The organism is Roseomonas sp. WA12 (genome assembly GCF_054165765.1).
Genome location: NZ_JBSTUI010000002.1, coordinates 112,769 through 225,292, shown reverse-complemented (window position 1 = coordinate 225,292; position 112,524 = coordinate 112,769). Strand labels below are relative to the sequence as shown.

General features: G+C 67.4%; 97 protein-coding genes and 12 pseudogenes (2 of these 109 only partly in view). 44 read left to right on the top strand and 65 right to left on the bottom strand.

Annotated features, from left to right (window positions below; genetic code table 11):
- Together ACVBD7_RS23550 and ACVBD7_RS23545 are read left to right on the top strand one after the other, a co-directional pair.
- Positions 1-1,021, top strand: partial view of a M28 family metallopeptidase gene (locus ACVBD7_RS23550; RefSeq protein WP_458097940.1) — the 3' portion only. 293 nt of this gene lie to the left of the window's left edge; the window shows 1,021 of its 1,314 coding nt (coding positions 294-1,314); its start codon lies beyond the left edge, outside the window; the stop codon is at positions 1,019-1,021.
- Between the two features lie 57 nt (positions 1,022-1,078).
- Positions 1,079-1,465: a DUF4186 domain-containing protein gene (locus tag ACVBD7_RS23545; protein WP_458097939.1), complete on the top strand. Its 387-nt coding sequence runs from the start codon at positions 1,079-1,081 to the stop codon at positions 1,463-1,465.
- A gap of 871 nt (positions 1,466-2,336) precedes the next feature.
- Here ACVBD7_RS23545 and ACVBD7_RS23540 read toward each other — a convergent pair.
- Positions 2,337-3,485 (bottom strand): FAD-binding domain-containing protein, encoded by a 1,149-nt coding sequence (locus ACVBD7_RS23540; protein ID WP_458097938.1) that lies wholly within the window; start codon positions 3,483-3,485, stop codon positions 2,337-2,339.
- A 375-nt stretch (positions 3,486-3,860) separates the two neighbouring features.
- On the bottom strand, positions 3,861-4,349 hold the full coding sequence (locus ACVBD7_RS23535) for a MarR family winged helix-turn-helix transcriptional regulator (protein WP_458097937.1): 489 nt from the start codon (positions 4,347-4,349) through the stop codon (positions 3,861-3,863).
- 104 nt (positions 4,350-4,453) lie between these two features.
- Between ACVBD7_RS23535 and ACVBD7_RS23530 the strand changes: the two genes are divergently transcribed.
- Complete coding sequence (locus tag ACVBD7_RS23530) at positions 4,454-5,455, top strand: hypothetical protein (protein WP_458097936.1); 1,002 nt, start codon at positions 4,454-4,456, stop codon at positions 5,453-5,455.
- Positions 5,456-5,564: 109 nt separating this feature from the next.
- Here ACVBD7_RS23530 and ACVBD7_RS23525 read toward each other — a convergent pair whose 3' ends face one another.
- The 3 genes from ACVBD7_RS23525 to ACVBD7_RS23515 are packed head-to-tail and all read right to left on the bottom strand — an operon-like array spanning position 5,565 to position 8,159.
- Positions 5,565-6,524 carry a Bug family tripartite tricarboxylate transporter substrate binding protein gene (locus ACVBD7_RS23525; protein WP_458097935.1) on the bottom strand — a complete coding sequence of 320 codons (960 nt, stop codon included), beginning with the start codon at positions 6,522-6,524 and terminating at the stop codon, positions 5,565-5,567.
- Complete coding sequence (locus ACVBD7_RS23520; protein WP_458097934.1) at positions 6,521-7,351, bottom strand: PhzF family phenazine biosynthesis protein; 831 nt, start codon at positions 7,349-7,351, stop codon at positions 6,521-6,523. The genes ACVBD7_RS23525 and ACVBD7_RS23520 overlap by 4 nt, the downstream gene beginning before the upstream one ends.
- A 49-nt stretch (positions 7,352-7,400) precedes the next feature.
- Positions 7,401-8,159: a helix-turn-helix domain-containing protein gene (locus tag ACVBD7_RS23515; RefSeq protein WP_458097933.1), complete on the bottom strand. Its 759-nt coding sequence runs from the start codon at positions 8,157-8,159 to the stop codon at positions 7,401-7,403.
- A 172-nt stretch (positions 8,160-8,331) separates the two neighbouring features.
- Between ACVBD7_RS23515 and ACVBD7_RS23510 the strand changes: the two genes are divergently transcribed.
- Together ACVBD7_RS23510 and ACVBD7_RS23505 are read left to right on the top strand one after the other, a co-directional pair.
- Positions 8,332-9,240: an alpha/beta fold hydrolase gene (locus ACVBD7_RS23510; protein WP_458097932.1), complete on the top strand. Its 909-nt coding sequence runs from the start codon at positions 8,332-8,334 to the stop codon at positions 9,238-9,240.
- Positions 9,241-9,415: 175 nt separating this feature from the next.
- Positions 9,416-9,625 carry a hypothetical protein gene (locus ACVBD7_RS23505; RefSeq protein WP_458097931.1) on the top strand — a complete coding sequence of 70 codons (210 nt, stop codon included), beginning with the start codon at positions 9,416-9,418 and terminating at the stop codon, positions 9,623-9,625.
- A 169-nt stretch (positions 9,626-9,794) separates the two neighbouring features.
- Here the strand turns inward: ACVBD7_RS23505 and ACVBD7_RS23500 are convergent, their stop codons facing one another.
- The 5 genes from ACVBD7_RS23500 to ACVBD7_RS23480 all read right to left on the bottom strand — a co-directional run bounded on the left by ACVBD7_RS23500 (position 9,795) and on the right by ACVBD7_RS23480 (position 14,973).
- Positions 9,795-10,775, bottom strand: coding sequence for a hydroxyacid dehydrogenase (locus ACVBD7_RS23500; protein ID WP_458097930.1), 981 nt, complete (start codon positions 10,773-10,775; stop codon positions 9,795-9,797).
- Between the two features lie 4 nt (positions 10,776-10,779).
- Positions 10,780-11,748: a tripartite tricarboxylate transporter substrate binding protein gene (locus tag ACVBD7_RS23495; RefSeq protein WP_458097929.1), complete on the bottom strand. Its 969-nt coding sequence runs from the start codon at positions 11,746-11,748 to the stop codon at positions 10,780-10,782.
- An 80-nt stretch (positions 11,749-11,828) separates the two neighbouring features.
- Positions 11,829-12,506 (bottom strand): RraA family protein, encoded by a 678-nt coding sequence (locus ACVBD7_RS23490; protein ID WP_458097928.1) that lies wholly within the window; start codon positions 12,504-12,506, stop codon positions 11,829-11,831.
- Between the two features lie 73 nt (positions 12,507-12,579).
- On the bottom strand, positions 12,580-13,665 hold the full coding sequence (locus ACVBD7_RS23485; protein ID WP_458097927.1) for an amino acid ABC transporter substrate-binding protein: 1,086 nt from the start codon (positions 13,663-13,665) through the stop codon (positions 12,580-12,582).
- A gap of 48 nt (positions 13,666-13,713) precedes the next feature.
- Complete coding sequence (locus tag ACVBD7_RS23480; protein ID WP_458097926.1) at positions 13,714-14,973, bottom strand: aminotransferase class I/II-fold pyridoxal phosphate-dependent enzyme; 1,260 nt, start codon at positions 14,971-14,973, stop codon at positions 13,714-13,716.
- Between the two features lie 223 nt (positions 14,974-15,196).
- On the opposite strand from ACVBD7_RS23480, the gene ACVBD7_RS23475 reads away from it, so the two are divergent.
- Positions 15,197-16,138 carry a LysR family transcriptional regulator gene (locus ACVBD7_RS23475; protein WP_458097925.1) on the top strand — a complete coding sequence of 314 codons (942 nt, stop codon included), beginning with the start codon at positions 15,197-15,199 and terminating at the stop codon, positions 16,136-16,138.
- Positions 16,139-16,489: 351 nt separating this feature from the next.
- Here the strand turns inward: ACVBD7_RS23475 and ACVBD7_RS23470 are convergent.
- Positions 16,490-16,672, bottom strand: a pseudogene (locus tag ACVBD7_RS23470) (hypothetical protein); the annotation flags it as partial.
- Between ACVBD7_RS23470 and ACVBD7_RS23465 the strand changes: the two are divergent.
- Entirely contained in the window at positions 16,658-17,335 is a 678-nt protein-coding gene (locus ACVBD7_RS23465; RefSeq protein ID WP_458097924.1) for a glutathione S-transferase family protein, read from the top strand. The pseudogene ACVBD7_RS23470 and the gene ACVBD7_RS23465 overlap by 15 nt on opposite strands.
- A gap of 386 nt (positions 17,336-17,721) precedes the next feature.
- On the opposite strand, the gene ACVBD7_RS23460 is transcribed toward ACVBD7_RS23465, so the two are convergent.
- The gene (locus ACVBD7_RS23460; protein ID WP_458097923.1) at positions 17,722-18,225 is read right to left on the bottom strand and encodes a hypothetical protein; all 504 of its coding nucleotides are present in this window, start codon (positions 18,223-18,225) and stop codon (positions 17,722-17,724) included.
- A 157-nt stretch (positions 18,226-18,382) separates the two neighbouring features.
- On the opposite strand from ACVBD7_RS23460, the gene ACVBD7_RS23455 reads away from it, so the two are divergent.
- On the top strand, positions 18,383-19,036 hold the full coding sequence (locus tag ACVBD7_RS23455; protein WP_458097922.1) for a hypothetical protein: 654 nt from the start codon (positions 18,383-18,385) through the stop codon (positions 19,034-19,036).
- Here the strand turns inward: ACVBD7_RS23455 and ACVBD7_RS23450 are convergent.
- A complete protein-coding gene (locus tag ACVBD7_RS23450; RefSeq protein ID WP_458097921.1) occupies positions 18,963-19,523 on the bottom strand; it encodes an IclR family transcriptional regulator domain-containing protein in 561 nt (186 codons plus the stop codon). The two genes, ACVBD7_RS23455 and ACVBD7_RS23450, sit on opposite strands and share 74 nt — an antisense overlap.
- Between ACVBD7_RS23450 and ACVBD7_RS23445 the strand changes: the two genes are divergently transcribed.
- Entirely contained in the window at positions 19,463-19,924 is a 462-nt protein-coding gene (locus tag ACVBD7_RS23445) for a DUF6880 family protein (RefSeq protein WP_458097920.1), read from the top strand. The genes ACVBD7_RS23450 and ACVBD7_RS23445 overlap by 61 nt on opposite strands.
- A gap of 101 nt (positions 19,925-20,025) precedes the next feature.
- Here the strand turns inward: ACVBD7_RS23445 and ACVBD7_RS23440 are convergent.
- From ACVBD7_RS23440 to ACVBD7_RS23410, 7 genes and pseudogenes are all read right to left on the bottom strand, one after another.
- A pseudogene (locus ACVBD7_RS23440) lies at positions 20,026-20,148 on the bottom strand (hypothetical protein); the annotation flags it as partial.
- A 231-nt stretch (positions 20,149-20,379) separates the two neighbouring features.
- On the bottom strand, positions 20,380-21,291 hold the full coding sequence (locus tag ACVBD7_RS23435) for a cupin domain-containing protein (protein WP_458097919.1): 912 nt from the start codon (positions 21,289-21,291) through the stop codon (positions 20,380-20,382).
- An 8-nt stretch (positions 21,292-21,299) separates the two neighbouring features.
- Positions 21,300-22,544, bottom strand: a complete 1,245-nt coding sequence (locus ACVBD7_RS23430; protein ID WP_458097918.1) for a Zn-dependent hydrolase — start codon at positions 22,542-22,544, stop codon at positions 21,300-21,302.
- A complete protein-coding gene (locus tag ACVBD7_RS23425) occupies positions 22,541-23,422 on the bottom strand; it encodes an alpha/beta fold hydrolase (protein ID WP_458097917.1) in 882 nt (293 codons plus the stop codon). The genes ACVBD7_RS23430 and ACVBD7_RS23425 overlap by 4 nt, the downstream gene beginning before the upstream one ends.
- Positions 23,423-23,433: 11 nt before the next feature.
- The gene (locus tag ACVBD7_RS23420; RefSeq protein WP_458097916.1) at positions 23,434-24,594 is read right to left on the bottom strand and encodes a pyridoxal phosphate-dependent aminotransferase; all 1,161 of its coding nucleotides are present in this window, start codon (positions 24,592-24,594) and stop codon (positions 23,434-23,436) included.
- 2 nt (positions 24,595-24,596) lie between these two features.
- The gene (locus ACVBD7_RS23415; protein ID WP_458097915.1) at positions 24,597-25,379 is read right to left on the bottom strand and encodes an SDR family oxidoreductase; all 783 of its coding nucleotides are present in this window, start codon (positions 25,377-25,379) and stop codon (positions 24,597-24,599) included.
- A 52-nt stretch (positions 25,380-25,431) separates the two neighbouring features.
- A complete protein-coding gene (locus ACVBD7_RS23410; RefSeq protein WP_458097914.1) occupies positions 25,432-26,142 on the bottom strand; it encodes a GntR family transcriptional regulator in 711 nt (236 codons plus the stop codon).
- A gap of 182 nt (positions 26,143-26,324) precedes the next feature.
- On the opposite strand from ACVBD7_RS23410, the gene ACVBD7_RS23405 reads away from it, so the two are divergent.
- From ACVBD7_RS23405 to ACVBD7_RS23375, 7 genes and pseudogenes are all read left to right on the top strand, one after another.
- Positions 26,325-27,155 (top strand): ABC transporter ATP-binding protein, encoded by an 831-nt coding sequence (locus ACVBD7_RS23405; protein ID WP_458097913.1) that lies wholly within the window; start codon positions 26,325-26,327, stop codon positions 27,153-27,155.
- Between the two features lie 2 nt (positions 27,156-27,157).
- Complete coding sequence (locus ACVBD7_RS23400; RefSeq protein WP_458097912.1) at positions 27,158-27,904, top strand: class II aldolase/adducin family protein; 747 nt, start codon at positions 27,158-27,160, stop codon at positions 27,902-27,904.
- A gap of 23 nt (positions 27,905-27,927) precedes the next feature.
- Entirely contained in the window at positions 27,928-28,932 is a 1,005-nt protein-coding gene (locus tag ACVBD7_RS23395; protein WP_458097911.1) for an ABC transporter substrate-binding protein, read from the top strand.
- Positions 28,933-28,976: 44 nt separating this feature from the next.
- Positions 28,977-29,729, top strand: coding sequence for an ABC transporter permease (locus ACVBD7_RS23390; RefSeq protein ID WP_458097910.1), 753 nt, complete (start codon positions 28,977-28,979; stop codon positions 29,727-29,729).
- Positions 29,726-30,463: an ABC transporter permease gene (locus tag ACVBD7_RS23385; RefSeq protein ID WP_458097909.1), complete on the top strand. Its 738-nt coding sequence runs from the start codon at positions 29,726-29,728 to the stop codon at positions 30,461-30,463. The genes ACVBD7_RS23390 and ACVBD7_RS23385 overlap by 4 nt, the downstream gene beginning before the upstream one ends.
- An 8-nt stretch (positions 30,464-30,471) precedes the next feature.
- Positions 30,472-31,752 (top strand): LLM class flavin-dependent oxidoreductase, encoded by a 1,281-nt coding sequence (locus ACVBD7_RS23380; protein ID WP_458097908.1) that lies wholly within the window; start codon positions 30,472-30,474, stop codon positions 31,750-31,752.
- Positions 31,753-32,523: 771 nt separating this feature from the next.
- Positions 32,524-33,171, top strand: a pseudogene (locus ACVBD7_RS23375) (IS6 family transposase).
- 133 nt (positions 33,172-33,304) lie between these two features.
- Here the strand turns inward: ACVBD7_RS23375 and ACVBD7_RS23370 are convergent.
- Positions 33,305-33,499 carry a hypothetical protein gene (locus tag ACVBD7_RS23370; RefSeq protein WP_458097907.1) on the bottom strand — a complete coding sequence of 65 codons (195 nt, stop codon included), beginning with the start codon at positions 33,497-33,499 and terminating at the stop codon, positions 33,305-33,307.
- Between the two features lie 28 nt (positions 33,500-33,527).
- On the opposite strand from ACVBD7_RS23370, the gene ACVBD7_RS23365 reads away from it, so the two are divergent.
- Both ACVBD7_RS23365 and ACVBD7_RS23360 read left to right on the top strand, forming a co-directional pair.
- A complete protein-coding gene (locus ACVBD7_RS23365) occupies positions 33,528-34,259 on the top strand; it encodes a hypothetical protein (RefSeq protein WP_458097906.1) in 732 nt (243 codons plus the stop codon).
- Positions 34,252-34,785, top strand: coding sequence for a segregation/condensation protein A (locus tag ACVBD7_RS23360; RefSeq protein ID WP_458097905.1), 534 nt, complete (start codon positions 34,252-34,254; stop codon positions 34,783-34,785). The genes ACVBD7_RS23365 and ACVBD7_RS23360 overlap by 8 nt, the downstream gene beginning before the upstream one ends.
- A gap of 286 nt (positions 34,786-35,071) precedes the next feature.
- Here the strand turns inward: ACVBD7_RS23360 and ACVBD7_RS23355 are convergent, their stop codons facing one another.
- Both ACVBD7_RS23355 and ACVBD7_RS23350 read right to left on the bottom strand, forming a co-directional pair.
- Positions 35,072-36,331 (bottom strand): CaiB/BaiF CoA transferase family protein, encoded by a 1,260-nt coding sequence (locus tag ACVBD7_RS23355; RefSeq protein ID WP_458097904.1) that lies wholly within the window; start codon positions 36,329-36,331, stop codon positions 35,072-35,074.
- Positions 36,321-38,627, bottom strand: a complete 2,307-nt coding sequence (locus ACVBD7_RS23350) for a molybdopterin-dependent oxidoreductase (RefSeq protein ID WP_458097903.1) — start codon at positions 38,625-38,627, stop codon at positions 36,321-36,323. Before ACVBD7_RS23350 ends, ACVBD7_RS23355 begins: the two co-directional genes overlap by 11 nt.
- 92 nt (positions 38,628-38,719) lie before the next feature.
- On the opposite strand from ACVBD7_RS23350, the gene ACVBD7_RS23345 reads away from it, so the two are divergent.
- The 4 genes from ACVBD7_RS23345 (at position 38,720) to ACVBD7_RS23330 (ending at position 44,483) form a co-directional block, all read left to right on the top strand.
- Complete coding sequence (locus ACVBD7_RS23345) at positions 38,720-39,637, top strand: LysR substrate-binding domain-containing protein (RefSeq protein ID WP_458097902.1); 918 nt, start codon at positions 38,720-38,722, stop codon at positions 39,635-39,637.
- Between the two features lie 91 nt (positions 39,638-39,728).
- A complete protein-coding gene (ggt, locus tag ACVBD7_RS23340) occupies positions 39,729-41,420 on the top strand; it encodes a gamma-glutamyltransferase (RefSeq protein ID WP_458097901.1) in 1,692 nt (563 codons plus the stop codon).
- Positions 41,421-41,432: 12 nt separating this feature from the next.
- Positions 41,433-42,869: an amidase gene (locus ACVBD7_RS23335; RefSeq protein ID WP_458097900.1), complete on the top strand. Its 1,437-nt coding sequence runs from the start codon at positions 41,433-41,435 to the stop codon at positions 42,867-42,869.
- Between the two features lie 24 nt (positions 42,870-42,893).
- A complete protein-coding gene (locus ACVBD7_RS23330) occupies positions 42,894-44,483 on the top strand; it encodes an ABC transporter substrate-binding protein (RefSeq protein WP_458097899.1) in 1,590 nt (529 codons plus the stop codon).
- A 357-nt stretch (positions 44,484-44,840) separates the two neighbouring features.
- On the opposite strand, the gene ACVBD7_RS23325 is transcribed toward ACVBD7_RS23330, so the two are convergent.
- Both ACVBD7_RS23325 and ACVBD7_RS23320 read right to left on the bottom strand, forming a co-directional pair.
- Complete coding sequence (locus ACVBD7_RS23325) at positions 44,841-45,422, bottom strand: hypothetical protein (RefSeq protein ID WP_458097898.1); 582 nt, start codon at positions 45,420-45,422, stop codon at positions 44,841-44,843.
- A gap of 236 nt (positions 45,423-45,658) precedes the next feature.
- A pseudogene (locus ACVBD7_RS23320) lies at positions 45,659-46,375 on the bottom strand (IS6 family transposase).
- 59 nt (positions 46,376-46,434) lie between these two features.
- On the opposite strand from ACVBD7_RS23320, the gene ACVBD7_RS23315 reads away from it, so the two are divergent.
- The gene (locus ACVBD7_RS23315) at positions 46,435-46,719 is read left to right on the top strand and encodes a LysR substrate-binding domain-containing protein (RefSeq protein WP_458098366.1); all 285 of its coding nucleotides are present in this window, start codon (positions 46,435-46,437) and stop codon (positions 46,717-46,719) included.
- Between the two features lie 90 nt (positions 46,720-46,809).
- Here ACVBD7_RS23315 and ACVBD7_RS23310 read toward each other — a convergent pair whose 3' ends face one another.
- Complete coding sequence (locus ACVBD7_RS23310; protein WP_458097897.1) at positions 46,810-47,340, bottom strand: VOC family protein; 531 nt, start codon at positions 47,338-47,340, stop codon at positions 46,810-46,812.
- 60 nt (positions 47,341-47,400) lie between these two features.
- Positions 47,401-48,249 carry an alpha/beta fold hydrolase gene (locus ACVBD7_RS23305; protein WP_458098365.1) on the bottom strand — a complete coding sequence of 283 codons (849 nt, stop codon included), beginning with the start codon at positions 48,247-48,249 and terminating at the stop codon, positions 47,401-47,403.
- Positions 48,250-48,546: 297 nt separating this feature from the next.
- Here ACVBD7_RS23305 and ACVBD7_RS23300 point away from each other — a divergent pair, with 297 nt between their 5' ends.
- Positions 48,547-49,401 carry a LysR family transcriptional regulator gene (locus ACVBD7_RS23300; RefSeq protein ID WP_458097896.1) on the top strand — a complete coding sequence of 285 codons (855 nt, stop codon included), beginning with the start codon at positions 48,547-48,549 and terminating at the stop codon, positions 49,399-49,401.
- A gap of 175 nt (positions 49,402-49,576) precedes the next feature.
- On the opposite strand, the gene ACVBD7_RS23295 is transcribed toward ACVBD7_RS23300, so the two are convergent.
- From ACVBD7_RS23295 to ACVBD7_RS23250, 10 genes and pseudogenes are all read right to left on the bottom strand, one after another.
- Positions 49,577-50,644: an alpha/beta hydrolase gene (locus ACVBD7_RS23295; RefSeq protein WP_458097895.1), complete on the bottom strand. Its 1,068-nt coding sequence runs from the start codon at positions 50,642-50,644 to the stop codon at positions 49,577-49,579.
- An 11-nt stretch (positions 50,645-50,655) separates the two neighbouring features.
- Complete coding sequence (locus ACVBD7_RS23290; protein ID WP_458097894.1) at positions 50,656-50,961, bottom strand: EthD family reductase; 306 nt, start codon at positions 50,959-50,961, stop codon at positions 50,656-50,658.
- 155 nt (positions 50,962-51,116) lie between these two features.
- The gene (bdcA, locus tag ACVBD7_RS23285; protein ID WP_458097893.1) at positions 51,117-51,827 is read right to left on the bottom strand and encodes an SDR family oxidoreductase; all 711 of its coding nucleotides are present in this window, start codon (positions 51,825-51,827) and stop codon (positions 51,117-51,119) included.
- Between the two features lie 71 nt (positions 51,828-51,898).
- Positions 51,899-52,198 carry an EthD family reductase gene (locus ACVBD7_RS23280; protein WP_458097892.1) on the bottom strand — a complete coding sequence of 100 codons (300 nt, stop codon included), beginning with the start codon at positions 52,196-52,198 and terminating at the stop codon, positions 51,899-51,901.
- A gap of 254 nt (positions 52,199-52,452) precedes the next feature.
- A pseudogene (locus ACVBD7_RS23275) lies at positions 52,453-53,358 on the bottom strand (IS5 family transposase).
- 374 nt (positions 53,359-53,732) lie between these two features.
- A pseudogene (locus ACVBD7_RS23270) lies at positions 53,733-54,107 on the bottom strand (VOC family protein).
- A gap of 177 nt (positions 54,108-54,284) precedes the next feature.
- Positions 54,285-54,878: a LysE family translocator gene (locus ACVBD7_RS23265; protein WP_458098364.1), complete on the bottom strand. Its 594-nt coding sequence runs from the start codon at positions 54,876-54,878 to the stop codon at positions 54,285-54,287.
- A 238-nt stretch (positions 54,879-55,116) separates the two neighbouring features.
- Positions 55,117-55,863 (bottom strand): molybdopterin-dependent oxidoreductase, encoded by a 747-nt coding sequence (locus tag ACVBD7_RS23260; RefSeq protein ID WP_458097891.1) that lies wholly within the window; start codon positions 55,861-55,863, stop codon positions 55,117-55,119.
- On the bottom strand, positions 55,860-56,456 hold the full coding sequence (locus tag ACVBD7_RS23255; protein WP_458097890.1) for a cytochrome b/b6 domain-containing protein: 597 nt from the start codon (positions 56,454-56,456) through the stop codon (positions 55,860-55,862). The genes ACVBD7_RS23260 and ACVBD7_RS23255 overlap by 4 nt, the downstream gene beginning before the upstream one ends.
- Before the next feature lie 150 nt (positions 56,457-56,606).
- Positions 56,607-57,242 (bottom strand): hypothetical protein, encoded by a 636-nt coding sequence (locus ACVBD7_RS23250; RefSeq protein ID WP_458097889.1) that lies wholly within the window; start codon positions 57,240-57,242, stop codon positions 56,607-56,609.
- Between the two features lie 116 nt (positions 57,243-57,358).
- Between ACVBD7_RS23250 and ACVBD7_RS23245 the strand changes: the two genes are divergently transcribed.
- From ACVBD7_RS23245 to ACVBD7_RS23235, 3 genes are all read left to right on the top strand, one after another.
- The gene (locus ACVBD7_RS23245; RefSeq protein ID WP_458098363.1) at positions 57,359-57,892 is read left to right on the top strand and encodes a sigma-70 family RNA polymerase sigma factor; all 534 of its coding nucleotides are present in this window, start codon (positions 57,359-57,361) and stop codon (positions 57,890-57,892) included.
- Positions 57,889-58,680: an anti-sigma factor family protein gene (locus ACVBD7_RS23240; RefSeq protein WP_458097888.1), complete on the top strand. Its 792-nt coding sequence runs from the start codon at positions 57,889-57,891 to the stop codon at positions 58,678-58,680. The genes ACVBD7_RS23245 and ACVBD7_RS23240 overlap by 4 nt, the downstream gene beginning before the upstream one ends.
- 332 nt (positions 58,681-59,012) lie before the next feature.
- Positions 59,013-59,405, top strand: a complete 393-nt coding sequence (locus tag ACVBD7_RS23235; RefSeq protein ID WP_458097887.1) for a RidA family protein — start codon at positions 59,013-59,015, stop codon at positions 59,403-59,405.
- A 92-nt stretch (positions 59,406-59,497) separates the two neighbouring features.
- On the opposite strand, the gene ACVBD7_RS23230 is transcribed toward ACVBD7_RS23235, so the two are convergent.
- Together ACVBD7_RS23230 and gcvA are read right to left on the bottom strand one after the other, a co-directional pair.
- Positions 59,498-59,668: a hypothetical protein gene (locus ACVBD7_RS23230; protein WP_458097886.1), complete on the bottom strand. Its 171-nt coding sequence runs from the start codon at positions 59,666-59,668 to the stop codon at positions 59,498-59,500.
- A gap of 583 nt (positions 59,669-60,251) precedes the next feature.
- A complete protein-coding gene (gene gcvA / locus ACVBD7_RS23225; RefSeq protein ID WP_458097885.1) occupies positions 60,252-61,196 on the bottom strand; it encodes a transcriptional regulator GcvA in 945 nt (314 codons plus the stop codon).
- 125 nt (positions 61,197-61,321) lie between these two features.
- Between gcvA and ACVBD7_RS23220 the strand changes: the two genes are divergently transcribed.
- From ACVBD7_RS23220 to ACVBD7_RS23210, 3 genes are all read left to right on the top strand, one after another.
- Positions 61,322-62,068, top strand: a complete 747-nt coding sequence (locus ACVBD7_RS23220; protein WP_458097884.1) for an SDR family oxidoreductase — start codon at positions 61,322-61,324, stop codon at positions 62,066-62,068.
- A gap of 148 nt (positions 62,069-62,216) precedes the next feature.
- Positions 62,217-62,456, top strand: coding sequence for a hypothetical protein (locus ACVBD7_RS23215; RefSeq protein WP_458098396.1), 240 nt, complete (start codon positions 62,217-62,219; stop codon positions 62,454-62,456).
- The gene (locus ACVBD7_RS23210) at positions 62,449-62,658 is read left to right on the top strand and encodes a hypothetical protein (RefSeq protein ID WP_458098395.1); all 210 of its coding nucleotides are present in this window, start codon (positions 62,449-62,451) and stop codon (positions 62,656-62,658) included. Before ACVBD7_RS23215 ends, ACVBD7_RS23210 begins: the two co-directional genes overlap by 8 nt.
- Positions 62,659-62,911: 253 nt before the next feature.
- On the opposite strand, the pseudogene ACVBD7_RS23205 reads toward ACVBD7_RS23210, so the two are convergent.
- The 4 genes and pseudogenes from ACVBD7_RS23205 to ACVBD7_RS23190 form a co-directional block, all read right to left on the bottom strand.
- Positions 62,912-62,995 (bottom strand): annotated as a pseudogene (locus ACVBD7_RS23205) (hypothetical protein); the annotation flags it as partial.
- Positions 62,996-63,310: 315 nt separating this feature from the next.
- The gene (locus ACVBD7_RS23200) at positions 63,311-63,862 is read right to left on the bottom strand and encodes a cytochrome b (RefSeq protein ID WP_458097883.1); all 552 of its coding nucleotides are present in this window, start codon (positions 63,860-63,862) and stop codon (positions 63,311-63,313) included.
- Entirely contained in the window at positions 63,859-64,497 is a 639-nt protein-coding gene (locus ACVBD7_RS23195) for a catalase (RefSeq protein ID WP_458098362.1), read from the bottom strand. Before ACVBD7_RS23195 ends, ACVBD7_RS23200 begins: the two co-directional genes overlap by 4 nt.
- Before the next feature lie 249 nt (positions 64,498-64,746).
- The gene (locus ACVBD7_RS23190; protein ID WP_458097882.1) at positions 64,747-65,421 is read right to left on the bottom strand and encodes an HD domain-containing protein; all 675 of its coding nucleotides are present in this window, start codon (positions 65,419-65,421) and stop codon (positions 64,747-64,749) included.
- 118 nt (positions 65,422-65,539) lie between these two features.
- On the opposite strand from ACVBD7_RS23190, the gene ACVBD7_RS23185 reads away from it, so the two are divergent.
- Complete coding sequence (locus tag ACVBD7_RS23185) at positions 65,540-66,502, top strand: GlxA family transcriptional regulator (protein WP_458097881.1); 963 nt, start codon at positions 65,540-65,542, stop codon at positions 66,500-66,502.
- Between the two features lie 15 nt (positions 66,503-66,517).
- Here the strand turns inward: ACVBD7_RS23185 and ACVBD7_RS23180 are convergent, their stop codons facing one another.
- The 7 genes and pseudogenes from ACVBD7_RS23180 to ACVBD7_RS23150 all read right to left on the bottom strand — a co-directional run bounded on the left by ACVBD7_RS23180 (position 66,518) and on the right by ACVBD7_RS23150 (position 74,049).
- Entirely contained in the window at positions 66,518-66,883 is a 366-nt protein-coding gene (locus ACVBD7_RS23180) for an alpha/beta fold hydrolase (protein WP_458098361.1), read from the bottom strand.
- Positions 66,884-67,105: 222 nt separating this feature from the next.
- A pseudogene (locus ACVBD7_RS23175) lies at positions 67,106-67,816 on the bottom strand (IS6 family transposase).
- Between the two features lie 287 nt (positions 67,817-68,103).
- The gene (locus ACVBD7_RS23170) at positions 68,104-69,486 is read right to left on the bottom strand and encodes an FAD-containing oxidoreductase (RefSeq protein WP_458097880.1); all 1,383 of its coding nucleotides are present in this window, start codon (positions 69,484-69,486) and stop codon (positions 68,104-68,106) included.
- Between the two features lie 266 nt (positions 69,487-69,752).
- Positions 69,753-70,340 (bottom strand): DUF308 domain-containing protein, encoded by a 588-nt coding sequence (locus ACVBD7_RS23165; protein WP_458097879.1) that lies wholly within the window; start codon positions 70,338-70,340, stop codon positions 69,753-69,755.
- Between the two features lie 480 nt (positions 70,341-70,820).
- Positions 70,821-71,780 (bottom strand): L-histidine N(alpha)-methyltransferase, encoded by a 960-nt coding sequence (egtD, locus tag ACVBD7_RS23160; RefSeq protein ID WP_458097878.1) that lies wholly within the window; start codon positions 71,778-71,780, stop codon positions 70,821-70,823.
- A complete protein-coding gene (egtB, locus tag ACVBD7_RS23155; protein ID WP_458097877.1) occupies positions 71,777-72,994 on the bottom strand; it encodes an ergothioneine biosynthesis protein EgtB in 1,218 nt (405 codons plus the stop codon). The genes egtD and egtB overlap by 4 nt, the downstream gene beginning before the upstream one ends.
- A 284-nt stretch (positions 72,995-73,278) precedes the next feature.
- On the bottom strand, positions 73,279-74,049 hold the full coding sequence (locus ACVBD7_RS23150; RefSeq protein WP_458097876.1) for an alpha/beta fold hydrolase: 771 nt from the start codon (positions 74,047-74,049) through the stop codon (positions 73,279-73,281).
- 463 nt (positions 74,050-74,512) lie between these two features.
- On the opposite strand from ACVBD7_RS23150, the gene ACVBD7_RS23145 reads away from it, so the two are divergent.
- Together ACVBD7_RS23145 and ACVBD7_RS23140 are read left to right on the top strand one after the other, a co-directional pair.
- Positions 74,513-75,082: a TetR/AcrR family transcriptional regulator gene (locus ACVBD7_RS23145; RefSeq protein ID WP_458097875.1), complete on the top strand. Its 570-nt coding sequence runs from the start codon at positions 74,513-74,515 to the stop codon at positions 75,080-75,082.
- 30 nt (positions 75,083-75,112) lie between these two features.
- Positions 75,113-75,814, top strand: a complete 702-nt coding sequence (locus ACVBD7_RS23140; protein ID WP_458097874.1) for an aspartate/glutamate racemase family protein — start codon at positions 75,113-75,115, stop codon at positions 75,812-75,814.
- 841 nt (positions 75,815-76,655) lie between these two features.
- Here the strand turns inward: ACVBD7_RS23140 and ACVBD7_RS23135 are convergent.
- The 4 genes and pseudogenes from ACVBD7_RS23135 to ACVBD7_RS23120 all read right to left on the bottom strand — a co-directional run bounded on the left by ACVBD7_RS23135 (position 76,656) and on the right by ACVBD7_RS23120 (position 84,407).
- Complete coding sequence (locus tag ACVBD7_RS23135) at positions 76,656-79,076, bottom strand: hypothetical protein (RefSeq protein ID WP_458097873.1); 2,421 nt, start codon at positions 79,074-79,076, stop codon at positions 76,656-76,658.
- Between the two features lie 10 nt (positions 79,077-79,086).
- Positions 79,087-80,259 carry a hypothetical protein gene (locus ACVBD7_RS23130; protein WP_458097872.1) on the bottom strand — a complete coding sequence of 391 codons (1,173 nt, stop codon included), beginning with the start codon at positions 80,257-80,259 and terminating at the stop codon, positions 79,087-79,089.
- 408 nt (positions 80,260-80,667) lie between these two features.
- Positions 80,668-81,372 (bottom strand): annotated as a pseudogene (locus ACVBD7_RS23125) (IS6 family transposase); the annotation flags it as partial.
- Positions 81,373-81,476: 104 nt separating this feature from the next.
- On the bottom strand, positions 81,477-84,407 hold the full coding sequence (locus ACVBD7_RS23120; RefSeq protein WP_458097871.1) for an FAD-dependent oxidoreductase: 2,931 nt from the start codon (positions 84,405-84,407) through the stop codon (positions 81,477-81,479).
- Between the two features lie 146 nt (positions 84,408-84,553).
- On the opposite strand from ACVBD7_RS23120, the gene dapA reads away from it, so the two are divergent.
- Entirely contained in the window at positions 84,554-85,456 is a 903-nt protein-coding gene (gene dapA, locus ACVBD7_RS23115; RefSeq protein ID WP_458098360.1) for a 4-hydroxy-tetrahydrodipicolinate synthase, read from the top strand.
- A gap of 31 nt (positions 85,457-85,487) precedes the next feature.
- Positions 85,488-86,147 carry a GntR family transcriptional regulator gene (locus tag ACVBD7_RS23110; protein WP_458097870.1) on the top strand — a complete coding sequence of 220 codons (660 nt, stop codon included), beginning with the start codon at positions 85,488-85,490 and terminating at the stop codon, positions 86,145-86,147.
- Between the two features lie 4 nt (positions 86,148-86,151).
- On the opposite strand, the gene ACVBD7_RS23105 is transcribed toward ACVBD7_RS23110, so the two are convergent.
- A complete protein-coding gene (locus ACVBD7_RS23105) occupies positions 86,152-87,180 on the bottom strand; it encodes a phosphotriesterase family protein (RefSeq protein WP_458097869.1) in 1,029 nt (342 codons plus the stop codon).
- Between the two features lie 115 nt (positions 87,181-87,295).
- Between ACVBD7_RS23105 and ACVBD7_RS23100 the strand changes: the two genes are divergently transcribed.
- The 4 genes from ACVBD7_RS23100 to ACVBD7_RS23085 are packed head-to-tail and all read left to right on the top strand — an operon-like array spanning position 87,296 to position 91,044.
- A complete protein-coding gene (locus tag ACVBD7_RS23100; protein WP_458097868.1) occupies positions 87,296-88,171 on the top strand; it encodes an ABC transporter substrate-binding protein in 876 nt (291 codons plus the stop codon).
- Positions 88,172-88,212: 41 nt separating this feature from the next.
- Positions 88,213-88,923, top strand: coding sequence for an amino acid ABC transporter permease (locus tag ACVBD7_RS23095; protein WP_458098359.1), 711 nt, complete (start codon positions 88,213-88,215; stop codon positions 88,921-88,923).
- A complete protein-coding gene (locus tag ACVBD7_RS23090) occupies positions 88,913-89,728 on the top strand; it encodes an aspartate dehydrogenase domain-containing protein (RefSeq protein WP_458097867.1) in 816 nt (271 codons plus the stop codon). The genes ACVBD7_RS23095 and ACVBD7_RS23090 overlap by 11 nt, the downstream gene beginning before the upstream one ends.
- 8 nt (positions 89,729-89,736) lie before the next feature.
- Positions 89,737-91,044, top strand: a complete 1,308-nt coding sequence (locus tag ACVBD7_RS23085; protein ID WP_458097866.1) for a M20 family metallopeptidase — start codon at positions 89,737-89,739, stop codon at positions 91,042-91,044.
- A 106-nt stretch (positions 91,045-91,150) separates the two neighbouring features.
- On the opposite strand, the pseudogene ACVBD7_RS23080 reads toward ACVBD7_RS23085, so the two are convergent.
- From ACVBD7_RS23080 to ACVBD7_RS23060, 5 genes and pseudogenes are all read right to left on the bottom strand, one after another.
- Positions 91,151-92,025 (bottom strand): annotated as a pseudogene (locus tag ACVBD7_RS23080) (IS5 family transposase).
- Between the two features lie 226 nt (positions 92,026-92,251).
- Complete coding sequence (locus ACVBD7_RS23075; protein ID WP_458097865.1) at positions 92,252-95,980, bottom strand: hydantoinase B/oxoprolinase family protein; 3,729 nt, start codon at positions 95,978-95,980, stop codon at positions 92,252-92,254.
- Positions 95,981-96,006: 26 nt separating this feature from the next.
- The gene (locus ACVBD7_RS23070) at positions 96,007-97,371 is read right to left on the bottom strand and encodes a TRAP transporter large permease (RefSeq protein ID WP_458097864.1); all 1,365 of its coding nucleotides are present in this window, start codon (positions 97,369-97,371) and stop codon (positions 96,007-96,009) included.
- Positions 97,368-97,922: a TRAP transporter small permease subunit gene (locus ACVBD7_RS23065; RefSeq protein WP_458097863.1), complete on the bottom strand. Its 555-nt coding sequence runs from the start codon at positions 97,920-97,922 to the stop codon at positions 97,368-97,370. Before ACVBD7_RS23065 ends, ACVBD7_RS23070 begins: the two co-directional genes overlap by 4 nt.
- A 62-nt stretch (positions 97,923-97,984) precedes the next feature.
- On the bottom strand, positions 97,985-99,082 hold the full coding sequence (locus tag ACVBD7_RS23060; protein WP_458097862.1) for a TRAP transporter substrate-binding protein: 1,098 nt from the start codon (positions 99,080-99,082) through the stop codon (positions 97,985-97,987).
- A gap of 486 nt (positions 99,083-99,568) precedes the next feature.
- Here ACVBD7_RS23060 and ACVBD7_RS23055 point away from each other — a divergent pair.
- The 5 genes and pseudogenes from ACVBD7_RS23055 (at position 99,569) to ACVBD7_RS23035 (ending at position 108,381) form a co-directional block, all read left to right on the top strand.
- A pseudogene (locus ACVBD7_RS23055) lies at positions 99,569-100,306 on the top strand (IS6 family transposase).
- 815 nt (positions 100,307-101,121) lie between these two features.
- The gene (locus tag ACVBD7_RS23050) at positions 101,122-101,757 is read left to right on the top strand and encodes a calcium-binding protein (RefSeq protein ID WP_458097861.1); all 636 of its coding nucleotides are present in this window, start codon (positions 101,122-101,124) and stop codon (positions 101,755-101,757) included.
- 187 nt (positions 101,758-101,944) lie between these two features.
- Positions 101,945-103,234 (top strand): NHLP bacteriocin system secretion protein, encoded by a 1,290-nt coding sequence (locus ACVBD7_RS23045; protein ID WP_458097860.1) that lies wholly within the window; start codon positions 101,945-101,947, stop codon positions 103,232-103,234.
- Positions 103,231-105,408, top strand: coding sequence for an NHLP family bacteriocin export ABC transporter peptidase/permease/ATPase subunit (locus tag ACVBD7_RS23040; protein ID WP_458097859.1), 2,178 nt, complete (start codon positions 103,231-103,233; stop codon positions 105,406-105,408). The genes ACVBD7_RS23045 and ACVBD7_RS23040 overlap by 4 nt, the downstream gene beginning before the upstream one ends.
- 3 nt (positions 105,409-105,411) lie before the next feature.
- Positions 105,412-108,381, top strand: coding sequence for an ATP-binding cassette domain-containing protein (locus ACVBD7_RS23035; RefSeq protein WP_458097858.1), 2,970 nt, complete (start codon positions 105,412-105,414; stop codon positions 108,379-108,381).
- 195 nt (positions 108,382-108,576) lie between these two features.
- Here the strand turns inward: ACVBD7_RS23035 and ACVBD7_RS23030 are convergent.
- From ACVBD7_RS23030 to ACVBD7_RS23010, 5 genes and pseudogenes are all read right to left on the bottom strand, one after another.
- A pseudogene (locus ACVBD7_RS23030) lies at positions 108,577-109,272 on the bottom strand (IS6 family transposase).
- 323 nt (positions 109,273-109,595) lie between these two features.
- The gene (locus tag ACVBD7_RS23025) at positions 109,596-110,555 is read right to left on the bottom strand and encodes a Bug family tripartite tricarboxylate transporter substrate binding protein (protein WP_458097857.1); all 960 of its coding nucleotides are present in this window, start codon (positions 110,553-110,555) and stop codon (positions 109,596-109,598) included.
- 135 nt (positions 110,556-110,690) lie between these two features.
- Positions 110,691-111,074, bottom strand: coding sequence for a hypothetical protein (locus tag ACVBD7_RS23020; protein ID WP_458097856.1), 384 nt, complete (start codon positions 111,072-111,074; stop codon positions 110,691-110,693).
- Positions 111,071-111,367: a transposase gene (locus ACVBD7_RS23015; protein WP_458098358.1), complete on the bottom strand. Its 297-nt coding sequence runs from the start codon at positions 111,365-111,367 to the stop codon at positions 111,071-111,073. Before ACVBD7_RS23015 ends, ACVBD7_RS23020 begins: the two co-directional genes overlap by 4 nt.
- A gap of 439 nt (positions 111,368-111,806) precedes the next feature.
- A protein-coding gene (locus ACVBD7_RS23010) for a phospholipase D-like domain-containing protein (protein ID WP_458097855.1) crosses the window boundary here: on the bottom strand, positions 111,807-112,524 show its 3' portion. Its footprint extends 776 nt past the window's final position; only the last 718 of its 1,494 coding nucleotides appear in the window; its start codon lies off the right edge, out of view; it ends in the stop codon at positions 111,807-111,809.

The following is a 112,524-nucleotide window of genomic DNA, read 5'->3' as shown; positions in this document are numbered from 1 at the left end:
GGTGGAACTGGAGGTGGTCGATCTCGGCCGCGGGACGCCGGAGGAGATCGCGGCCGCCGCGGACAGAGTGCGCGGCCGGGCCGTCCTGCTCCGCCACGAGTACGCCTTCGCGACGGAGACCATCCACCGGCGCGTCAAGCTTCGGGCCGCAGCCGAGGCGGGCGCGGCCGCTGTGGTCATGGTGCAGCCCTTCGAGGGCTACGGCCCGGTCTCGGGTGGCGCGAACCTGTGCCCGGTGCCCGGCTTCGGGGTCGGCATTGAGGGCGCGCGGCGCATGCTGGAGGAGGGCCGGGCGCGCTTCTTCCTTCAGGCGCGCCACCACCCGGCCGAGACGGTGAACCACGTGCTGGACATCCCTGGCGCTGGTCCAGGCCGCATCGTGCTCTCGGCACATCTCGACGGGCACCCGCTGGCTGAGAGCGCGCTGGACAACGCGACGGGAGTAGCGGCGCTGCTCAGCCTCGCACGTGCTGCGGCCCCCCTTGTCGGCAGCCTGTCACGCGGCCTGACTGTCTGTGTCTTCGGAGCCGAGGAGTGGTCCTTGTCCGGCTCACGAGCCTGGCTCGCGGGACTGCCGCGGGCCGAGGTGGAGGCGATGGCGATGAACCTGAATCTCGACAGCATAGCCGGGTCGCCGAACCTGACCGCCCTGACCTCCGGCTATCCCGCGCTCGGAGGGTTCGTCCAGGATGCGGCCGCGGCAGCGGGGCACGACCTGGCCGTGCACCTCCCCGTCTCGGTCAGCAGCGACCACGCAAACTTCGCGCATCACGGCGTCCCCGCCATGCGCCTGATTGCGGGCTTCAACGAGCCTGCGAGCCGCTTGTCCCGCTTGCTGACCGCGGCGGACACTCGGGACGTGATGGAGCCAGACGAGCTTGCCCGGGCGACAGAAATCGCGGCGTCTATCCTGTGGAAGGCGCTCACGGCCGGGCCCGCCGAGATGGCCGCCTTGCGGGTTGGGACGCCGGATATCAATGGCCCAATGGCGACCCTGTCGCCACTACCGACTGCACAGTAGAGGCTGGCGCGCCCCGTTAGACGGCTAGGTGCCCTGTACGTCGGGGGCAGGAGCACGATGAGGAAGTTGGAAGATGTCTTCGCAGGACTGGCGAGGTCGGAGTTCAGGCGACGTTTCAAGCTTGGTGGCCGGGATGCGGACTACCTCCGTGCCAGAGGGCGCGAGATCATGCTCTCGCACGCGCGGAAGTTCGTTATAGAGCGCCTCGCGCCCGCGCAGCCCGCCTGTGACGGCGAACAGACGCCGATGCGCGGTCACCCGGTCTTCGTCGCTCAGCATGCCACAGCCACCTGCTGCCGAACCTGTCTTGCCAAGTGGCACGCCATTCCGGCCGGACGGGCACTCACGGAGGCCGAGCAGGAGCACGTCGTCCTGGCCCTTGCGCGCTGGCTTGATGCCCAGGAAGCGATGAGGGACGCGCAGCCAGGATTGTCCTTCCAGTGATCGGTTGCGGAGAGATAGCGAGAGTATGCGGAAGGGCTCTCCTTTGTAGGCTAGGGCAGTGCGTGGGCCGAGCGCGTCATAGAATGTGCGGAGGAGGTAAGACGCCCCTAGCCGGGCAGCAGACGCCAAGCACCGACGAGGTTGCCGCCCAGCAGGGGTTTCCGGTGCCCCTCGATCAGCATTCGCCGCACCGCACTTCCCCAACCTGTGCGCACCTCCGTCCAATGAGGCCTGCTATCTGAAGACACGTTGCTTGACCGAGACTGCGGCGAGGCACTCGGGCGCAAGTCTTGATTTCGCGCCTGTGGATGTCGATCTCCCGGCCCGAGACCCCGGTCCGGGCCCCTCTGGCACAGGTATCCTTGGCGGCCCGTGTGATGTCGGATCCTTTGCTTCCGACGCCAGATGGAGCCATTCATGTTCCGTGACCTGTTTCTCGCGCTGATTAACCTCCTGATCGTCGAGCCCGCTCAGACCGAGTTCAACACTCGCCTCGCCCAGCTTGGCGCACCACCAACCATAATGAGGGACGTCAGCAGCTGTGTCTCGGCCGCCCCTCCTGTGCTTACCGAGATCTACGCTGGGGATCCGGTCCGTGGCGTCCTCACGGCAGCCAGGGTCTGGATGGGCCTGACGACCTACGAGGCCGTGCTACAGGCCGACGTCCCAGCATGTGGGCCCGTCTTGCAGGCCGCTCAGCCCTATCTCTCACGCAGTGGTAGCTGAGCCTGTCGAGGCTGTCGGAAGCGAGCGGTCCGGCGTCAGTCGGCCTTCACTCCGGCGTCCTGCAGCACTCGCTGCCACTTGTCGGCCTCGGCACGGAGGAAAGCGTCGACCGAAGATGGCGTGCTCTCCCGCACTACGGTGAGATCTAGGCATCTCGAAGGGCCAGGACAGACGGGATCGCCTTGCGCACCTGGAAATAGCCACGCGTCGTGTGTGGCCAGACAAGATCGTCCCATCTCCGGCGGATGCGGATGCAGCCCTTCGGCAGAGCTTCCGCCGATGGTCCGACAGGCGCCCAGGCCGTCACCAACGGCAGGTCGCCATCCCAGCCTTCATCAACGGCACCGGACGGGCAGGAGAAGCGCTCCGCCGCCCGGGCGAGAGCGTCAGCCATCGCTGTCTCGTCGGCACGGCAAAGGTGCTCGGCAGCCCCAGGAGCGTGTCTCAGTAGCCCGCCAACCCGCATCACGCGGGCGCCGCTCAGTTGCAGGCTCTCGGGGTACAAGTCGTCGAGGTGTAGCAGCAGCGCCACCTCGCCTGTCGGCTCCGGATCGGCCGGAGGCAATGGCACGGTGGGGGGTGGCGAGGCCTCCTCCAGCGGCGACGGATTCTCGTCCAAGCCGTTTGGCGAGAAACGCCCGTCAGTATAGCGGCGGACGTTCTCCGCACGGGCGATATAGTGTTTGCCACGCGTATGCAGACCGGCCACCCAGCGCCAGGACAGGGTGTTACTGGCAGGGTCGCCGTCGAGCAGGTGGCGCAGGAAGAACTCCGCCCCCAGCGCCCAGGGCAGGCGCAACGTGAAGATCCAGATGGATGCGAACCACATGCGGGCGTGGTTGTGTAGCCAGCCGTGCTCCACTAGCTCCTGCGCCCAGTCATCGAAGCCCTCGATGCCCGTCCGCCCGGCGACAGCGTCTTCGTACGCCCGTCGTAGCCCAGACTGCGTGGCGAGCCGGTTACGATCCTCTTTCGCCAGTTGCAGATAATCCGTCCAGATCGAGGGGTGCGACTCCAGGTATCCCTTGAAGTAGGAGCGCCAGAAGACTTCCTCGACGAACTTACCGGCCTCAAGCGGCCCGTGCGTGGAAAGAGCGGCATCGATCACCTCCTCTTCCAGCAGCAGGCGGCGGCGCAGGTATGGCGACAGAGCAGTGGTGGTGCGGGCAGTGCAAGGCCCACGGTCGGTGTTGCGTCCCTTAGCGTAAGCCGGACCTGTACTCGGGAGCACCCGGGCGAGATGGTTCAGCGCTTCGGCGCGGGTGAGATCAAAGCTATCCGGCATGGTCGCCATGTGGGACCTCCCAGTCCCTTGACGAGGGCAGGAGGGATCAGTCAGCCGCGTGTCTTCATCCTGGGCGAGCCATGGATAACTCGCTCGACTACGGCGATTTGGTCGGAGCCGACCTAGCGCGCGACGGGAGGTTCCTACTTACTGAACTAACCGTGGTCGCGGGCGGTCTAGATCGCCTGCGCGGAGTGATCCGGCTGGCGGCAGCTCCGCACCCATCCCAGCTGTTCGCGTGACGTTGTGGCGCCTTTGAGACCCGGCACCGCCATCCAGGCGGCATGACGCAGGCTGACGTCTGCTGCCGCGGTAGCGCCATCGCGGGGCGGGTAGCGCAGGATGGAGGTTGGTAGCGGCCTCTGAAGGCGGCTGAGGTGGAGCCTAGTGGCGGTCCGAACCGTCCCTGTCGATCCGTCGGAGGACGGCCAGAAGTTCACCGCCTGGCTGCCCCGCTGCTCCGAACAGCTTCGCCTGCACGGCAATCACGAGCGGCATAGCCTGTCTCAGTGCCGCCACACCAGCTTCCGTCACCTCCACGTGTCGCGCGCGGGCGTCGGCCTCGCTGCGCGGCCGCGCGGCCATGCCTTTGGTCTCGAGCGCCTTCAGCACCTGCGAAACCTGCATCGGGTGAATGTCGCCTAGCCGCGCCAGTGCCACCTGGGTGACAGGCTCACCGGAACGCGCCATCCACGCGGCCATCGCAAGCGCCGTGAATTGCAGATGGGTTAACCCGACGGGACCAAGGGTCCGATCAATCTCGCGCACGTAGCGGTGGACCACTCGCCACAGAACGAAGCCGACGGCGTTCTCGGGAGCGCCAAGCGTTTCATGCCTGAAGAGCTCGGCAAGAGTGGTGGTATCTGCGGCCATGGTTGTTTCTACGTCCGCCGTGCCCCTGGTGCACCAATCGCGGCACCCTTGAATATGCTAAATACATTTACTAAATGTGTTCCTTAGTTGGCCGGATAGCCTCCATGCGCGTCACCCCGCTCGAAATCGCCTTCTGGAACTACGACCGTACCCGCGCTTTGCGCGACGGCCGCGTGAAGATCGAGGGCGTTGAGGCGCGCTTCCATACGGCCCGCATCGTGACCGAGATCTTCGAGGCTATGATCCGCCGCCGCGCCTTCGACGTGTCCGAACTCGGCCTGACCTACTTCCTGCGCACCTTCGCAAATGGCCCCTCGCCGTTCCTGGCGCTGCCCGTCTTTCCCAACCGTGCGTTCCGTCACTCAGCCATCTACGTCAGCACGGCCAGCGGTATAGAGCGCCCTGAGCAGCTGACGGGCCGGACGATCGGCGAACTCGCACTATACGGGCACGATGCCGGGGTGATGCCGAAGGGTATCCTCGCCGACGAGTTCGGCTTCCGGCCCGAGTGCAACCGCTGGATCGTGGGCGGCATCGACTTTCCGTTGGCGCCGATCGACTTCGTACCCCGACTGCATCCGACCGGGGTGGAGGTGACACTGGCCCCAGAGGGCACCGATCTCGGTGTCCTGCTAGAGGCGGGCGAGATTGACGCGCTCATCTCCGCCGACGTGCCCCGCTGCGTGCTGGATGGCTCGCCCCGTGTCCGCCGCCTGTTCACCGACCACGAGGCGGTGGAACGCAACTATTTCCGGCGCACAGGCATCTTCCCCATCATGCACGCGGTGGTAGTCACCCGTAAACTGGCTGAGCGGGAGCCGGACCTAGTCCGGGCGGTTTACCGAGCTTTCTGCGATGCCAAGGCGACGGCGGCCGAGGAACTGGTCCGCGGCATGACGTTCAACAACATGGGGATGATGATCCCGTGGCTGACCGACCTGCTTTCGCGGGATCGCGAGTTGCTCGGCGATGACTGGTGGTCCTACGGCATCCAGCCGAACCGCGCCGCGATCGATGCTGTGCTGCGCTATCATCACGAGCAGGGGCTGACGACCCGGCGCCTCACGTTCGAGGAGGTTTTTGTGCCCTACCTGCTGGACACATGAGGGGCGCAGCGGACCGAACGGCTTTTCGTTGAGGACTAGCGAGCGCCGAGGACTTCCCGCGCCCTCAGCGCGGCTTTCGCAGATGCTCTGCTCGTAGAGGACTGCAACGTCAGTCGGCTTTTACCCCGGCCTCCCGCAACACCCGCTGCCACTTACTGGCCTCGGCCCGCAGGAAGTCGTCGACCGATGGCGGAGTGCTGTCCGGCACCATGGTGACACCTAGTTTTTCCAGCCGCCCCCGGAGCTCCGTCCTGGCGAGCGCGGTATTCGTGGCTTCGTTCATGCGTGCAATCGCCTCCGGCGTGGTCCCGGCCCGCACGAGGAGGGCGTTCCAGGTATAGGCCTCGTAGCCCGGCAGCGTCTCGGCGACGGTTGGGACGTCTGGTAGCTGCGCCAGGCGCGAAGGCCCCGTTACCGCAAGCGCCCGGGCCTGGCCGGAGCGAGCCATCGGAATACCAGTCGCAGCGCTATCGATCACCATCGCGATCTGCACAGCTAGCAGGTCTGCGACGGCGGGTGCCGCCCCGCGGTAGGGCACATGCACTACGTCCAGGTCCGCCTGCCGCTTCAGCAGCTCGGCCGCTAGATGCTGAGCGCTGCTGTTCCCGGCTGAGCCATAGGCGAACCCGCCCGGCTTGCCGCGGAACAGGGCCAGCAGTTCGGGCAGGCTCCGTACCGGCAGATCGCGGCTGACGAGGACGACCTGCGACACCGTTCCTATCAGCGCCACGCCTCGGAAGTCGGCGATCGGGTCAAACGGCAGGTTCTCCACCAGCACGGGGTTCACCACATGCGCGACGGTCGCGACCAGGAAGGCGTGGCCGTCCCGAGGACCGTTCGCCACCGCGCCTGTCCCGACCACCGTGCCCGCGCCGGTGCGGTTCTCCACGATCACGCGCTGCGGCAGCGCGGCGGAGAGCGCCTCGGCGAGCAAGCGGGTCGCGACGTCGGTCGGGCCACCGGCGGCGTAGGGCACGACCAAGCGGATGGGCTGGATGGGCCAGGACTGCGCCAGGGCCGGGCGGCAGACCAGGGCGCCAGTCGCGGCGAGAAGGGCCCGGCGCCTCACGACAGCACCTCCACACGCCCGCCCAAGCGGCATCCGGGGCCGTCCGGGTCCGGGCGCACGTGGATCTCGCTCGGACGACCCATGGCCTCGCCCTGGCGGACGAGAAGCCCGGTCTTCGGTGCGCCCAGGCCGTAGAACAGCGCGGCGGCCGCGATGCCAGTGGCGGCGTCCTCTGGGTAGCCGGAGCTGCGTGGGAACTGACGGGCGTGCACCACACCTCCTGCGCCCCCGGCCCAGGGATAGAGGCCCGTAGAGCCGATCGCCTCGCTGACGGCGCGCACCCGTCCCGGATCCGGGTTGAGGGCGTGCAGCCGCTCGGGGTCCGCAACGGGCACGAGAGTCTTCACCCGGCTGGTGGCAGCGTTGAGCACGCCAGCCCCGGGGAGGAGATCCTGATGAGTAAGGCCCAGGGCAGCCAGCACGGCCCCGATCTCCGCGACCTCCTGCACCCGTCCGGGAGGCTGGGTGATCTCGACGCTGCCATCCGCGGCGAAGAGGGCCCGGACCGGCCCGGACAGCGTCTCGATACGGAGTTCCGCTCCTGGGGCCTGCCCGCGGGCGCGGAGCAACCAAGCTGCGCCCAGGGTCGCGTGGCCGCACATCTCCATCTCGTGGTCGGGCACGAAGAAGCGGAAGCGAAAGTCGGCCGCCCCGGGATCGTTTGGAGGCAGGACGAAGCCGCTCTCATGGCCGTAGCTGGCAGCGAGCGTCCGCATGGCCTCGGCATCCATGCCGCTTGCGTCGAGCACGACCGGACAAGGGTTGCCGCCGCCCGATACGGCAGGAAAGACGGAGAGCAGGATGGGGGACGAGGGGTTCGGCTGCATGGAAGCAGTCTGCCCCTGAGGACGCCTGACCGGCGCGCCTCATCGGGCCCTATCTCTCGCGCGATCGGGCCGCCGAGGGTGGTCCGCCGGTGTGCTGGCGGAAAAGCCTGGCGAGGTGGGAAGGCGATGCCAGGCCCACGGCATGGGCGGCCGCGAGCACGCCCTGGCCCGCTCCGATCCGCCGGGCCGCTTCCCGAACCCGTAGCCCGCTCAGGTAGTCCGCGATGCTGGTACCGACATGCCGCCGGAACAGCCGCGTCATCTGGCGGCGGGACAGGCCGAAACGCGTGGAGAGATCGTCCAGCGCATGGGGCTCCTGCAACCGGGCCCGGAGATGCTCCGCGATGGCCTGCACCAAGGCCGCGCCATGCTGCGCGGGTGCGGGATCAGGTCCCGCCTCGCTGGCCTCCTCCAGCAAGAGGCGGTCGGCGAGGCTGGCCCGCTCGGAGCCGTCCGGCAGGGCGTCTCGATAGGCAAGAAGAGGCAGCATGGCCGGGGGTAGCAGGCCCAGGTGCCAACCGCGCCGTGCCGGAAGCCATCGCCCTAGTCGGGCCCCGGGCGCGTAGAGCACAAGGTGCCGGTGCGCTGCGTCAGCAGCCCGGGTGCGATGGCCAACCCCCGGGGCGACCAATAGCGCCTCGCCGAGCCGGATTGAGGTCGGGGTACGGCGTCCATCCATCTCGAACGACATCAACCCCTGCCGGGGCAGCAGGAGCATGGCGCAGTCATGCGCGTGCCAGTCCGTGGCGTAGTCGGGCCGGGCAACGGCAGCAGCCGCCCATTCGGCCCGGTGCAGGGCGAAGACCATGTCCGACCATACCGATCCGCAGCGCCGGTAAGGGAGTCGAAAACGCAGGCGGCTCCGCCGTGTAGCATCCCGAGCCGCTGATGCCCGGGATACCGACCTGGATGGATTTGCTACGCACTCCTGGCGGTCCAATGATCGGGAACAGTGGCGCCAGGGCCAGAAGGGGACCGTCATGCTCAAATTCGTCGACGCCGGGCCACTGGAGGTCGCGTTCGAGGAGACCGGCAGCCCAGAGGGGTGGCCAGTCGTGCTGATGCACGGCTTTCCATATGATGTACGTGCCTATGACGCGGTGGCGCCGGTTCTGGCCGCGGCGGGTGCTAGGGTGATCGTGCCCTGGCTGCGCGGCTACGGGCCGACCCGCATCCGGTCGGCTGAGACACCCCGCTCCGGCGAGCAGGCCGCCCTAGGCAAGGATCTGCTCGACCTCATGGACGCGCTCGGGATCCGCTCCGCGGTCCTTGCCGGGTACGACTGGGGCGGGCGAGCTGCCTGCATCGTCTCGGCGCTATGGCCGGAGCGGGTCGACGGACTTGTCTCGCAGAACAGCTACAACATCCAAGACATCGCGCAGTCCGGGAAGCCGCAATCACCCGAGAACGAATTGCGCCTTTGGTACCAATACTACTTTCATTCCGAGCGCGGGCGAGCTGGGCTGGCTGAGAACCGGCGGGACTTCTGCCGCCTGTTGTGGAGGCTCTGGTCGCCTCAGTGGCGCTTCGATGATGCGACGTTCGAGCGGACGGCCGCGAGCTTCGACAACGCGAGCTTCGTGGACGTCGTCATCCACTCCTACCGGCATCGATTTGACCTAGTCGCCGGTGATCCCTCGCTCGCGTCTATTGAACGCAGGCTTGCAGCACAGCCGCGGATCATGGTGCCAGCTATCACCCTTGACGGTGACTCGGACGGGGTGCTCGCCCTGGGTGGGACGGCGAAGCATGCTGCGCACTTTACTGGGCCTCATGAGCACCGAATTGTGCAAGGCGGTGGGCACAATCTGCCGCAGGAAAAGCCCGCCGACTTCGCGGCCGCGATCATGGATGTCAGGGCCAAGTGTACAGCGGTGCGAGGTGGATGAGACGCACGCTGCAATCCGCGGAACCTGCAGCACTCTGGGAAACCGCTTCCGCACCGGGCTAACAGCAAAGCTGCGATAGACATTCGTTGCGGTGGGATCATGTCGAAATTTTTCAGGTTCAACAACGAGCGGTGATACCCTTGGGCAGGAGACAACCTGGAAGCTTGGAGACACCATGAACGTCTATCCGAAGAATCGAGGCGTAGCCCTGAAGATCGGCAAAACGGACAGCGATTCGTGCGCTGTCGTCAACGCGGCGTCGAGAGCGTTGCGGAAGGCTGGCGCTCCCTCGGCAGAGATCGACATCTTCATAAACGAGGCATTGTCCCGCGACTATAATCACGTCCTTACGACGACGATGGCCTGGGTCGGATTCAAGCACTGAACTCCAGGTAAACACCGGATTGAAAGGTGGACAGCGGCGGCTCTCCGCTGTCCCGCCTCTTGCTGTTGCGGGCGGTAGGCCCAGCCACTGGTCCTGAGTGTCTGCACTACTCCTCTCTGAGCCGATGCTGAGTGACAGCGCACTTGCATCAGGGCAACTCGACTGTCCTCTACATCCTACCCGTCGCGACGCCTGCCTCGGGGTTGATCAATGCTTCCAGATCCAGCCCTCCCTCGAAGAAAGCGATCACGTTCTCCGCTGCTGACACGGCCATACGCTGCAGCCCCTGCTCGGAACTGGCCGCGACGTGCGGTGTGACGAACACGTTGGGAAGCGCCAAAAGCGGCACGGGCGCGGCCATCGGCTCCACCTCCAACACATCGAGCCCTGCCGCCGAGAGATGACCGGACCGCAGCGCCGCCTCGAGCGCGTCCTCGTCGACCAGCGTTCCTCGGGCGGTGTTGACCAGGATGGCGCCCGGCCGCATCGTAGCCAGAAAGGCCGCGTCCACCATGCTCCGGGTGCTATCGTTCGACGGGCAGTGCAGGCTCACGACATCAGCTGCCGCAAGTCCATCGGTGAGCTGAGTCACCGGCGCACATCCCTGCGCGCGCACGATCCGGCCGGGCACGAAGGGGTCGAAGACGAGCACGCGCATGCCGAGGAACGCGCAGATCCGGGCAACGCGAATGCCGATGCGGCCGAAGCCGACCAGCAGAACGGTCTTTCCGGCCAAGTCGAATGCCTGGGTAGAGCCAGGCACTCGCCACTCACCGCGTCGCACGGCGGCGTCGGTTTCCCTAAGCTGTCGTGCAGAGGCGAGCATGAGCATGAGGGCGTGCTCAGCCACGGATGCGGCATTCGCCTCCGGTGTCACGGAGAGGAGGATGCCGCGCTCCGTCAGGGCAGAGACGTCCACGTGGTCGTACCCGACGCCGTGGCGGCAGACAAAGCGTAGGCGTGGGGCGGCATCGAGCAGTGACCGGTCGACCCGTGTACCACGGACGATGATCGCTTCCGCGAGGGCGAGACGCTCCCGGCGGTTCTCCGGGGTGAGGGCGTCGCCATCGTCTAAGACGTAACCCTCCCTGCCGCGCAGGCGCCCCAGCCCGTCCTGGTGGATCCGATCGGGCACGAGGATATGGGGCATGCGGTCAGCGCCCTCCCCAAGGACGTCGTGCAAAGAGCGCCTTGATCGCCGCGGCCTCCGCCAGGACGAACTGACGGTATGCTTCTCCGGTCAGCGGGTGAAGCGGTAGGTTCAACCGCTGCGCTTCCTCGACGAAGACGGGGCTGGCCATCATGGTGCCAAACGCCTCCACCAGCCGGTCAGTTATCGGTGTGGGAAGGCCGGGCGGTCCGACGAAGCCGCGGGCCGAGCCGACGATCACGTTCAGGCCCTGCTCGCGGAAGGTTGGCACCTCGGCCGCCGCGGACCAGCGTCGATCCGCTGCCTGCCCCAGGCACCGCGTGCGCCCCTCCTGCATAAGCGAGAGGCCCTCGCTCATGTTGTAGGACGCGACGTCGATCTGCCCGCCCAGGAGATCGCGGATCGCCTGCGCTGTTCCGTTGTAGGGCGAGTGCAGGGCCCGCGTGCCCGTCGCTTCCTCGAAGGCAAGCAGGAGCTGGTGATCGTCCGACCCGATCCCGGCCGCGCTGCCAATCGAGACTGCCTCGCTCCGACGTGCCATCGCGGTGCGCAGGTCCGACAGGGAACGCAGAGGAGAATCCGAGCGCACCCAGAGCGCCGAGGGATCGTCCACCATGTTCGCGAGGAAGGTGTAGTCCTCGGTCTGCCAGCGCACGGAGCGCTCCAGTGAAAGCGACGTGAAGGAGAGGCTGCCGGCGGCGCCGATGGTCCAGCCGTCCGGCCGGGCCGCGAAGATGGCCTCGTTCCCTGTCTGGCCGCCCGCCCCGGTGCGGTTCGTCACGATCAGATTCGCACCGGGGAGATGCTGCGGCAGGAGCTTCGTCGCCAGGCGCGCGATGATGTCGATCCCGCCTCCCGGGGGGTAGGGCACAATGGTCTCGATCGGGCGCCCGGCAGGCCATGCCCCTTGCGCCAGCGCCACCCGTCCCAGCCCCAGTAAGGGCAATCCCATCACGATATCTCGCCGCTTCATCGCGGTTCTCCTCCCGAATTCTTGGAACGTGATTCGCTGCAGATTTTTGAGCCAATTCGCGCGCCGGAAGAGGTGGCAGGTCAGTCCTGCTCGATCACGCAGCCACCCTTCCGCAGGGTCGCATCCACCCAGGCGTGCGAGTAGGTTCCGGCCTCGATCTGCGCGATCATCTCGGCCTCGGCCGCCGCCTTCGCACGCCCTGCTTCCAGCAGGGCCTGCGCTGAACCGTAGGGAATGCAGAGCACGCCGTCGCCGTCCCCGATGACGAGGTCGCCCGGCTCGATCACCATACCGTCGATTGCGATCGGCACGTTGATCTCGCCGGGACCGTCCTTGTAGGGACCGCGATGGGTAACCCCGGCAGCGAAGACGGGCAGCGTTCCGACCTTGATGGCATCTGCGTCGCGAATGGCGCCGTTGATCACGAAGCCTGCCAGGCCCGCCCTTGTCCCCATGAGCACCATGATCTCGCCGATGATCGCGTTCGTGAGGTCGCCCCCTGCGTCCACCACGATCACGTCGCCGGGCAGCGCGAGTTGCATGGCCTTGTGGACCATCAGGTTGTCGCCGGGTCGGGACTTCACCGTCAGCGCCGGGCCCGCCATGCGGCCCCCGGCGTGCATCGGAAGTAAGCGAGGCCCGGCTGCCGTCATGCGTGACATGCAGTCGCTGACATTCGCGACCGGAAGGTCCTTGAACCTGTGGACCAGCTCGGGGCCGACGCTGCGGCGCCTCTTCAGGACGCGGAAGCCGTGCATGGATCCTCCTGGCGGACGTCCCGGCCCGACGGGCCGGGATATGGAGCCGATTAACTCGGCGGGATGCTCGCGCTCAGCGGAGCGGCGGCGAGAACATCAGCCCACCCTGATTCCAGAGCCTGTTCAGGCCGCGTTCTAGGCCAAAGGGGGCGACGTTGCGCTGCCACACCTCACCGTAGTTGCCGACAGCCTTGATCGCGTTCGCTGCCCATCGCCGGTCGAGACCCATGCTGGGACCGATATCCCCTTCGGCGCCGAGAAGACGCCGGACGTCGGATGAGGCTCCGGCTGAGGGTGCGTCGGCCATGGCCGCCGTCACACCCTGCTGCTCGGCCCAGATCAGCGCGAACTGCGTCCAGCGCACCACGTCGAACCACCGCCCGTCGCCCTTGCGGATGAAAGCTCCCAACGGCTCCATCGTGACGCTGTCGGGCAGAAGCACGAAGGCTTCCGGATCGGGCTGCGTCATGCGGAAGCCGGACAGGCCGGTCATGTCGCGCGTAAAAGCGTCGCAGCGCCCGGCCAGGAAGGCGGCATGGATCTCATTGAGATCCTCGATGAGGACCGGCTGGAAGGTGAGCCGGTTGGCCCGGAACCACTCGGCCAGGATGACTTCCGTCGTCGAGCCGGGCGGGACGCAGATCGTCGCGCCGCCCAACTCGGCCAGGCGGGCAACGCCCAGGGAGCGCTTCACCAGAAAGCCCTGGCCGCTGTAGAAGTTCGCCGAAGCGAAGACCAGGCCGAGGGAGGTTTCCCGCGTGGTGGTCCAAGTCGTGCTGCCGAACAGGACATCGATCTCGCCGCTCTGGATGGCCGGGAAGCGGCTGATCGGGGTGACCGGCCGGATGGTGGCCTTCGACGGATCGCCCAGGACGGCCGCCGCCAGCGCCCGGCAGGAATCCACGTCGACGCCCCGCCAGGCGCCACGGCTGTCCGGCAACGAGAAGGGCGGGTTGTTGGACTGGACCCCGCACACGACGCTGCCGCGCGCCCGGATCGCCGCCAGGGTGGGCGAATCCTGTGCCGAAGCGGAATGCGTGCCGGACAGTCCGATGGTAGCGAGGGCGCCCAGGGACAGCACGGCAGTTTGGCGCCGGATCAGTTTCAGCGCGGCACGAAGCGCTGACGCGGCAGCGCTCGGCGAGGTCAGTGCTTTCATCCGCAATCTCCTAGAGGATAGGCGGCAACATGTGGCCGCAAGCAGGCGTCAAACAGTGAGCCGGGCCGGGTGCACCCCGGTGTCTTCGGACGGACGCAGGGCGGCGCAGGCTTCGGCCAGCCTCGCGCAGGCCGCCTCGATGACCTCGATCGGGACCGCGATCGACAGGCGCACGTAGGGTGACAGCCCGTAGGCGCCGCCGTCGAGCATCGCCACGCTTGCGGCCTCAAGAAAATACATCGTGACGTCGAGGTCGGTGGTGAGCGTCCGGCCCTCGGGCGTCACCTTGCCGATCAGCCCTGCGCAGGACGGGTAGACGTAGAAGGCACCGTCCGGAGCGCGGCAGCGCAGTCCCGGGATCGCGTTGAGCAGAGTGACGGCCCGGTCGCGCCGGGCGCGATAGGAGTCTCGCGCCTCCCTAACGAAGCTCTGGTCCCCCTCCAAAGCGGCCACTGCCGCGGCCTGGCTGAGGGAGGAGACACAGGAGCTTGACTGCGACTGGATGGTGTTCATTGCGGCGATCAAGGGGGCGGGGCCAGCTCCGTAGCCCAGCCGGAACCCCGTCATTGCATAGGTCTTGGAAACGCCGTTCACGAGCAGCGTGCGCTCGAGAAGTCGTGGCTCCAGGGCGGTCGCGCAGGCCGGGATCCCGCCGTCAAAGCGGATATGCTCGTAGATGTCATCCGTCATCAGCGCCACTCGCGGGTGGCGGAGCAGCACCTCGGCAAGGGCGCGGATTTCCGCCTCTGTATAGACGGCGCCGGTTGGGTTGCAGGGCGAGTTCAGGATCAGCCAGCGGGTCCGGGGCGTGATCGCCCGCTGCAACGCCTCGGCCGACAGCTTGAACCCAGTCTCTTCGCCGCAGGGGACGACGACCGGAGTGGCGTCGAACAGAATGACCATGTCAGGATAGGACACCCAGAAGGGCGCGGGCACGATCACCTCGTCGCCCTCTCCAACCGTCGCGGCCAGGGCGTTATAGATCACCTGCTTTGCGCCAACGCCCACCGCAATCTGGTCCATGGCGTAGCGGACGCCGTTCTCGCGGGCGAGCTTTGCAACAATCGCCCCACGGAGCGCGGGTGTTCCGTTTACGGGCGAGTATCGCGTGTCGCCCGCTAGGAGAGCGGCAGTCACCGCGGCCGCGATGTGGGACGGGGTATCGAAGTCCGGTTCTCCGGCCGTGAGGTCCAGGATGTCCTGTCCCTCCGCCTGCAGTCGCTTCGCCCGGTCACGGGCAATGAGGCTAGGGGACGTCTTGATCCGGCTCAGGCGGGCGGAGAGTTCGATCGTCATGACGTCGCTCATCATTCCTTCCCACGGATGGACCGGGCTTGTTGTGCCTGTCCCGCTGGTGCAACGACGGTTCCAGTCGCGACACCGACCCCGACCAGCAGGCCGTATGCCGTGGGAGCGGATCGCGGTTTTAGGGCCGGAAAGGCGCCTTTCTGACTGGGATCAAGGCTAGGTATGATCCTGTGCGCAACCGGGATGGGCCGTTTCAAGAAGGATGGAAAGCGAATATAATTCCATGCATCCATCGCTTTTCTTCCATAATGGAATGGAAGGTCGTCCCATAATCACGCTGAAGCAGGCTGAAGCCTTCTACTGGGTCGCGACGCTAGGAAGCGTTGTCGAGGCTGCAGAGCGGCTGCACCTCGCACAGTCCACATTGTCGAAGCGGATCATCGAGCTGGAGGCGGCCGTGCCCGCCGCCCTCTTCGACCGTGGCGGCCGGGCAGTGACCCTGACGAGCCTTGGAAGTCGGCTCCTGCCCCTCGCCTCGGACCTGCTGGCAGCAGAGGCCCGGTTCAGGGAGGCCGCCATCGGACCTAGGGTGTTCGATGGACCGGTCCGCTTCGGGGTGACCGAGATGATCGCGCTCACCTGGCTGCCCAGGCTCATCGACCGGATCCGGGAAGTCTATCCGCTGGTCGTGCCAGAGCCGGAAATCGACGCGAGCGGCGCACTGTTCGACAAGCTGGCCGACCGGCGGCTGGACTTCGTAATCGGCCTCAATCCGCCGACGGACGGGAACCTAAGAACCGTGCCGCTGAACAGCGTGACGCTGCATTGGGCTGCAGCGCCGGGCATGGGGCCGAAGGGCGACGTCGTGCCGCTCGCCGAGATCGCCAACTACCCGGTCCTCACACAGGGTGACAGTTCCGGATTGCAGAAGCTGCTCTTCGACTGGTTTCACACCAGCGGCGTCCGGTTCAGCCGCGTCGTCAAGTGCAACAGTCTTCACGTGCTGACGGCACTGACGGTGGCCGGTCTTGGTGTGTCGTTCCTATCCGAGCGTCACGTCCGGCCCGAGGTCGAAACAGGCCGCCTCAGGGTCTTCCGAACGGTACCGGCCATTCCCGCGGCACAGTATTTCTTTGTCTCCCGCGTGGACGCACCGGACGCGTTTACCGAACACGTGATCCGGCTTGTGCAGCAGTGCTGCGATTTCGATTGGGACGTGACCTGAGGAGGTACATTCGGCGCCACATCTCTGCGTACCGCTGTGGCCGCGGCGGCCGAGAGAAGTTCCTAAAGCCTTGCTGTCCTCCCTGACTCTTGCCGGGCGACAAGCTGCGGGAGATCGGGGCGCTCCGGGCCCCTAGGACATTCGTCATGGTGGGCGACGGCGTCAACGACGCTCCGGCGCTGGCGGCCCCGGTGCATTGCAGCGGCTGGATTGTGGCCGGTACCGGAAATCCCGTTCCGCTCCGGCCTGCCCCGCGTTTCCGGCAACTCGTTCAGGAGGCCTTCCATAAGGTGCGTCGGATGCTTCGTCCGGGCGCATACCTTGTCCGAGTGCATACCGGCACATTTGATCTCAACTGGATGACGATGCGTCAGGGTACGGGCCGCCATCCTTGTGCACGAACCGGCCGTCAGCGTTCGCACTCATCACGTCGATGTCCGAGCAGGTGGTCAGGTCGGCATAGATCCGCGAGCCGACCTCTAGATAGATGGCCAGGGTATCTGCCTTGTTGATCATGTGATGGCCATTGCCCGTGGTCGCCTTTGGTGGCGGACGCTTCAGCCTCGATGCTCGTCGCGGCTGATGCGAGGCCGAAGCGTCGTCGGTCACTTTGGCCAGCCGAACAGGAAAACTGAAACGTTCGAGATTTATGGTTTTTCGACACCCAATACCGTCAAGGTCGTCATCGCTGCTGAGGAGATGGCTCTGCCCTATCGCCTCGTTCCCGTCGACCTCCGTCGCGGTGAACAGAGAAGCGATGCCTTTACGGCCCTAAATCCAAACAGCAAGGTTCCCGTGCTCATCGACCATTCGCCGGCGAGTGGCGGCGACGTCATCCTCAGCGAATCTGCGGCGATCCTGGTCTATCTGGCTGAGAAGGCTGACCGATTGCTGCCAACCGACGCAGTGCAGCGCGGCAGGGTTTTCGAACAGCTCTTCTTCCATACGTCTGGCCTCAGCCCGGCGTTCCTCCACGCCTTCCTCCTTCGAATGCAGAAAGGGCCGAGTGCGGACGCGAGGAAGCTGGCGCTGAAAGAAGTAGATCGGGCGCTCTCCGTCTTCAATGGCAAGCTGAAGCACCATCGCTACATCCCTGGTGACGAATACACGATTGCCGACATAGCGCATTTCGGCTGGATCTGGCGTCACGCGGCGGTCGGAGCCGAGCTCGACAAAGTCGATTTCGTGAAGCGTTGAACGACGACATCATGGCACGATCAGCGGTCGCTAGGGCGATCTCGAACACGATGGCGCTCGCAGGTTAACTATATGCGATCTGGGAAAGGGCGTAGCCTGGCTTCAATCCTTGAGAGCGCCTCACCGCCCATTCGGGATATGTTCGAGGGCGTTGGTCGAGTGGCGCGAAGGGTGTTCACCACCGAGCAACGGTCGTTGGTGGGTGGTGAACATGAGGCGGAAGCAGGCGCCCGCGGTGACAGATGACCGGAGTAGGTGGGAAGCGGACATTGTTGGCCGCTTCCCGTCCACGGCCCTGCGATCGAGTGGGCGCTTGGAACGGCACTCCGCGAGGTCGCCGCAGAACCTTCTTCCCCTGCCACGCGTCCGGAAGTTGCCGATCGGCGTTAGGGATCGCGCAGGCCAGCGGCGGCTTCGGAGAGGGGGACCTCTGGCGGCAGCGCGCGCAAGACGGTGCGCGCGGTCGCGATGTCGGGTACGTCCGCGATCAGGCCGTAGCTCGGCAACGGTAATCCGCTCCAATGCGGGCAGCGGAAGAAGATTCGCACGCCGGCCGCTACTAACGGCCGGTCGACATGCACCTCGTGGAGATTGGCGAACCGCATCTCCCGGGTCTTCCAGAGCACCTTGAACCTCAGCCGGTCCGCCGCGATCCACAGCTTGGGCGACAGGTTGCTGTGCTCACCCAGGAAACCGGCTGTGTTCCACAATCGCTGGACCGGGATGGCCATCTCCGGTGCCGCGGCGTCGCCGGGACCTGCTGGCGCGACCGAGCCGCGCGCGTTCTCGTGCTCGGCCCTCCGCCGCCGGATCACGAGAATGACGGTCACGAGCAAGATGACCCACAGAAGAGGAGTGGCCAGCAGCCTAAGCAAGTCTTCCATGCCCATCAGCGCCGTCCATCCTTCGCGACCAAGCCTATCCGATTGGTTCGGCCAGCCGCCCGCAATGGCGGCTCCGCCACGGCCGGAAGTCCCACGAAAACTCGGGACGACGGCCCCCGGAGCCATGTTATCGTTCCGGCAACACACTGGATAGGAGGCCGCCTTGCGACCGACGCTGGCTTGCTGCCTGACCCTCGTCGCGCTGACACCCGTCCCGACCGGGGGTGCGAGCGCACAGGGGCCGGACGGGTACCACGATCCAGTCGCCGCCGCGCGCAATGCCAGCTTGCACCTCCACTTCGAGGTGACGGGCCCGCTCGTGCCTGATGCCGGTGACCGCTGCGCGATCCCGGCGGTGGCGCGCCGCGTGTTCCGCGCCGACCGCGAGACCGCTGACCGGCCGCCGCAGCCGATCGACCCGGTAACGGCAGGCACGGCGCTGACGCTCGTGGTGCCTTGTCTGAATACCGCCATGCCCTTCAACCCGGTCCAAACGACCGGGCCCCTCGCGGACCGGGCCCGCATATGGGACCCGCCGTTCGACGGCACGCGGCGCCTGCGCCTGGCGGTCCCGCGCGAGCGTCAAGTGCCGCAGCCGGGCGACGTGCTGGAAGCTTTCCTCACGCCCAGCCGCGCCCCCAACCTCCCCTGCGGTCACCCGCGCTCGGTGGAGCAGGGCCGCTGGGTCGTGCCGCGTCCCCTGACGGCCACGCCGGTGGTCCGCCGCGACGGCACGTCGCAGGTCAGTGACCCGCCCGGGGCGCGCGTGCTGTGGATGTCGCCACCGCCCTGCTCCCCGGGCGCAGGACAGCGTTGATCTTCCGACACTCGACGGCGCCTGCAGGAACGGCCGATGCAGGCGCGCCACGCCACGCCGCGACGTCGAACGGACGTCCTGATCCGGTAGGTAGGCCGGCGCCGGGACCGGGTAGCGGCGCCGGCGCCTTCCTCAGCGAACCGGGGAGCGAATGTCCCCCGGTGCACTGCAATACCAGCCGCACCGCCCCATCCTCGTCGGGGATGGCCACGGCGATGCTCATCACCCCCTCCAGGTACTCCATCCGACCCACCGCATAGCCACCCCGCCGCGCCTCTTGAACCTCGGCCCAGACGGCCTCCTTGTCCGTCCGCGTCGCCGGGGTGAAGGCGCGAACCGGCATGGCGTCCAGAACGGCCCGGGCCCGCGCCTCCGGCAGCGCCGCAGCCGCGCCCGCATCTGGGACGGCGCGTCGGGCGGGTAGCGGTGCCCCACCGGTACGTTGATCATCAGCCCAGTGCCGCCCTACACCCAGTTCACCCGGCACAGCAGGCAGTGCAGCCCCAGCGTCGCCGCCACGTCCAGCAGCAGCCCCGGCGCCAGGGCGTAGCGCTGCCGTTCCCGGTCATCGCCACCCAGCCCTCCAACACGAGGGTGCGAAGAATCATCAGCGCGTGGCTCTTCGTCAGTTCCAGCCCCGGACTCCGGCTCCTGCCACCGCCGGAAGGACGATCTCAGCTTCCCTCTTTAACCGCGACACTACTGCGGCGAGCCATGATCGACGCCAAGCTGTGTGCCGCCCTCTCCTCCCGCTACAAGCATGCGACACGGCACTTCCACGATTGTCGAGACATCGCGGTGCACGTCGAGGATTTTGCCTCAGTTCCCGATCGCTTGGCTAACGCGCAAGCGTTCCGGACCACCCCCGGCCGCACGGTTGGGTTCTAGCAGGATGCCGACAAACTGCATCGATCCTGCGCAAGGGCTGAAGTCGACCCAGTACAGACATCGTTGGTCGCCGGCTTCAGGCGGTCGCCGAAGTGCAGCGTCTACCAGCGTCCACCCCAGGGTAGCGCGAGAGGCTGATGCGGGGTCACGCCGAAGGCAGCGATCAAACGCTCGACGACATCTGAGGTGGGACTGCTGATGCCGCGCTCGATGACGCTGACGTAGAGGGGTGAGAGGCGGCCTCGAAGGCGAGCTCCTAAACAGCCGGTGCCCGCCCGCGGCGTTCGTTCTGAACATCGACTTCCGCTTCGCCGGGTACTCCGGAGCTATTTTTAGTGAACGGGGCAATCCTGGTCGGATCTCTGCTCGGAAGAATCCCGATGCGCAGTCGGTCTGGGGGCGAGCTGGTCACTTCGATCGCCTCGTTCAGTCCACCTGATGCTCGAACGGCGCGCTTAAGCCAAGTTCTCGGGTTCAAGAAATACGAAGCCCATGGTCCGTGCGTGATAGTGTAGCCCGCCATCCTGCACGATCAGAAAACGAGCCTGGATATCGCCGGCGTTGTGGTGTGAGTGGGGTTCACCGGGCGGGGTGACGAGGGTGGTGCCGGGCTGCCACGGGCAGTGGTGGGCGCTCACCATGGAATGGCAGTCTCTGCCCTGGAGGATGAGTGTGATGGCGGCGGAGTTGTGCCGGTGAGGCAACTGGGCCTTGCCCGGCGGCAGAGTGTTCAGGGACAGGGTAAGCACGGGTGTGAGGTTCCGTGCCGCCTCTAAGGTCTCCGAGGAGAAGATAACCGCGAGGCCGGAGGTTTCCGGGTTGGTCGTGGTGCTGGCGAGGATGGCGAGCTGCCGCTCGATTTCTGCGGCAGGGTAGTGAACCGGGGCAAGCGGGGCCGGGCCGGGACGAGTTGCATTCAGCGCTAGCAAGGGCTCATCGCTAACGATCCAGAGCAGGCTGTCCTCTATGGCGTGCAGCGGCACAAGGTTGCCTCCTGGCAGCAGGAAGATGTCGCCCGCACCCCAGGTGAAACCCGTAGCTCCGCCGCAGCCGCGGAGGACATGAACGATGATCCCGTTCGCGGCGAGATCCAGTGTCATCACTTCCTGGGCGCGCAGACGGGCGTAGCGGGCGAGCATGAGCGGGGTGGTCGCGGGGAAGGAGCAGTCCAGCGCGTTTGACTGGTCGCAGGCATAGAGGCCGGTCTGAGCATCCGGAGCATCGGCTTCGGCCAGGACGGCAGAAAATTCGGCCGGCGGCACAGTCGGCAGCTTAATGTTGAAGGCATTGCCCGAATTGAAAAATCGGGCCCGCGCTGCGGCGGCGCTACGCGGCGCCTCGGGGAACTGCACGGGCAGGTCGGCCATGTCTGTCATCATACGGGCTCCCACGGACCGGGTTCCAGGACGAGGCCCGCAGCCACCTCCGCCAGCACGGCGGCACCGGCGGCGACATGGGCGGGCTCGGCCCATTCGTGCTCGGCGTGGCTGACTCCATCGCGGCACGGGATGAAGATCATGGCGGTCGGGCAGAGCGGCGCCATGTGCCGGGCGTCGTGGCCGGCAGCAGAGAGAATGGGCATCGCGGCGTGGCCGAGCGCCTCAGCCGCTTTCGCGATCCGCCCGCGGAGGCTCGGGTTGAACGGGTTCGAGGGGGCATCCACCAGTCGCTTCACCTGCACGGTGCAGGGCGGGGCTTCGGTGGCCGCGATCGCCTCCAGTCGCTCGCCCGCGGCGTTCAGCACGGCGTTGTCGGGGTGGCGCAGGTCGATACGGCAGGTCAGCCTGGACGGCACTACGGAGGGGGCGTTCGGCTCCATCCGCACCATGCCGATGGTGAACTTGATGACGGGATCAATGGTGCCGATCTCCCGGAACATCGCGTCGGCCATGCGTGCGAAGGCGGCAAGCGCATCCTGCCGATCGGCCATGTCCAGCGTGCCGGCATGCCCCTCGGCGCCGTTCACCAAAATTTCCCAAGTCTTCTTGCCCTGTATGCCGGTGACGATGCCGATGGGCGTGCTGTGCTGTTCCAGCACGGGGCCCTGCTCAATGTGCGGTTCCAGATACCAGGCGATGGGAAAGCCGAGCGGACGGCGCGGCAGATCGGGGAAGGCGGCGTGCAGGGCGCCTAGGGCGTCGGCGACGTTAGTGCCCGCTGCATCCGGCGTGGCGAGGATGTCGGCCAGGGGTCGCACGCCCGCGAAGGCCTCGGATCCCATCATCCCCGGGGCAAAACGGCTGCCCTCCTCGTTCATCCAGGCAACGACGGTGACGTCTCGGGCCGGGGTGCCGCTGAGCGATTGGGCGGCCTCCAGAGCGGCGAGCACGCCGAAAGCGCCGTCGAACTTGCCGCCGGTGGGCTGGGTGTCGAGATGGCTGCCCATGAGCAGCGGCGGCAGGCTGCGGTCGCGGCCGGGCAGGGTGAGGAAGAGGTTGCCCGCCGGGTCGGTGGAGGGCTCCATCCCCGCCTCCGCGGCCCAGGCGATGACTTGGTGCCAAGCTTCGGTCTCGCCCGCGGAGAGGGCCTGGCGGTTCACCCCGCCCGCAAGCAGGGCGCCGATCTCCGCCAGCTCTATGAGGCGCTGCCAGAGACGCGCGCCATTGGTGCGCGGGATCACGTCGTCTTCATCACCTGCCCGGGCAGGGCGCGCGGGTCCCGCGGCATCCAGGCGTCGTGCTCCACCTGTGCGAAGAACTCGGACAGCAGGGCGTTGAAGACGGCGGGCTCCTCCAGGTTCAGCGTGTGGCCGGTCTTGGGTAAGATGGATAGGCCGCAGGCGGGGACGGTCCTCTTCAGGTAAAGGCCGGGCTGCAGGCAGTGGTCGTCCTCGTCACCGACGACGACGAGGCTGGGCACGGCCATGCGCTTCAGCTCCTCCTCAAGGTCCCAAAAGGAGGGACGACGGGCCTGGACACCGCGCATCGTCATGGCGGCGCCGACGCGGTCATGCGTGCAGAGGCGCTCGACGAATTCCTGCCAGCCGAGCGGGTCCTTGCTCTGGAACTGCACGCGGGAGGCGCCGGAGCCGTAGATCGGGGCGAAGGCTTCCGCGCCGAGTGTCTCGAAGCGGTCCGCCACCTCGAGCGAGACGCCGCGGAAGTAGTCTTCGAACTCCTTCTCGCAGCCATAACCGGCACCGGCTATGGTGAGGGAGAGCGCGCGCTCGGGCGTGCGGAGGCCGAAATGGAGGGTGCAGAAGCCGCCCATCGATAGGCCGACGATATGGGCCTTCTCGATCCCGAGACCGTCGAGCACGGCGACGGCGTCGTCGGCCGCGATGGTCTGGCTGTACTGGTCCAGCTGCGTGGGCACGTCGGAGGGCGGGTAGCCGCGGGCGGCATAGGTGATGCAGCGATAGCGGCGGGAGAAGTGGCGGAGCTGCGGCTCCCAGCTCTCGTGATTCCCGCCAAACTCGTGAATGAAGAGGATGGGCGTGCCGTCGCCCACCTCCTCGTAATGCAGGCTGATGCCATCCCTGGTTGTGATGCGCGGCATGGTGTGGGCCCTCAGAATTGCGGCGCGACGTCGTTGAGGGTGCGCGCCTCCGCCGCGATGGCGGGAAATGCATCGCGCAACCGCTCGGCCCACTCCGTTGGGACGGAGGTGCTGACCTTGATGAAGCGGTCGCCGAAGCGCTCGGTGTGATAAGTGCCCTGGCGGATCATGATCCCCCGCCGGCGGGCGGCCTCCACCAGCGCCTCCGGACGCAGGCCGGCGGCGCCGGTCTCCAGCACCAGGAAGTTGCCGTGGCTGGGCCAGACGGGGCAGGTGAGGCCGATGGCAGCGGCCGCGTCCCGGACCATCACCTTGTTGGCGGTGTCGATCCGGCGCACTTCTTCCATCCATTCCTTCTTGACGGAGAGGCCGGCGAGCGCCGCGCGCTGTGCGATGACGCTGGCGCCGAGCACGCTGGTGGCCTGTGCCGCGAACTCGCCGAACAGGGCCCGGGGCGTGACGAGGGCGCCGATCCGCATGCCGGCTAAGCCGAGCCACTTGGAGAAGGAGAGGGAGACTACTGAGTGCTCTGGAGCGACCTTCAGCGCGGGGTGGTGGCCGTCAGCGAAGTCGCGATAGGTGCAGTCATGCGCCAGCAATGCGCCGCAGTCCTTGGCAATGGCCGCGAAGGCGGCGATCTCCTCGGCGGTGTAGCGAATGCCCAACGGGTTGTTGGGATCCACCAGGTAGATCACCGTGGTGCGCTCATCCACCGCGGCGGCCAGGGCTTCCGGCGTCAGCTTGTAATGCGTGCTGGCATCGTAGATGGGGATTTCCACCACCTCGGCGCCGGCCTGGCGGGCGAACATCAGCGGCCACTTCCAGCTGGGGTCCGTCGTAACGAAGCGGGTGCCGGGCTTGCAGCGCGCGCGGCAGACGAGGGCGAGGGCATTCACCCCGCCCTCCGTCACCAGCGCCTCGGCCCCTGCCACGCCGAGATCGGCAGTAATGGCGCGGCGCAGCGCCTCGAAGCCCAGCGGCGGGGCATAAGCATTAAACTCGCCGCCCTCGATTGCCGCCATCATGGCCGCGCGCACGGCGGGGTGCGCGGGGATGTGGTTGGTGTTCTGGCCCATCCAGGCCAGGTCCGGCGTCGCGGCCAGCTCGTCGAAATAGCGGTTGCGGGTGAGCGCCCGCTCGGTGGCGTCCGGGATATTCGTGTCGGGGGGCATGGTTAGATCACCGAGCCGCGGGCGGCGATGCCGCCATCGATCGTAACGACCGTGCCAGTGATGTAGCCGGCGCGGGGCGAGGCCATGAAGGCGACGAGGTCCGCGCATTCCCGCGCTGTTGCGGGGCGCTTGCCCGGGTAGCGGTCGAACAGCTCCTCCCAGCGCTCGGCATCACCCAGCATGTCGATCGCCTTGGTGCGCATGATCTTCAGCATGCGGTCGGTCGCGACCGGGCCGGGGTTGATGCCGACGACGCGGATGCCGTCATCCAGGCTGCGACCGCCGATGGCCTTGGAGAAGGACATGAGGGCGGCATTTCCGGTGGAGCCGGCGAAGTAGGAGGCATCCCAGTTCTCGCCGGAATTGCCGATGACATTGATCACCACGCCCCCACCGGCGGCCTTCATGCGAGGATAGTAGAGGCGGGTGAGTGTGATGTAGCCGAAGACCTTTAGGTCGAAGCCGCGGCGGATCGCCTCGTCGGTGACGGAGGCGAGGGTGCCGGAGGGGATGTCGCCGGCGTTGTTCACAAGGATGTCTACGTGCCCTGCCGCCTCGACGAGCGCCTCCATTGCGGCGGTGGTGCCAAGGTCGGCCGAATGCACCGTCACGGTAACCCCGTGCTCTGCGCGGAGGCGGGCGGCGGCCGCCTCCATGGCAGCCCCGTTGCGGGCGGCAAGGTGGAGATGGCAGCCCTCTTCGGCAAGCACCTCGGCACAGGCGAGGCCGATGCCCTTCGAGGCACCAGTGATGAGGGCGGTCTTGCCAATCAAGTCGAGCTTCAAGGCGGGGCTCCAAAATGCCGTATGCAAAGACCAGCAATTTGCATACCAGTCTTCATCCGAAGGCGGCGATGAAGTCCAGCAAATTGTCCCCCAGGAGGGTGAGGTGGGCGCGCATCGCGCGATGAGCTCCCTCCGGATCCCGCCGGCTGATCGCGTCCACGATCTCCGTATGCTCCCGGAGAGTGTCTTTCACCCGGTCTGGCATGCGGGTGACCCGGCGGCGATAAGTGGCGACGCGGTTGCGGAGCTTGCGTGTCTCCTCCGCCAGGAAGGCGTTGCAGGAGGCTTCGTAGATCGCCTCGTGGAACTCCTGGTTCACGTCGTAGAAGGCATCTGGCCCTGCATCGGCGGCAGCTTCGAGGCGTGTGTGGATCGCGGTCATCCGCTCGATCTGCTGCGGGGAGGCGCGGCGGGCGGCGAGGCGGGCGCATAGTCCCTCCAACTCGCCCATAACCTGAAACATCTCGATCAGCGTGTGGACGCCGATGCTCCGGACCATGGCGCCCTGACGCCCGCGCAGTTCCACAAGCCCATTCGAGGCGAGAAGGCGGAATGCTTCGCGCACGGGGGTGCGGGAGACACCGAAGCGCTGCGCAACATCTTGCTCGTCCAGTCGGCTGCCGGGATCCAGGCGGCCCTGGGAGATCTCGGCCTTCAGGCGGTGGTGCAGCGCGCTTGCGAGCGTCTCTCCCTCCGAAGGGGTCAGGGGTCCGTGCACGTTCTCTGGGCGGGCTGCTCTCTCGAATGCCTCTGCTTCGCTCATGTGTGTGCAAGCCCCCAGCTTCTGCATGCAAAAAAGCAGCTTCGGCGTTGCTTGTCACCGTCAAGTCTCGCGGCCCGCCAGCTTGCTTAGCCTGAAAATGGCACGCCCCTTGCTTGGAAACAGGCCGTTCCCGCCAGTCTGCATGCTCGGCGGCCCGCTTATTATACAAGGATGCCCGGTTGTTGGCTGAGCCCCTGGACGAGACGAGCTCACTGCTGGAACTGCGCGGGATCGATAAAAGCTTCGGCCCCGTTCAGGCAGTGCGCGGGCTGTCCCTGAGCGTGCCGGCCGGCGAGTTCGTCACGGTCGTCGGACCCAGCGGCTGCGGGAAGAGCACCCTTTTTAACATGGTGGCCGGGCTGGAGGAGCCGGATGCGGGAGGCGTGATGCGCTTCAAGGGGCGCGGTTGCCACGCGCGTGAGCTGCTCGGCCGCGTCTCCTTCATGCCCCAGCGCGACCTACTGCTGCCCTGGCGCAGCGTGATCGACAACGCGATCCTGGCCAACGAGATCGAGGGCGCAGACCGCAAGGAGGCCCGGGCACGTGCCGTGCGTATGATCCCGGAATTCGGCCTGTCGGGCTTCGAGGCGCAGTACCCGCACCAGCTCTCCGGCGGCATGCGGCAGCGGGTGGCGCTGATGCGCACCTTCCTGTTCGAGCGCGAGCTGATGCTGCTTGACGAGCCCTTCGGCGCGCTGGACGCGCTGACGCGTAGCATGATGCAGCGCTGGCTGCTGGATGTGTGGGAACGGCACCGGCGCACCGTGCTTTTCATCACCCATGACGTGGACGAGGCCATCTTCCTCGGCGACCGGGTGCTGGTGATGACAGCGCGTCCCGGCGCCGTGAAGCTTGCAGTACCCGTGAACCTGCCCCGGCCGCGCTCGGCGGATCTGATTACCTCACCTGAGTTCATCGCCATTAAGCGCGAGGTTCTGGCCGCGATCGAGGAGGAGAGCATGAAGTCCTTCGCCTCGGCAGGCATGGCGAATGGCGCGGGGGGAGTAGCGTGAGCATGGACGACGCCGAACGCGAGGCCCGCACGGCGCTCGCGGCCTGCTACCGCCTCGTGGCGCGGCTGGGCCTGGACGACATGATCTATAATCACATTTCGTTACGCGTGCCGGGGCGGGAGGACCAGTTCCTCATCAATCCCTACGGCCTGCTTTTTGAGGAGATCACCGGCTCCGACCTCGTGAAGATCGACACGCAGGGGCGGAAGATCGACGACACGCCGCATGATGTAAATGTCGCGGCCTTCGTGATCCATGCGGCGATCCACAAGGCCAGCCACGACGCAGCCTGCGTACTGCACACGCATTCGGATGCGAGCCTTGCCGTCTCCGGGCAGGAAGAGGGGCTGCTGCCGCTCAGCCAGTTCGCCATGCGCTTCTATCGCCGCCAGTCATTCCACGACTACGAGGGCGTGGCTATCGACCTGGACGAGCAGACGCGGCTGGTGCGCGACCTCGGCAGCAGCAAGGTGATGCTAATGCGCAACCACGGCATCCTTACCACCGGGCGCACGCCGGGCGAGGCTTTCATGCTGCTCTACTATTTCGAGCGGGCGGCGCGCATCCAGCTGGACATGCAGGCCGCCGCGGCCGCCGGGGCGCGGCTGATGATCCCTTCGCATGATGTCTGCGAGAAGGCAGCGCGCCAGTTCTGGGAACAGCAGGGCGACATCCTGGTGCCCGGGGAGCGGGAGTGGCCGGCCCTGCTTCGCCAGCTCGACCGCGCCGATCCGACCTACCGCCACTAGCAACCGCCAAGGAGCCCCGACCCATGCAAAGGCGCACTCTTCTCGCCGCGGCCGTCGCGACGCCGGCCATTCTTCCCGCCATTTCCCGTGCCCAGGGCACGCAGAAGGCAACGTTGCGCCTGAAGTGGCTAGCGCAGACGCAGTTCGCCGGCTTCTACCTGGCCAAGGCGCGCGGCTACTACGAAGCCGAGGGGATCGACCTGACGATCAACCCGGGTGGGCCGAACCTGCTGACGGAGAACCTAGTCGCCACGGGCGCCGACACCTTCGGCCTTTCGGGCGGCACAGATAGCGTCTTTGCTGCGCGTGAGAAGAACCTGCCGGTGGTTTGCGTCGGCGTTTCGCATCAGCAGACGCCGTTCTTCTTCGTTGCCCGTGCGGATGGCCCGATCCGGACGCTGCAGGACTTCAGAGGCAAAACCATCACTACCTGGTACACTGGCGCGAATTACGTGCTGCTGGGCATGCTGGCCAAGGCCGGGCTGAAGCCGGGCGACTTCACCATGCAGCCGCAGCAAGTCTCGGTGACGCCCTTCGTAGATGGGCAGGTGGATGTGGTGACCGCCACCAAGTACAACGAGTTCTACACGCTGATGACCCGCGTCGGGCGCGAGAAGCTGCGCACCTTTGTGGCTGAGGATGAGGGCATCACCTTTCCCCGCGACACGCTCATCGTGAGCGAGACGACCGCGCGGCAGAAGCCGGAGATGGTGCGCGGCTTCCTGCGCGCCTCCATCAAGGGTTGGCGGGATGCTCTTCAGGACCAGAAGCTGGGCGTGGATACGGTGATGGCCGCAGCACCGTCGCTCAGCCGGGCGCACCAGGAGTTCATGCTGGTCGAAGCCGGTAAGCTCATGACGGCGGGTGCGGCCGCGCAACAGGGCCTGTTCTGGATCGACGAGGCGGCAATCCGCTCTGCCTACGACTTCCTGCGAGAGAACGAGGTGATCAAGCAGCCAATCGACCTCGCCAAAGCCTATGAAGGAAGCTTCCTGGCTGCGATCCCCGTCGCGGACCGCATGGCTTGAGCGCCACGGTTCCTTTGCGAGCTGGTTGGGGCTGGCGTCGGATAATGCCGGCCCTGCACGGCTTCGGGCGGCTCCTGCTGGGGCTAGCACTCGCCGCTGCCGTGTGGGAAGGTGCGGTGCTGGCCTTCAACATTCGCCCGGACTACCTGCCTCGACTGAGCGCGATCCTCGCAACGATCGCGGAGGCGCCGGAGGCCTATGTCGCCGGCTTCCTGCGGACATTGGCCGAGACGTTGATCGGCTTCTCGGCCGGTGTGCTCGTTGGGATGCTGAACGGGGTGCTATTCCTGCGCCTATCGGTGCTGAGGGACATGCTTTTCCCTATCTTCGTTGTCTCACAAACAATTCCGGTCATCGCGTTCGGTGCGCTTGTGGTGCTGTGGTTCGGGAACACGCTGCTCGCGAAGGCAGTGATAGCCTTTTATCTGACCTTCTTCCCGGTGACAGTGAATACGCTCCTAGGGCTGCAGTCGGTGGATCCGCGGCAAGTGGACCTGCTTCGCAGCTTCGGCGCCAATGGCCGACAGATCCTTTTCCAGCTTTTGCTGCCCACCGCCCTGCCGCAGATTTTTGTCGCGCTTCGCCTCGGTGCGTCGCTTAGCCTCGTCGGCGCGATCGTGGGCGAGTGGTTTGGGGACACGACAGGCCTGGGCGTCATCCTGCTCCAGGCCATGTACACGGAACAGGTGACGGTGCTGTGGGCGGCTATTCTCTGCGCCGCCCTGCTAGGTACCGGCCTCTACGCGCTGGTCGCGCTGGCAGAACGCTGGCTGGTTTTTTGGGGGGCAGAGGGGTGAGCCGCAGCGCCATGCGCGGTGTATTGGGCGCCGTACTCCTAATCCTGTTGTGGGAGGGCGCCGCACGCGGTTTCGCGTTGCCTTCCTACACCTTGCCCGCAGTCAGCGAGATCATGCTCAGTCTTTGGGTGCAGCGAGCTAACCTCCTCGCTGGCGGTGCGACGACTCTGCTGGAGGCGCTGATCGGGTATAGCCTCGGCTGCCTCATTGGGATCGCGCTTGCCGTCGGCATCATCGTGCTGCCCTGGTGCCGTGTGGCGGTGCTGCCGGCGGTGATGGCGGTGAACTCCGTCCCGGTCGCAGCTTATTCACCGCTGGTGCTGCTTTGGTTCGGCATCGGCATCTCCTCCAAGATCGTGATGGTCACTTTGGCGGTGGGGTTCACTGTCTTCCTAAGCGCGCTGGCAGGTTTTGACCGGGTGGACCGGCGCTCGGTAGATCTGCTGCGAAGCTTCGGCGCCGGGCAGGCCTCTGTGCTCTGGCGACTGCGGCTTCCGGCGGCCATGCCGCTGATCGCGGCAGGGATGCGCGTCGCGACTGTGCGCAGCCTCATCGTTGCTATCGTGACCGAGATGCTGGGTGCTCAGAGCGGGCTGGGCTGGATCATCTATCAGGCGGTGGTGCAGATCGATTTTGTGCAGGTCTGGTCCGCCATCTTCGTGGCCTCTGCCATTAGCCTGACCTTCTTCGGACTGATCGGTTGGATCGAGCGGAAAGTGATCTTCTGGCGATGACGAGACTGATGCATCTCGGCCTGTTCCTGTTAGGGACAGGCAGCCACGTCGCGGGCTGGCGCATGCCGGGCGCGGTGGACAGCTTCCAGGACATGGCGGCGCTGCGCGAGATTGCCGAGACTGCCGAGCGCGCCCGTTTCGACATGATCTTTATGGGCGACAACCTTTACGCCGACCCAGCCGCGCATCCTTCCTACACGCTGCGGCTGGAGCCGCTGACGATGCTCGCGGCCCTTGCGGCTAGCACCCGCCATATCGGACTGGGCGCGACGGTTGCCACAACCTACAGCGATCCTTTTACAGTTGCCCGTGCCTTCGCCTCGCTCGACCACATCAGTGGCGGCCGCGCGGCCTGGAATGCGGTGACGGGCGCCAGCCCGGCCGCAGGGCCGAACTTCGGCAAGCTGCATCCAAACCATGGGGAGCGCTACGCCATTGCAGGGGAATTCTTGCAAGTTGTCAGGGGGTTGTGGGACTGCTGGGCGGATGATGCCGTAGTGGCGAACCGCAGCACGGGTCTCTATATCGATCCGGCAAAGCTGCGGTCGCTGGACCATGAGGGGCCGCATTTCAAGGTGAAGGGCCCGCTGAACATCGGACGCTCGCCACAGGGGCATCCGGTGGTGTTGCAGGCCGGTGGGTCGGAGCCCGGACACGCCCTGGCGGCGGCCACCGCAGATGTCGTCTTCTCCGTCGTGCAGGATGTTGACGAGGCACGCGCTCAGTACGCGGCCCTCAAGGCGCGCCTGCCGGCGCTGGGCCGTCGGCCAGAGGACGTAACCATCCTGCCCGGTGTCATGCCGGTGGTGGGGCGCACGGACAAGGAGGCTTTTGAAAAGCTTGCCGTGCTGCAGGACCTCGTTGACGGCGACAATGCGCGGCAGCTTTTGAGCGACCGCTTTGGCATAGATATGAGCACCTACGACCTGGACGGACCGGTACCGGACGTACAGCTGCCCGATACCTATCACAGCTTCGCAGGCGTGATGCTGAGCAAGGCAAGACGGGAGGGAATGACGCTCCGCGACGTCTACAATCTCACCGCTGCGGCGCGCGGGCATTGGGTGCTGTGTGGATCGGCAGAACGAGTCGCCGACACTCTGGAGGAATGGTTCCTGAGTGGCGCAGCCGACGGTTTCAACGTGATGCCGCCCTGGTTCCACGCAGGGTTTGAGGACTTTGTGAATCTCGTCGTGCCCATCCTTCAGGAGCGTGGGCTTTTCCGGCGGGATTATGCGGGTATGACGCTGCGCGAAAACCTTGGACTGTTGCGTCCGCAGCGTACTTAATCGTGAGACAACACAATCTCTCTGCCAGTCTAAGCGCACGGTCCGAGCGGGAGGCGAACCGGTCCGGCCCTGCAGACGTTCGTTTTTCGGCGTCTCCAGGACCGGAAGGGGGAACTTATGTTCCCACACGGTCCGCGGTGGTCCCAGGCTCCTGGAACTGGCCCCGGCCAGGGGAGTAGAAGCCTGGCTCGCCTCGGTCCGGTCGATGTCTATGGCAGCTACCCGAGGTGCTTCGCGTCTCTCGGTGGGGCCTCGTCGCTGCTGGCGGACCTACAGGTTTTGTTGGAAATCGGGCGGCAGTGTTGTTGGCAGCCTGTTGAGGAAATCTAGCGGCACCAGAACCTCCATCCTCGCCGTTCGGCGGCCGGCGGCCCGGGTCGGCGGACGTCCTGCAGGATCGGCCACCGGCACCATCGGCCGGCACTAATTCACGTGTCCCTTCCGTTGCGCGATGAACAGGTGCGATCATTGGTTTTTCGCACGCTGGCTTGCGGCAGGCTGATCACGGCGGGGGCGGGCTCCGCTCCTGGAGAAAGGGGGAGGGAAGGGTGGTCCCTGACGGGTGAGCAACGTAGACGGCCTCGAGGTTAGGAACAATCCGGGGCGAGCTGCTCGGCCTCGCTCTCCTGCTGGCGGAGGGCACCGTCTATTTGGCCGGCCACCAGCTTGCTCGAGCCGCGTACCGCCGGTTAGTCGGGCGGGATGAACGCCTCCGCCACCTGCCCTAGCTTTGCTGGGTATCGTTTCCCGGCTGAGATCATCAGTTAAGCAGTGTGGCTGTATCTACGTTTCCTGCTCGGCTTGCGGATGGTCGAGGACATGCTGGCCTTCCGCGGCATCGTGGTCAGTCACGAAACACTGCGACAGTGGGGCCGCAAGTTCGGCCAGGCTTTCGCCAATCAGATCCGGCGCCGGCTGCCTCGGGCCGGCGACAAGTGGCACCTGGACGAGGTCGTCCTCAAGATCAACGGCGTGACGCATTGGCTTTGGCGCGCCGTCGACCAGACCGGGATGGTGCTTGACGTGCTGGTGCAGAGAAGGCGCGATAAGCAAGCTGCCAAGCGGGTACTCAGGAAGCTGTTGGTGCGGCAGATGCGGCCACCGCGGGTCATGATCACCGACAAGCTGGTGAGCTAAAGCGCGGCGAAGAAGGACGTGATGCCTGCTGTGGAGCACCGCCAGCATGAGGCGCTCAATAACCGGGCCGAGAACTCACATCAGCCGACGCGACGTCGGGAACGGCAGATGAAGCGGTTCAAGTCAGCAAGCCAGGCACAGCGCTTCCTCTCTGCCCATGACGGGATCAACAACCTCTTTCATCTCCGCCGCGACCACGTCGCTGCTAGCGAGTACCGCGCTGCACGGGCGCGCGCGTTCGAGATCTGGGCCGACATCAGCGGGGTCACCGCGCCGGCTTGATCACCCCTACTCCCGCTGCCGACCAGTCAACCTCGTTGCCCTGGGGCCAGCAAGTTGACGGTACAGGCACGGCTGCTCGACCTGTGAGGGAGGTTCGGCGGCCGGAGCGGGCCCTCGTTAGAGGGCGCGCTGGTCAGCGGTTCAGGACGCGGCGTCCGTCCTCATATGCGGCCTCAGCACCCGCAAAGCCCTGCGGCGCGCGCGAGACCAGCGTCGACCCGCGCCAGATCGACCAGCGCCAGTTGTTCCGGCCCGCGCCCTCCTTGCTGACCTGGATCTCCAGCGTATCCAGAGGGTCCTTCGTGGGGGCGGCCGGTTTGAAAAGCATCAGGGCTTCCTAGAAGCGCATGTGCCCCATGCCAAGCGATGAGAGCGCCACCGTCGCGCCGGAGCCGAGAGACCCCGCGTCGCCCCTCTGGCAGCCCACACCGGTGCCAGTGGACTGGTTGTGGAATGTCGTGACTGCCGGCGGGCCCTCGGAACGCGTGGAGGCGTTCCGCCAGGCCGCGGCCGGCTCAGGCGTGATCCCCTGGGCTCTGGACCTTGCCTCGCTGGAGGAGGAGTTCCTGCTGCCCATGGCCGGACCCCAGGACGGTGTGCGCGCCATCAGCCTCTCCGGCGCCAAGATCCTCGCCCGGAGGCTGCGGGACGCCGCGGCCGCCAACCATCAGGCGGCGCTGGCCCGGCTGACCACCGACCGGCGCTGTCCCTTTGACCTGCACCGGCTCCTGCCAGTGCCGCCCTCCGTCCTCGCTCTCGGACCGGAGGAGGCCGTGAGTCGGGACTGGCTCCGCAGCCACTGGGGCGTGACCCGTCCGCTCCGGCACGTCGAGGCGCTGCCGAGCACGCTGGACGGGCGGAAGAGAAAGATGGGGCAGCTGCGGATCGGGTTCTGGTCGGCCGACTGGTCGCCCTGGGCCGCCATCCTGCGCCTCCGCCGCGCCTGGCCCGATCTCTCCCTCGAGCTGCAGCCGCACCTTCCCGGCTCGGCACGGGACGAGACGGCGGAGCAGGACAGCCGGGTACCCGCACGGGAGAGGGTCGGGCGGAAAGATGAGCCGCGAGTCGGGGTGCGCCGCGGTGGCTGAGCTCCCGGCCCTCGCAGAGCCTGAGATCTGGGAAGGGGAGGGGAGGGCAGCGCAGTCCCAGCTGACCCATGCCACGCCGAGGCTGAGCGTGGAGGGCTTTGAGGGGCCGCTCGACTTCCTGCTGGAGATGGTGCGGCGCCAGCGGGTCGACCTCGGGGGTCTCTCGATCCTGAGCCTGACCGATCAGCTGGTCGCCGCCATCGAGGACGGGGGAGGGCGGATCCCGCTGGAGCGTCGCGGCGACTGGCTGGTCATGGCGAGCCAGCTCCTGCTGCTCAAAGCCCAGCTGCTCGCGCCCACGAGCCCGGCGGAGGCCGAGGACGCGAGGGTCGCTGCTGAGCGCCGGCTCGAGCTCCTCGACGAGCTCGCCCGCATGCGAGCCGGGGCCGACTGGCGCGCGGCGCGGCCGCAGCTCGGACGGGTGGTGTTTGGATGCCCGCCGGCGCATCGCCGAGCTGCTCAAGCAGCACTCGACCGCATTGGCGCTGGAGCGCTGCATGCCACAGTCCCCGGCGCATGCACCTGACCGTGCGCTCCGTCTACGAACAGCCTATGTGAGCACCCTCGTCGCCGGACTCTAACTGGCGCGGGATGGGGTGGTCACGATCGAGCAGGTGAAGCCGTTCGGACCAGTCACAGTCATGCCTGCGAGTGCCGGCATGTGCTCGATGAGCAGCGGTGAAGGCTTGGGGCCCACATTTCGAATCCCCTCGCCCGCAGCGGTAGGAACTGGGCGCGAACCTTCTCTGGGTCGGTCGGCAGCAACGCTAAGACGGCGCCGCATCCCCCGCTGACAGCATCCCAGATGTACCTTAAGTATCGGCGCGTAGTGTGAGACAACGACTTCTTTCGCCCGGTTCCAGTCCAACTCTCGCAAGCACCTCTTGTGTGTGTTGGCCAAGGGAGGGCGCGGAACGGCAGGGGGATGGCTGAGAGTCGCTCCAGCGCGTGGGCACGCGAGGGCTCCGAATAGACCCTTCACTCGGATGATGGGTAATCTCGAAGAAGCCGACCGCCTCGAGATGAGGATCACGGAGGAGGCTCTGGAGGTCATGCATCGGGGCGAAGGGGACATCCGCATCACCCAACTGCTTCATCCACTCCGCGGTGCTCCGTGCCGCCAGCACCCGGGCTACAGCTTCATGGAATGGAGTGGCATTCTGGTTCCGCCCTTGCTGGGTCTTGAACCGTGGGTCGTCCTCCAATCCGTTAATACTAGCGATGCGCAGGAAGGCCTGCCAGTGCCGGTCGTCGTAGATTAGGACGCAGAGACGGCCGTCAGCGGTGGCATAGGGGCGCCGCATCGGCGCGAGCAGCCGCGCATAGCCGCCCTCGTCCAGGGGCGGCACATGTGTCAGCCCGCCGAGATGGTCTCCGAGCACGAAGCTCGCCATCGTCTCGAACATCGGGACTTCCACGCTTTGGCCCCGCCCGGTCGTGTCGCGGTGGCGCAGGGCGGCCAGTATGGCGATGGCGAGGTGTAAGCCGACCGCGCGATCGGCGATGTTGACGGGTGCATAGCGTGGCTGCCCGTCGCCGCTTCTGGCCATCAGGGCAGGTATGCCGCAGGCGCCCTGCACGAGGTCGTCATAGGCCGGGCGGTCGGCATAAGGGCCATCCTGCCCGTAGCCGCAGGCGCTGGCGTAGACGAGGCGAGGATGCGTTGCGGCGAATGCTGCATAGCCAAGGCCCAGACGGTCCATCGCGCGTGGGCGCAGGTTGTGCACTAGCACGTCGGCGGTCTTTGCGAGGCAGCGCAGCGCGTCGCGCCCGTGTTCCGTCTTCAGATCCAGCACGATCGAGCGCTTGCTGCGGTTCGCATGGAGGAACATCGCCCCCATCTCGCCGCTGCGGCTGGGGCCGACTTTTCGGATGGGGTCGCCGCCAGGGGCCTCAATCTTGATCACGTCGGCGCCAAGGTCGCCAAGAACAGAGGTCGCGTAAGGGCCCATCACGACGGTGGTGAGGTCCAGGATGCGAATGCCTGCGAGCGGCCCGCTGCCCGGGCGCTCCGGCCCGGTCGCGCCGGGTCCAACGGATGCGGGCGTGGGCACCGGAGTGTCAGGCGCCATGGGGCGGGTCGAAGGCCCGGATCGGCGGTAGCGGGCCCTCATGCCGCGCGGCTTGCGCCACTGTCGTCTGGCCACAGCTCCCCTGCGCGATATGTGACGTACCGAGATCCCGTGTCAGCACGTTCGGGTTGCCGTGTACACATGCCGGGCGCGGCTCGTCGCTGGGGAGGGGATCGTACCAAGCGCCGGTCGCGATCTGCACGACGCCGCTCGCGACATCCTGGGAGAGGGCTGCGGCCGCGAGGAGGGCGCCGCGGTCGTTGAACAGGCGGATCACGTCGCCCTCCGCGATGCCACGCGCTGCCGCATCCGCCGGGTTCAACCGCGCCACTTCCCGCCCAGCCGACTTGCCGGCCTGGCTGTGGGCCGCGAAATCGAGCTGGCTGTGCAGGCGCGTCGCCGGCTGGTTGGCGATGACCTGCAGCGGGAAACGCGCATCCGGCTGCTCGGTGGAGGGTAGCCAGACCGGATGGCCCGGGCACTCCGGGTAGGCGAAGCCGGCGACGACCTCGGAAAAGATCTCGATCCTCCCACTCGGTGTCGGTAGCGGCTTTGCAAGGGGGTCCTGGCGGAACGCGCGCAGGGGGCCGCCATCGTCCGGGACGGAGGGCAACAGCAGCTCGCCCCGGTCCCAGAACTCTTCGAAAGAGGGAGCATCGATGTCCCTTGCGGCAAGGACCGCGCGCGTCTGCTCGTAGAGGTGGCGCAACCAACCCGCGGCATCTCGCCCCTCAGTGAAGGCGTCTTCCACGCCCATCCGCGCGGCCAACGCGGCAAAGATGGCGAAGTCGTCCCGCGCCTCGGCGAAAGGCGGGGCAATGGCGTGCATCGCGTGCATCAGCGGGTCCGTGCCGGCAGCACCGATGTCGTCGCGCTCGAGCGTCATGGTGCATGGCAGGACGATGTCGGCGTGGCGGGCGGTTGCGGTCCAGGCGGTCTCGTGGACCACCAGCGTGTCCAGTCGCGCGAACGCCTCGCGCAGCCGATTCAGGTCCTGGTGGTGGTGGAAGGGGTTTCCGCCGGCCCAGTAAACCAGCCGGACGTCGGGATAGGTCAGGCGTTGACCGTTGTAGTCGAAGGGTGTGCCAGGGTTCAGCAGCATGTCGCTGATCCGCGCCACAGGGATGAAGGCGAGCACGCCATTCCTGCCCTGCGGCATCGTCGGGACGGGCACGGCGTTCGGGCGCCGGCCGTAATGGCCCATGGCGCCCATGGCGTAGCTGTAACCCCCACCGGGCAGGCCGATCTGCCCGAGCATGGCGGCCAGAGCCGCAGCCGCCCAGACCGGCTGCTCCCCGTGCTCTGCGCGCTGCAGTCCGTGGGCGACGGTGATGAGGCTGCGCTTCGCAGCCAGATCCCGCGCCAAAACGATGATACGCGAGGCCTCCATGCCGCAGATCGCGCCGGCCCAGGCGGCGTCCTTCGGCTGCCCGTCCTCCACGCCGAGGAGATAGCGTTCGAAGGAGGGGTAACCGACGCAATGGCTTTTCAGGAATGCGCGGTCGTGCAGATCCTCGGTCGCCAGCGTGTGGCAGAGGGCCAACATCAGCGCGACATCGGTGCCGATGGTGATCGGCCACCACTCTGCCTCCGCCTGGGGCGGTAGGTCATCGCGCAACGGGCTGACGAGGACGAAACGAGCGCCCCGTGCCCTGGCGCGGGCGATGGCGCCAGGCTCCACATGGCGGCTGACGCCGCCACTGGCGATCATCGAGTTCTTCAGCGCCATCCCGCCGAAGCAGAGCAGCAGCTCGGTTTCCTGTTCCACCTGCTCCCAGGTCACGTTGCGGCGGAACAGCGTTTCCAGCGATCCCATGATATGCGGCAGGATCACCTGCGAAGCACCCGCGCTGTACGAGTTGACCGAGCGCACGTAGCCACCGAGCGCGACGTTGAGGAAGCGGTGAATCTGGCTCTGCGCGTGGTGGAAGCGGCCGGCGGAGGACCAGCCGTAGGAGCCGCCGAAAACCCCCTTTGCCCCGTGCGCGTCCTTCACTCGCCGCAGCTCCGCGGCCAGGCGATCCAGAACCTCGTCCCAGGGCGGGGTGACAAAATCCTCTCGCCCGCGGCGGTCAGTCGCGCCGGGGCCCTGCTCCAGCCAGCCGCGCCGGACCGCCGGGCGGGCGATGCGCGCGCGATGGCGAAGGCTGTCCGTGAAGTTGCCGAGGATGGGGGAAGGCGCGGGATCGGCCGGGTGCGGCACAACCGTCACGCGCGAGCCGTCCCAGCGTGCCCGGAATGCGCCCCAATGGGCACTGTGAGGCAGGAGCAGACGGTCGTCGGCCTGGTGATCCATCGGAGTTCCCCAGTGGGCGATCCTAAGATGGACGGCACCCTGCCCGGCATCCAGTATGCCGAACGATGCGTCTTCATAAGCGGGAGTTCTGAATGAGCACGCGGCAGTCCAGGCTGGAGTTGCGCCATCTCCGCTACTTCCTTGCGGTGGCGGAGGAGCTGAATTTCAGCCGGGCAGCCGAGCGTCTGGGGATCGCGCAGCCCGGGCTGAGCCAGCAGATCAAGTCGCTGGAGGAAATCATCGGCACGCCACTGCTGGACCGCACCCGTCGTGCCGTGCGCCTGACACTGGCCGGGGAACTGTTGGCAGGCGAGGGGCGCTCCACGCTGGCCCGGGCCGAGGCGGCCGTGCTCGCCGCCCGCCGGGCCGGGCGAGGGGAGGTCGGGCGTCTCGCCATCGGCTATGTCGCCTCCGCTGCCTATACGGGGGTGCTGACCTCCATCCTAGGCGCGTTCCGCGAGGCCTTTCCGGAGGTGGAGCTGGCCATCACGGAGATGGCGATGCAGCAGCAGCTAGAGGCAATGGCCGCCGACCGGCTGGACGTGGCCTTTATCCGCCCCCCTGTTTCCCTTCCATTGGGGGTGACCAGCTTCCCCGTGCTGCAGGAGCATGTGTCCATCGCCCTCTCCACCAGCCATCCGCTGGCGGTGCGGGACGCGGTGCCGCTGGAGGCGCTCTCGGCCGACACCTTCATCACGCCCCATCACGGGGCCGGAGTCAGCTTTCACCGCCATACATTGGCGGCCTGCCAGCTTGCCGGCTTCCAGCCGCGGCTCGGGCCGCAGGGCCGTGACTTCATGACCATTGCCAGCATGGCGGCCGTGGGGCTTGGGGTCGCGCTGGTGCCGCGTTCCGTGAGCTGCATCCAGCTTCCCGGCGTCGCCTACCGCCCGCTGGCGGGGATGGCCATCACCGCGGAGCTGGCGGTGGCGCACCGGCGGAGCGACCCGTCCGCCGCCGCGCGCCGCTTCATTCGCCATTCCCGCGGTTACCGCCTGCGTCCAACCTAGACGTCCCGCTTATGGAAATCGGTGACAAGGCGTATTGGACTACGTCTCGCCGGTCTCGCGATAATTCCCCGATCAGGGAAGGGCAGGCGCGATGGAGGATTGGCGGCGGCGCGCGGGGGCGCCTTTCACCACCGAGAAGGCGCCGGTCACGGCCGAGGGCGGGATGGCGGTCACCAACCACCCCCTCGCCTCGGCCGCTGCGGCGGAGATGATGGCGGCGGGCGGGAACGCCATCGACGCCACAATCGCCGCGCTGTTCACCCTGACCGTCGTGGAGCCGATGATGGTCGGCTTCTTTGGTGGCGGCGTCGCCCTCATCCGGCTGGCCGACGGGCGAGAGATGGTCCTCGACGGGCTCGCCACCGCGCCCGCGGCGGCACGGCCGGACATGTACCGGCCCGTTTCCGACACCTGGCCGGATTACATGGAAACCGAAGGTCGGGCGAACCGGCGCGGCGCCTGCGCCGTGGCGGTGCCGGGCACGCTCAAGGGCTGGTGCGAGGCATTGGAACGCTATGGCACCCTGCCGCTTGAGACGGTGCTCGAGCCCGCCATCCGCCATGCCTCCCGCGGCTTCCAGGTCACCGCCTATCTCGCCTCCTGCATCGCCGAGGCGGCGATGGACCTGGCCCTGGACCCCGGCATGGCCACCATGTTTCTGCCTGGCGGCGCTCCGCTGGCGGAGGGCAGCCGGCTCGTGATGCCGGACTACGCCGAAACGCTGCGCCGCATCGGGGCGGAAGGGCCGGACGCGGTGTATGGCGGCGGGCTTGGCCGACTCATCGTGAGCCATCTGCAGTCCCAGGGCTCCTGCATGACGCTTGTGGATCTCGCAGCCTACCGGACCGAGACGCGTGAGCCCGTCCGCGGCACCTATCGGGGCGTTGAGCTGGTAGGGCCGCCGCCGCCCTGTTCGGGCGGCGTGCATGTGATCCAAATGCTGAACCTGGTGGAGGGCTTCGACCTCCGTGCCTCCGGCTTCGGCACGGCGCAGACGCTGCACCTCGTGCTCGAGGCGCTGAAGATCGCGGCCGCCGACCGCCGCGCCGCCACGGCCGACCCAGCCTTCGTGGAGGTGCCCGTCGCCCGGCTGATCTCGAAGGATTATGCCGCGCTTCGCCGGCCGGAGATCGACCCGGCGCGAAGCGGCGACTTCCGTTCTCGTGTGCTGACCAACGAATCCGCGAACACCACCCATGTCACAATCGCGGACCGGCACGGCAACATCGTCACGTCAACCCAGACCATCAACAGCCTGTTCGGCGCCCGCATCATGATCCCGGGCACTGGCATCATCCCGAATAACTACATGTACCTGTTCGACCCGCATCCCGGGCACGCGCTGTCCCTGCAGCCCGGCAAGCGGATCACCAGCGGCATCTCCGCGATGATTGGCTACCGCGAGGGGGCGCCCCTGTTTGCCGTCGGCCTTCCCGGCGCGCACCGCATCCCCTCCGCCGTGTTCCAGTTCGTGATGAACCTGGTGGAGCACGGGATGGGGCTACAGGAGGCGGTGGAAGCGCCGCGCGTCTTCACCCACGGGCCGGATGCCGAGGTGGAGCGCGGCTTCCCACAGGCGGTGCATGACGCGTTGGAGGCCTTGGGACACCCCGTGACGCCCGTGGACCATGTGGCCGGCGGGATGGGCGCTATCCTGTTCGAGGGCGCGCGGATGACCGGCGCCTCGTGCTGGCGCGCGGATGGCGTCCCGATAGGCGTCGGTGGCGGCCTTGCGCGCCGCGGGACATCCTTCTGGCCGGACCCTCGCCGGGTCCGGCCATAAAGGGGGCTCCAAATGCCGTATGACCGCACGCTGATCGACCTTACCGCGACCGAAGCCGTGGCCCTGCTGCGCCGGCGCGCGATCTCGCCAGCGGAGTTGGTTGAGGCGGCGGCGGGGCGAATCGCCGAGGTCGAGCCGGCGGTGAACGCGGTGCCCATCCTGTGCCTGGACCGTGCGAGGGCGGCGGCGCAGTCCATTGCCGCGGCGCCAGCACGCGCGGACGACCCGAACTGGCTCGGCGGCCTGCCAGTCACGGTCAAGGACCTGGACGAGGTCGCGGGGGTGCGCCACTCCTTCGGCGGCTCGGTAATGTTCGAGAACCACGTCTCCGAGCGCTCCAGCCCCTCGGTGGCGCTGCTGGAGGGGAATGGCGGCATCACCCTCGGCAAGTCCAACTCGCCCGAGTTTGGCTTCAACGCCAGCACGATCAATGCGCTGTTCGGCCCCACGAGGAACCCCTTCGACACGCGGCTGACGGTGGGCGGATCCTCCGGCGGAGCTGCCGCCTCGTTGGCCACGGGCGAGGCCTGGATGGCGCTCGGCTCCGATCTCGGCGCCTCCATCCGGCTGCCGGCCGCCTTCTGCTCCGTGGTGGGGCTGCGGCCTTCGCCCGGGCGGGTGCCGCGGGCACGGCGAGGGATGATCTTCTCCATGCTGCCGGTGGTGGGGCCCATCACGCGAACGGTCGCCGATTGCGGCCTGATGCTGGATGCCATGGCGGGCGAGGTCTGGACCGACCCGCTGAGCCTGCCGTCAGCCGTGCCGGGCACCTTCGGGCAGGCGGCATCGGCGCCCCGCAAGCCGGGCCGCATCGGCTTTTCCATGGACCTGGGCGTGACGCCGGTGGACCCCGAGGTGGCGGCCCTGGTGCAGGCCGCTGTGGACCGCCTTGCCGAGGCCGGAGCCGGGATCGAGCAGTCGGCACCTGACGTTTCGCAGGGCCGCGACGTGTTCCACGCGATCCGCGGCGTGAAGCACCTTGCCGGTTTCGCACCGATGATCGCTCAGCACGGCGACCGCGTCATCCCGGAAATCCATGCGAGCGTGGAACGCGCGGAGGCACTGCCCATCGCCGACTACGCCCGCGCCGAGAGCGCGCGCGCCGCCATGTTCCAGCGGGTGATGGACTTCCTGCAGACGCACGACTTTCTGCTCTGTCCCACCGCCATCATGCCGCCGTTCCCGGCGGAGTGGCGCAGGGTGGAGCGGCTGGGAGCGCACGAATTCGAGTTCTACATCGACTGGATTGCCATCACCTTCACACTCTCGCTCACCGGCTGTCCCGTAATCTCGATCCCCTGCGGCTTCACCGCCGCGGGGCTACCGGTGGGGCTGCAGATCCTTGGCCGGCCGCGCGGCGAGGCGGCGCTGCTTCAGATGGCCGCGTGGTGCGAGGAGGTGCTGGGCGCCCTGGGCAAGCGGCCCATCGATCCGATCATCCGTCACTAACCACCTAAAGGGGAGACTACGTCCATGTCGATGAACAGCACGCGCCGCGCTATTCTGCAGGGAACGGCGAGTCTCGCCGCCGCCATGGCGGCAACGGAGGCGTGGGCGCAGCCGCGCACCGGCGGGAAGCGGGTTATCAAGGCCGTGATGCACGCGACCCTCGGCGTGCTCGACCCCTATGCCACCACGGCCTACATCACCCGCAACCACGGATACCTCGTCTACGACACGCTTTTCGCGCTCGACGCTAAGAGCCAGCCCCATCCTCAAATGGTGGGGGAGTGGTCGGCATCTTCGGACAAGCTGACCTACGACTTTCGCCTGCGTCCTGGGCTCAAGTTCCACGACGACACGCCGGTCACCACCGCCGATGTCCTGGCTTCTCTAAATCGCTGGATGCCGCGGGACGTCATGGGCACGCGGCTGCGTAACGTGACGGAGCGGCTGGAGGCGGTGGATGCCGAGCGCTTCCGCCTCGTGCTCAAGCGTCCCTACGGGCTGGTGCTAGAGACGCTGGGTAAACCCGGCGGCCCCGTGCCGTTCATCATGCCGAAGCGCATTGCCGACATCCCGGCCGACCAGCGCATCACCGAGGTGGTCGGCTCCGGACCCTTCCGCTTCATCGCCGCCGAGTACCGGTCTGGTGACCGGGTCGTCTATGAGCGCTTCGAAGGCTACTCGCCCCGTGCGGAGCCTGCCACGGGCCTCGCCGGCGGTAAGGTGGCGAAGGTCGACCGCATCGAGTGGATGGAGATCAGCGACGCCCAGACCGGCGCCAATGCCCTCCTCGTGGGCGAGGTGCATGTGATGGAGAACGTTCCGTCGGACCTCATGGGCCTGATGCGGCGCAACCGAGAGGTGGTGCTGAAGCCACGCGGTGTCGGCAACTTCATGCTCATGCGCTTCAACAGTGCCCAGGCGCCTTTCAACAACCGGAAGGTGCGGCAAGCCGTTATGATGGCGGTAAGCCAGAAGGACTACTTGGACGCGCAGATTGGAGACGACACGCTGGCCGAGCCCTGTAACTCGGTGCTCTCCTGCGAATCCCCTTACGCTGCGACGGTTCCCGGCCCCCGTGGTGACCTTGAACAAGCAAGGCAACTGGTGCGGGAGAGTGGCTATAACAACGAGAAGGTCGTCATCCTGCATCCTGCCGATCTTCCGTCGGGGAGCGCTCTCGCGCCGGTGACGGAGCAGCTCCTACGGTCGATCGGGATGAACGTGCAGGTGGACAGCATGGACTGGAACAGCCTCCTCGCTCGCCGCAACCGCAACGTGCCGGTCGACCAGGGCGGCTGGGGCGTTGCTTGGGGAATCTGGTCCAACCTTGACCTGATGAATCCAGTCATCAACCTAAACCTCGATGGCCGCGGCTCACGGGGCTATATCGGATGGGCAGAAAGCGAGGAGTTGGAGCGACTGCGAGACGCCTTCGCTTTCGAGACGGATGCGGCCAAGCAGATGGGCATTGCGGCTGAACTGCAACGGGTCTCGAATGAGGAAGCCTTCTCGATTCCTTTGGGCGGCTACAAGCCCGTCACCGGGTATCGCTCCAATATCCGGGGCGTCATCGCGGATCAGATGCTCGTCTTCTGGAACCTGGAGTTGGCTTGATAGTCTCTAGCACAGCACGCTGCTCAGCTCTGGCCGCAAGTGCCGAACAGAGCAAAGCATCGGCGCGGTGAGGCACTCCCCTCCCGTGCCACCCTGACCGCCCCTTGTCAGTGTTCAGGGTCCTAGAACCCGATGACCGGGTCTGACCCAGGTACTCCGACCATGATGAAGCCGCTCTCTCCCACTCAGGCGCCAATCCTCAAGTCGGCCGCGCGACACCCGGCACCGCTGGTGGAAGCGCGACCAAATCTGCCCGTGGCGGCGCGGAATGCGGTGTTCCGGGGCATGCTCAGGGCGGGACTGACGGGATCAGCATGGTGTTAATACTCCGGCCTGCTAAAGGTAGACTAGCCTGCTTTAGAGTGAAACCGCGCCCTTGCGCTGCCTTGCTCCAAGGCGGAGTTCCAGAAGCTCCTTCCTTTGAGAGTGGCGCCGTTTTGCGTGACGCGCGAGGCGAACCACGAGCTCGTTATCGTGGGCGCGGGCGGCCTCAAGGAACGCCGCCATCATCGGGGTATTGGCAAACGGTTTGACGGAGCCGTGCCCCACGAACGGCATCGGGATGAGCACTGTCTGACCGATGTGCTCGCGGACCTTCGCTGCGTGCCGCGCATCGTGTCGATCATAGGTGTCATACAGAAGGTAGAGCCGCCCGCCTGTGGAGAAGGAGTTGAGCTCCATCCAGACGTCCCTGTCTTCGCGAAAGCGCTTTGCGGAAGGCTGCCCCACGCCCTTCAGCTTGGCAGGCTCGATACTCCACTGGGGTGAGCAGGCGATCGTGGTTCGCGCCCCAAGCCGCGCTGCGTGCCGGATGGCGCCGTAGGCCCCCATCGAGAACCCGAAGGTGATCCGCTCGGCATGCTCAGCCACCTTCGGGACAGCTGCAGCCATGGACTGGCTCATGAAGTCGTCGCTGAACCAGCGCGGCCGCTTATGCACGAAGCCAATTGCTGAGATGCTGAGTTGCCGTAGAGGGCGATCTCCCTAGAACCGCTTGCCGTCCGCCTTCATCGTCAGCTCGCTGAAGGTGATGACAAGGTATCCAGCACGTCCGGGCTGGTAGAAAACCTGCGCGGCGTGGTCTTCGTGGAACAGCTGAAGTTTTGATGGGGTACCGTCAACTTGCTGGCCCCAGGGCAACGAGGTTGCCTGGTCGGCAGCGGGAGTAGGGGCGATCAAGCCGGCGCGGTGACTCCGCTGATGTCGGCCCAGATCTCGAACGCGTGCGCCCGTGCAGCGCGGTACTCGCTAGCAGTGACGTGGTCGCGGCGGAAATGAAAGAGGTTGTTGATCCCGTCATGGGCAGAGAGGAAGCGCTGTGCCTGGCTTGCTGACTTGAACCGCTTCATCTGCCGTTCCCGACGTCGCGTCGGCTGATGTGAGTTCTCGGCCCGGTTATTGAGCCCCTCATGCTGGCGGTGCTCCACAGCAGGCATCACGTCCTTCTTCGCCGCGCTTTAGCTCGCCAGCTTGTCGGTGATCATGACCCGCGGTGGCCGAATTTACCGCTTCGACAGCTTCCTGAATACCCACTTGGAAGCTTGCTTTTCGCGCCTTCTCTGCACCAGCACGTCAAGCACCATCCCGGTCTGGTCGACGACGCGCGAAAGCCAATGCGTCACGCCGTTGATCTTGTGGACGACCTCGTCCAGGTGCCACTTGTCACCGGCCCGGGGCAGCCGGCGCCGGATCTGATTGGCGAAAGCCTGGCCGAACTTGCGGCCCCACTGTCGCAGTGTTTCGTGACTGACCACGATGCCGCGGAAGGCCAGCATGTCCTCGACCATCCGCAAGCCGAGCAGGAAACGGAGATACAGCCACACTGCTTGACTGATGATCTCAGCCGGGAAACGATACCCAGCAAAGCTAGTGCAGGTGGCGGAGGCGTTCATCCCGCCCGACTAACCGGCGGTACGCAGCTCGAGCAAGCTGGTGGCCGGCCAAATTGACGGTGCCCCGGCAAGGGAAGGGCCCCTGGACGACGGCCTCGTTCCGGAGCCGACTGCGGCTGGACAGCGGCGAGGCCCTTAGCGACGCAGCGGTCCGAGGCCTCGGCGTAGCCCTACTGCCGGCGTTCCTGGCCGCCGAAGACATTGAGGCAGGCCGCCTTGTGCAGATTCTCTCGAGCTTTGAGACGGAGGAGGCCGAGATCACGGTCGTTTATCCGAGCCGGCGCTTGTTGGAGCCACGCCTCCGGCAGTTCATCGATCTCATCGTCGCGACCGTGAGCAGCTGATAGTGCGCAGCTCCGCCCGGATCTGAACACGCACCCCCGCACCGATTCGGCACGGCGGAGCAGTTGGACGCGGATCCCTTTTCGCGCTGCTTAGTCTTCGTCCTGCCACCTGCGCAAATCCGTCTGGCCATGATAGGCCATGCGGTCCGGCGTGGTGATAAACTCCATCGTCGTGCCCCACGGCATGCGGCAATAACAGACCTTGTTTCCAGGTCCCTTCTCGGTTGTATAAGGAATTGCGCGCGGCACGGTGAGGGGAGTACCACCGGCCCTCTCGAAGCGCTCGACCGATGCCTCGATGTCGTCGGTGTAGAGACCGAAGTGCGTGATGCCGAAGTCGCTCGCCCGGACCGGCGGGGTTTGCTCGGGGCCATGCATTTCGAAGAGTTCGATGTCAGGTCCGGTGCCGATCTTGACCATCGCCTGCGCACGCACGACGGTTCCGGGGAAGGCGCCGACAGCCCGCTCGAATTCGGGTCCCTGCCGCGGCGGCTCCGGCGGGCCGAAGGACTGATAAATCACCTGGCCGCCAAACGCTTCCACCAGAAACAATTTCGCTGCTTCAATGTCGGGCACCGTGATGCCGATATGATTGACGCCGCGGATGACGGGTGCGGTCATGACAGTCTCCATTCTTGTTTGGTTGAACCGCCCGGCCCATGACGGCGCGGGCGAGGAGTTTTAATTGGCCTTGAGGAATTCAATCAGAGCGGCCGCGACTTCATCCGGCCGCTCGTCCGCGACATAGTGGCTGCATCGCGCGATTGAGCCGCCCGTCACATTTATGGCGAACTCCTTGAGCATCGGAACCATCTGCGCACCGAAGCGCTGGTCCCCACCCAGGCCAAGCACCGGTATGTCAAGCTGCTGTTTCTTGTACTCGAGCGCGGCCGCATGGTCGGCGGCGAGGGTGCGATACCACTCCAGGCCACCGCGCGTGCGGCCAGGAAGTGCCATCGCCTTGGCATAGGTCTCGATGTTCGCCGGATTGAAAGTGCTGTGATCGTAGAACCGTTCTGCCATGAAGGCCGAAACATAGTCATATTCACGACCGTGGATCAGGCGCTCGGGCAGATCCCGGTTCATGTGGAAGCTGAAGTGCCAGAGCTTGGCAGTTACCGCCTCCCATCCGGTCCAGCCTGGAAGCGGAACGTCGAGGACGGCCAGGTGGGTAACAGCCTGGCGATAGATGGCGGCCTGCGGCAAGGCTACCATTCCGCCGATGTCGTGTCCGCACACGGCGTAGCGATCATGCCCAAGGGCAACCATGACCGCATGCGCGTCGCGCGCCATTGTCGCCTTGTCATATCCGTCGAGTGGGCAGTCGGAAAAGCCCGCGCCGCGCAGATCCATGGCCACCACGCTGAAATGCTCGCCCAGCAGCGGCATCACATTGTGCCATTCCCACCATGTTTCTGGCCAGCCGTGAAGCAGAAGGATCGGTGGGCCTGAGCCTCCCGTGATAGCGTTGATCTGGATGCCGTTCACCGGCACTAGCTGCTGGGTAAACCCCTTCAAAGTTGTGATCATGATCATGTTCCAGGCCGATGTTGACGTTTGATCCGAGCTTAAGTTCTCATTGCGAGCACCGGAGCGAACCGCCGCGTCTTGCGACCGCTCAACAAAATCTCTCTGGTCTGTCCGGACGAGCTTCCTCGGACTGCATGGCTAAGCTCACGTTTCCTCCACCTAAGCGACCGCCCTTGTGGGTCCGGCAAACCCGCAGAAGAACTTGCTTCCAGACGATAGCGGGAATCTGGATGCTTGGATTTGTTCTTCAAATGACAGGACTGTACTCTCGGCGTTCAGTTCTGGGTGGGTGTCGCTATGGAATGGAGTGACGTCAAAATCTTTCTTGCTGTTGCGCGGTCCGGCACGCTCGGCGGCGCCGCGCGTTCTCTTCAGACGAGCCATCCGACCGTCGGTAGGCGTCTGCGCGCACTTGAGCAGGCGATCGGTCACACGCTTTTCCAGCGAACTGTGGACGGCCTTGTCCTGACCGAAGAGGGCCACGGGATCATCGCGTTGGCGGAGCAGATGGAAGCAGGCGCGCTGGCCATGGAGCGCCGGCTTGCGGGGCAGGAGCAGAACCTCAACGGCAATCTGCGCATTTCATCCACGGACTGGTTCGGGGCGTACGTCCTGTCGCCCATCTTGGCGGATTTCGCGAACGCCTACCCCAATGTCGACGTCGAAATTTTAACGGGCACGCGCCGGTTCAGCCTCGCTCAGCGGGAGGCCGACGTGGCTTTTCGTGGCGCTCCGTTCGACACTGCTGATATCGTTCAGCGGCGGCTCGTCAGGCTCGAATACGGCGCCTACATCGCCGAGGAGGCGCCTGATCCCAAATATGGCGATGGGACTGGTTTCCGGCTGATCACCCCATCCACGGGCCATTTCCCTGACATCGCGTGGCTCATCGAGAGTTTTCCCAACGCAAAACCGGTCCTGCGGTCGAACAACCGCAACGTCCAGGGGCGTATGTGCAGGCAAGGAGTCGGCATCGCTGTCCTGCCCCGCGTGGTCGGCAATCAGATCCCGGGTATTCGCAGACTGGAACTACCTACACTGCCACCAGCGCGAGACATCTGGATGGGATACCACCGGGATCTCCGGCGTCTTCAGCGTCTTCGTGCATTTATTGCGACCGTATCGGGCCACCTCGTAAACGCGACCGCATGATCTGCGGCCCGGATGGGCCGAACTCCGCCTGCACGAAAAGGTCGGCGAGCAAGTACTTGGTCATCGGCAGCATCAACGCCTACCTCCCGAGCGCGCGGCCGCAGGAGGAAAGGCCGGCTAGGTCGAATTCACAGAAGGGCTGCCGCTCCGCTCTCCGGTACACGGGGTGGCAGTGTCAGACATTGAACGGTCGAGTACCGGCGCCCTTCTGCGGTGCTGGCGGGAGCGGCGCCGGTTGAGCCAGCTCGCCTTCGGTCTTCCGCTGCAGCCACGCCAGCACCGGGGCGAGAGCTTCGTCCGAGTTCCTCTCGTAAATCAGGCCGTGGCCGTTGCCGTACACGCCGTGATCGGGCAGGTGCAGCAGTTCCGCCGAGGCGCCTGCGGCGTTCAGGAAATCCGCTGTAGGCGGGCTCGCCGCTGCGAAGGCGGAGGCTTCCGCGGTAACGATGAGGATCGGCAGCTCGGCCAGGGCTGGAAGCCGCAGCGTCCCGGACGCTGCGTCGCACACCACCTGCGGGTCGGTCACGGGCGGATCGAAGCGCATCGCCGCCGCCGTGGCACCCCAGCGCATCGGCCCGATGTTGGGGATTACGGCAAAGGGCGGTCCCATCGGCTCGATCGCCGCGATGGCCTTCACCAGCTGCGGCCGGCGATCCGCCACCAGCCAGCCATCCGGCCCCGAGGCGGAGTGGGTGATCAGGATGGCAGGCCCGATCCGGTCCAGCAGCGCCGCGGTGCGGTCGGCATCCATGGTTTCTGCGGCTTCGAGATCGTCCGGCAGCGGGCCGTAGCCGGCGATGAACTCGTCCATGGCTGCCTCGTCGTCGTGGGCGAACGGCCACTGGGTGTGGCGTGGATCGTTGCCCGGGAAATAGATCTGCCGGCCACCCTCGTAGGAGAAGGGCGGCCCCATCGGCCCGGTCGTCTCGACGTGCAGGGGCGATCGGCCGTGACCAGGCCGGTCGATGATCAGCACCGCGTAGCCGGCCTCGACCAGCCGCTGGGCCCAGCCCGGACGCCCATCGGGCGTGTCCAGCCACTCGGTGCCCTGGAAGCCGCCGCCGTGCATCAGGACGACCGGCCAGCGACGGGTCACCTGCACGGGCGCCTCCCACTCCACGAACATCGGCCCACGCTGATAGGTTTTGCCACTGATTGAGACGCGCTCACCCGGAACCCAGAAATGGCCGCGTCGAACGGTGCGGGCCGGCGACGACGTCCAGGGTGCGTAGGGCGTGCTCATGCTAAACTCCTTCAAAGGGCGACGGCCCGCGCGCATATCGGCACGACATCGGTGAAGCGGGGCAGATCGGCCATCACCGCAGGCGCTTCGGGCGAGCGGAACGCTGCATCGACCGCGGCTTCGTCGCGGAAGCGGCGCTCGCAGAGGGCGATAACTCCGACCTGATCGACGGCAGGGAAGAAGGCGGCAAGGCCTTCGAGGCCATCGGACGCCCAGCTTCGCAACACGAGTGGGAGGTGGTGATCGACATAGTAGCGTCGGTCGATCCGCGTCCCGGGCTCGCCTTGGTACGTGACGTAGACGATGACCTGGTTCATGTGCGTCCTTCCGTCATCTCGGCTGCTGGAACCTCGGTTGGAGGTTTGGGACGGACCGTGCGACATATTGATCACGATCGGTTGCCGTGCCGAACAGCCGCCAGTGCCCGGCATGGACGAAGCACAAGCCACTTCCATGTCCCGTGCTCGGCGGTTCAGGCGGCGAAGCCGCCGTCGATCGTGTGCATGGCACCTGTGATGCCACGCGCCTGCGCGCCGGCGAGATAGATTGCCAGGCTTGCAACTTCGTCGGCCGTGCCGTAGCGCTTGATGGCCATTTCCGCGAGCATACCGGCTGCCCGTGGACCTTTGGCCGGGTTCATGTCGGTGTCGGTCGGACCGGGCTGGATCACGTTGACCGTGATGCCGCGCGGGCCCATGTCGCGCGCCAAGCCGCGCGCCATGCCCTGCATCGCCGCTTTGGTCATCACGTAGGCCGCGAGCCCGGGAAACGGCATGCTGTCGGCGGTGTCGGACCCGATGACGAGGATCCGACCTCCGTCGGGCATCAGCCGTGACGCTTCGACACTGCCGAAGTAGGCACCACGAACATTTACGTCGATCATCTGGTCGACATCATTGGTGGCGAGCGTCAGCGGATCGCCGAACACCAGCAGACCAGCATTGTAGACGAAAACGTCGATCGGGCCGGCGTCGCGGATAGCCGAGATGAGCCGATCGCGTTCTCCGGCATCTGCCCGGAGCGCCTGCGCGCCGGTCTCGGCGGCGAGCGCGACGGCCGTTTCGGTGGAAGCGGCATAGGTGAACACCACCTTTGCGCCGGCTGCGGAAAAACGCCGCACGATCGCGGCGCCAATGCCGCGGCTGCCGCCGACAACGAATACGGTGTGATCCGAAAGTTCCATCGTGCCTATTCTTTCAATGTTGGAGGGAGATCCCTGGCCCCTGCCGCGAGTAGCGGCTGAGCGTCTGAGCGTCAGAGCGGGGCGCCGATGCTGCGGGACACGGTGGCGTCGGTGAAGCGAGGAACGTCCGCCATCACGGATTCCGTATCAGCGGATGCGAGCGCCGCATGCAGCGAAGCTGTATTGCGAAACCGGTATATTCCCACAGTAACATCCGCTGTAGCCGCGTCCCGGGGGAAGAAAGCTGCGGCACTCTCCAGTCCATGCCGCTGCCAGCAGGCAAGCACCAGGGGCAGGTGAACGTCGACATAGTAGTCGCGATCGAAATATGTGCCGCCACTGCAGGTGACAATCAGTGTTGCGTTTGTCATCGGCGAGCATGTGGTCCGACAGAGGTCGATCGTACATTCGCAAAAATGTACATCCTCGGTTCAATAACGTGGGTGGCGGTGACGGAACGGAGTAACATCTGAATCCTTCCCGAACGTGGCCTATCTGACAAAGCGTTTTCGAAGGCCTCACCGACGATGGGCCCCAACAACGGCTCTGTTGCGGAAATCAGCGTGAGGAGACTGTGTTGCACGGGCCAGCTTGGAGGCGCAGTCGGCGAGCGGCGGGGCCGGGATCACGCGAGCCGGACATAGTCCGGGCGTCCAAGCTCAAGCATGCGGTTCAGGACACTGACAGCGACGGCCACCTCGGTCGCGCGGCGCCTGTCGGTGCGCGACCGTAGCGCGCCGCCGATGACGTGCTTGAACCTGCTGATGTTCGCCTAGACCAAGGCGCGCCAATTTCAGCCAAACGCCTTCTGCCAGCCTATTCGCCCCCGCTCCGCGATGGTCCGGAGGTGCTGGTCCCGCCTGGTCGGCGCCGTCTCGGCCGTGGCGCTCGGCACCGTGCTGGACCGTGGCGGCACGATCACTGCAACATCGGGATGCCGCGGAGCGACCTCAGCGTAGATGCCGTCCTGGTCATAAGCGCCGTCGGCGGTGAATAAGGCAATTGGGTCCGCGACCTGGTCGAGCAAGGGACCGGCCTGCGAGGCGTCATCGACATCGTTCGTCGTCAGGGTGGACGCGACGACCCGCCGGGTGTCAGCGTCCACACCGCTGTGCAGCTTGCGCCATGACCGGCGTGCCCTGCTCCCGTGCTTCTCGACCAGCCACTCGTCAGGGCCACATAGCTGCAGGCCCGTGCTGTCGACGATCAGGTACATGGGACGGGTGCCGGACTGGCGCTGCGGCACCTCCAACGTGGCGGCCCGGCGGCACATGGTTGAGTGGTCCGACACAGCCAGGTCGAGACCGAGCAGGGCGATGATCGAGCCGATCAGACCTTCGGTCCGACGCAAGGCCGGGCGGAACACGGCCCGAAGCGTCAGGGCCGTGGAGCTGGCCAGCGCCGAATACCGCCGCTGTCCGCCGCGCGTGGTCCAGGGCTCGGCCTTCCATGCCGCGATCGCCGCATCCGTGAACCACACGGTCAAACTGCCACGTCCGCGTAGGGCCGCATCATACTCCGCCCAGTTCATCGCCCGGAACCGCTGCTCCGGAATGTGTTGGCGACGGTCGGCATTGGCCTTGAAGGGCAAGCTCCGCTCTGCTGGAGGTTGACCGGCTGTCTACCCCTCAGGATCCTAGCCTACCCAGACTGCCTGGCCGATCCGTGCACCACAGCGTTTTCGATGCGCGCGCGCCGCCACCCTGGGCCGTGTGGATGCTGCGCGCCCCCGGACCCGCTGGATCAGCCCTGTCCGCGGTCATGGATGCGTTCGCAACGGCCTTCCGGCCCGACGCACCCGATACCCGTTGATCGCCCGACGGCCTCGACCACCGTTCACGAGGACCCGGGAGACGCCGTTGTCCGCTTCCAGCCCACACGGCGCTCCGGTACCAGCTGGGGCAACTACGTCGTCGCCTGAGTCCGAGCGGTGAGCTTGTTGCCTTCCAGGTCGCGAAGATTAGGCGACGAAGGCTCCGCTCGGGCGCTCCGTGGGCGGGCTCTCGATCGCGGTGCCACCGTGAGTGGTGCCAGCCGCGTGCCAAGCGAAAACATGGTCCCGGATCGCGGCAGCGATGCCGATGGTTCCACCATTTGCGGCTGTTGCCGGCTGGCCGTTGAGCGGCGTCGTAACCATCAACCGCCCTCCCTGGTGCGCGTAGAACAGCCTCCCCTAGCATCCATCTCGCCGGGTCTGCCTCCCAACGCGACGAAGGTGACGTCGCAGAAGGTCTTTGCCCGCTCGAAGTCGTTGCTGCAGATCATGACGTGGGTGATCATACTTCCTGTCCGGAAAGGGGCCATGAGGGACAGCAGAGGTCAGCTCGCAGGCATCACGCCCGTTCCCACATCTTGTCCGTATGGATTCAGCTCAGGTCGGAGAGCCACCGCCACGATCGATCCAAAGCGGACCTCAGCCCACGACAGCGAGTACCTGTTCGTTGTTATTCTAGTTCATCAAACAAGCGAGCGAGCCATGAGCAGCCGTCCGCCAAGGAGGATGAGGGCTGCACCGGATACGGACTTGACGATGCGCGAAACGCCGGGGCGTAGCAGGTGCCTCGTCAGCCGTTGCATCAGCAGCACGATGGAGCCGTAGAAGACGAGCGCGATCAGCGCGTGAGTCACGCCTAGCAAGCCGCCGGTCGCGTAGAACCCGGGCTCATGTGGCGAAAGGAACTGGGGGAAAGCTGCGACGTAAAAGATCGCGGGCTTCGGGTTCAGGATATTCGAGGCGTAGCCGCGCAGGAAAGCCTTCGGCATGGACATAGCCGCGTCGCCGGCGCTACGGGTGACCACCAGTCCGCCGGGCTTTCGGAGGGACAGCAGCGACTTCACGCCCATCCAGATCAGATACAAGGCGCCGACAACCTTAATAGTGGTGAACAGAATGGCTGAGGTGGCGATGAGTGCTCCGACGCCAACCAGGGCCAGGGCCGCATGCGACAGGATTGCGGCACAGACGCCGAGCGTGGCGACCAAGCCACGGAACCTCCCACTACCCGCTGGCATACTGAGCAGCAGGAACAGGTTTGGACCCGGCGTGACCACGATCAGAGTCACGATAGAGATGAAGAGCAGGTACTGATCAGCTGACAGGGGCAAAGGACGACCTTCTGACACGACTGGTGGTTGTCAATGGAAGAATATCGGCGTCGCAGTCCTGGTTAACAGGCACCTTCACGGACACGACTGATCCAATGCGTTGTGCTCTGCTTTCCCGAATCCAGCGCTGCTGCGATCGGAGGTGGAACCCGCGAAGCGCCGCGTCTGCTCGCCCGCTCGGCGCTCAAGACCCGCTGAACCAGTTGTAGCCCTGGTCCTCCCAGTAACCGCCGGGGTTGTCGTTGGTGATCGTGATGGAGGTGATGTGCTTCGGGTTCTTGAAGCCGAGCTTCGTCGGGACGCGCAGCTTCAGTGGAAAGCCGTATGCCGAGGGCAGGGCGGAGCCCCCGAAATCCAGAGCCAGGATTGTCTGTGGGTGCAGCGCCGTCGCCATGTCCAGGCTGCTGGAGTAGCGGTCGGCACATTTGAAGCCGACGTAGCGCGCTCGCGTGTCGGCGCCGACACGCCGGAGGAACTCCCGAAATGGCACTCCGGCCCACTGGCCGATGGCGCTCCACCCCTCGATGCAGATATGGCGCGTGATCTGACTGACCTGCGGCAGCGCGCGCAGCCGTGCCAGCGGCCAGGAGGAGCGGTCCTGCACCAGCCCAGAGACCTCCAGCGCGTAGTCGTCGGCATCGACCTCCGGCGCGTCGTCCAGCGGGTAGAAGGCGTTGAAGGGGAACGGGGTGGTGATGTCGGCTTCGGTGTATTCCGGCGCCAGCCGGTGGGGGTTGAACAGCGCGGCTTGCACCCTGTCGTTCCAGCGGGACATGGCCCAGAGCACCCTGTCCACGGTGTCGCCGTCCTGCAGGTTGCAGCCGGTCAGCAGGGTCAGCGATCCCAGGGACAGGCCGCCGCGCAGCAGCATACGGCGGTCCAGCTTGCGCAGGGCGCGGCCGTGGTCGCGCAGGTCGAGACGGGCCTTCATGAGGCCTTCTCCGGCAGGGGGCGGCCGATGATCATCCCCGGAAGGGTGCGCGGCACGAGCACGACCATGACGAGGTGTACAATGGTGAAGCCGACGATTCCCGCCATGGCTAGGAAGTGGACCCGCCTCGCGGCCTCGTAGCCGCCCAGGAGCCCGGCCAGTTCGTGCAACTGCACCGGCTTCCACAGCGCCAAGCCAGAGGCAAGGACCAGAACGCCGAGGAGGAGCACGCCGAGGTAGGTCGCACGCTGCACGGCGTTGTAGACCCCTGAGCTGTGCGCCAAGCGCAGCCGCAGGGCGGCGCCGATGTCGGCCAGCACTTCGCCAGTCCGCAAGGGCAGCAGCCGCCGGCGGAAGTGTCCGGCCAGGAGGCCGTAGAGCCCGTAGAGCAGGCCGTTGCCGACCAGCAGCCACATGACGGCCAAGTGCCAGGCAATGCTTCCACCCAGCCAGCCCCCCAGCGTCGCCCAGGCCGGGAAGCGGAAGCCGAAGAGGGGCGAGGCGTTGTAGATGCCCCACCCGCTCATCACCATGCCGACCATGCAGGCGGCGTTGATCCAGTGCGTGATCCGCACCAGGAGCGGATGCGTCATACGGCAATCTCCTTCGGCCCGGCCACGGCGGATCGGCGTCGGATGGCGGGCTCGTTCTTCGTTGGAGGCTGCCGGCCGAAGCCGGATCGCCTAATGCACCGGCGCGGACCGGGCGGGAGGCATTCCCCCGCCCGCCCCGCCGGGGAACTCTCACATCGGCGGCGTCAGCCCGTCCTTGCCGACCAGGATAAAGGCGGCGGTCACCCCTCCCCCGGCATCGCGCTGGCCGTTCACCACGATCTTCGCGCCCGGCCTCAGCGCGGCGCGGTCAGAGAACTCGACAGCGACGATGGGCACGTCATCCGGGATCACGATGCGCTTCTCGCCACTCCCGTAGTTCACCACCATGGTCCGGCCGTTGGTGCCGACGAGGCTGCCGACGGTGCCGTTGGTCATGCTGCTGCCCTCGCCGAGATCCCAGGCGAAGTGTCCCTGGCCAGTGCCGCGCGCCTCCGGCGGAAAGACGGTGACCTCGAGCGCCCGGAGGGAGCCGTCCGGCTGCGGCGCGGTCGCCGCAGTGCCGATGTAGCTGTCGGGCCGGATGTTCTCGATCCGGGCGGTGAGCACGAGCGCCACGCGGAGCTGGGGTGATAGGGCAACCGTCATCCTGGCGCCGGCACGGGTGGTGAGGGTGAGGCTCGTATCCGTCACGCCCTCGAGCGTGCCGCGCAGCCGGGCAGGGCCAGGCGGCGAATGAGGAGGATTCTGCGCGCTGGCGGTGCCGCTGGCCAGCAGACCGCCGGCCAGTGATGCGGCGGCCAGCGCCATCAGCATACGTCGTTGCATGGGTTGTTCCTTTCCGTCGGTGGATCGTCAGGCCCATGGACGCCGCGGCGCCTGGTTTATTCCGCACAAAATTTTCGACCTGCCTCGGGAATAAAGCGGCGGGAGGGGCGTTGATCGTGGTGATGAAGGGGCTGCCACACCAAATTTCGCTGCTGGCCGAGATCGAGGGCCATGTGCCGGCGCTGCGGCGCTATGCCTGGAGCTTGGTGCGCCACGACCAGGACGCCGACGATCTGGTGCAGGACTGCCTCGTCCGGGCCCTGGCGCGGCTCCCCGAGTTCGAGGGCGGCGTCCTCGCGCAGCTCCGCCCCTGGCTTTTCACCATCCTGCACAATCTGGCGGTGAGCCGCTTGCGGAGCTTGCGCCGGCGCGGGCAGCCCGTGGACCTCGCCAGCGCCGATCTCTCGGTGGCCCCGAGCCAGGAATGGACGAGCGCGACACGCGAGATGCTCGACGCGCTCGCCCGGCTGCCGGCTGACCAGGGCCAAGTGCTGCTGCTCGTCGCCGTAGAAGGATTTGATTACCGCGAGGCCGCTGGTATCCTGGGCATCCCCATGGGCACCGTGATGTCGCGGTTGAGCCGCGCGCGGGACGCACTGCGCGCACAGATGGAAGGACGCGGGCGCCCGGCGCTGCGGCTGGTGCGATGATCCAACCTCCCCTGCCCGAAGAGCTGCTGCACGCCTATGTCGACGACCGCCTCGACGCCGGGCAGCGCGCCGAGGTCGATCGCCAACTAGCGGCCGACCCCGGGCTGCGACAGCGCGTGGAAGCCTGGCGGGCCCAAGACGCCACGCTGCGCGACGCCCTCTCTTTCAAGCTGCGGCAACCAGTGCCGCCATCCCTGAGCCTGGCTGCCCTGACTGAGGCGCGGCTGCGCAGGGCCGCGCGCCCAGTGGCCCAATGGAGGATCGCCGCCGGCCTCGTGCTGGCATTGGGGCTGGGCGGCGCCGGCGGCTGGTTCGGCCACGGGATGATGCCGTTCAACCGAATGATGCCCCCTAACGAGATCGCGCTGCTGGGCCTGGAATCCGCCTCGGCCTACCGTGTCTTCGCCAACGACCCGGCGCGGGCTATCGAGGTCGGCTCGACCGACCGGGCGGAGATGACGGCCTGGATGGGACAGAAGCTGGGCCGGCGCGTGGTCCTCCCCGATCTCGCGCCCGTGGGCTACCGCCTCCTTGGGGGGCGGGTCCTGTCCACCGTCTCCGGGGCAGCGGCGATGCTGATCTACGAGAACGCGGCGAGAGACCGCATGACGCTCTATGTCCGCCCGATGCGGCTCGGGCGGGAGGCGGAGATGCAGCCCATCGATTTGCAGGCGCTTGAAGGTTACGCGTGGATCAACCGGCAGATCGGCTACAGCGTGATGTCCGACGGCGACCGCGATCTGCTGCGGCCCGTGGCGCACCTGATTCGGGATGAGATGAGGTTGTGAGCGGCGGCCCGTAAGCTCTGAGACTTCGGCCGCATGGTTGGCCAGCGAGTACAATCCAATTTTCCATACGCACCCCCAGGGCCGTCCTCGTCCGTAATGTCCAGCTCGCATGCAAAATCGACGTTCGCCCGGCGCGTTAAGTATTCGCCGTTCATGAATGGGCGGTGCAATGGACGGCTCCTCTGGCAGACAATGGACGGGCTGGCGCGCAGCCTCCCGGAAGGCCGATGGCCAGGTAGGATGGACAGCGTTCCACAATGGGTCCGGCTGGAGTGGCATGGCCTGCGATGGGAAATTCAATGATTGAAAAAGGTAGGATGAAGGCAGCCCGCGTGACCGACCGCACACTTATCGTTCCCCAGCAGATGGAACGCATTGTCGAGATCGCGGGCTACGCGCCCGCCGTGCAGGTCGGAGCTTTCGTCTTCTGCGCCGGGCAAGTCGGCAGGGACGAGCATCTGAACGTTATCGCAGACCCCCAGGAACAATTCGCGGCCTGCTGGGAGAACCTCAGGCTGGTGCTAGAGGAAGCTGGCTGCAGCTTCGAGGACGTCGTGGATATGACGACGTACCACGTCAGCCTCAGCCAACACTTTGATGTTTTCCGCGCTGTGAAGGATCGCGTTTTCCCGCGCAGTACATGCGCCTGGACAGTGATCGGCGTATCCGAGCTGGCACGGCCGGGCCTGCTGGCCGAAGTCAAGTGCATCGCCATCAAGCGGTAAGCCGAGAGTGAATAAGCCCTAGCCACGCTGACCTTCGGCAACGGCCTGCTGATTGCGACGTCCGGTATGGGTCCAGCCCGTGTGAAAAGGCTTCAATCGGGTAAGCCGCTGTCCCGTTGAGGTAGGGTGAGATGAAGCGCCAGATCCGGCGAGAGCCACACCGTCAGGTCGCCCCGGGCGATCAGACCACGGTCATACTCCCGCCAGGTCCGGGTCCGGTAGCGGGTCTTCCGCCGCTCACCCCGTGACGATGCCTTGCTCATGCAGGCCTACCTGCAAGGTTTGTGCAATAACGCCCCTTCCCGGAGGCAACGCTTGCCATGCTGGAGGGGATGGAGGGGCAGGGGACGCCGGCGCCGCCGATCTACCGGCCCAATCCGCCTGACGTCTGGCGCATGCCGGATGCCCTCCGGCGCATTGCCGATCTACTCGGGCGGCACCCAGCCGGCTTGGCACTGGAGCGCTGTACTCCGCGGTTACCCGCGCCTGCACCTGACCGCGCATTCCGTCTCCTGACGGCATATGCGAGCACCCCCGTTGCCGGGCTCGAACTGGCGCGAAATGGCGCCGCCACGCTCGAGCAGCTGAAGCCATTCGGACCGATCACAGTCTTGCCTGCGAGTGCCAACACCTGATCGGAGAGTTAGAGGGTGAAGGCTGGGGCCTAGGTTTCGATTCCCTTTGCCCGCAGCTGTAGAATCTGGGCGCAAACCTTTGGCAGATCTCTTGCTCCTGGCGGGAGCAGATGCGGCGAGTCTGAGGGCGCCTTGTCGCGGTGGCAGACCACGTGGGGAGGCGCTTGCTCTCCCGGGCGCGCCCCTGGACCGCGGAAGCCCGGCGTTTCGCTCATGGCGCCGGGCCGCTCCTCGCCGCGCCCTGTCCGTCGCTCCCGGCCTCGCCCAGAACCCAGTCGCGGAAGGCGACAATCGCCGGATCGGCCGCATCCCCGGACCGGCACACCACGTAGTAGGCGAGCGGACAATCGAGCACCGGCCCGAAGGGGTTGACGAGGCGCCCTGCTGCCAGATCCTCCGCAACCAGCATGCTGCGCCCGAGGGTGACGCCGTGGCCGGCTATGGCCATGCGCAGCGCGGCCGCCGAGTCATCGACGTGCAGGCCGCGCTCGCTCTCCGCCGCGGGAAGGCCGGCGCGCGTGTGCCAGTCCCGCCAGGTCGGAAACTCCGGCACCGCGGCCATCGACGTGTCGTGGATCAGCGAGTGGTGGCGCAGCCCCTCCGGTGCGGCGAGCGCATGGGGCCTTTCCAGAAGCGACGGGCTGCAGACCGGGAAAAACGTCTCCCCCGCCAGATACGTCGCCGTGAGCCCCGGCCAAGCGCCCGCGCCGTACCGGATGCCGATATCGATCGCCTCCGCCGCGAAGTCGGCCAGGACGGTCCTCGTGTCGATCCGCAGCGCGTAGTCCGGCCGGACGCGGCCGAAGCCTTCAAGCCGGGGCAGCAACCACTTGTCGGCGAAGGCGGAAGGAACCGTGACGGCGAGGGTCCGGCGCTCCCGCGATGCGTGCAGCCGGTCCATGGCCGCAGACAGGTGCCCGAAGCCGGCGCGCAGGTCCGGGAGGGCGGCCTTCGCGGCCTCGGTCAGGACCAGCCTGGCAGGCCCTGCTTGAGACCTGTGGAACAGCTCGACTCCGAGGATGTCCTCGAGCCGGCGGACCAGCTGGCCCACGGCCGCCGGCGTCACGCTCAGCTCCTCGGCGGCGAGGGCAAAGCTCAGATGACGAGCGGCGGCCTCGAAGGCGCGGAGGGCATTGAGGTGGTCCGGGGCGCGCATGCGGTCAAGATTATCTATCCCGGCCGCGCAGATCATCCCGTTTGCTGACCGTCTGTCACCGCCGCCATATCCCCGGCACGGAACGCGCGCTCCGACTTCAAGCCACGAATGTCAGGAGAACTTCCATGAAGCTCAGCGGCAAGGTCGCCCTCGTTACGGGCGGCACCTCCGGTATCGGCCTCGCGACGGCGGCCCTGTTCAGCCGGGAAGGCGCGCAGGTCGTCGCGGTCGGGAACGATCCTGGCCGGCTCGGGGAGGCGGCGGCGGCCCTCGGCGGGACCGGCGTCGCGCTACAGGCCGATCTGCGACGGCTGGCCGAGATCGACCGGCTCGTCGAGTCGGTGCGGGACCGGTACGGCCGGCTCGACATCCTCTTCGCCAATGCCGGCCTCGGCCTCGCCGCACCGCTCGAGGCGGTGACGGAGGCGCAGATCGACGAGCAGTTCGCAGTCAACTTCAAAGGCCTGTTCTTCACGATCCAAAAGGCGGCGCCGCTGATGGGGAAGGGCGGCAGCATCGTGCTGACCACCTCCTACCTGAACGCGGTCGGCACGCCGGGCCTGTCGATCCTCTCCGCCACTAAGGGAGCGGTGCGTTCCTTTGCCCGGACGCTGGGCGCCGAGCTCGCGCCGCGCGGGATCCGGGTCAATGCCGTGAGCCCCGGCCCGATCAGCACGCCCTTCGCCGGCAAGCTGGGCCTGAGCCAGCAGGACCTGCAGAAGGCCGCGGAGTACACTGAGGCGAAGGTGCCGCTCCGTCGCTTCGGTGGGGCGGAGGAAGTCGCCAGCGCCGTGCTGTTCCTGGCAGGCCCGGACGGCTCCTACGTCACAGGCACGGAACTGGTCGTGGATGGCGGACTGACGCAGATCTGAGCGACTTCGCCAGCAGCACGAACTGCTTCTCCGTCGCGCGGATTCTCGCGGCCGCTCGGGAATAACTGGCGCGCCAGGGTGTCTTGTTCCCGTGACCGGCCAGAAACGACGACAGAGTGCCGGCGCAAGCCATTCAGGAGCTGAACGCATGTCCACCATGAACTCCTTCCGTTCTCTGGCGCTCGCTGCCGTGATGAGCGTATCGCTGGGCGCGAGCGCCGCGCAGGCTGAGCGGGCGATGGTGCCCCCGGGCGCGACTGCCTACGGCGCCTGGGTGCCCACCATGGGCCGCACCCAGCTCGCCAGCATGCCCACCAGCCAGGGCCAAGCCGCACTCAACTTTCTCGAAGACAGCGGTGCGACGGGCGGCGAAGGCCAGCATGCCTGAACTGCCGCCGCCGGCTCAGGACGACGTCCGTTGGGAAAGGCCGCCGGAATGCCCGGCGGCCTTTTCCGAATCGTATGTCGCACTTGACGTGCTGAACGGCGCCAAGCCGGGTAACGACGCGGCGGAACGGACCCGCCCACCGAAGTCGCGGCACGAAGGCCGCCCGGACTACCTGCTCGGGAGAGTTGCCGGAGGCGACTGAGAACGCTTCCGACGGGCACGTCTGAGTTCAGGCCAGGGCTACGGCTGCGTTGTCCTGCTCCGAGCCGAGCCAGAAGCCGTATCGTCGCGCCGCCTCGACGAACCCCGCGATCTGCTGGCGTGGGAGGAGCACCACCCGACGTCGCAACCAGTTCCCCGATCTCGGCGAAGAACCGTCCTATCCGCGCCGTGCTGACGAGGAGAAGCGTGACGTCCTGGCCCGACGTGTTCCGGAGCGCATGCCTCACGTCACCAGGGATGTCTATAACGTCACCCGGGCCATGGCTGTGCCAGGTCTCGCCGTGAAATTCCTCGATTCGGCCGTCGAGGATGCACATCGCCTCGCGATCCGGGTGACTGTGGAGCGGGACGACGACACCGGCGGGAACGCTCGCCCTGAGTACACAGTACTCGCCCCCGACATCCCTGGGGGTGATGAAAGCGACCCGTGGTCCCATGATATCTGTCAGATTCCGGAAATCGGGCTGTAATCTCTGCCTCATGCTCACCACTCCTGTTCGGCTGCTTCATCAAACCGGACATCCGTCGCCGCTCTGTCCCGGTAGGGCGGACGCTTCGGACCGGCGCGGCCGGTAGACTCCGGCTCTCTCCGCCGCTTGGCTCGCCAGCACCGTCAAGGACCTTGCCTCGTCTCAGGAGCGAGTAGCGCGGTGCCCAACAGTCATGCTCCGGAGCACGCCGTCCCGGCGGATCACCCCGTGCGCCAGCGCTGCGCCCAGGTGCGCGAGGATCAGCGCGAAGAACAGTAGCGCCACCGCGGTGTGCATGGCGCGGAGCACGGTGTAGAGGCGGAGGTTGTGCGGCAGGATTGGGGGCAGGATCAGCGCCTTCGTCATCTGCACAGGGTAGCCGCCCGCAGACAACATGGCCCAGCCGAGGAGCGGCAGGGTGACCATGCTCGCGTAGAGGAGGACGTGCGAAGCCTTCGCCGCCAGACTCTGCATCCGCGGCAGGTCGGGGGGCAAGGCCGGTGCGCCGGTGGCCAAGCGCAGCGGCAGACGGATGAGAACAAGCACTAGGATCGCGATGCTCAGAGGTCGGTGCAGTGCCAGCAGGGCCGGGTAGAGCGGCCCGGTGGTGGAAACCATGCCGACGCCCATGAACAGCATGGCGAGGACCATCGCGGCCATGAGCCAGTGGAGGGCGCGCAGCACCGGGTGGAAGTCGGGCGACAGGCGACTCATCGGGGCGCCCTCTGCGCGAGGTTCCCGCTCGCGGCGCTCGGGCCCGCCCCTTCGGCGGCGCGATCGGTGAAGGAGGTGGAATAGGCCTTCGAGCGGGCGGCCAGCAGCGGATCGTCGGAGGTGTCGATCCCGGGCGGAAGGATGGTCGGATCGAAGTTGAGGTCGCGGCAGGTGCCGGTCTCCTCGGGCCGGACGGCGGTCATGACCAGCCTTCCCGCGTCAATCGCCCGGTGCGGGCCTGTCCATGCGACTGTCCCCCTGTCGGTCACGTCGCTCGGATCGGGCGTGGTCGCGCGCTGGAGGGCGACGAAAGAGGCGACGTCGGCGACCGGAAAGATCGGCGTGTGGTCCATCGCGAGGCGCCACTCCTGGCCGTTCTCTGTCCTGATCAGGAGAGCCATCGAGTGGAAGACGTTCCGCCCGTCAACGGCCAGCGGGTTGCCGCCACCGATCGAGAATCGACCGATGACCGGGTAGGTCGTGCGCTGGAAGACCTGTGCCACCGACAGATCGGCGCCGGCCCCGTTCGACCCGAACACGCCCGTGAAGCAGATTCCTTTCGCGTGGGCACGGCGATAGCCAGGATGCTCCCCGCCATTGTCATCGAGTGCCGCGACGACGTCGCCACCGCTGATGCGCGGCGCGCCGACCCAGCCGGCACTCCATGCGAAGCAGCCGGCCAGCAGGAGGACGGCCGAGCCGATCGCCGCGGTGGACTAGATCAGGGGTGGCCGGGGACGCTGCATCATTCGCTTCCGTTTCGTCGCGGTCGTCTCGGTGTGACAACCGCCGCCCCGACTTATTCCCGCAGCGCCGAAAGAAATCCGCTGGAGGGCATCGTAGTCCTGACTGAGGCGGCGGCGTGAACATCGCCGCCTTCTGGATCACACGCGCCCGCAGGCGCAGCCCGGGGCATGCACGCCCCCGGGCCACCAGGAGTTGCGGATCACGCTGCAGAAGTTTCCGCGGCGGAAGCCCGGCTCCTTGTCGGCTATGACATCGGCCTTGACGTTGCCGAAGGTGGTGTCCGGCTTGTGCCGGATGCCGTCGTAGAAGGCCTGGATGATGTCTTCCTTGAAGTCCGGCGTGCGCGGGAAGGCGTTGGTGACGGCCTCGCGCTCGGCGTCGGTATATTCCCCGTAGGTCAAGCCGAGCACGTCCATCTCGACGCCCGCCGTGACGAGGGCGACGACGGGGTGCATGTGGGCGGGGATGCCGGGCGTGGTGTGGAGCGCGATGGCCGTCCACACCGTGTAGACGTCCTCCTCCGGCACGCCGTGGGAGCGTAGGAAGTCCCGGGCGGCGTTGGCGCCGTCCACCTCGAAGCGTTCCTCCGGACTGCTGTGTGCGAGCATCAGACCCACGTCGTGGAACATCGAGCCTGCGTAGAGCAGTTCCCGGTCGAAGGTCAGCCCGCGGTGGAGGCCGGCCAGGGCGCCAAACCCGTAGACGCGGCTCGAGTGGTTGAAGAGCAGCTCGGTTTCGGTATCGCGGACGAACTCCGTGATCGCGCGCGCTAGGTGGCTGTCGGGAATGGCGGCCTCGCAGGTGATGGCCATGATCGGATCTCCTTTGCCCGGTGGTCCGGCATGAGCTACGAGGGCAGCGGAATGGCAGCAATCATCGTTTAACGGCGATTTCCGCCAAACAGCGGACGCAAGCTGCCACGGAGGTCTCTTGACCCGTTCTGTAGGGGTTCTCGCGGTTCCCGGCGTCCAGTTGCTGGACGTGGCGGGTCCTCTCGACGTCTTCGCGGAGGCGAACAGCCAAACCGGAGAGTCAGTCTACAGCCTCGCCATCGTCGGGGCCGGGCCAGGGCCGATCGAGACCTCGTCCGGCCGGCGGATCCTGCCCGACCTTGTCGCAACGGAAGCAGAGCCGACCGCCTTCGACACCCTGCTGGTCGCCGGGGCGCCGCGGATGCACGAGGAGGAGGGGGTGAGCGGCCTCCCGGACTGGGTCTGGGGTGCGGCGCGCCGGTGCCGGCGCTACGGCTCGGTCTGCAGCGGCGCCTTCCTGCTCGGGCAGGCTGGGCTGTTGGAGGGCCGGCGCGTCACGACGCACTGGGCGGTGGCGGAGGCACTCGCCGCCCGCTACCCCGGAGCAAGGGTCGAGCCGGACGCCATCCTCATCTTCGACGGGCCGCTCCGGACGGCCGCCGGGGTCACGGCGGGCCTCGACCTCGCCCTGGCGCTGGTGGAGGAGGACCTGGGGGCGGAGCTGGCGAGGCAGGTCGCGGCTCAACTCGTCATGTTCTTCAAGCGCGGGGGCGGGCAGATGCAGTTCAGCCGGCACGGCCTTGGCGCGCCAGTCGGCCGCTCCGCCCTGCAGGAGGTCCAGCGCTGGGTCGCAGCCCATCCCGCCGAGGGCCACGGCGTGGAGCGCCTCGCGGCCAGGACCGGTATGAGCCCGCGTCACTTCGCGCGCCTGTTCCGGTCCGAAACGGGGCTGACCCCAGCCGCCTATGTCGAAGGCGTGCGTATCGAGGCCGCACGGCGGCTTCTCGAGAACGGGAGCATCGCCACGAAGCAGGTCGCCGGCGCCTGCGGGTTCAGGGACGCCGATACGCTTCGGCGCGCCTTCGTCAGGCGGGTCGGAACGACGCCGGTGGAGTACCGACGGCGTCAGGGGCAGGGCTGACGAAGGCCCCGTGCGTCAACGACCGGCCGCCTCAAGGACCAGATCCGCGATCGACCGTGGATGGGAGAGCAGCGAGACATGGCTGGACCGGAGTTCCACGGTCCGGGCGCCCATGCGGGACGCCATGAAGCGCTGCAGGTCCGGGTTGATCGTCCGGTCCTCTGTCGAGACGGCGCAGAAGCTGGGCCTTGAGCGCCAGGCGATCCCGCCCGCGAAGGGGGCAGGCAGGGCCATGACTAGTAGCGCACAGGCTGCAGTACCGGAGATGAAGCCCCGGGACCATCCGACCTCCGTCTGCCAGGCGGGCATGGTGAGCGAGAGCGTGCCGCGCACGGTGAAGGCGAGGGCCAGCGTCAGGATCCCGAGCGCGATGACGCTCATGGCCTCCCCGGACCGATCAGAGGCTGCGGTGTCGGGAATGGCGGGCATCGGACCTCCTCCGGTGCTGGGACGCACGGGGGCGTTCGCGGAAACGGTGTCTCCGTGGCCGGCTCGGCTCGATTGCGGGGGCACCGGCGGCGATGCCGTGGGTGCCGGTCAGGAGCATTGTCACGTTGATGAGTTCCATGGCGCGCTCGCCCGCACGTAGCAGGGCGGGGAGGATCATGCCGTGATCTGGACACACGTTTCCTCGCGCCAGATCCGGAAGGCCTTGGCGCGTGCTCGGCGGTGCTGAGCCGCCGTCATTAGGTGCCGCCTCGGCCGGAAGTGGCCGTAGATCATGGCGTGCGCCGAGAGGAACCGCTGAGCCTGGACAGGCGACTTGAACCGCTGCATCTGGCGCTCGCGTCGGCGTGTCGGGCGGTGCGAGTTCTCAGCGCGGTTGTTGAGATAGCGGCTGGCCCGGTGCCGCACGTCGGGCATCACCTCGCGATGCGCCACGCCGAAACTGCGCATCCCGTCGGTGACGAGGCGTTTCGGCTTGTACTTCAGCCCGACAAGCAGGCGCTTGAAGAACAGCTTGGCGGCGCTCGCATTCCTGCGGCACTGCACGAGGAGGTCGAGCACCACGCCGTGCTGGTCCACCGCGCGCCAGAGTTAGCGCAGTTCACCGCCGATGCGCAGGAAGACCTCATCGAGGTGCCACGTGTCACCTGGCTTCGGCCGGCGCTTACGCAACCCTCCTGCGAAGTCGCTCCCGAACCGTAACACCCAGCGCCGGATGATCTCGAGTGTGACGAGGATGCCCCGCTCGGCAAGTATCAGCTCAACATCGCGCAGATTGAGGCTGAAGAGATGGTAGAGCCAAACTGCGTGCTGGATCACCTCGGCGGGAAAGCGGTATCCGGGATAGGTGGCGAGGCCGGGCGTCATCCCGCCAGCTTCGCCCAGCTGCTTAGCTCCGGAGAGCAGCCGCCAACGTGACAATGCCTCCGGACGCCCTCGAGCGGCGCCAGCAACATTCTCTCACCCATAAGCCCCGGCTCGCGCCAGCCGCGCCCTAGGTCAACCCAGGCGCCAGCACCGAGAAGGAGGAAGGACCTGGTTAACGAAAACCTACACCGGCACAATCATGCAGCCGATCGAGGCGAAGTCCTTCCGTCCCTCAACCGGCATCACTATGCGTAGGATGCTCCGGACGAGCATCGCGCCCGTACTCCTCACGTGGCTGGTCGCAGATCAAGGAGCACGGTCGGGATCAGCTCCGACACGGTCGGGTGGATGGGAACTGCCCAGCGCAGTGCGTCGAGAGGCTGATCGGCGTTCATCATGTCTAGGATGCCGTGGATCGCCTCGTCTCCGCCCGTTCCCAGGATTGCCGCCCCCAGGATCCGCCGAGTGTCCGCGTCTGCAAGGATCTTTATGAAGCCGTGCGTCTCGGCCTTCTCGACGGCGCGACCGACGCGGGTCATGGCGCGCTTCGCGTGAAGCAGTCGGCGGCCGCTCCGCGCCGCCTCGGCCTCTGTCATCCCGATCCGCCCGAGCGGAGGATCGATGTAGAGCGCATAGCCGGTCAGCCGCCGACTGACACGACGGTCCTCTCCGTCGAGCAGGTTGGCGGCGACGATCTCGAAGTCGTTGTAGGCCGTGTGGGTGAAGGCGCCTCGCCCGTTGCAGTCGCCGAGCGCGTAGATGCCCGGAACGTTGGTCTGCAGGCAGTCGTCTACCGTGATGTAGCCGCGGGCGTCAGTCTCGATGCCGGCCGCATTGAGTCCCAGATCGTCCGTATTGGGACGCCGCCCAACGGCTATCAGCACGTGGCTGCCGATGACCGGCGCACTGTTCCCATCGCAATGCACCGACACGGCAATCTCGTCGCCGTGCCGGGCGAAGCCGATGCAGTCCGCCCCTGTGCGGACGGCGATCCCTTCGAGCTCCAGAATCGTCCGAACCTCGGCCGAAACGTCCGCGTCCTCGCGCGAGATCAGGCGATCGGACCGCTCGACGATCGTGACCTCCGCGCCGAAGCGGCGGTACATCTGGGCGAATTCGAGGCCGATGTAGCTGCCGCCGATGACGACGAGGTGTCGCGGCAGGACCTCCAGCGCCACCATGTCGGTGTTGGTAAGCACCTTCACATCGCGAAGGCCCGGCATGTCCGGGACGACGGCTCGGCCACCGACGTTGATGAAGATGCGTGGTGCGGTCAGTTGCTCGCCGGCCACTTCCACAGTGTCCGGCCCGACAAAGCGGGCATGGCCACGGATGAGCTCGGCATTGGCCATGCTGGCTATCCAGGCCTCGTTGCCCGCCCGCGAGTCCAGGATCACCTTACGGGCCCGCGCCGCCACGGCCGGCATGTCGATCTGAATCGGCCCGCCGGTGGTGAAGCCGTAGTCGCCACCGCGACGCGCCGTGTGCACGGCGGAGGAGCTGGCGACCAGCGTCTTGGTCGGCTTGCATCCCGTGTTGACGCAGGTGCCGCCGACCAGGTGGCGCTCGATAATCGCCACCCTCATGCCGGCATCGCTCAGCCGCCCGGCGAGTGATGGGCCCGCCTGGCCCGCGCCGATGATCATGGCGTCGAAGGTGCGCGCGCTCATAAAGCGTGGCCCGGCGCGACGGACAAGGTGGCGCGGCAATGGTTTATGTCGGGTCCCATCTCGATGTCCTGCTGTGTAGGAGAAGCGCTGAGCTGTTCGTCTGCCAGGGGCGCCATGGATCGTTCGGGACGCCCTTGAGCGGCGCATCAGTAGAGGCTGCATCACCGCCCAGGACGGACGGCCCGCGGCCGCGTCATGGGTGATGCTGCGGCCAAGCCGGGCATGCACCCTGGCGGGGCTTGCCCAGCGGGCCCTGCTCCCTTCCGCTATCCGGCGGCGTGAAGCCCGCTGCTGCGGGCGTCGCATACCGTCAACCAGAGAGCGGACACGAGGAAGTAAAAGGCGCCGAAGGCCGCATATGGCGCCACCGTGGCGATGCCGACCGGTTCAGCACCGCCGGCCATCCGCACGAAGAAAAGCCCGGCCAGGGCGGACTGCGCGCCGCTGAGGATCATTGCCCACTGGGCGCCATAGGACTTCCAGCGACGGACGGCGGTGGCGAGCTGCAGAACCCCGGCGAGGCCGGCCCAGATGCCGAACACCACGATGACGCTGTTCATGCTGATGCCGAGCGCGACGGCAACAGCAGCGGCCGTGAACGTGCTGACGATGGCGTTCAGCAATTGCGTCCTGTTGCTGCCGAGGCCGCCATTGCGCTGAGCATCGACCAGGTTGGCGGCCGCGTCCCACGCCGGATAGCCGACCAGCATGATGGCAGCTAGCTGCGGCGCGCTCCTCGCGACGCTGAAGGCCGCGGCGACCCAGGCCGCCGAGAAGGCGAAGCGGGCGAAGTAGTAGCGCTTGAGCCAGCCCGAGGCGGGCAGCGCAGGATGGTCGATGATCTGAGTGGGCATTTCGAGCCTCCAATCCGGAAGCCAACCTACTAGAAGGTAGACCGCCGGATGTCAACGCTCTCTCGCTGTCCTCCGCTCCAGTCCTGCCTGCGCTCGCATACCAGACACGGGGACCTGTCCGGCAGGCCCGGGATGCGACCGCTTGGTCCTCCAAGTCCTCCAAGTCCTCGAAGGCGAGAGGCGTGGACCGACAACTTTCGAGGCTAAGCGACGAAAGAAACATCCCCGCAGCGAGGTGCTGCTGGACCGAGACTAGGCGCGGCGATGGGCCGAGCGGGACGGGCACTACGACGAGATCTGCGCCGCCATGAACCCGCGCCGAGCCTGTCGCCTCACAAGAGTCCGGATAGGGCCGGGCCGGGGCAGGTTGGGAAAGGAAGGAGGAACTCGCGGACATTCGCTTCGTGTGCCCTAGGAACCGGCGCGGAATTCCCGGCAAATCGCGGCGTTAGGAAGCCGGGGGAGCGCTACGCGGCGCGCTCACCCCTTCAGCAGCCAGACCGAGAAGAGCCCCTCCGCATCGCTCCACATCGCCTCGGCCCGCCAGCCCGCCGCCTGGAACAGTGCCCGCAGACGCTCCGGGCGGTACTTGTGGCTGCTCTCGGTATGGATGCTCTCGTCCCTGGCGAAGCGGAACACGCCGCCGGCGAGGCGGACGGACTGCGCGGCCCGCGAGACGAGGTGCATCTCGATCCGCTCCGCTACGGCGTTCCACCGGGCCTCGTGCCGGAAGGCGCTGAGGTCGAAATCGGCGCTGGCCTCGCGGTTCAGCCGCGCCAGCAGGTTCAGGTCGAACGCGGCCGTCACGCCGGCGGCATCGTCATAGGCCGCCTGCAGCACCGGGATGCTCTTCACCAAATCCGCACCCAGCAGCATGCGCCCGCCCGGACGTAGCGTGGCGCGGGCGCGGCGCAGGAAGGCCACCGCCTCCTCCGCCTCGAAGTTGCCGACCGTCGAGCCCGGGAAGAAGCCGAGATGCGTCGTGCTGCCCTCCGCCCGCCCGGCGAGATCGAAGGGCCGGGTGAAATCCGCGACCACGGGCCGGACAGGAAGCCCGGGGCAGGCCACCCGCACCCGCGCAGCCGCCGCCTCCAGCCATTCCGGCGCGATGTCGACGGGCAGGTAGGCCGCGGGGGCCCGGAGCGCCCGCAGCAGCTGCACCGCCTTGACGCCGTCGCCCGGCCCGAACTCGACCACGGCCGCGCCCGGCCCGACCGCCCGGGCGATGTCGGGCCCGGACTCCTCCAGGATCCGCATCTCCGTTCGGGTCGGGTAATACTCCGGTAGGCGGGTGATCGCCTCGAACAGGCGCGCGCCCTCCGCGTCGTAGAGCCACTTGCAGGGCAGCGTCTTGCGGGGTGCCGAGAGGCCCGCGACGGCGTCGGCGACCAGGGCGGACCGCTCCAGCTCGGCGGGATCACGGGAGATGGCGCCGCTCACGCCGCGTCCTCCGCCAGGCGGAGCCCGCTGAACTGCCAGCGCGCCCCGGGCGGGAAGAAGTTGCGGTAGCTGGCGCGCGCATGGCCCGGCGGCGTCGCCGCGGAGCCGCCGCGTAGCACCATCTGGTTGATCATGAATTTGCCGTTGTACTCGCCCACCGCGCCGGCCCAGGGGCGGAAGCCCGGAAAGGGGCGATAGGCGCTGCCCGTCCACTGCCAAGCCACGCCCACGGCATCGCGGAAGCCGGGAAGGGCCGCGGCGGCCTCCCATTCCCCCTCCGTCGGCAGGCGCCGCCCGGCCCAGCGCGCGAAGGCGTCGGCCTCGTACCAGGAGACATGGCGCACGGGCCGTGCGGGATCGAGCGGGCGGAGGCCGCCCGGGCCGAACTCCGTCCAGCCCCCGTCCCGGCTCTCCCAGTGCAGAGGCGCCTCCCAGCCCTCGGCCTGCCGCGCGGCCCAGCCGTCGCTCATCCACAGCAGCGGGTCGCCGTAGCCGCCATCCTCCATGAAGGCCAGCCACTCGCCGTTGGTCACCAGCCCGGTGGCGATGCGGTAGGGGGCCAGCCAGGTCGCGTGGCGCGGCGTCTCGTTGTCGAAGGCGAAGCCCCGCCCGTCATGGCCGACCTCCACCAAGCCCGCCGGCCCCTCCAGCATGGTCGCCGGCGCCGAAAGGGCCGGCTCCTGCCAGCCGGGATCATAGGCCGGGCGGAGCGGGTTGAGGCTGAGGGCGTGCAGGATATCCGTCAGCAGGAGTTCCTGGTGCTGCTCCTCGTGCTGCAGCCCGAGCACGACGAGTTCAGCCGCCTCCGCCGGCGGGTTCCGCAGCAGGGCGGCCATCGCCTCGTCCACGGCGGCCCGGTACTCGGCGATGTCCTCGCAGGAAGGGCGCGTCAGCATCCCCCGCCGCGGCCGGGCGTGGCGCGGGCCGGCGGCCTCGTAATAGGAGTTGAAGAGGAAGGCGTACTCCTCTCGCACCGGGCGATACTCCGGCAGGTAGGGCCTGAGCAGGAAGGTCTCGAAGAACCAGGTCGTGTGGGCCCGGTGCCACTTGGTCGGGCTGGCATCCGGCATGGACTGCACGACCTGGTCCTCGGGCGAGAGCGGGGCGGCCAGGGCCTCCGTCCGGGACCGCACGGCGCGGTACCGCGCGAGAAGGTCCTGCGGCACGGCACCCGCCTGGCCAGCGCCTGTGAGGCCGGGTTGGATCACGTTCATGCGTCTCTCACCCTTTGCGCGGCGCGCCGATGTTCCAGAAGGATAGGTGCGCCGGTCTGCGGTTACAGCCACCATGCTCGCCTGCCAGCCATGTCCGATCAGCCGCCGTACCAACAGGTCGCGCACCGATCCGATGAGCCGTGCAGTGCCGCCTTTCCGCACCACCCGGCGCGTAACTGGTCCTGCGGGCCGACACCGGCGGAAGTGCGCTTCGGCCGCCGGCGGGTCCGGATAGCGGGCCGCCGCGCGGGCGCACCAGACCGGCGGCGGCCATGCGGGTGCCCTCAAAGGGCGGCCGCATCCAGGATCAGCCCGGCGATCTCCTGGGGATGAGAGATCAGGGCCAGATGGCTCGCCCGAACCTCTACCGTGCGTGCCGCCATTCGGGCTGCCATGTAGCGTTGCAGGTCCGGGTTGATGGTCCGGTCCTCCGTGGAGACGGCGTAGAAGCTGGGCCTGGATCGCCACGCGGCGTGGCTGGGACGCCCGGTCAAGAGTGCTCTCCGGAAGGGCTGCTGCACTGCGTAGAGCGCTCGGGCCCGTTCCGCCGGCAGGTCGCCGGCGAAGTCCCGCAGGAAGGCCTCCTCGGTGAGCCGGCCCTCATCCCCGTCATAGACGATCCCCGCCGATGCGGGCGGGGCAGGGAAGCGGGAGGCCAGGGCCGCATAGTCCTCGCCAGCATCCGCCGCCCGGGCCGCCACGTAGACGAGCGCCGAGACTTTCGGGTGCGTGCCGGCTTCCGTCACGATCGTGCCGGCGAAGGAGTGTCCGGCCAGCACCGTCTGTCCATCCTGCCGGTCCAGGACCTTCCGGCAGGCGGCGACGGCATCCTCCAGCGTCGTAAGGGGGTTCTGGACGGAGGTCACCTCAAGGCCCCTTGCCTGAAGGAGCGGAATCACCTCCGACCAACTCGACCCATCGGCAAACAGGCCGTGGACGAGGACGACGTTCTTCGCCGGCTGCGACGAAGCCGTTTCCTGAGCTCTCATCCTCCCCGGGAGAACCGTTGCTGCAATGCCTGGCGAGATAAAGCGGGCAAGAAACCTTCTGTTCATCACGACGCCATTCTCCAAAATGGGGGTTCCTCGGACCGCGCAGTCAGGTCACGGCGCCAGGTCCGTCGGGATGGTTACCGGCGCATCTCAGGGCGGGGCGACGGTCCGCAGGACGGCGCTCCGCGCTGATATGTCTCCTGCCAGCGCAAGGATCAGGGCGCGTCACGGCGCGAGTTCGCTGTACACGCAGGGAGGCCGCCCCGGAGCCTGCCGCGGGTTGGATGGGACGCCAACGCGGAAGGAGGAATGCACGATGCGATAGTCCGACTGGAGAAATCTACCTACTGAGAGGAAGGCAAGCGCGTCAACTCCTGTGCCTGGGGCATCGCCAGTTGAATTTCAGCGCGGTGAGGAGTGGAGACGAGCTGGACCGAGCTTCCTGGCCAGGCCGCGATCCGAACTTGCAACCGGGCCAACTCCGCCTGTAAAAACCTACCAGAAGGTAGGTGAGGTGGGTGTGATCGTGAGTGAGACGGCGGGCAAGCTGGTCGGGGGTGCCGCCCAGCTGATTATGCGAGGGGGATACAACGGGTTCAGCTACGCCGACCTCGCGGAGCGCTTCGCTATCCGCAAGGCTAGCATCCACCACCATTTCCCCTCGAAGGTCGATCTCGTGGTCGCCGTGGTGGAGCGGGGGCGCACGGCCATCCAGGCGCAGATCGCCGCGCTCGAGGCCGGCTCGCCCGTGGCCATGGACCAGTTGCTCATGTACACGGACTATTGGAAGCGGTGCATCAAGGACCAGACCGCGCCCTTCTGCCTGGCCGCTGTCTTGGCTGCAGAGCTTCCCAGTCTGCCATCTGAGGTCGCGCTCGCCGTCCGCGGACATTTCTCCGACCTCGCGAGATGGCTGGAGAGGGTCCTCTCTCTGGGTGTGGAACAGGGCACTATGCGGCTGCAAGCATCCCCCGCTCTCGAGGCGGCGGCCTTCATGGCCGCCGTCTACGGCGCGATGCTCGCCGCGCGCGCCTTCGACGATCCCGGGCGGTTCGACACTATTGTCGAGAGCTCCATCCAGCGCATCCGCGCCTGAGGTCCTACCGGCCACCGTGGGGAGAACACCATGCCGCAGAAGGTCATCGGCCTCATCGGCGGGATGAGCTGGGAAAGCTCGGCCGAGTACTACCGGATCATCAACCAGGCCGTGCGTGCCCGGCTCAGCGGCCTCCACTCGGCCCGATGCCTGATGTGGTCCTTCGACTTCGGGGAGATCGAGGCGCTGCAGCAGGCCGGCCGGTGGGACGACGCGACCGCCGAGATGATCGGCGCCGCGTGGCGCCTGGAGCGGGGTGGGGCGGATTTCCTGGTGATCTGCACCAACACCATGCACCGCATGGCCGATGAGGTGGAGGCGGCAATCGGCCTGCCGCTGCTGCACATCGCCGACCCGACGGCGGAGCGCATCCGCTCGGCCGGGCTGCGAAGGGTCGGGCTGATCGGCACGGCCTTCACCATGGAGCAGGACTTCTACAAGGGCCGGCTCGCCGATCGGCACGGGCTCGAGGTGCTGGTGCCCGGTGGCGAAGATCGCGCCCTCGTGCACCGGGTGATCTACGAGGAACTGGTCCAGGGGCGCGTCGAGGCTGCCTCCCGGCAGGCCTATCGAGAGGTGATCGCGCGCTTGGTGGAGGGCGGCGCCGAGGCGGTGATCCTGGGCTGCACGGAGATCATGCTGCTAGTGCAGCCGGAGGACAGCTGCGTTCCCCTTTTTGACACCACGACCATCCATGCCGAAGCCGCTGTGGACTTGGCCCTATCGGGCTGAAGGGGTTGTTCGGGATGCTGGCAGCGCAGCGAATTCGTGTCGCACGCGCGCCCCGCTCCCGCACGGCGATGTCATGTCTGGACAGCCATGAACTGGCCGGCGTTGGTCATGATCAGGATCCGCTTAACCAGTTGCAGCCCTGATCCTTCCAGGAGCCACCGGGATTGTCGTTGGTCACCGTGATAGTCGCAATGTGCTTGGGGGCGTTGTCAGGTTGGGGACGTAGGAGGCAAGTAGTACGCGGGGTGGCGCAGCCCTCACACGGTCGGTGCAGTGCCGGTCAAATCGCGCCAAGCAAACTCCAAACCACGCGAGGGGTGATGTGATGCGCCGCATCCGCCTCAAGGTTTTGCTCCCCAGCCTCCAGTCGCAATGGTCAGCGACGCACCGGGGTGAGGGGCCGAGGTGTCCGTTTCCAGGTTTGATTAAGCGGAGTCGCCACCCATCGTGATCCCGTCGCCACACCAATAGTGCACCCTCGTTGGCGGCCAGCGAGCACCGGCTCTGGCGTCTTCCCCCCCTTGAGGAAAGCGCTCCGGCGCGTGTCGTCGACACACGCCGTGACCTTTCGGCTGCTTGTCTTCTAAGGATCCGGTCTCCATCGGAGGAGAGAGGCGGAACGCAATGCACCCACCACACTCCCTCGGCACTTGGTTCGGCCGAACAGTCCGCCCCTCCCCGCACCACCCGCTGGCCGCCGTCCAGGCCCACGGTATCATTCCGAATTGGCGCGACGCCCGAGGGAGGCGCCGACGGCACTCACCGCGAAGGCTGGCCGGGGTCTCCGCAACCCAAAATGCGCATTCGCAACACGCTGCAGCGATGTCCGCCGTACCCAATCTCAGCCTCCTCGCGCTTGGCCGCCAAGGCCATTATTGTGGCTGTGTGTTTGTTCCGCTACGGCGCCAATGAGCGGATTAGCATCGCTGCTCTGTAGTGCAGCAAGTCCAGCCGGCGATAGACTCGAGATCGCCTTGAAGTGCTCGTCAGCACCGCTGACGAGCCGCTGCACGATATCAGCGGCGCGGGCGCTCCGACGCTCCTTGTCGCCCACTATCGCAGGCTCGTTCAGGCGAACTGACGCGACAACTCCGATCACCTTCGCCAGCTCTCCCATGCCCGGACTAGACAAGCCGGCCTCCTCCGCTCCAGTGGCCCCGTGCTCTAGGAGTCGGTCGACGATGGAAGTCATCGGGTGCTGGCGTTCTTTGCTCGGTTTTACGGCCCGCCTCAACGATGGCGGGACTTTGAAGCGGAGCTTTGCGTCGTGAGTTCGGACGCCCTGAACCTCGTGCACGATGCTTTCAACGAGGACGATGGCATCGGACGCCATGTGTTCCCTTGCGAATGCTGGTAGCTGCCCAAGCACCTCCTCACGGATGATCAGACCTTTAGCCTTCGCCCGCAGGTCGAATACCGCCGCCTCTGCCTCGGCCGCACGCCGCTCCTCACCCGCGAGCGCCTGCCGGGCCTCCCTGATCGCGTTCGTCACGTCGTGGACTGGTCGAAGGCCGGCCATGATCTCGAGGGAGCCAAGCGCATCGACCAGCTCCGTCTCGGCGGAGGCTCGGCCGAGGACCTTACCATGCTCCTTAGCTTGCTTGATCAGGCCGGCCTGCGCATCCAGCATCTGTGCCATTGAGGCTTGTGCTGCGAGGCGCGCGTTCGTTTCCCCGCGCAGGTCGTCCTCCGTTCTCCTCAGGTTTTGGTTCGCATCGCGCAGCTGATTTCTGACCCGAGCGGCCTCTTGCCGCGTCGCCACGACTTCCTCCTCCGTTTGCCGAGCCTTTTCCTCAGCTGCCCTTGCCCGGCGCGCCTCGTCGTCCCGCTCTTTCTCTAGGGCGGCGAGCTCGTCGCGCGTCGGACGAACGCGAAGCTCGTCGACCAGCGATCGCACCAGCACGCCGGCCTCTGGCGCGGCCCTCCCGAGCGCCTCAGCCTCTGTGGCAGTTCCGATCGTACTGACCGGCAGGTAGTTGTCGGCCGCGGCTTTTCGGAGAGCGTCGATGACCGTCGCGAACTGCCGCGCCTTCTCCTCTTCACCCGCGACGAGAGTCTCCCGCCGAAGCATCTCGGCACGCAGCGCGGTCACGGTGGCCGAATGCTTTGCTTCTTCCTCGTCAGCTCGACGTTCAGCCGCGGCTGCTCTCGCTTCCGCTTTCTCCTGCTCTGCGGTCTCAGCCAGGAGCTCACTTTGAAGCCAAGAGATCACCGCATCGTCCGCCCTCGCCTCCTGCACGCTCCGGAGCAGGGACCTCGGAACCCGCTCACCGGGTGAGCCCGCCGGGAGCAGGATCACCGACCCGTCCTCCTGGAGCTGCTCGCGAGGCGCCTCATCGCCCATCCGCTGCTGCGCGGCCTCCGTGACGAACGAACGCCGGATCGGCGGGCGGCCAGAACGCCTTTCTTCTTGCCCGGATGACATCCCGGCTCTGGCGGCCGCCGCGATCTGGACCGCGAGCCGGTCGCTTCGGCGCTGGTCGGCTTCAAGTTCCTCGACCCGCTTCTTCAGCGCCGCGTTCTCCGCAATCAGACCTGCATCTTCCCGGAAGGTCGGTGCATCCGTTCGGCGACGTCCCGTTCCCTCGAGGCCTGACATCCTGTGGCCAGCTGGGAGGGAGACATCCCTGGCAAACCGGAAGTTGAGGTCACGGTAGGCGGATGCTGCGGCCCGGTTCGCCGCCTTCCAGCTCCCACCACTCCGCCTGACCTCGTTCCGCGCACGCCGGCCGGGGTCTATCGGGCCGACGTCGAGCACCTTGATCGCCTTGCCCTCCTTTGTCTCCCCGGGTGACACGGGTGCGGCGCCGTACCCGTGGAGATTAGGACGCTTCTCGTCCACATGGAGGAGGACTCCAGAGTCCGGGCCGAGTTCGCGATGGATGAACTTGGCGCCGTCTTTCACCCATTTCTTGCAACGCTTTTCCTCCTCTGGCGAGGCTTTCACCTCCTTCCAGGTCTTCGGGTATGACGCGACCATGGTCACGAGAATGATCCCGTCGCGGCGGATGCTGCGCCCGAGTGGGTCGTGCGCCTCAGCCGCCCTTCTCTCGGCTAGCTTGGCGACCTCGTCGGGCGGTGGCCCCACCAGGATCACGGGCGCCCTCGGCTCAGCAACATGCGGGCAGTGCCCGGCCTCCCGCACCATCTCCGCAACCGCGTCGCGAATGGACCACTGCTTCTGGCCGGCGACTTTGCTCTTCTGGGGATCCCGCGGGTGACCCTCGACCCGGAAGAATGGAAATGGCGCCAGCTGGGACATGGTGCAGCGTCTAACCGGCGTCCACGAGATCGCTAGCCATTACGAGGCGAGCACCATGGCGACGAAGCACCGCGGTTAGCTCATCAGGAACCTGCTCAGGCGCCTCCCAAACATGGATGTTGCTCACCATTCCGGTCGCCTGCCGGACGTTGCGCTTCTTGCCAATCGCGTGACGCCTCAGGATCCCGAAATCATCGGGGTGAGACTTCTGCAGGTAGGGAACGGTGAACAGTTGGCTTGCGAAGAGCGTCGCGTCGAATTCCTGATGCGTGGCTGGCGTCGGCGGCGCGAGAGACGAGAGCAGGTCGGCGTTGGCCTGCGGCTCCAAGACGGCCACTGTGTTCTGGGCTTCATCCGGGGACGGCGACAGGGTATCTGCCGGCTCGCCGTCGTTGCTCGCCACGAACTCACGGGCATCGGCCTTAAGACGCGCTTGCCCGGTCGCACCCGCCGCCTGTGGGCCAAGCTCCCCGGAGGAGGGCGGAGCGCTGGGAGCCGCATCGCCGTTCGTGTTCACCTGATTAAGGACGTGGCCAGCCATCCCCGACGGGATATCCTCCTCCAGTGCGGTGTAAATCCCATCCGTGGACCGCACGAGGACGATGCGGGACAGACCCTGCTTCTCGCGTTCTACCCATGCGGGTGGGATGGTGATGGTAATCCGGTGCTCCTGGGCGGGTTTGTCCTTTCGCTTCTTCTTCGTCCCGTCCTCGGCAGCTGCCTTGTCGTAGATCGTCCAGAATCCCCCCTCGCGCTCGACGAGCTCGGGGATCGTCGCACCTTGATCCACGGCATATTGCGCGATGCGCCGCGCCTTGCTGAGGGTCCCGCGGTAGTTTTCCAGGCCATGCATGGCGTAGCCGAGGAGTGCGGCGGTTGATGTCTGGAGTTCCGGCCGCCTGCCCAGGACTCCAGCCTTACGCGCCTGCTCGATGAGTTCCTGCGTCTGCTCAGTCGTGAGGGCCTTAGCATTTTCGCGCGCCGTCTCGACGGCGGCGATCAGGATGTTGCCGACGGAAGCCGATGCCTTCTCCAGGCGCTTGCGCTGCCTCTTCATGACGTTCATCGCGTCGAGTACGCCCGGGTCGAGTTCAGGCTGCACCCGCGCCGGATCGGCCTCAGTCTGGTGGATCTTCGAGACGGCACGAACACGGGGCGTCGGTTCGATGTGTGCCAGGGTCACGGATCGGCTCCTTAGATTGCGCTCGTCCCACGACGAGAGACGAGCAACATTCTGAGATCCGGCCCTCCTGTCAGCTGTTTTGCCGGCGCTTTGGTGCCATCACGAAAATGTTATCTCGCATTAAAAACCGAGGTACCTGGCGATGCCGGACTCGCTGGAATGGAGTTCAGTCGCGGGATAGGGATAAGTATCCGGATAAGCTTATCTGCACATACCCTATCAGTGGTGCAAGAGTACGTACCAAGCCAGAATGAATTGAACTTCTTTGAGTCGGTTACGCAGATCTCTCTGACGCTGGGGAAGTTTCGGCCGAAACATCTCCGAACCAGCGTAGGGCACCGTCAACTTATCGCCGTTGGGGCGACGAAGCTTAATGATCGACAACGGGATTGAGGGCGATCGAGCCCACGCGGCGACCCCGCTGATGTCGGACCACACCTCGAACGCGCGCGCTCTTGCGGCGCGGTACTCGCTGGCAGTGACGTGGTTGCGGCCGGGATGAAAGAGGTTGTTGATTCCATCATGGGCGGAGAGGAAGCGTTGCGCCTGACCAACTGACTTGAAGCGCTTCGTCTGCCGCTCTCGTCTTCGACTTGGCTGATGCGAGTTCTCTGCCCGGTTGTTCAGCCCCTAGTGCTGTCGGTGTTCAACAGCCGGCATCACGTCCGTTTTCGCGGCGCCGTAGCTCGCCAGCTTGTCGGTGATCATGACCCGTGGTGTCCGCGACTGCCGCTTCAACAGCTTCCTGAGTACCCGCTCGGCAGCTTGCTTATCGCGCCTTCTCTGCACCAGCACGTTAAGCACCATCCCGGTCTGGTCGACGGCGCGCCAAAGCCAATGCGTCACGCCGTTGATCTTGAGGACGACCTCATCCAGGTGCCACTTGTCACCGGCCCGGGGCAGCCGGCGCCGGATCTGATTGGCGAAAGCCTGGCCGAACTTGCGGCCTCACTGCCGCAGTGTTTCTTGACTAACCACGATGCCGCGGAAAGCCAGCATGTCCTCGACCATCCGCAAGCTGAGCGGGAAGCGGAAGTAAGGCCACACCGCTTGGCTGATGATCTCAGCCGGGAAGCGATACCCGCCGAAGCTGGGGCAGGCGGGGGCGGTTATCTCAGCCAACTACCGGGGGTAGGTGACTCGAGCAAGCTGGCGGCAGGCCAATCTAAGGATGCCCCCAAGGGAGCTCGGCCACCACTGGAAATGAAGACTCCACATCAGAACCGATCGAGCGTGAAAGGGGCGCAGTCAATGCCTGCTCGGCCTGTCTTCATTAATTCGGCTGTCACCCGCGCGACCACCGGCGCCAGCGTGTAGCCATTGGAAGTCACGCAGTTGAAGAACCCAGGTGTGCCCGGCATTTCACCAAGGATCGGGGCACCGTCGATATTGATGTTCATCCCCGCCCAGACGCGCAGCAGGTGGAACTGCGAGGCCGCTGGCAGCACGCGCTGCGCCACCCAGGCATTGCCCTCCATCGCCCAGCGCAGCGCCGTGCTGGCACCTGTTGCTTCGTCCAGCCCCGCGGACCAGCCGCCGCCGATCAGCAAGCTTCCCACCGCGGTCTGTTTGAGGCTGAGATGCCGGTCGGCGTGAGCCACGAGCCGGGACAGCACAGGCGGACCGGGCTCGGTCACCATCATCTGCAGCGGCGCACCGGCGACAGGGATGGGCCGGCCAACCATGGCGCTGATCCGCGGCGTCCAGGCGCCGGCGCAGTTGACGATCCGCCCGGCCCGCACCACACCGGCACCGGTCGTGACGCGGAAGCCGGCCGCCTCGCGCTCAATGCCCAGCACCGGCGCGTCGGCAACAATTTCTGCCCCCGCGGCCCGCGCGAGGGCCATGGCAGCGAAGGTGGCGCCCAGCGGGTTGACCTTGCCCTCGGAGGGGCAGAAGGCGGCGCCGATCAGGCCATGCGAGAGTTTCGGCTCCAGCGCGCGTAGCTCGGCGGCGCTGATGATGTGAGTCTCCACCCCGTAGCGCCCTTCCAGCGCCGCCTTCTGGGCGAGGAAGGCTAAGTCCCGCTCCGTCTCGGCCACCATCAGCCCGCCTGTGATGGCGAGCTCGAAGGGTTCGAGCCCGAGCGCTGCGGCCGCCTCGGCCATCTCCCGCCACAGGGCGATGGCGGGGTTGCCCAGCCGCAGGGTTTCAGCAGCCGGGTTGCCGCCCGCCTCTGCCTTGGCTCCAAAGTCGAAGGAGAGGAGCTGGACATGCAGGGAGCCGGCATTGGCCGTGGAGGCCTGCTGCCCAGGCGCGTCCCGGTCCACCGCCAACACGCCAAGCCCGGCCCGCGCCAGTTCTCGCGCCACGCAAGCGCCGACGATGCCAGTGCCGACGACCAGCACGTCCACCTCCCGTCCCTCCAGCCCACGCCCAGTGGCCTCTCGGCCGGAGCGCGGCACAATGGCCGGCGGAGTGGAACGGCGGTGTCCGACCCATTCCTCCTTCTCGGCAGCAAGAACCGAGAGCGGAATCGGCTTTGCGGGCGGGCGCGGCGCAAAAAGGGCGAAGGGATGCGGCGGGCTGCCTCCCGCCTCGGCCACCAGCGCGGCCAGCACGGCGGCGCAGTTGCGGCCCTGGCAGCGGCCCATTCCGGTGCGAGTCAGGCGCTTTACCGTGCCGGAATCAGGGCCGTGCGCGGCGATGGCGGTCCGCATGGTGCCCGCCGTCACCCCCTCGCAGCGGCAGACAACGGTCGAATCCGCGATGGTGCGGGCCGTGAAGGCGGGCGCGGCGAACAGGCCCCACAGGGCGTCCTGGAAGGCCTCCGCATCGGCCAGCGCGGCCCGGGCACGCCGGGTTTTCGCGCCCGCCAGAGGTGTGGCGCCCAGATCACGCCGAATGGCATCGGCCGCCAGCACCGCGCGCTCCCGGGCGACCGCGGCCCCGCCTAACCCGGCGCCGTCGCCGATGGCGAAGACGGGCGGCAGGCTGGTGCGGCCCTCGGCATCGGTGACGGTCGCGAGGAAGCCGATATGCCGCTGGACCGGAACATGGCGGCAGCCAAGCTGCCGGGCGAGCTCCGTGGAGGGGATGAAGCCATGGCCGAGGGCGACGGTGTCGATCCTCGTCTCCTCCCGTTCCCAGCCCGGGCCCGCGATCCGGCATCCCGTCACCCGGTCCTCGCCCCGGCATTCCGTGACGCGCGCGCCCCAGAGCACCGGGACGCCGCGCGCCTTCAGCAAGGCCAGGTAGCGGGCGCCCTGGGCCATCAGCGCGGGGGCATGGCGCAGCGCCCGCGCCGCCTGCCTCCAGGCGCGCCAGGAAGGGCGCTCCGCTTCCTCCACGACCGCGACAACCTCGATCCCGGCCCCGGACAGTTCCACCGCGAGCTGCAGGTTCAGCGGGCCGTTGCCGCCGATGACCACGCGCCGTCCGGGGAAGACACGGTAGGCGCGGGCCAGGGTCTGCGCCGCGCCCGTGGTCATTACCCCGGGCAGGGTCCAGCCGGGAATTGGCACCGGGCGCTCATAGGCGCCGGGGGCCAGCAGGAGACGGCGGGGGCGCAGGATCCGGGCCCGGTCCGACTGGAACACGCCGATCTCGTCGGGCTTGAAGGCGGACCAGGCCGTGGCCTCCTGCCAGATCTCCACTCCGGCACGGCGCGCGGCTGCGCTGCGGGCGGCACTCTCGGCGAATTGCCGGTCAAGCGGTCCGCCGGTCTCCTGGTGGGAGGTGGCGACAGGCTTGAGATACTGCCCGCCCAGCTGCGGCCGCTCGTCCACGAGGACGACGCGCAGGCCGCCCTCGGCCAGATGCGCCGCAGCGGTCAGTCCGCCGATCCCGCCACCGATGACGGCGACGTCGGCGGTCACCTCCTCCGCCTGGGCCGGGGTCGGGACGAGGGGGCGGGCGGCCTCGGGGGCCGGGGGAGCGCTGCCGACGACCATGCCGGCCTCGGCCTTCACCAGGCAGGCGCGCTGGCCGCCGCGCCCATCCACCGTCACCACGCAATCGAAGCAGGCGCCCATGCCGCACCACAGGCCACGGGTCTCGCCCTTGCGGTCCCGCCGCAGCGCCACCTGGCCGGCCGCGGCGAGGGCGGCGGCGATCGTCTCGCCGGGCAGGAGTTCGACCGGAGAGCCATCAAAGGTGAAGGTTCCGCCGGCCTCACCGGGGAGAAGGCGCCGGTGGCTCAGACGCATAGGGGACGGCGCATGGCGAATGGACAAGCCCGGACGATATACATAAGGTATGCAAACAACGGTCCTGTTTGGCAAGGCGGCGTCGCCACGGGATGTCGGCCGGTCTCCCTGGCCTCCTCGCCCGTCACACAAACACCGAGGTCGGCTTGCAGCACTTCCGGGGCACCTACACCGTTCTCGTCACCCCCTTCACCGCCAATGGCGCACGGGTGGACGTGCCGGCGCTGAAGCGCCTGGTCGAGTACCAGATCACCGAGGGCATTCACGGGCTGGTGCCGCTGGGCTCCACCGGCGAGTTCCTGTCGATGACGCGCGACGAACGGCAGGAGGTGATCGAGACCGTCGTCTCCACCGCGGCCGGGCGCGTGCCTGTCCTGGTGGGCACGGGCGCCGAATGGACGCCCGATGCGGTCGCCCTCTCGCGCGAGGCCGAGGCGATGGGGGCCGATGGTGTGATGGTCATCCCGCCCTTCTACGCGGTGCCGACGGAGGAGGAACTGTACGTCCACTACAAGGCCATTGCGGACGGCATCGGCATTCCGATCATGATCTACAACAACCCGAACGCGGCGAATGTGGACATGCTGCCGGAGACGGTGGCGCGCCTCTCGGAGATCGATGCCGTCCAGTACATCAAGGAATCGACGCTGGACGTGACGCGGGTGCGCGACATCATCCGGCTCTGCGGCGACCGGATGACGGTCTTCGCCGGCGTGCTCGGCTATGAATCCTTCTTCCTCGGCGCCCAGGGCTGGGTGGCGGTGTGCTCCAACGTCGCGCCGCACCTCTCGGCCGCGCTGTTCGAGGCGGCGGCGGACCGCAACGACCCAGCCGAGGCGCGCGCCATCCACCAGCGCATGGTGGACCTGCTCTGGTGGGTCGGCGGGCCGCGCTACGTCGCCGGCACCAAGGCGGCGCTGGAGATGATCGGCATGTCGGCGGGCCCGCCGCGGCCGCCGCGCCTGCCGCTGCCCGCTTCAATGCGGCCGCAACTGCGGGCCGTGCTCCAGGCGCTCGACCTTCCCGTGATGGCCCCCAGCGCTGCTTGAAAAGCCGCGACTGACGCGACAGAAGGACGCGATGGCGCCGCCCGACGAGACCCCGCAACAGCCCCCGCAGGGGAACCTCTCGGCGCTGGCCTATGCCTCCCTGTCCTCGATGATCCGCAGCCACCGGCTGAAGGGCGGAGAGGCGATCCTCGAGGCCAAGCTGGCCGAGGCGCTAAAAATCTCCCGCACGCCGCTGCGCGAAGCCCTGCAGCGGCTGGAGGGCGAGGGGCTGGTCGTGAAGAACGGCAGCCGGTCCTACATGGTGCGCGGCGTGCACCTGGCGGAATATCTGCACAGCCTGAAGGTGCGCGAGATCCTCGAGCCCGAGGCCGCCGCCCTGGCCATCGGCCGCATCGCTCCCGCGGAGATCGCGGCCGTGCGGGCCGAGATCCTGGCGCTGAGCGATGCCCAGGATTACGAGCGGGAGGCGCATTGGCGCGTCGATGCGCGGCTGCACAACCTGTTCATCGATGCCTGTGGCAATCCCGTGCTGACCCAGATGGTGCGCGCGCTGCGCGCGACGACGCATCTGTTCGAGATCGCCCGGCTGCGCGACCGGCTGCAGCCCGACAACCGCGAGCATGTCGCCATCCTCGACGCGCTGGAGGCAGGGGATGCCAAGGCCGTTCGGAAGGCGGCGCAGGTGCATCTACGCAGCCTGCACGCCTTCGCGCTGACTGTGGTGAGCTGACCCGCTAGCCCAGCATCGTCAGCAGCCGGCGCGGGGTCTCCACCAGCAGGGTCGCGATCTCGGCCTCGGTGAACTGCCGATCCCGCATGAGCGGGACGACGTTGCGCAGCAGATGGCCATATCCGTGCCCGCCGTAATGCTGCAGGCGGGACCGGGTACAGATGTCGTGCGAGAGGGTGACGCGATCGCCCAGCCCGGCCTCGAAGAGGCGCCGGATGCAGCGCAGGCGCATCCAGTCGCTCGGCAGGTCGGCCATGCCCATCCAGTAGTTCGACATCTCGATGCCGAAGAAGTCGAACTCCACCACGCAGCCGCGCCGCGCGAGGGCAACGACCTCGCCGTCATCCTCATAGGTGCGGTCCATGTGGTCGATGATGACGCGGGAGATGTCGGCACCGGCCGCCTGCAGCACATCGAGGATTTCATGCGGCGCCGCAGGGTGGCGGCCCGGATGCACGGTGATGGCGGCCCCTGTCCTGCGTTGCGCATCGGCCGCCGCCTGCAGGGCACGCCGCTCCACCGGCACAAGCGGCCAGGAGCAGCCGATCTCGCCGATGATGCCGCAGCGGATCCGGCTGCCCCAGGTGCCTTCACGCAGCTGCGCAATGATGATCTCGGCCATTGCCTCACGCGAAAGCGCCTGCGTGTCCGCATCGAGATAGGCTGCCGTGTAGAAGCCGGCGCCCATGATGATGTTCACGCCGGACTGCCGCGCGATTCCGGCCAGGCCCTCCGGATCGGGCAGCAGGCCGCCTGTCGTCACCTCCACGATCGTGCCGCCGCCCGCCTCGGCAAACAGCCGCGCTTCCTGCGCAGCCACCACGGCATCCTGGAGGTGATGGTTCCCGGGATAGGCACCCGGCCGGTAGTTCACTTCGAAGACATTGGCGAGGGTGATCTCGACCTCGGGCGTGCCTAACCCGCGGGCAGCCGGCGCCGTCAGGTCGCAGAGCAGATGCTCATGGATGAGCGTCATGCCCAGCGCCTCGGGCCGGATCGGGCCCAGCACGGTCATCACCTGCCCCTCAGCCATCCGCTGCCTCCTCGTTCCGGCCACGGTTTCAGCTTGTCGTGGCCCACTTTTTGTATACGCTCTGTATGCCTCAGCCGATAGCCTCGGACCAGCGCGACAGGACAAGGAGATTGCGATGACCCAGCCCACTCCGGCGAAGGCTGCACCAGATCAGGCCTTGCGCCGTCGCGACATCCTGGCCGGGCTGGCGGGTGCCACGGCGCTCTCGGTGGCGCCGCGCGCCTCCCTTGCCCAGGCAAAAATCGCGCCGCCCAACATCATCAAGCCCGGCACGCTGGTTATGTCGATCAACCCCACCCTGCCGCCGCTGCAGTTCGTCAACGACCGCGGCGAGCTTCAGGGCATGCGCGTCGAGCTGGGCAACATGATCGCCCGCGCGCTCGGCCTCACGCCCGAATATGTGCGCATCGAGTTCTCCGCGATGGTGCCGGGCCTGGCCGCGAAGCGCTGGGACATGATCAACACCGGCATCTTCTGGACCGAGGAACGGTCCAGGCTGATGTACATGGTGCCCTACGAGCAAGCCGCCGTGAGCTTCCTCGTCAGCAAGGGCAACCCGCTGCGCATCGGCAAGTGGGAGGACCTTTCGGGCCGCGCGGTCGGCGTCGAGCTCGGCGGTGTCGAGGAGATGCGCACGCGCGAGGTCGACCGGATGCTGCTGGCCGCCGGCAAGCCCGGCCTGCAGATCCGTACCTTCAACAACTTCGGCGAGGCCTTCCAGGCGCTGCGCGCCCGCCAGGTGGACGCCGCGACCTCGATCGATGCAACGGCGATGTTCTGGCAGGAGCGCGGCGACTTCACCCGCGCCATCGCCGGCCTGTTCCCGCAGACCGCCACCTTCGCCTTCGCCAACCGGACGCTCGCCCAGGAGGTCGTCGGCGTGCTGAACGGGCTGAAGCGCGATGGCAGCTACGACACGATGCTGGACCGCTACGGCGTGCTGAAGATGGCCGAAGCCGAGTTCTCGATCCGCGGCCCCGGCCCGGGCTGACGCCTGCTGCCCCGGTCCCCGTCCCGATTTGAAGGTTTGCGCTGATGGCTTGGAATTGGGCGGGGTTCTGGGGGTACTTCACCAACACCTACCTGCTGGGCGGCGCCCTCGTCACGCTGGGCCTGACTGCGGCGACGCTGGTGCTCGGCCTGATCCTCGGGCTGGTGCTGGTGCTGATGCGCTCCTCGCGCTGGGCGGTGCTGCGCTGGATCGCCCGGGCGCATGTCTGGCTGTTCCGCGGCACACCTCTGCTCGTGCAGCTGATCATCATCTACACGGGCCTGCCGCAGCTCGGCATCGCGCGATTCAGCGTCATGGAATCGGCGCTGCTGGGGCTCGTCCTGAACGAGGCGGCCTATCTGTCCGAGATCCTGCGCGCCGGCATCCAGTCGGTGCCGCGCACGCAGAGGGACGCGTCCCAGGCGCTCGGCCTGAACCGCTGGCAGACCTTCATCCTGATCATCATGCCGCAGGCGCTACGGGTGATCGTGCCGGCGCTGGGCAATTCGGTAAACGGGCTGCTGAAGACCACCTCCATCGTCTCCGTCATCTCGGTCGAGGAGTTGCTGCGCCGCGGGCAAATCCTGATGCAGCAGCGCTTCGAGGTGCTGGAGGTCTTCGTTTGTATCGCCATCATCTACCTGGCCATGACGACCGCCTGGGAATTCGTGCAGCGCCGCATCGAGGCCTATTACGGCAAGTCGGACCGCCCGGTGGAACTCGCCAAGGCGGAGCTGGTCGATGGCCGATGACGGCCCGGCGCGCCGGCCTCGCGAACGCTTCGGAGTCTTGGGCTGCGGCCGCATCGGCCAGCGCCTCGCCGCGCGGCTGCCGGGAACCCCCGACGCGCCGCAGCTTGTGGCGCTGCTGTGCCGGCCGGGGCAGCGAGCGGAGGTGGCGGCGCGGTTCGGGGAGGCCGTGACCTGCACCGATCTCACCGCCTTCATCGCGCGCTCGCCCGACGTGGCGGTGGAATGCGCCTCGGCGGCCACGCTCGCTTCCTCCGGGCCCGCACTGCTGGCGGAGGGTATCGACCTCATTCCTCTCTCCCTCGCAGCGCTTGCCGATCGTGACGTTGAGGAGCGGCTGTTCGCTGCGGCCCGGAAAGGTCCGGGGCGCATCGAGATTCCTGCGGGCGCAGCGGCCTCACTCGGCTTCCTCGCTGCTGCACGCGAGGACGTGCTGACAGCGGTCACGTTAAGGGTGGCCTATCCTCCGGCACGACTGGGCGCTGCAGGAGTGGGGGATGGCCAGGGCGTGCCGCAACTCGTCTTCGCCGGCAGCGTGCGCGAGGCAGCGGCGCGCTTCCCGCGGCACCTCAATGTTTCGGTCGCCGTCGCGCTGGCAGGTCTTGGGCTGGATGCCACTCGGTTGGAGCTGACGAGCGATCCCGGCCTGACCCAGGCCACCTTCGAGGTCGTCGCTGAGGCGGGACCTGGGCCGGTGCGCATCTTCGTTGGCGGGCGAGGAACGCCGGTTGCGGACGATCCGGCGGACTACACGACATTCACGCTCATGCGTCTGCTGCGCCGGCGGCAGGCGGCAATTATGGTCTGAGAGGCGTTATGGACGAGGGACTTCAGGCCCGCATCGCAGCCGCGGCGGAGGCAGGCCAGCAGGAAAGCATCGACTTCCTTCGGGCGCTGATCCGCCGCAATCAGGACGGCGAACCCGCGGTGCAGCGATACGTGGCGGAAGTTGCTGAGGCGCTGGGATGTGCCGTGCAGACCGTTCGCTACAATCCCGCCGAGGTTCCGATGGTCGCCGAGTTCGCCGGCACCGAAGCTATCGCGACGGAAGCCCGGGAGAGTGTCGTGGCGCGCCTGCACGGCACAGCGAACGGGCGCAGCCTCATCCTTTTTGCGCATCCAGACAGCGAGCCTGTGGCCTGCATCGAGGCTTGGCGCCACGACCCCTTCGCGGGCGTGATGGAGGCGGGGCGACTGCATGGCTGGGGAGTGGCGGATGACCTGGCCGGGGTTGCTGTCATGATCGAAGGGCTGCGAATTCTGCTGGCCAGCGGCCTGCGCCCGTCCGGTGATATCATTTTAGCCAGTACCCCGAGCAAACGACACGCGCGCGGCGTTTCAGCGCTGCTGCATGGGGGATTGCAAGCCGATGCCGCCGTTTACCTGCATCCCGCGGAGTCCGGCGCTGGCATGGGTGAGATCAAGGCCTTCGCTGCAGGGCAGCTGGAGTTCCGCATCGTGGTACAGGGACGGCCACCAGATACGGGAGAGCCGCACCAGACCGGCTTCGCCCATTTGGGTTCCAATCCCATCACCTCCATGTTCCGTATTGCGGAGGGCTTGCAGGTACTGGACGAGCAGCGCGGGGCGCGCGTGCATCACCCGGCGCTGCATGGCGCTGTCGGACGATCTACGAACCTGATGCTGTCGCAAATTGCCGCAGGCCGGCCCGACGCGCTGTCGCGCATGCCGGACCGCTGTACCATGGGTGCAGCCCTGTCCTTTCCGCCCGGGGAGACTCTCGCTGCAGTACAGGCCGAGATCATGGCAGCCGTTGAAGCGGTGAGCAGTCGCGACCCTTGGCTCCGTGATCATCCGCCAGAGATCATCTGGGATGCGGGGGTGTCGGGCGCTGAGGTCGCAGTGGCGCATCCCCTCTACAAAGCAACAGCGGCGGCGATCTTGGCTGTCACAGGTAAGTCTCCACAGGTGAATCCCATGCACACGTCGAGCGATATCCGGAACCCAATCGTTCAGAAAGGCATCGCCGCGGTCGGCCTCGGCCCGCTATGCGGTGACCTTACCCAGACTGGCGGAACGGACGAATGGGTGGAGCTGGCCGATTATCTACGGTTCGTTCGCGTCGCCGCCGCGCTTATGGCCACATGGTGCGAGGCGAGCTGAGGTAAGCGATCAAAACAATTTCGTTTCAGCGCTTTGCAATAGATTGTTCTTCGGCGCTGTTGCGCAAAACAGGCCGAGGGTGTGAGTGTTCCTGTCGTGCTCTGATCTAAACGCGGGCGATGGTGTCGGGCATACCAAGGGCGTTGAAGATGTTGAGGCTGGCGCAGCGGATTTGAACTTCAGCGACCTGACGAGCGGGGTCGCGGGCCGAGAGGCGCTCGCCCAGGCACTTAAGGCGGGACATGGCCGTCTCGGCCAAGCTGCGGCGGTGGTAGCCGCTCCATCGCTTCCAGAGCCGTCGGCCGAGGTGCCGGATGGCCCGCAAGCTCTCGTTGCGCTCGGCAGCCCCGGTGGTCCTCGCCTTCCACGGCTTGCCGTTGCGGCGAGGTGGCACGACCAGGGCTGCATCCCGTGAGGCAGAGGCCTCGTAGACGCCGCGGGTGTCATAGGCGCCGTCACCGCTGATCACCCCAATCCTGTCCCCCTCGGGCACCTGCGCCAGCAGGCCCGGCACGATCCTTTCGTCGCCGTGACGGTGGTTGGTCATCTCTACGGCCCTGACCTCGTGGCTGTCCGCGTCGATCACGAGGTGTACCTTGCGCCACACCCGGCGCTTGTCGGCCCCATGCTTCCTGACCTTCCACTCGCCCTGGCCGAGCAACTTGAGCCCCGTGCTGTCGATGACGAGGTGCAGCGGTCCGCCTTGTGGGCGGTAGGGATGACGACGGTGAGGTTTTTCTGACGCCGCGAGAGGGTACTGTAATGCGGCACCCTCCACCCGAGGCCCGCCAGCCGGATCAGGCTCCCCGCCATGCCCTGGGCCGCCCGCAGTGGAAGCTGGTACAGCACCTTCAGCGTCAGCACTGCCTGGATCGCCGCATCGCTGAATGTCGGTGGCCGCCCCCGCCGGCCCGTGCCCTCGGCGGCGTGCCACGCCAGATCCGGCGAGAGCCACACCGTCAGGTCGCCCCGGGCGCTCAGACCACGGTCATACTTACGTCAGGTCCGGGTCCGGTAGCGGGTCTTCCGCCGCTCACCCCGTGACGATGCCTTGCTCATGCAGGCCTACCTACAAGGTGTGTGCAACAACGCCTTTGGCGTCCAAGCACTCGCTGCCTGGTGAGGAACTCGGCAGCCCGGAGCTTCTGCTCTACTCCATCGGGAGCGACGAAACAGAACCCTTCAAACCGTACAGGCCGTATGTGCTCTAGGCTTCCATGCCTGCGTTGACGTAGCCCAGCGCGGCGTCGCGCGCCGTCGTCTCGGCGTCGCGCGCCTCCACCGGCCCGAAGCCGCCGCCGCCCGATGTCTCCAGCCGTACCACGTCACCGCGGCGGAGCAGCAGGCCATCGGTCTTCGGCCGGATCGGCGTCTCCACCCCGTCCCGGATCAGGAGCAGGCGGCCGACCGCGGCCGGCCCGCCGCCTGCCAGGCCGTAGGGGGCGTGATGGAAGCGGTCCATGTTGGTGGTAAGGATGCAGCCCTCGGAATCCACCCGCCATTCGCGGAACAGGCCGAGCCCGCCACGATGCTGCCCCAACCCGCCGGAACCGGGCAGCAGGCCATAGGCGGTGATGGTCAGCGGCATGCCGCTCTCTACCATTTCCACGGGGATGTTGCTGTTGTTGTGCATGCCGGACGCATAGGCATTCACCCCGTCCTTGCCAGGATGCGCGCCCGAGCCGCCGATCTCGATCTCCACCAGCACCTCCCGCGATCCGTCCGCCGCCACAGTCTGGAAGGTACAGACATAGGAGTTGCCGTAATAGGCGGCGGGGATGCGGTCCGGCACGGCGCCATGAAGCGCGCCGTGCACGGCGTTGAGCAGGCGGTGGCTGACCGCGACGCGATGCGCCACAGGCGCAGGATGGCGGGCGTTCACGCAGAGGCCCTCGGGCGCGATGATGCGAACGGGGCGGTAGCAGCCGGCATTGGCGGCCAGCGGCTCGTCGCTCGCCGACATCACGGCGAAGAGCACCGCGGCGGCGGAGGAGGCGAGGGTGGCATTCACCGGCCCCTTCGCCTGGGGGGAGCAGCCCGAGAGATCGGCGGTGATGGTGTGACCCGCGATCTCCAGCCGCACATGCAGGCGCAGCGGCTGGTCCAGCACCACGCCGTCATCGTCGAGGAAGTCCTCGAACTCGTAGATGCCGTCCGGCATGCGCCCGATCGCGGCGCGCATCGTCGCCTCGCTGGCATCCAGGATGCGCTGCCCGGCCTCAATCATCCCCTCAGCGCCGTAACGTGTGGCGAGGCGGCGAATGGCGGCCGCGCCGACATCGAGGCTGGCGAGCTGTGAGGCGAGATCGCCCAGGACAAGCGCGGGCTTGCGGACATTCTGCCGGATCATCGCCCAGACGCCCGCATTGGGTTTCCCGTTTTCGACGAGCTTGAGCGGCGGGATGCGGAGGCCTTCCTGGAAAATCTCGGTCGCGGTCGCGGCATAGGAGCCGGCCGCCAGTCCGCCCATGTCGATATGGTGGCAGAGCGTGCCGACGAAGGCGATGCGCCGGCCCTCATGGAAGACGGGCTTGTAGGTGACGATGTCCGGCAGGTGCTGGCCGCCGCAATAGGGGTCATTGGTGGCGACCACGTCGTCCGGGCCCCAGCTCTCCGCATCCACATGTTTGTCCAGCAGCTCGCGCAGCAGGTGGCTCATGGAGTTCAGATGGCCGGGGATGCGCGCGGACTGGGCGAGGTTGTTGCCCTCGGCGTCGAACACGGCGGTAGAGTAGTCGAGCAGCTCACGCACGATGGTCGAGCGGCTGGTGCGCCAGACTGTCACGTCCATCTCCGCGGCGGCGGCGGTCAGGGCATTGCGGATCACCTCGATCTCAACTGGACCCAAGGCCGCCGTGGTGGTCGCCGCTGCAGCCTCTACCTCGCGCCGTGCGACGAGCGCACCGGCCGGGCCGAGCGCCGCGGCCCAGCCGCGGCCGATCCAGTGGGTCGCGAAGCTCTCCTCGATGAGGGCTGGGCCCTCGATGCGGTCCGCCGCGGTCAGCGCCTCGCGGTCCCAGACGGGGATGTCGCGCCAGGCGCCGCCCTCCCAGCTCCGACGCGTGCCCTTGCGGGCCGGGCGGTCGGCGATGGGGGCCTCGGCAGCGGTGCGGCGCGGCAGGCGGCCGATGGCGGAGACGCGCAGAGTGACGATCTCGGCCGCCTCCGCCTCGTCGGCATAGGAGAAGCGGCGGCGATGCGTGTCGTGGAAGGCGGCGAGGAGCTGCGCGAGCTCCGCCTCGCCAGGGGCAGCGATGTCGCCCCAGGGGATCAGCAGCTCGAAGGCTTGGCCGCGGTAGCGCATATCGGCCGAGACCTCGATCGCGCGATCCTCGGGCGCGACGCCATCGGCGGCCAGGCGCCCCTCCGCCTGCTCCCGCAACTCCGCGATCAGGGCCGAGAGCGGCGCGATGCCATCCGGCGAGGCGGGGATGACGCGGGTGCGGGAGATGTCCTGCACGAGGTCGCCGAAGAGGATGCCATAGGCGGAGAGCGTGCCGGGTTCCCGCGGGAAGGCGACCTCGCGGATGCCGACCTCCTCCGCCACGGCGGTGGCATGCAGACCGCCGGCGCCGCCGAAGGAGAGCAGGGTGAAGTCGCGGGGATCTAGCCCCTTCTCGAAGAGCGAGAGGCGCACGGCGGCGCCCAGTGCGCCGTCGGTGACGCGCAGGATGCCCTCGGCCGCCTCCTCCTCTCCGAGGCTGAGCGGGGCGGCGACGCGTTTTGCGATGGCGCGGCGGGTGGCGTCCATGTCGAGCGCCATGGTGCCGCCGAGAAAGTAATCGGGGTCCAGCCGGCCGAGCGCCAGGTTAGCATCCGTCACCGTGGGCTCCGTGCCGCCGCGGCCATAGGCCACCGGCCCCGGGCGCGCGCCGGCCGAGCGCGGGCCGACGGTGAGCCGGCCGCCAGAATCCACCGCGGCGATGGAGCCGCCGCCGGCGCCGATGGTGCGCATCTCCACCATAGGCAGGCGCACGGGCAGCCGGTCCACCTCGCCCTGGGTGACGACCGAGACGCGGCCGCCCAGCACGACCGAGACGTCGTAGGAGGTGCCGCCCATATCCACGGCGACGAGGTCCGGCCGGTCCAGCAGCTGGGCCAGCCGCTCCGCCGCCAGCGCGCCGCCGCTGGGGCCGGAGAGGAGGAGGCGCGCCGGCTGCTCGGCCGCGCGGCGCAGCCCGCAGACGCCGCCATTGGACTGCACGAGGAAGACGGTGGGCGCGAAGCCGTCCTCGCCCAGCCGCCGCTCCAGCCGTTCGAGATAGGCGCGCACCACGGGCACGAGGAGCGCGTTGAGGACGGTGGTGGAGCTGCGCTCGTACTCGCGGATTTCCGGGCTGATCTCGCTGGAGAGCGACAGGGCGAGATGCGGCCGCGCCGCGAGCAGCAGGTCGCGCAGGCGCTGCTCGTGCACCGGGTTGGCATAGGCGTGCAGGAGGCTGATGGCGACGCAATCCACCTCCAGCGCGTCCAGCCGCTGCAGCAGGGCGGGGAGGGCGGATTCGTCGAGGGCCTGCTCGACGCTCCCATCGGCGCGCACCCGTTCGGGCACGCCCAGGCGGCGGTCGCGCGGGACCAGCACGGGGAAGGGATCGGGGTCGAGCGCGTAGAGCTCGCGGCGGTAGTGGCGCGTGATCTCCAGCACGTCCTCGAAGCCCGCGGTGGTCAGCAGCGCGCCGCGGGCCAGTTTGCGCTCCAGCACCGCGTTGGTGGCGATAGTGGTGCCATGCAGCAGCAGCCCGACCTCGGACAGGGCAAAGCCGAAGCGGAACGCGGCCTCCCGCACGCCGCGCAGCAGGCCTTCGGAGGGGTCGAGCGGCGTGGTCGGCGTCTTCCAGGCGCGCACGGAACCGTCGCGTGCGTCGAGCACCTGCAGGTCGGTGAAGGTGCCGCCGATATCCACGGCGATGCGGACGGGCCGCGTTGAGTCGGTCACGTTCGGTCTTCCGGTTCTCTGAGAGGTCAGTTCATCACGCCCGGCAGCCACAGGGCGATGCCGGGCCAGGCGAGCATCAGCGCGACCGCGACGAGATAGGCGGCGAGGAAGGGTAACACGCCGGTGAACACGTCCCCGATCGGGCCGGGCGGGCGGCGCATTCCCTGCAGCACATACATCACGGTGCCATCGGGCGGGCTGATCTGGGCGATCTCCACCAGCATGGTGACGATGACGCCGAACCAGATCGGGTCGTAGCCGAGCGCTACCACGATGGGGAACACCACCGGTACGGTGGTGATGATCATGGAGAAACCCTCCATAAAGGTGCCGAGGGCGAAGTACAGCATCATGATCGCGGCCATGATGGCCCAGGGCGGCAGGGGCAGGCCGCCGATCATCCCCGCCATGGCCTGTGGGACGCCGATCGCTGTCAGGATGTAGTTCAGCAGATAGGCGCCGAAGAGGATGAGGCCGAGCAGCGCCGTGTTGCGCGCCGTCGCTTCGGCGGAGGCGTGCAGCATGCGCCAGTTCAGCTTGCCGTCGAGCGCCGCGAAGCCCGCCGCGCCGACCACGCCCAGCGCCGCCGCCTCGGTGGGCGTGGCGAGGCCGCCATAGATGCTGCCGAGGACGAGGAGGATGAGCGCCATGGTGGGGCCGAGATCGGCGAGGCCGCGCAGCTTGTCGCGCAGCGGCACGGGCGAGCCCTTCTCCATCGGGTGCCGCAGTCCGTGGATGAGGATGACCGCGAGGAACAGGCCGGTGACCAGCAGCGAGGGGATCAGCGCCGCGATGTAGAGGGCGCCGACCGAGGTCTCCGTGATCAGCCCGTAGATGATGAAGGTGATGCCGGGCGGGATCAGGTTGCCGAGCGCGCCGCCGGCCGCCAACGACCCAAGCACCATCCGCTGGCTGTAGCGCGTGCCGGAGAACCAGGGCAGGGCGACGGAGCCCATGGTGGCGGCCGTCGCCACCGAGGAGCCGGAGATGGCGGAGAAGACGGCGCAGGCGACGATGTTGGTGTGCAGCAGCCCGCCGGGCAGGCGGCCCAGCCAGAGGTTCAGCGCCTTGTACAGGCGGTCCGAGAGGCCCGCGCGCAGCAGGATCTCGCCCATCAGGAGGAAGAGCGGGACGGCGACGAGGACGAAGTTGCTGGAGGGGGACCAGAGGGTCTGCCCGGCGAAGAGCCACCAGGGCCGGTCGGAGAAGGCGAGGCCGACGAGGATGCCCAGCAGCCCGAGCACCGCGGCCACATAGACGCCTGCGCCGAAGAACACGAGGAAGACGCCGATCAGCGCCAGGATCTCGACCACCGGCACGGCCTGTCCGCCGCTGGCGGCTGCGAAGACGGCGGCGCCGAGCAGCAGGACGAGGAAGAGGACGGCGATCATCGCGTGCTGTTTCCCTGGCGGGCCATGGCGACGGCTTCCAACGCCTCCTCCGTCTCGTCCTCAAGCCCCCGCGGGCCGAGCAGCGCGTCCACCGCAGACGGGCCTTCCAGCAGGAGGCCGAGGATGGATTCCAGCAGCAGGACGGCGACCATCACGCAGAAGGCGGCGAGGCCGAACATCCAGATCCCCTGCGGGATCGCGAGCGGCAGGTGGAGCGCGCTGTTGTCATGGGCGTCGAACAGTAGGCTCTCGTCCAGCAGCGACCAGCCGGCCCAGGCGCAGAACCCGGCGAAGACGCCGAGCAGGGCGAGCGCTAGGATGTGCAGCACGGCGCGGGGCCGGGCCGGTAGGCGGTTCACCAGCGCATCCACCCGGATATGCGCGCGCCGCGCCAGGGTATGCGCCAGCCCCCAGGCGATGCCGCCGGCCAGCATGTAGCCGGTGACCTCGATCGTCGCCGCGGAGGAGAAGCCAAGGAAGCTTCGGCCTAGCACATCGGCGGTGATGAAGAGGGCGCAGGCTACGTAGTTCCAGCCGGCAACGTGCGCCATGATTGAAGCCGCGTGCGCGGTGCAAGCCGACAGGCCCCGCGCGGCACGCAGCAGGGAATGCGTCATCCGCCGAAGCGGACGCCGCTGATCGGGGCGATCACCTGGTTGTAGACCTCACCGCAGCGCGCGCCGCAGCGCCCGACCCAGTTCGGCAGGACGGTGCGCTCGAATATGGCTCGCAGGCGAGCGGCCTCTTCTGGCGTGCTCTTCACCTCGGTCATAGGGCGGGGGGCGAGCTGGTTCAGGCGGCAGGCCTCGCGGTTGCCGATGTTGCAGTCGATGCCGTCCCGCGTGCCTTCGTCGCCGAGCTGCCAGAGCTTATCCGACATCTCCTGGAAGGTCGCTTCCAGATGGGCGCGCACGGCGGGGTCCAGCCGGTTCCACCAGGCTAGGTTTACCATGTAGCCTGCCACCGCCCAGGAGAGCGGCAGGTCGGAGATGTGGGAGGAGACCTCCGGCCAGCGCGCCGCGGCGCCGCTTCCCGTGCCGGTGATGGCGCAATCCACCACGCCGCGTTCGAGTGCCGAATACACCTCCGGGAAGCCGATGGAGACGGGTTGCGCGCCGAGCGAGCTGACGAGATCGGTCAGCGAGGCACCGAAGGTGCGGATCTTGCGGCCGCGCAGATCCTCCAGCGAGCGGAAGGCCGAGCGGCAGAATAGAACCTGTGCGGGGAAGGGATACATGATCACCAGCCGCACGCCGAAGCGCTCAAGATCACGGTTGGCGATGGGCATCAGCCCCTCGGTAATGCGGCGCGCATCTGCAATCTTCGGCGCCATGCCGGAGAGGTCCACGCCATCGAGGATGGGTACGTCGCCCGACAGGGTGGAGAGGGTGCCGGCGCCGATCTCCGCTTGGCCGGAGCGAACCAAGCGCACGATTTCCGCCCCGCCGAGATTGCGCTCCGCATGGGAGGCGAGGGTCACGTTCAGGCGTCCGCCGGTGCGGGCGGCCATGTCGCGCAGATAGGGCACGTCCACCAAGGTGAACTGCGTGTTGGTCGGGACGGGCTGTGTGATCGCGACGATGTTCACCCGCGGGCCCGGCTGGACGGGCGGCGTCACCGTCGGCTGAGCGAGGGCAGATGTGCCCAGCATGGCACCCGCGAGGGCGAGGCCGGGAAGCAGCCCGGGCAGCTTGGCGAGGGATCGCAGCATCGTCATCATCTCCGCGGCGGAACGAGGGCAGATTGACGTGGTACGGGAAGGGGTCAAGCGGCTGCGGGGCCGGGCCGGAGCGAGAAGCGACGCGCCGGGTACCGGGTCTGCCTGCGCCGAAGGCATCCCGCCCAGGATCGCGCCAGGGGCGGGCACGGGACGGTTGCGCAGCTCGTATTCGGCCGCGCCCTGCTCAGGTCATCCGCGCGGAGCAGGTGGGCTGGTCCAGCTCTGCCACGCGCCCCTCCCACTCGAACGACAGCGCCGTGTCGGACACGGTGAGCTGGCGGGTGCGAGCGGTAAGGACCGTCTAGAAGGCAAAGTGGGGCCGTCCTGGTCACCGAGCTTCAGTGTCGCAGGCTGGACATAGCCGAGATCGATCAGGTGATCGAGAATTCCGCCCGGGTTCGCGGCCTTCACCGCGCCGTAGCTTATGGGTTCCGTTGCGAGCTTGCGGTGCCTCCCCGACCAGGCACAAACCTTGAGATGGCGAGGCGGCGGCGAGTGGCCTCGGCGAGGCCGGATCAGTCCTTCGAGGGGAGGCAGTTCACCGCCGAGGTGATCCTCTGGGCAGTGCGCTGGTACCTCATGTTCCGGATCCGCTACCGCGATCTGCAGCTAATGCTCGCCGACCGCGGCGTGGACGTCGTGCACACCGCCCTGTTCCGCTGGATTCAGACCTAAGCGCCGCCGATCGAGAAGCGGATCCGGCCGCATCTGCGGCCGAGCAACGGCTCCGGGCGGATGGACGAGACCTTGGTGCGGGTGAAGGGGCGCTGGATGTACCTGTACCGTGCGGTCGACAGCCGCGGCCAGACGATCGACTTCCTGCTTTCGGCCGAGCGGGACGCGAAGGCCGCGAAGCGCTTTTTCCGCAGGGCGCTAGAGCGACCGCATACGGTGAACCCGCGCACGATCACGGTGGACAAGAACACGGCCTACCCGTGTGCCATCGAGCAGCCAAAGGAGGACGGCGAGCTGTGGCGCTTCTCCCGTCTGCGGCAATGTAAGGTTCTCAACAACATCGTGAAACAAGACCATCGGCGCGTGAAGCGCCTCGCCAGACCGGGGCTCGGCTTTGGTGGCCTCCATACGGCACACCGAACACTGGCAGCCTACGAGGTGATGGCGATGATCAGGAAGTGGCAGGTTCGAGAGATCGGCGCACGAGACAGGGGGTGCCAAGCCACTTTCGTCGCCAAGCTGCTCCAGACTGCACCCTGATCCGCCTGCAACTCAGGCCATCTGCGGCCCGCCACAAACTTCGCAACACAACCGCTGGGCCAGCGCCTGACCGCCGATCAACATTGCGAAGCCCTCAGCGCCGCGTTCAGCGCTTGGTGCGATGTGACAGGAACTGCACCGACTGTGTGAGGGCTGTGCCAACCTGACTGCTACTTGCTTCCTACGTCCCGAACCGGACAACGCCGTCCGGAGGCGCCTAGACCAGTCGCGTTGGATGCTGGGCGGCCAAGGTCAGTATCTGCGTCTGGCTGGGGAGAGCGCTTTCGTCACGGTCAGGGTCCCTGGGTCAGACCTAGTCGTCGGATCATACTGGAGCCCTGCCGAGGAACGGTCAGGGTGGCGCCGGAGGGGAGTGCCTCCGCGCACCGTGAGCTGACCTCGATTTCGAGCGCATCAGCTCGGCTCGATAGCGCTTCGCAAACTTCGGAGAACAGCCCGCATCTCCATGAGCCCATCGTGCCGCGGCAGGCGACCATAGGCGTTAGGAGCGGAGCGCACGTCGTATCCACTCACCAGCACCCCGGGATACGCCGCGCTAGATCAGCATATGCACCACCGGCCATATTATGGGGCCACTGAGGCTTGCGTCGGGCGGGGCAGGGAGCAGAAGCCCGGTCCCTCCATTCGGGCGAGAACCAGGGTCTGGACACGTCATCAGCGGATTCGCGCACCAGCTCCTATGCTGTTCTTCTATGATAGATAATGCCAATCGCTGGTATCGGCTCAGCCCGCCTCGCCAAAGATCCCGACAGGCCAGTATGATCCCGGAACCAACTCGGACCTGGATTCTTGACATGCCTCCCAAGCCTCTCTCCCCGGATGCTCTCGACAAGGTCGTGGGCGGCGCCTTCCAGCAAACTGGGGCGGGGAACGACGCGGTCTACGGCACCAGCGAGGCCGATGTGATCTTCACCGGGTCTGGCAACGACACCGCTAATGGTGGCGCCGGGAACGACCAGATTTTCGGCGAAGCGGGGGACGATAGATTGCTTGGTGGCGCCGGGAACGACCTGATCTTCGGCGGCATCGGCAACGACACCCTCAACGGGGGCGCAGGCCAGGATCAGCTGCAAGGTGGGGATGGCAACGACGTCTTGGACGGTGGCGTAGGTGACCGCGCCACCGATCTGGCCTACGGCGGTGCGGGCACTGACAGCTTCGTTTGGGCGCCTGGCGACGGCAACGACCAGTTCCAGGGTGGTGCCGGCAACGACACGCTTCAGCTGGACAATGTGAACCTGCAGCAGCTGCAGTCGTCCCTGACGCTGGAGGGCGACACGAACCTTCAGATGCACGTCGGCAGCAGCCCCCAGGGGCCGACGGTCACCTTCACCGATGCTGCCGGTAATCCCGCCACCTTCCAGGGCGTGATTAACATCGGTGGCGAGAGCCTGCGCTTCTCCGAGGTCGAAAAGATCCAGCTGGTCTGAGCAGGTCGGCCTCCGCTGATGCTCGGCAAAGGCGGAGGCCGCTTCTGGCTCTCGCGAGCGGCACGACCCCGGCCACGAACGATCAATCCGTGCTCCCAGTCAGCGCGGCCATTCCCTCCGCATGCCGGCCGCGCCATGATTGCGATGGCCGGAACGAACCAGCCTGCGACAGGATTTCACCGCCGGCATGTCTGAGCCGCCGCTTTTCCGCCACCAGGCCGTCTCCGAGGCATCGGCTCCGGACCGCACCGACGAACCGCTGCGCGTCATGCGCTCCTGGAACTGGGCGGTAGGCGGCGTGCTGCTGACCCTTGCGCTGACCGGCCTCGTCTGGTCCGCCTTCGTGGACGTCCCGATCAAGGTCACGGGCCGCGGCATCCTGCTGCCGTCGGGCGGCATGGCCGATATCGTGACCGACACGGATGGCCGGATCGACCGCCTCCTCGCGCGCCCGGGCGGGCGGGTGGAAGCCGGCCAGCCCGTGGCCACCGTCGATCAATCCGAGGTGCGCCTCCAGCTGGCCCTGGCCGAGGGACAGGCCGCAGATGCCCTGCGTCACCGGCGCGAGCTCACGGAGTTCCACCGGCGGGAGACGGCTGCCGCCGAGGCCTTCCGCACCGCCCGCGAGGCAGCGCTGACGGGCAACCTGCGCATGCTGGACGAGCGCCTGGCCATGATGACCCAGCGCGAGGAGGTGATGCGCGGCCTGATGCAGCAGAACCTCATCAACCGCGACCGTGCTCTCTATGCGCGCGTGGAGGTTTTTCAGCTGCGCGAGCAGATGGCGACCGCGCGCAACGAGCGCGAGCAGCTCTCCCTCGACCAGGCGCTAAAACGCACCCAGAAGGAGCGCGAGACGCTGGAGGCCGAGCGGCGCGTGGACGAGACAGGCCGGCAGGCGGAAGCGCTGCGCGCCCGGCTCGGCCGGCTGGGCGAGGTTCTCGCCCCCTATTCCGGCACGGTGGTGGAAGCGAAGGCCAATGCCGGGCAGGTGGTCACGCGCGGCACCGCCCTGCTCACGATCGAGCGTGATCCCGAGGGCGGGCGCGAGGCGCCGGTCGCCGTCATCTACGTCACCGCCCAGGACGGCAAGCGCCTCGTCCCCGGCCTGCCGGTGGAGGTCTCCCCCTCCTCCACACGGCGGGAGGAGGACGGCTTCGTCCATGGCCGCGTGGTCCGCGTCTCCCATGTGCCGGCCTCCTCGGCGGGGTTGCTGCGCACCTTGCAGAACGACCAGCTCGTGCGGAACTTCACCACCGAGCTGGGCGCACCCTTCGAGGTGGAGGTCGCGCTCGACCCTGATCGCGCCACGCGCAGCGGGCTGCGCTGGTCCACCGGGCGCGGCCCCGACTTCCCGATCGAATCCGGCACGCTGGCCGAGGCGGAGGTGACCGTGCGCACCGTCCGACTTCTCGGCCTCGGCTTCCCCGCGCTGCGCAACATCCTCACCCGCCCGGCCCAGGCCGCCCCGCAATGAGCGCCGCCATCGCAGCGGGTACGGGGCGCCGGGCGCGGACGCCCACGCTGTTGCAGATGGAGGCGGCGGAGTGCGGCGCCGCCGCGCTCGGCATCGTCCTCGGCCACCACGGGCGCTGGTTGCCGCTCGAGGAACTGCGCGTGGCCTGCGGCGTCTCACGGGATGGCAGCCGCGCCAGCCACATCGTCAAGGCCGCAGAAGGCTACGGGTTGGAGGCAGAGGCCTTCCAGGTGGAGCCGGACGATCTGGCTGAGCTGCCGATGCCGCTGATCGGCCATTGGGGCATGAACCATTTCGTGGTGCTCGAGGGCGTGGTGCGGGGCGCCGGGGGCAGGAACGGCGCCTGGATCAACGACCCGGCCAGCGGCCCCCGCCGCGTGACGGCGGAGGATCTGAACCGCAACCTGACCGGAGTGGTGCTATCCCTGCGCCCCGGCCCGGGTTTCCGCCGTGGAGGAAAGCGGCCGCGCGCCCTGCACGGCCTGATGCGCCGACTGAAGGGGAACGGCGCCGCCTTCGCCTTCCTGTTCGGCCTGAGCCTGCTGCTGATCATCCCGGCCCTGCTGGTGCCCGCCCTGTCGCAGGTCTTCGTGGACGACGTGCTGGTGGCGCGCTTCGATTCCTGGCTGAAGCCGCTGCTCTGGGGCATGGCCGGCACCGCCCTGGCGATGGGCGCCGTCACATGGCTTCAACTCGACCTGCTGCTGCGGCTGGAGACGCGGCTCTCGGTCTGCGGCTCCTCGGCTTTTCTCGAACGGCTGGTCCAGCTTCCCGTCTCCTTCTTCGCCCAGCGCCACCCCGGCGACATCGCCGGGCGGGTGATGCTGAACGACCGCGTGGCGCGCCTCGTCTCGGGCGATGCCGGGCGCGGGCTGCTCGGGCTCGTCACCGCCGCCGCCTATGCCGCGGCCATGGCCGCCTATGCGCCGGGTCTCGCCGCGGTGGTGGTGGGCGCGGCGGTGGCGAACATCCTCGCCCTCGTGCTGCTCGGCCGCGCCATGAGCGACGACAACGGCCGCCTCCTCTCGCGCACCCTCCGCTCCGAGGGTCTGGCGCGGGGCGGGCTGCGCATGATCGAGACCTATCGCGCCGCCGGCGGGGAGGACCAGCTTCTCGCCCAGATCGCGGGCACGCGCGCCGGCGTGGCCAACCTCACCCAGCGCCTCGCTCTGCGGCGCGCGGCGGTCGAGGGGCTGCCGCCGCTCATCGCCATCCTTGCCTCTGCCGCCGTGCTGGTGTTGGGCGGGCAGCGGATCATGGAGGGCACGATGAGCGTCGGCCAGCTCGTCGCCTTCCAGGCGCTGGCCGGGGGATTCATGCTTCCCGTCGCGCAGATCGTCGGAGTGGCGGCCAGCATGCAGGACGCCCGCGCGAACCTGACCCTGCTGGAGGACACGCTGCACCACCCCCGCGCCCCGGAATTCGAGGAGACCTCCGCCGCCGGCATCGCCCGCCTTTCCGGCCATGTGGAGCTGCGGAACGCCACCTTCGGGCACAGCCGCCTTGCCCCGCCGCTGCTGGATGGCGTGTCTCTGGTCATCGAGCCCGGGCGGCGGCTGGGGATCGTGGGCGGCTCGGGCTCGGGCAAGTCCACCCTGGCGCTTCTCCTCTCCGGGCTTTACCGCCCCTGGAGTGGGGAGGTGCGCATCGACGGGCGTCCGCTGCCCGAGATCCCCCGCGGGACGCTGCGGCGAGAGGTCTCGGTGGTGGACCAGGCCGGCTTCCTCTTCGATGGCACGGTGCGCGACAACATCGCCCTTTGGGACCCGACGCTCGCCGACGAGCGGCTGGCGGAAAGCGCGCGCGACACCGCCATCCATGACGAAATCCTGGCACGTCGCGGCGGCTATGCCGGCACGGTCGCGGAGGAGGGGCGCAACTGGTCCGGCGGGCAGCGGGCGCGCATGGAACTGGCCCGTGCCATCGCCACCGACCCCGCCATCCTGGTGCTGGACGAAGCCACCGCCGCGCTCGACAACCGCACGGAAGCCAGGGTGATGGCCAATCTCCGCCGGCGCGGCTGCACCATGGTGATCATCGCCCACCGCCTGGCCCTGGTGCGCGATTGCGACGAGGTGATCGTGATGGAGGCCGGGCGCATCGTCCAGCGCGGCCATCCCGAGGCACTGGCGGCGGCCGATGGTCCCTTCCGCGCTATGCTGGCGAGCGGTTAGGCCATGAGCAGCGACACCATGTCGGAATCCGCGAAGCCGGACATCGCGGCAGTTCCTCTCATGCCGCCTGCCGCGCCGGCGCCAATGCCGGAGGACGCGCCGCCCGCGCCCTTTGCTCTGCCGGCCCACGCCCCGCTCAAGCTCGACGACCCCTCCCGCCGCTGGATCGTGGACCGCGGCAGCGTCGCCCTCTTCGCCCTCCGTGCCCCGGTTGCTCCGGCGAAGGAGGGGGTGCGACGCTACCTCGGCACGGTACCGACGGGCGGGATGCTGTGCGGTATGGGCGAGGACCTCGCCGGCACGACCCTTCTTGCCGTGGGCGGGGCGGACACGGTCCTGCGCCCGCTGGTCTCCGGCCCGGCGCCTGGGCCGGTGGCCGCGCTGGCTGCTGCCGTGGAGAGTTGGGCACAGGCGGTAGCCGGCGGCCTAGCCCGCCCGCTCCAACCGCGCCCGCGGGCCGATCTCGCCGTCCGTCCCGGCGGCGCCCGGCAGCGCCTGCCGGCGGGGGCCGTCGTCGTCGCGGGAAGCGGTCCGCTCTGGCTACGGATCACCGGCGGTGACTGGCTGCTTCTGGGGCTCGAGCCCGTGGAAGGTCTTGTTCCGCTGCCGGCTGGCGCCTGGATCTCGGGCGGGGGCGGCGTGTTCCGTCCCCTCTCCGGCACCGAAGCACTGCGTTGTCCCGATTGGGAGGCCGGGCTTTCCGCCTTCAACGCCGCCCTGCTGGACGCCCTGCCCGCCGCCCTGGCCCTAGAGGCCGCCGACGAGCTGAACCGCCGTCGCCTGCGCAGCGCGCGCGAGGCCGAATCCGAGGCAAGCCAGGACGCCACCTTCGGCGCAATTTTCGGCAACGCCGCAGCCCGCGCCGAGGTCTCGGACGCCGATCCGCTGATGCCGGTGTTCCGAACCGTGGCCGCTTTCCTCGGGATCGAAGCGCGCCGGCCCATCCGCGTGCGCGCCATCGACGTGGATGCCACCTCCACCCTGGAGGAACTGGCCTGCGCTTCCAGCATCCGCCTGCGCCCGGTCCGGCTGGAACCGGGCTGGTGGCGGGCGGATCACGACCCCCTCTTCGCCCGCCGCGCCGATGGCGCCGTGGTCGGGCTGCTGCCCGCGGGACGCGGCTGGCGAATCTGCACCCCCGAACGCCCCTCCGGCGCGCGCTTGGACCCCGGCCTAGCCGCCGCGCTGCAGGCCGATGCCTGGGCGCCCCTGCTGCCCCTTCCCCGCAAGCCGCTCGGCATGGGCGAACTGCTCTCCGCCGGGATGCGGCGCGCGGGCGGGGACGTGCCGGCCATCTTCGCCTCCCTGCTGATCGGCGCACTATTGGGTCAGGCCGTGCCCATGGCCACTGGGCTGGCCTTCACCCTGCTTATCCCCGGCGGCCATCTCTCCGAGTTGACGCAGCTCGGCATTGCCCTGGTCCTCGTCGCGGCCGTGTCCTGGGCGGTGCGGCTGGGCGGCGAGGTGGCGCGCCAGCGCATCGAGGCACGCGCGGGCCCCGCTCTGCACGCCGCCATCTGGGACCGGGTGATCCGCCTGCCGCTGGCTACCCTCAACCGCCAGACCGTGGGCGAGACGGCGGCGCGGGCGGGGGCGACGATTTCGCTGGCCGTCCAGATTCGCGCGCTGGGCTTCGGCGTGGCCTCCTCGGTCGCGGTGATTCTCTCCTCGGCCGCGGTGATGCTTCTGGCCCAGCCGGTGGCGGCTTCGGTGGGGCTCGGCCTGCTCGCGCTGCAGATGGTGGCGGCCAACCTGGCGGGCTGGCTGCAGGGCCGTGCCTTCGCCAGCGGCGAGGCCTTGTCCGGCCTCGCGGATGCGATGGTGCTGCAGATCGTCTCGGGGCTGGTGAAGCTTCGCCTCGCCGGGGCGGAGGGACGGGCGGAGGCGGTCTGGGCGGGGCGCTTCGCGGGGATGCGCCGCCGCCTCGTCGCTGCGCGCCGCGTCGGTAATGTCTATGACGCCTTCTCGGCCGGCTACGCCATCCTCTCGACCACGGGCGCCTTCCTCGTCATCGCGCTGATGCAGCGGGTGCAGCCCGGCCAGGCCGCGCCGTCGCTCGCCTCGGTCATGACCTTCCTCTCGGCCTACGGGATGATGGCCGGCGCGGGCGCGCAGCTGGCGAAGACCGTCTTCTCGCTCTGGTTCCTGCTGCCCACGATGAAGTTCGCCAAGCCGCTGTTGGACTCCCTGCCCGAGGCCGAGACCGGCCGCGTGGATCCCGGCCGCCTGAACGGCGCGCTGACCTTGTCCGGCGTCGCCTTCCGCTATGGTCCCGCCGAGCCCTGGATCTTCCAGGGGCTGGACCTGGCGGTGGAGCCGGGCGAGTTCATCGCCATCACCGGCCGCTCCGGCGCCGGCAAGTCCACCCTCGTGCGGATCCTGCTGGGGATGGAGGAGCCGCTGGCCGGCGCCATCTACCTCGATGGCCACGACCTGCGCGGGCTCGACACGGGCGCGGTGCGCCGGCAGGTGGCGACGGTGCTGCAATCCGGCCGGCTCCCCTCCGGCAGCCTGCGCGAGGTGGTGCGCGGGACCACCGGGGCGAAGGACGCCGCCATCTGGGAAGCGCTCGGCCGCGCGGCCCTGGCTGACGAGGTCCGCGCTATGCCGATGGGGCTGGAAACGGTGCTGACGGATGCTGCCCGCGTGCTCTCGGGCGGTCAGACTCAGCGCCTGCTGTTGGCCCGCGCGCTCCTTCAAAAACCCGCGCTGATGATCCTAGACGAGGCGACCAGCGCGCTCGACAACATTACCCAGGCCGTCACCATGAAAGCAGTGCGGGATTTGCCGGCTACCCGCATCGTCATCGCCCATCGCCTTTCAACCATCCGCCACGCGCATCGCATCATCGTGCTGGACGGGGGGCGGGTCGCAGAGAGTGGGACCTTTGACGAGCTAATGGCGAAGCGCGATGGGCAATTTGCTCGCCAGTTCATGGAAGAGGTGCGCTGGCAGGCTCGGAGCGAGAGCTGAGCCGCCCCTAGGACGGTCCGCCAATCAGATCGTTGCAGAGAAGGGCGAGCAGCATGCTCTGTAGGCCCTGGTGTGATCCGAACTCGGCAGCATTGTGGTCGTCGAAAGCATGGCTTTTGAACTCCTCGCAGGTACCGTCAACTTACCGACCCCAGGGCAGCGAGGTTAACTGATCGGCAGCGGGAGTAGTGGCGATCAAGCCGGCGCGGTGACGCCGCTGATGTCGGACCACACCTCGAACGCGCGCGCCCGTGCGGCGCGGTACTCGCTGGCAGCGACGTGGTCGCGGCCGGGATGAAAGAGGTTGTTGATTCCGTCATGGGCAGAGAGGAAGCGGTGTGCCTGGCCTGCTGACTTGAACCGCTTCATCTGCCGTTCCCGACGTCACGTCGGCTGATGTGAGTTCTCGGCCCGGTTATTGAGCCCCTCATGCTGGCGGTGCTACACAGCAGGCATCACGTCCGTTTTCGCCGCGCTGTAGCTCGCCAGCTTGTCGGTGATCATGACCCGCGGTGGCCGCATCTGCCGCACCAACAGCTTCCTGAGTACCCGCTTGGCAGCTTGCTTATCGCGCCTTCTCTGCACCAGCACGTCAAGCACCATCCCGGTCTGGTCGACGGCGCGCCAAAGCCAATGCGTCACGCCGTTGATCTTGAGGACGACCTCGTCCAGGTGCCACTTGTCGCCGGCCCGAGGCAGCCGGCGCCGGATCTGATTGGCGAAAGCTTGGCCATACTTGCGGCCCCACTGTCGCAGTGTTTCGTGGCTGACCACGATGCCGCGGAAGGCCAGCATGTCTTCGCTTATCCAAAAGCTGAGCGGGAAGCGGTAATACAGCCATCCTGCCAGGCCTGAGCATCGGCAGAGCCGCTGCCTCAACAACTGCGCCAAGGTGTCACACCGATCGATACGACGGCGAGAACAGCAGATTCAGCGGTTCAAGTCGCCGCGCCACGCCAACGGTTTCTCTCACCCACTCTGTGATGCCTGCGTCAGCTGGGCGTTCCTTGGCTCCTACTTCGCCAACCTGACAACACCATTCCCAGAGCGGTTGCTCGGTGTCGAGGGCGCTGAAGATAGCGAGGAAGCCGAAGACGGCCAGCAAATCGCGCCTTCGTTGCGCGAGCGCGCGAGCGCGCGAGCCGCTGAAGCGCAGCTAGCCCAAGAAGCCCATCCTATTACAGTCATCGGCGCGGCCCAGCAGGGGAGGGGCCCTACTCGCTCGCGCGGATGCCGAGCCGCCGCACCAACTCCGTCCAACGCTCGCGTTCGACCCGCGCCGCCTCGGCCAGTGCCGCCCCGTCGCCTGTGCGCGGATCGACGCCCAGTGCCAGCAGCCGCGCCCGCAGCTCCGCATCGCCCGTCGCAGCGCGAGATGCCTCTGCAATGCGCTGCGCCACCGGCGTCGGCAGGTTCGCCGGCCCGAAGATGCCGAACCAGGTCTCCGAGACAAGACCGGGCAGCCCCGCCGCTTCGCCCGTGGGCACGCCAGGTGCCAGCAACGTCTCGGCCGGGGAGGTGACAGCCAGCGCCTTCACCGTGCCGCCCTGGATGTGGGCGGCGGCAGTGGCCGGCACGTCCAACAAAATATGCACATCGCCTCGCCGCAGCTCAGCATACACGGCGCCTGTGCCGCGATAGGGCACATGCACCATACCGATATCGGCCAGGCTGTCGAGCAGCGCCCCATTCAGATGCGGCGTCGTCGCCACGCCGGAGGAGCCGTAATTCACCCCTCCGCGCCGCGCATGGGCCCAGGCTATGAAGCCGCGCAGGTCACTCACCGGCACGGTGGTAGAGACGAGCACAAGCGAGGGTGAGGCGCCGATCAGGGCCAGCGGGGTGAAGTCCCGCTCCACGTCATAGGGCAGGCTCGCCCCTGTGGCCGGCGCGGTAGAGTGGATGGAGGAGGTGGCGAGCAGTAGGGTTAGCCCGTCCGGCTGTGCCCGCACCACCACCTCGGCCGCCGGCACGCCGCCCGCGCCGGGGCGGTTCTCGACCACCACCGTGGTGCCCAGCCGCTGAGCCAGCGCCGGGGCGAAGAGACGGGACACCGCATCGGTCGCGCCGCCGGCCGGGAAGGGCACGATCAGCCGGGTCGGGCGGTTCTGCGCCAGGGCGGGGCGGGGCAGCGCGGCGAGAGCCGGCAAGGCGAGAAGGGAGCGGCGATTCATTGGGCAGTCTCGGGACAAGGGTTCAGCTCTTGGCGCGGTCATCGCGCCAGGTAAACAGAGGGGCCAGTAGTAGCCAAGCAGCGGCGCGAAGTCCGCAGCGCACCCAGTGGAAGGTACGGGAGAGGTGCCGCGACGTCACGAGCGCGGCCCGGCTGGCGATGCCGGGGGCGGAGCGTTATCCAGCCATAGCGGCACCGCACAGACTTGCCGGCCGCCCGTTTCCGCCCGACCGCGCGTCCCTTGCAGTGCTACAGCAGGGTCCACGAGGTTATTACGGCGGATGGCGTCAGCCCAGGCTCGCGCAGATGCTGAGCCGTCCGAAAGCGCGGCACAGATTACGTCCGACGCGTCCCGCACTTCGGCCGCCTCTGTGGAGCGGCCCCACAGATAGCCGCCGCCGGGCACCCCCAGCAGCAGCACCGCAGCGGCGATGCCCGACAGCACAGCCGTCGGGCGGGACTGCTCGCCCGCTTGGGAGGCAAAATCCGCTCTGCGCGCTTGCATGAACTGGTGCGTCATGTCCGCCCGCTCCTTGGCGCCCATCGTTTGCCGGCTGGCCTCTGCGTGGTCCAGCAGTTCCCCCATCGCGCCGGGGTTCGAGCGGAGCCATGGGAGGTGTCCACCAGCAGGTGTATGGGGCGGGTGCCGGGCTGGGGGTACGGCATCTCTAACGTGTCGCCCCGCCAGCTAAGGGTGATGCGGTCCGGCACGGCCAGATTCAGCCTGAGCAGGGCGATGATGGAGCCGATCAGGCCTTTGGTCTGACGCGAGGCCGGACGGAACACGGCTCGAAGCGTCGGGGCCGTGGAAATGGCCAGCGTTGAGTAGCGTGGCTGGGCGCCCCGCGTGGTCCAGGTGCTCGCCCTTCGAGGTCGCGATCGCCGCCTCAGTGAACCACATGGTCAAACTGGCACGCCTGCGCAGGGCCGCATCATACTCTGCGCAGTTCGACGCCCGGAGCTCCTGCTTTGGAATACGGTGACGACGGTCGGCATTGGCTTGGAACGGCAAGCTGCGCTTTCCTGAAAAATGACGGGCCGTCGCCCCCTCAGCAACCTAACTCACCCAGACCGCCAGGCCGATCCGTGCACCATAGTGCCGAGCATCTGGCGGGGACGGCGCATGGGCGATAGCAGGGTCAGCCGTTGTAGTGACCGTTGCTGCTCCCCGCTCGGCAGTTCCGCCTCCGCCATACGGCCGCCTGATCTGATCTTCACCTCGAGCGTAGCAGCGACCGGTGAGTGCCGCCGTTTAAAGCTGAGACTCAATTGGAAGTAGCTGCACGAGCCGCGCGAGAACCCTTCTCCCGAGCGTGGCATCGGGTTCTTTACCAACCCTCTGGTCCACGCCGTCCCAGCAAAGATCACCCCGTCCGTTTCGGGTTACGCGCCAGCTGCGCACCGGGTCAGAGAGACGTGCGAACTCATCCCGGACTGCGTCGCCCAGTGCTGGATGGCGGACAAAGACACCCATTTCCGTGTTGAGGGTTGCCGAGCGGGGGTCGAGGTTGAAGGAACCAACAAAAGCATGCTCGCCGTCGACCACAAGCGCCTTCGTGTGCAGGCTGGCGCCGCGCGAGCCGAAGACGCCACCCGATTCCTTTCCGGACCGCTTCAGTTCATAGAGCTCGATGCCGACATCCAGCAAATGGCCGCGGTGGCGGGCGTAGCCGCCATGTACCGCCACTACGTCTGTGGCGGCGAGGGAGTTAGTGACCACAGCTACCCGCACTCCTGTCCGCGCGAGCTGCTCTAAGACGGCCACGCCCTCCTCGCCCGGCACGAAGTATGGCGAGATGAGCAGCGCCTCCTCGCGGGCCGCGCTTAACGCCTCCAGAATTGCCGGCGCCAGGCACTCCTTCACCTTTGCCTGTGAAAGCACTTTGTCGGGCGGGTCAGCGACCACGCGAATGTCATCAGGAGCCAAGACGGTGGCAGGTGAGGCAACCCCGGCCATGACACGCGCCACA

What these genes read in the sequence shown, in the direction of transcription:
- ACVBD7_RS23545 (WP_458097939.1), top strand. Translation starts at nt 1,079, where the DNA reads ATGAGGAAGTTGGAAGATGTCTTCGCAGGACTGGCGAGGTCGGAGTTC.
- ACVBD7_RS23540 (WP_458097938.1), bottom strand. Translation starts at nt 3,485, where the DNA reads ATGGCGACCATGCCGGATAGCTTTGATCTCACCCGCGCCGAAGCGCTG.
- ACVBD7_RS23535 (WP_458097937.1), bottom strand. Translation starts at nt 4,349, where the DNA reads ATGGCCGCAGATACCACCACTCTTGCCGAGCTCTTCAGGCATGAAACG.
- ACVBD7_RS23530 (WP_458097936.1), top strand. Translation starts at nt 4,454, where the DNA reads ATGCGCGTCACCCCGCTCGAAATCGCCTTCTGGAACTACGACCGTACC.
- ACVBD7_RS23520 (WP_458097934.1), bottom strand. Translation starts at nt 7,351, where the DNA reads ATGCAGCCGAACCCCTCGTCCCCCATCCTGCTCTCCGTCTTTCCTGCC.
- ACVBD7_RS23515 (WP_458097933.1), bottom strand. Translation starts at nt 8,159, where the DNA reads ATGGTCTTCGCCCTGCACCGGGCCGAATGGGCGGCTGCTGCCGTTGCC.
- ACVBD7_RS23510 (WP_458097932.1), top strand. Translation starts at nt 8,332, where the DNA reads ATGCTCAAATTCGTCGACGCCGGGCCACTGGAGGTCGCGTTCGAGGAG.
- ACVBD7_RS23505 (WP_458097931.1), top strand. Translation starts at nt 9,416, where the DNA reads ATGAACGTCTATCCGAAGAATCGAGGCGTAGCCCTGAAGATCGGCAAA.
- ACVBD7_RS23500 (WP_458097930.1), bottom strand. Translation starts at nt 10,775, where the DNA reads ATGCCCCATATCCTCGTGCCCGATCGGATCCACCAGGACGGGCTGGGG.
- ACVBD7_RS23495 (WP_458097929.1), bottom strand. Translation starts at nt 11,748, where the DNA reads ATGAAGCGGCGAGATATCGTGATGGGATTGCCCTTACTGGGGCTGGGA.
- ACVBD7_RS23490 (WP_458097928.1), bottom strand. Translation starts at nt 12,506, where the DNA reads ATGCACGGCTTCCGCGTCCTGAAGAGGCGCCGCAGCGTCGGCCCCGAG.
- ACVBD7_RS23485 (WP_458097927.1), bottom strand. Translation starts at nt 13,665, where the DNA reads ATGAAAGCACTGACCTCGCCGAGCGCTGCCGCGTCAGCGCTTCGTGCC.
- ACVBD7_RS23480 (WP_458097926.1), bottom strand. Translation starts at nt 14,973, where the DNA reads ATGAGCGACGTCATGACGATCGAACTCTCCGCCCGCCTGAGCCGGATC.
- ACVBD7_RS23475 (WP_458097925.1), top strand. Translation starts at nt 15,197, where the DNA reads ATGCATCCATCGCTTTTCTTCCATAATGGAATGGAAGGTCGTCCCATA.
- ACVBD7_RS23465 (WP_458097924.1), top strand. Translation starts at nt 16,658, where the DNA reads ATGGCCATTGCCCGTGGTCGCCTTTGGTGGCGGACGCTTCAGCCTCGA.
- ACVBD7_RS23460 (WP_458097923.1), bottom strand. Translation starts at nt 18,225, where the DNA reads ATGGGCATGGAAGACTTGCTTAGGCTGCTGGCCACTCCTCTTCTGTGG.
- ACVBD7_RS23435 (WP_458097919.1), bottom strand. Translation starts at nt 21,291, where the DNA reads ATGGCCGACCTGCCCGTGCAGTTCCCCGAGGCGCCGCGTAGCGCCGCC.
- ACVBD7_RS23425 (WP_458097917.1), bottom strand. Translation starts at nt 23,422, where the DNA reads ATGCCGCGCATCACAACCAGGGATGGCATCAGCCTGCATTACGAGGAG.
- ACVBD7_RS23420 (WP_458097916.1), bottom strand. Translation starts at nt 24,594, where the DNA reads ATGCCCCCCGACACGAATATCCCGGACGCCACCGAGCGGGCGCTCACC.
- ACVBD7_RS23410 (WP_458097914.1), bottom strand. Translation starts at nt 26,142, where the DNA reads ATGAGCGAAGCAGAGGCATTCGAGAGAGCAGCCCGCCCAGAGAACGTG.
- ACVBD7_RS23400 (WP_458097912.1), top strand. Translation starts at nt 27,158, where the DNA reads ATGGACGACGCCGAACGCGAGGCCCGCACGGCGCTCGCGGCCTGCTAC.
- ACVBD7_RS23395 (WP_458097911.1), top strand. Translation starts at nt 27,928, where the DNA reads ATGCAAAGGCGCACTCTTCTCGCCGCGGCCGTCGCGACGCCGGCCATT.
- ACVBD7_RS23390 (WP_458097910.1), top strand. Translation starts at nt 28,977, where the DNA reads ATGCCGGCCCTGCACGGCTTCGGGCGGCTCCTGCTGGGGCTAGCACTC.
- ACVBD7_RS23380 (WP_458097908.1), top strand. Translation starts at nt 30,472, where the DNA reads ATGCATCTCGGCCTGTTCCTGTTAGGGACAGGCAGCCACGTCGCGGGC.
- ACVBD7_RS23370 (WP_458097907.1), bottom strand. Translation starts at nt 33,499, where the DNA reads ATGCTTTTCAAACCGGCCGCCCCCACGAAGGACCCTCTGGATACGCTG.
- ACVBD7_RS23365 (WP_458097906.1), top strand. Translation starts at nt 33,528, where the DNA reads ATGCCAAGCGATGAGAGCGCCACCGTCGCGCCGGAGCCGAGAGACCCC.
- ACVBD7_RS23355 (WP_458097904.1), bottom strand. Translation starts at nt 36,331, where the DNA reads ATGGCGCCTGACACTCCGGTGCCCACGCCCGCATCCGTTGGACCCGGC.
- ACVBD7_RS23350 (WP_458097903.1), bottom strand. Translation starts at nt 38,627, where the DNA reads ATGGATCACCAGGCCGACGACCGTCTGCTCCTGCCTCACAGTGCCCAT.
- ACVBD7_RS23345 (WP_458097902.1), top strand. Translation starts at nt 38,720, where the DNA reads ATGAGCACGCGGCAGTCCAGGCTGGAGTTGCGCCATCTCCGCTACTTC.
- ggt (WP_458097901.1), top strand. Translation starts at nt 39,729, where the DNA reads ATGGAGGATTGGCGGCGGCGCGCGGGGGCGCCTTTCACCACCGAGAAG.
- ACVBD7_RS23335 (WP_458097900.1), top strand. Translation starts at nt 41,433, where the DNA reads ATGCCGTATGACCGCACGCTGATCGACCTTACCGCGACCGAAGCCGTG.
- ACVBD7_RS23330 (WP_458097899.1), top strand. Translation starts at nt 42,894, where the DNA reads ATGTCGATGAACAGCACGCGCCGCGCTATTCTGCAGGGAACGGCGAGT.
- ACVBD7_RS23310 (WP_458097897.1), bottom strand. Translation starts at nt 47,340, where the DNA reads ATGACCGCACCCGTCATCCGCGGCGTCAATCATATCGGCATCACGGTG.
- ACVBD7_RS23305 (WP_458098365.1), bottom strand. Translation starts at nt 48,249, where the DNA reads ATGATCACAACTTTGAAGGGGTTTACCCAGCAGCTAGTGCCGGTGAAC.
- ACVBD7_RS23300 (WP_458097896.1), top strand. Translation starts at nt 48,547, where the DNA reads ATGGAATGGAGTGACGTCAAAATCTTTCTTGCTGTTGCGCGGTCCGGC.
- ACVBD7_RS23295 (WP_458097895.1), bottom strand. Translation starts at nt 50,644, where the DNA reads ATGAGCACGCCCTACGCACCCTGGACGTCGTCGCCGGCCCGCACCGTT.
- ACVBD7_RS23290 (WP_458097894.1), bottom strand. Translation starts at nt 50,961, where the DNA reads ATGAACCAGGTCATCGTCTACGTCACGTACCAAGGCGAGCCCGGGACG.
- bdcA (WP_458097893.1), bottom strand. Translation starts at nt 51,827, where the DNA reads ATGGAACTTTCGGATCACACCGTATTCGTTGTCGGCGGCAGCCGCGGC.
- ACVBD7_RS23280 (WP_458097892.1), bottom strand. Translation starts at nt 52,198, where the DNA reads ATGACAAACGCAACACTGATTGTCACCTGCAGTGGCGGCACATATTTC.
- ACVBD7_RS23260 (WP_458097891.1), bottom strand. Translation starts at nt 55,863, where the DNA reads ATGAAGGCCCGTCTCGACCTGCGCGACCACGGCCGCGCCCTGCGCAAG.
- ACVBD7_RS23255 (WP_458097890.1), bottom strand. Translation starts at nt 56,456, where the DNA reads ATGACGCATCCGCTCCTGGTGCGGATCACGCACTGGATCAACGCCGCC.
- ACVBD7_RS23250 (WP_458097889.1), bottom strand. Translation starts at nt 57,242, where the DNA reads ATGCAACGACGTATGCTGATGGCGCTGGCCGCCGCATCACTGGCCGGC.
- ACVBD7_RS23240 (WP_458097888.1), top strand. Translation starts at nt 57,889, where the DNA reads ATGATCCAACCTCCCCTGCCCGAAGAGCTGCTGCACGCCTATGTCGAC.
- ACVBD7_RS23230 (WP_458097886.1), bottom strand. Translation starts at nt 59,668, where the DNA reads ATGAGCAAGGCATCGTCACGGGGTGAGCGGCGGAAGACCCGCTACCGG.
- gcvA (WP_458097885.1), bottom strand. Translation starts at nt 61,196, where the DNA reads ATGCGCGCCCCGGACCACCTCAATGCCCTCCGCGCCTTCGAGGCCGCC.
- ACVBD7_RS23220 (WP_458097884.1), top strand. Translation starts at nt 61,322, where the DNA reads ATGAAGCTCAGCGGCAAGGTCGCCCTCGTTACGGGCGGCACCTCCGGT.
- ACVBD7_RS23215 (WP_458098396.1), top strand. Translation starts at nt 62,217, where the DNA reads ATGTCCACCATGAACTCCTTCCGTTCTCTGGCGCTCGCTGCCGTGATG.
- ACVBD7_RS23210 (WP_458098395.1), top strand. Translation starts at nt 62,449, where the DNA reads ATGCCTGAACTGCCGCCGCCGGCTCAGGACGACGTCCGTTGGGAAAGG.
- ACVBD7_RS23200 (WP_458097883.1), bottom strand. Translation starts at nt 63,862, where the DNA reads ATGAGTCGCCTGTCGCCCGACTTCCACCCGGTGCTGCGCGCCCTCCAC.
- ACVBD7_RS23190 (WP_458097882.1), bottom strand. Translation starts at nt 65,421, where the DNA reads ATGGCCATCACCTGCGAGGCCGCCATTCCCGACAGCCACCTAGCGCGC.
- ACVBD7_RS23180 (WP_458098361.1), bottom strand. Translation starts at nt 66,883, where the DNA reads ATGAGCGTCATCGCGCTCGGGATCCTGACGCTGGCCCTCGCCTTCACC.
- ACVBD7_RS23170 (WP_458097880.1), bottom strand. Translation starts at nt 69,486, where the DNA reads ATGAGCGCGCGCACCTTCGACGCCATGATCATCGGCGCGGGCCAGGCG.
- ACVBD7_RS23165 (WP_458097879.1), bottom strand. Translation starts at nt 70,340, where the DNA reads ATGCCCACTCAGATCATCGACCATCCTGCGCTGCCCGCCTCGGGCTGG.
- egtB (WP_458097877.1), bottom strand. Translation starts at nt 72,994, where the DNA reads ATGAACGTGATCCAACCCGGCCTCACAGGCGCTGGCCAGGCGGGTGCC.
- ACVBD7_RS23150 (WP_458097876.1), bottom strand. Translation starts at nt 74,049, where the DNA reads ATGAACAGAAGGTTTCTTGCCCGCTTTATCTCGCCAGGCATTGCAGCA.
- ACVBD7_RS23140 (WP_458097874.1), top strand. Translation starts at nt 75,113, where the DNA reads ATGCCGCAGAAGGTCATCGGCCTCATCGGCGGGATGAGCTGGGAAAGC.
- ACVBD7_RS23135 (WP_458097873.1), bottom strand. Translation starts at nt 79,076, where the DNA reads ATGTCCCAGCTGGCGCCATTTCCATTCTTCCGGGTCGAGGGTCACCCG.
- ACVBD7_RS23120 (WP_458097871.1), bottom strand. Translation starts at nt 84,407, where the DNA reads ATGCGTCTGAGCCACCGGCGCCTTCTCCCCGGTGAGGCCGGCGGAACC.
- ACVBD7_RS23110 (WP_458097870.1), top strand. Translation starts at nt 85,488, where the DNA reads ATGGCGCCGCCCGACGAGACCCCGCAACAGCCCCCGCAGGGGAACCTC.
- ACVBD7_RS23105 (WP_458097869.1), bottom strand. Translation starts at nt 87,180, where the DNA reads ATGGCTGAGGGGCAGGTGATGACCGTGCTGGGCCCGATCCGGCCCGAG.
- ACVBD7_RS23100 (WP_458097868.1), top strand. Translation starts at nt 87,296, where the DNA reads ATGACCCAGCCCACTCCGGCGAAGGCTGCACCAGATCAGGCCTTGCGC.
- ACVBD7_RS23090 (WP_458097867.1), top strand. Translation starts at nt 88,913, where the DNA reads ATGGCCGATGACGGCCCGGCGCGCCGGCCTCGCGAACGCTTCGGAGTC.
- ACVBD7_RS23085 (WP_458097866.1), top strand. Translation starts at nt 89,737, where the DNA reads ATGGACGAGGGACTTCAGGCCCGCATCGCAGCCGCGGCGGAGGCAGGC.
- ACVBD7_RS23070 (WP_458097864.1), bottom strand. Translation starts at nt 97,371, where the DNA reads ATGATCGCCGTCCTCTTCCTCGTCCTGCTGCTCGGCGCCGCCGTCTTC.
- ACVBD7_RS23065 (WP_458097863.1), bottom strand. Translation starts at nt 97,922, where the DNA reads ATGGCGCACGTTGCCGGCTGGAACTACGTAGCCTGCGCCCTCTTCATC.
- ACVBD7_RS23060 (WP_458097862.1), bottom strand. Translation starts at nt 99,082, where the DNA reads ATGCTGCGATCCCTCGCCAAGCTGCCCGGGCTGCTTCCCGGCCTCGCC.
- ACVBD7_RS23050 (WP_458097861.1), top strand. Translation starts at nt 101,122, where the DNA reads ATGCCTCCCAAGCCTCTCTCCCCGGATGCTCTCGACAAGGTCGTGGGC.
- ACVBD7_RS23045 (WP_458097860.1), top strand. Translation starts at nt 101,945, where the DNA reads ATGTCTGAGCCGCCGCTTTTCCGCCACCAGGCCGTCTCCGAGGCATCG.
- ACVBD7_RS23040 (WP_458097859.1), top strand. Translation starts at nt 103,231, where the DNA reads ATGAGCGCCGCCATCGCAGCGGGTACGGGGCGCCGGGCGCGGACGCCC.
- ACVBD7_RS23035 (WP_458097858.1), top strand. Translation starts at nt 105,412, where the DNA reads ATGAGCAGCGACACCATGTCGGAATCCGCGAAGCCGGACATCGCGGCA.
- ACVBD7_RS23025 (WP_458097857.1), bottom strand. Translation starts at nt 110,555, where the DNA reads ATGAATCGCCGCTCCCTTCTCGCCTTGCCGGCTCTCGCCGCGCTGCCC.
- ACVBD7_RS23020 (WP_458097856.1), bottom strand. Translation starts at nt 111,074, where the DNA reads ATGACGCACCAGTTCATGCAAGCGCGCAGAGCGGATTTTGCCTCCCAA.